General features: G+C 45.9%; 71 protein-coding genes and 1 tRNA gene (1 of these 72 cut by a window edge). 23 read left to right on the top strand and 49 right to left on the bottom strand.

All coding sequences use genetic code 11. The features are described 5' to 3' along the window. Positions 1-164: 164 nt before the first annotated feature. The 3 genes from AC1RNB_RS11230 to AC1RNB_RS11220 form a co-directional block, all read right to left on the bottom strand. Complete coding sequence (locus AC1RNB_RS11230) at positions 165-641, bottom strand: hypothetical protein (RefSeq protein WP_493082799.1); 477 nt, start codon at positions 639-641, stop codon at positions 165-167. A 97-nt stretch (positions 642-738) separates the two neighbouring features. Further along, the gene (locus tag AC1RNB_RS11225) at positions 739-3,174 is read right to left on the bottom strand and encodes a sodium-translocating pyrophosphatase (protein WP_493082797.1); all 2,436 of its coding nucleotides are present in this window, start codon (positions 3,172-3,174) and stop codon (positions 739-741) included. A gap of 121 nt (positions 3,175-3,295) precedes the next feature. Then, positions 3,296-4,516 carry a serine hydrolase domain-containing protein gene (locus AC1RNB_RS11220; protein ID WP_493082795.1) on the bottom strand — a complete coding sequence of 407 codons (1,221 nt, stop codon included), beginning with the start codon at positions 4,514-4,516 and terminating at the stop codon, positions 3,296-3,298. Between the two features lie 112 nt (positions 4,517-4,628). Here AC1RNB_RS11220 and serA point away from each other — a divergent pair, with 112 nt between their 5' ends. After that, positions 4,629-5,867 (top strand): phosphoglycerate dehydrogenase, encoded by a 1,239-nt coding sequence (gene serA, locus AC1RNB_RS11215; protein WP_493082793.1) that lies wholly within the window; start codon positions 4,629-4,631, stop codon positions 5,865-5,867. A gap of 133 nt (positions 5,868-6,000) precedes the next feature. On the opposite strand, the gene AC1RNB_RS11210 is transcribed toward serA, so the two are convergent. The 7 genes from AC1RNB_RS11210 to AC1RNB_RS11180 form a co-directional block, all read right to left on the bottom strand. Further along, complete coding sequence (locus AC1RNB_RS11210) at positions 6,001-6,516, bottom strand: HEAT-like fold family protein (protein WP_493082791.1); 516 nt, start codon at positions 6,514-6,516, stop codon at positions 6,001-6,003. 216 nt (positions 6,517-6,732) lie between these two features. Further along, entirely contained in the window at positions 6,733-7,983 is a 1,251-nt protein-coding gene (locus AC1RNB_RS11205; RefSeq protein WP_493082789.1) for a hypothetical protein, read from the bottom strand. 128 nt (positions 7,984-8,111) lie between these two features. Continuing rightward, positions 8,112-8,822, bottom strand: a complete 711-nt coding sequence (locus AC1RNB_RS11200) for a copper homeostasis protein CutC (protein ID WP_493082787.1) — start codon at positions 8,820-8,822, stop codon at positions 8,112-8,114. Between the two features lie 21 nt (positions 8,823-8,843). After that, positions 8,844-9,860, bottom strand: coding sequence for an isoaspartyl peptidase/L-asparaginase family protein (locus AC1RNB_RS11195; RefSeq protein ID WP_493082786.1), 1,017 nt, complete (start codon positions 9,858-9,860; stop codon positions 8,844-8,846). Positions 9,861-9,914: 54 nt separating this feature from the next. Continuing rightward, positions 9,915-10,220, bottom strand: coding sequence for a phosphoribosylpyrophosphate synthetase (locus tag AC1RNB_RS11190; protein ID WP_493082784.1), 306 nt, complete (start codon positions 10,218-10,220; stop codon positions 9,915-9,917). 201 nt (positions 10,221-10,421) lie between these two features. Then, positions 10,422-13,220: a M14 family metallopeptidase gene (locus AC1RNB_RS11185; RefSeq protein WP_493082782.1), complete on the bottom strand. Its 2,799-nt coding sequence runs from the start codon at positions 13,218-13,220 to the stop codon at positions 10,422-10,424. Between the two features lie 524 nt (positions 13,221-13,744). Then, positions 13,745-16,165, bottom strand: a complete 2,421-nt coding sequence (locus AC1RNB_RS11180) for a TonB-dependent receptor domain-containing protein (RefSeq protein ID WP_493082780.1) — start codon at positions 16,163-16,165, stop codon at positions 13,745-13,747. Positions 16,166-16,679: 514 nt separating this feature from the next. Here AC1RNB_RS11180 and AC1RNB_RS11175 point away from each other — a divergent pair. Further along, a complete protein-coding gene (locus AC1RNB_RS11175) occupies positions 16,680-16,811 on the top strand; it encodes a hypothetical protein (protein ID WP_493082779.1) in 132 nt (43 codons plus the stop codon). A 93-nt stretch (positions 16,812-16,904) separates the two neighbouring features. Here AC1RNB_RS11175 and AC1RNB_RS11170 read toward each other — a convergent pair whose 3' ends face one another. The 4 genes from AC1RNB_RS11170 to AC1RNB_RS11155 form a co-directional block, all read right to left on the bottom strand. Continuing rightward, positions 16,905-18,062 (bottom strand): PQQ-dependent sugar dehydrogenase, encoded by a 1,158-nt coding sequence (locus tag AC1RNB_RS11170; RefSeq protein ID WP_493082777.1) that lies wholly within the window; start codon positions 18,060-18,062, stop codon positions 16,905-16,907. A 130-nt stretch (positions 18,063-18,192) separates the two neighbouring features. After that, positions 18,193-19,560 carry a hypothetical protein gene (locus AC1RNB_RS11165; RefSeq protein WP_493082776.1) on the bottom strand — a complete coding sequence of 456 codons (1,368 nt, stop codon included), beginning with the start codon at positions 19,558-19,560 and terminating at the stop codon, positions 18,193-18,195. Between the two features lie 13 nt (positions 19,561-19,573). Further along, complete coding sequence (gene gyrA / locus AC1RNB_RS11160) at positions 19,574-22,225, bottom strand: DNA gyrase subunit A (protein WP_493082775.1); 2,652 nt, start codon at positions 22,223-22,225, stop codon at positions 19,574-19,576. A gap of 249 nt (positions 22,226-22,474) precedes the next feature. Continuing rightward, entirely contained in the window at positions 22,475-23,188 is a 714-nt protein-coding gene (locus AC1RNB_RS11155) for a head GIN domain-containing protein (RefSeq protein WP_493082773.1), read from the bottom strand. 139 nt (positions 23,189-23,327) lie between these two features. Between AC1RNB_RS11155 and AC1RNB_RS11150 the strand changes: the two genes are divergently transcribed. After that, on the top strand, positions 23,328-24,623 hold the full coding sequence (locus AC1RNB_RS11150) for a saccharopine dehydrogenase C-terminal domain-containing protein (RefSeq protein WP_493082772.1): 1,296 nt from the start codon (positions 23,328-23,330) through the stop codon (positions 24,621-24,623). A 90-nt stretch (positions 24,624-24,713) separates the two neighbouring features. Here AC1RNB_RS11150 and rnr read toward each other — a convergent pair whose 3' ends face one another. The 6 genes from rnr to AC1RNB_RS11120 form a co-directional block, all read right to left on the bottom strand. After that, on the bottom strand, positions 24,714-26,732 hold the full coding sequence (gene rnr / locus AC1RNB_RS11145; RefSeq protein ID WP_493082771.1) for a ribonuclease R: 2,019 nt from the start codon (positions 26,730-26,732) through the stop codon (positions 24,714-24,716). Then, positions 26,729-27,814, bottom strand: a complete 1,086-nt coding sequence (lpxK, locus tag AC1RNB_RS11140; protein WP_493082769.1) for a tetraacyldisaccharide 4'-kinase — start codon at positions 27,812-27,814, stop codon at positions 26,729-26,731. Before lpxK ends, rnr begins: the two co-directional genes overlap by 4 nt. Continuing rightward, positions 27,804-28,373 carry a 5-formyltetrahydrofolate cyclo-ligase gene (locus tag AC1RNB_RS11135; RefSeq protein ID WP_493082767.1) on the bottom strand — a complete coding sequence of 190 codons (570 nt, stop codon included), beginning with the start codon at positions 28,371-28,373 and terminating at the stop codon, positions 27,804-27,806. Before AC1RNB_RS11135 ends, lpxK begins: the two co-directional genes overlap by 11 nt. Before the next feature lie 2 nt (positions 28,374-28,375). Continuing rightward, positions 28,376-29,026, bottom strand: coding sequence for a dethiobiotin synthase (gene bioD / locus AC1RNB_RS11130; protein ID WP_493082766.1), 651 nt, complete (start codon positions 29,024-29,026; stop codon positions 28,376-28,378). A 146-nt stretch (positions 29,027-29,172) separates the two neighbouring features. Next, the gene (locus AC1RNB_RS11125; protein ID WP_493082765.1) at positions 29,173-29,715 is read right to left on the bottom strand and encodes an RsmD family RNA methyltransferase; all 543 of its coding nucleotides are present in this window, start codon (positions 29,713-29,715) and stop codon (positions 29,173-29,175) included. Continuing rightward, positions 29,712-30,554, bottom strand: a complete 843-nt coding sequence (locus AC1RNB_RS11120; protein ID WP_493082764.1) for a DUF3822 family protein — start codon at positions 30,552-30,554, stop codon at positions 29,712-29,714. Before AC1RNB_RS11120 ends, AC1RNB_RS11125 begins: the two co-directional genes overlap by 4 nt. Before the next feature lie 79 nt (positions 30,555-30,633). Here AC1RNB_RS11120 and AC1RNB_RS11115 point away from each other — a divergent pair, with 79 nt between their 5' ends. Both AC1RNB_RS11115 and AC1RNB_RS11110 read left to right on the top strand, forming a co-directional pair. After that, complete coding sequence (locus AC1RNB_RS11115; protein ID WP_493082762.1) at positions 30,634-32,004, top strand: MATE family efflux transporter; 1,371 nt, start codon at positions 30,634-30,636, stop codon at positions 32,002-32,004. Positions 32,005-32,112: 108 nt separating this feature from the next. Further along, complete coding sequence (locus tag AC1RNB_RS11110; protein WP_493082760.1) at positions 32,113-32,778, top strand: hypothetical protein; 666 nt, start codon at positions 32,113-32,115, stop codon at positions 32,776-32,778. 95 nt (positions 32,779-32,873) lie between these two features. Here the strand turns inward: AC1RNB_RS11110 and AC1RNB_RS11105 are convergent, their stop codons facing one another. The 6 genes from AC1RNB_RS11105 to AC1RNB_RS11080 all read right to left on the bottom strand — a co-directional run bounded on the left by AC1RNB_RS11105 (position 32,874) and on the right by AC1RNB_RS11080 (position 37,586). Next, complete coding sequence (locus AC1RNB_RS11105; RefSeq protein WP_493082758.1) at positions 32,874-33,131, bottom strand: acyl-CoA-binding protein; 258 nt, start codon at positions 33,129-33,131, stop codon at positions 32,874-32,876. Between the two features lie 159 nt (positions 33,132-33,290). Continuing rightward, the gene (locus tag AC1RNB_RS11100) at positions 33,291-34,043 is read right to left on the bottom strand and encodes a tetratricopeptide repeat protein (RefSeq protein WP_493082756.1); all 753 of its coding nucleotides are present in this window, start codon (positions 34,041-34,043) and stop codon (positions 33,291-33,293) included. Between the two features lie 11 nt (positions 34,044-34,054). After that, positions 34,055-34,417: a dihydroneopterin aldolase gene (locus AC1RNB_RS11095; RefSeq protein ID WP_493082754.1), complete on the bottom strand. Its 363-nt coding sequence runs from the start codon at positions 34,415-34,417 to the stop codon at positions 34,055-34,057. A 103-nt stretch (positions 34,418-34,520) separates the two neighbouring features. Next, positions 34,521-35,468: a thioredoxin-disulfide reductase gene (gene trxB / locus AC1RNB_RS11090; protein WP_493082752.1), complete on the bottom strand. Its 948-nt coding sequence runs from the start codon at positions 35,466-35,468 to the stop codon at positions 34,521-34,523. An 80-nt stretch (positions 35,469-35,548) separates the two neighbouring features. Beyond that, positions 35,549-36,424 carry a DUF4249 domain-containing protein gene (locus tag AC1RNB_RS11085; RefSeq protein ID WP_493082750.1) on the bottom strand — a complete coding sequence of 292 codons (876 nt, stop codon included), beginning with the start codon at positions 36,422-36,424 and terminating at the stop codon, positions 35,549-35,551. A gap of 304 nt (positions 36,425-36,728) precedes the next feature. Then, entirely contained in the window at positions 36,729-37,586 is an 858-nt protein-coding gene (locus AC1RNB_RS11080; RefSeq protein ID WP_161818490.1) for a sigma-70 family RNA polymerase sigma factor, read from the bottom strand. Positions 37,587-37,748: 162 nt separating this feature from the next. Here AC1RNB_RS11080 and AC1RNB_RS11075 point away from each other — a divergent pair, with 162 nt between their 5' ends. The 3 genes from AC1RNB_RS11075 to AC1RNB_RS11065 are packed head-to-tail and all read left to right on the top strand — an operon-like array spanning position 37,749 to position 41,035. Further along, entirely contained in the window at positions 37,749-38,858 is a 1,110-nt protein-coding gene (locus AC1RNB_RS11075) for a threonine aldolase family protein (RefSeq protein ID WP_493082748.1), read from the top strand. Between the two features lie 27 nt (positions 38,859-38,885). Further along, positions 38,886-40,544, top strand: a complete 1,659-nt coding sequence (pgi, locus tag AC1RNB_RS11070; protein WP_493082747.1) for a glucose-6-phosphate isomerase — start codon at positions 38,886-38,888, stop codon at positions 40,542-40,544. A gap of 2 nt (positions 40,545-40,546) precedes the next feature. After that, positions 40,547-41,035, top strand: coding sequence for a GNAT family N-acetyltransferase (locus AC1RNB_RS11065; RefSeq protein WP_493082745.1), 489 nt, complete (start codon positions 40,547-40,549; stop codon positions 41,033-41,035). A 48-nt stretch (positions 41,036-41,083) separates the two neighbouring features. On the opposite strand, the gene AC1RNB_RS11060 is transcribed toward AC1RNB_RS11065, so the two are convergent. The 3 genes from AC1RNB_RS11060 to hemN all read right to left on the bottom strand — a co-directional run bounded on the left by AC1RNB_RS11060 (position 41,084) and on the right by hemN (position 45,011). After that, the gene (locus AC1RNB_RS11060; RefSeq protein WP_493082744.1) at positions 41,084-41,596 is read right to left on the bottom strand and encodes a DUF3276 family protein; all 513 of its coding nucleotides are present in this window, start codon (positions 41,594-41,596) and stop codon (positions 41,084-41,086) included. Positions 41,597-41,706: 110 nt separating this feature from the next. Further along, the gene (locus AC1RNB_RS11055) at positions 41,707-43,542 is read right to left on the bottom strand and encodes an ABC transporter ATP-binding protein (RefSeq protein ID WP_493082743.1); all 1,836 of its coding nucleotides are present in this window, start codon (positions 43,540-43,542) and stop codon (positions 41,707-41,709) included. A 104-nt stretch (positions 43,543-43,646) separates the two neighbouring features. After that, entirely contained in the window at positions 43,647-45,011 is a 1,365-nt protein-coding gene (gene hemN, locus AC1RNB_RS11050) for an oxygen-independent coproporphyrinogen III oxidase (protein ID WP_493082741.1), read from the bottom strand. Between the two features lie 157 nt (positions 45,012-45,168). Between hemN and AC1RNB_RS11045 the strand changes: the two genes are divergently transcribed. After that, complete coding sequence (locus AC1RNB_RS11045; RefSeq protein ID WP_493082740.1) at positions 45,169-47,067, top strand: gamma-glutamyltransferase family protein; 1,899 nt, start codon at positions 45,169-45,171, stop codon at positions 47,065-47,067. 65 nt (positions 47,068-47,132) lie between these two features. On the opposite strand, the gene AC1RNB_RS11040 is transcribed toward AC1RNB_RS11045, so the two are convergent. The 4 genes from AC1RNB_RS11040 to fucP form a co-directional block, all read right to left on the bottom strand. Further along, complete coding sequence (locus AC1RNB_RS11040) at positions 47,133-48,176, bottom strand: NAD(P)-dependent alcohol dehydrogenase (protein WP_493082738.1); 1,044 nt, start codon at positions 48,174-48,176, stop codon at positions 47,133-47,135. Between the two features lie 240 nt (positions 48,177-48,416). Continuing rightward, the gene (locus tag AC1RNB_RS11035) at positions 48,417-49,184 is read right to left on the bottom strand and encodes an SDR family NAD(P)-dependent oxidoreductase (RefSeq protein WP_493082736.1); all 768 of its coding nucleotides are present in this window, start codon (positions 49,182-49,184) and stop codon (positions 48,417-48,419) included. Positions 49,185-49,194: 10 nt separating this feature from the next. Continuing rightward, on the bottom strand, positions 49,195-49,545 hold the full coding sequence (locus AC1RNB_RS11030; protein ID WP_493082734.1) for an L-rhamnose mutarotase: 351 nt from the start codon (positions 49,543-49,545) through the stop codon (positions 49,195-49,197). Continuing rightward, complete coding sequence (fucP, locus tag AC1RNB_RS11025) at positions 49,538-50,806, bottom strand: L-fucose:H+ symporter permease (RefSeq protein WP_493082733.1); 1,269 nt, start codon at positions 50,804-50,806, stop codon at positions 49,538-49,540. Before fucP ends, AC1RNB_RS11030 begins: the two co-directional genes overlap by 8 nt. Before the next feature lie 120 nt (positions 50,807-50,926). Here fucP and AC1RNB_RS11020 point away from each other — a divergent pair, with 120 nt between their 5' ends. Together AC1RNB_RS11020 and AC1RNB_RS11015 are read left to right on the top strand one after the other, a co-directional pair. Then, a complete protein-coding gene (locus AC1RNB_RS11020) occupies positions 50,927-51,661 on the top strand; it encodes an IclR family transcriptional regulator (RefSeq protein WP_493082731.1) in 735 nt (244 codons plus the stop codon). A gap of 70 nt (positions 51,662-51,731) precedes the next feature. Then, a complete protein-coding gene (locus AC1RNB_RS11015; RefSeq protein ID WP_493082730.1) occupies positions 51,732-52,988 on the top strand; it encodes a BamA/TamA family outer membrane protein in 1,257 nt (418 codons plus the stop codon). A gap of 183 nt (positions 52,989-53,171) precedes the next feature. Here the strand turns inward: AC1RNB_RS11015 and AC1RNB_RS11010 are convergent, their stop codons facing one another. From AC1RNB_RS11010 to AC1RNB_RS10995, 4 genes are all read right to left on the bottom strand, one after another. Further along, positions 53,172-54,326, bottom strand: coding sequence for a dipeptidase (locus tag AC1RNB_RS11010; RefSeq protein ID WP_493082728.1), 1,155 nt, complete (start codon positions 54,324-54,326; stop codon positions 53,172-53,174). A 59-nt stretch (positions 54,327-54,385) separates the two neighbouring features. Beyond that, entirely contained in the window at positions 54,386-55,426 is a 1,041-nt protein-coding gene (locus AC1RNB_RS11005) for a threonine aldolase family protein (RefSeq protein WP_493082726.1), read from the bottom strand. A gap of 2 nt (positions 55,427-55,428) precedes the next feature. Beyond that, positions 55,429-56,691 (bottom strand): S41 family peptidase, encoded by a 1,263-nt coding sequence (locus AC1RNB_RS11000; RefSeq protein ID WP_493082724.1) that lies wholly within the window; start codon positions 56,689-56,691, stop codon positions 55,429-55,431. Positions 56,692-56,776: 85 nt separating this feature from the next. After that, on the bottom strand, positions 56,777-57,553 hold the full coding sequence (locus tag AC1RNB_RS10995) for a helix-turn-helix domain-containing protein (protein ID WP_493082722.1): 777 nt from the start codon (positions 57,551-57,553) through the stop codon (positions 56,777-56,779). A gap of 665 nt (positions 57,554-58,218) precedes the next feature. Between AC1RNB_RS10995 and AC1RNB_RS10990 the strand changes: the two genes are divergently transcribed. Next, positions 58,219-58,303, top strand: a tRNA-Ser gene (locus AC1RNB_RS10990). 87 nt (positions 58,304-58,390) lie between these two features. On the opposite strand, the gene AC1RNB_RS10985 is transcribed toward AC1RNB_RS10990, so the two are convergent. Continuing rightward, the gene (locus AC1RNB_RS10985; protein WP_493082721.1) at positions 58,391-58,693 is read right to left on the bottom strand and encodes a hypothetical protein; all 303 of its coding nucleotides are present in this window, start codon (positions 58,691-58,693) and stop codon (positions 58,391-58,393) included. A 153-nt stretch (positions 58,694-58,846) separates the two neighbouring features. After that, positions 58,847-60,958, bottom strand: a complete 2,112-nt coding sequence (locus tag AC1RNB_RS10980) for an endonuclease MutS2 (protein WP_493082720.1) — start codon at positions 60,956-60,958, stop codon at positions 58,847-58,849. 217 nt (positions 60,959-61,175) lie between these two features. Here AC1RNB_RS10980 and msrA point away from each other — a divergent pair, with 217 nt between their 5' ends. After that, positions 61,176-61,829 carry a peptide-methionine (S)-S-oxide reductase MsrA gene (gene msrA / locus AC1RNB_RS10975; RefSeq protein WP_493082719.1) on the top strand — a complete coding sequence of 218 codons (654 nt, stop codon included), beginning with the start codon at positions 61,176-61,178 and terminating at the stop codon, positions 61,827-61,829. Between the two features lie 321 nt (positions 61,830-62,150). Here msrA and AC1RNB_RS10970 read toward each other — a convergent pair whose 3' ends face one another. Further along, on the bottom strand, positions 62,151-63,821 hold the full coding sequence (locus AC1RNB_RS10970; protein WP_493082718.1) for an ABC transporter substrate-binding protein: 1,671 nt from the start codon (positions 63,819-63,821) through the stop codon (positions 62,151-62,153). A gap of 27 nt (positions 63,822-63,848) precedes the next feature. On the opposite strand from AC1RNB_RS10970, the gene AC1RNB_RS10965 reads away from it, so the two are divergent. After that, positions 63,849-65,525, top strand: a complete 1,677-nt coding sequence (locus AC1RNB_RS10965) for a M1 family metallopeptidase (protein ID WP_493082717.1) — start codon at positions 63,849-63,851, stop codon at positions 65,523-65,525. A gap of 126 nt (positions 65,526-65,651) precedes the next feature. Further along, positions 65,652-67,181, top strand: coding sequence for a lipopolysaccharide biosynthesis protein (locus AC1RNB_RS10960; RefSeq protein ID WP_493082716.1), 1,530 nt, complete (start codon positions 65,652-65,654; stop codon positions 67,179-67,181). A 92-nt stretch (positions 67,182-67,273) separates the two neighbouring features. On the opposite strand, the gene AC1RNB_RS10955 is transcribed toward AC1RNB_RS10960, so the two are convergent. Further along, positions 67,274-68,005, bottom strand: coding sequence for a C40 family peptidase (locus AC1RNB_RS10955; RefSeq protein WP_493082715.1), 732 nt, complete (start codon positions 68,003-68,005; stop codon positions 67,274-67,276). A gap of 227 nt (positions 68,006-68,232) precedes the next feature. On the opposite strand from AC1RNB_RS10955, the gene dnaE reads away from it, so the two are divergent. After that, the gene (gene dnaE / locus AC1RNB_RS10950) at positions 68,233-71,904 is read left to right on the top strand and encodes a DNA polymerase III subunit alpha (RefSeq protein WP_493082714.1); all 3,672 of its coding nucleotides are present in this window, start codon (positions 68,233-68,235) and stop codon (positions 71,902-71,904) included. 41 nt (positions 71,905-71,945) lie between these two features. On the opposite strand, the gene AC1RNB_RS10945 is transcribed toward dnaE, so the two are convergent. Beyond that, positions 71,946-72,428: a hypothetical protein gene (locus tag AC1RNB_RS10945; protein ID WP_493082713.1), complete on the bottom strand. Its 483-nt coding sequence runs from the start codon at positions 72,426-72,428 to the stop codon at positions 71,946-71,948. 321 nt (positions 72,429-72,749) lie between these two features. On the opposite strand from AC1RNB_RS10945, the gene AC1RNB_RS10940 reads away from it, so the two are divergent. The 4 genes from AC1RNB_RS10940 to mqnE all read left to right on the top strand — a co-directional run bounded on the left by AC1RNB_RS10940 (position 72,750) and on the right by mqnE (position 77,441). Further along, a complete protein-coding gene (locus AC1RNB_RS10940; RefSeq protein ID WP_493082712.1) occupies positions 72,750-73,979 on the top strand; it encodes a DUF418 domain-containing protein in 1,230 nt (409 codons plus the stop codon). 144 nt (positions 73,980-74,123) lie between these two features. Next, on the top strand, positions 74,124-74,441 hold the full coding sequence (trxA, locus tag AC1RNB_RS10935; protein WP_493082711.1) for a thioredoxin: 318 nt from the start codon (positions 74,124-74,126) through the stop codon (positions 74,439-74,441). A gap of 268 nt (positions 74,442-74,709) precedes the next feature. Further along, positions 74,710-75,951 (top strand): nucleoside permease, encoded by a 1,242-nt coding sequence (locus tag AC1RNB_RS10930; protein ID WP_493082710.1) that lies wholly within the window; start codon positions 74,710-74,712, stop codon positions 75,949-75,951. 347 nt (positions 75,952-76,298) lie between these two features. Continuing rightward, positions 76,299-77,441: an aminofutalosine synthase MqnE gene (gene mqnE, locus AC1RNB_RS10925; RefSeq protein WP_493082709.1), complete on the top strand. Its 1,143-nt coding sequence runs from the start codon at positions 76,299-76,301 to the stop codon at positions 77,439-77,441. A 162-nt stretch (positions 77,442-77,603) separates the two neighbouring features. Here the strand turns inward: mqnE and AC1RNB_RS10920 are convergent, their stop codons facing one another. After that, positions 77,604-79,049 (bottom strand): L-serine ammonia-lyase, encoded by a 1,446-nt coding sequence (locus AC1RNB_RS10920; protein ID WP_493082708.1) that lies wholly within the window; start codon positions 79,047-79,049, stop codon positions 77,604-77,606. Positions 79,050-79,317: 268 nt separating this feature from the next. Here AC1RNB_RS10920 and AC1RNB_RS10915 point away from each other — a divergent pair, with 268 nt between their 5' ends. Both AC1RNB_RS10915 and AC1RNB_RS10910 read left to right on the top strand, forming a co-directional pair. Then, on the top strand, positions 79,318-80,508 hold the full coding sequence (locus tag AC1RNB_RS10915) for a pyridoxal phosphate-dependent aminotransferase (protein ID WP_493082707.1): 1,191 nt from the start codon (positions 79,318-79,320) through the stop codon (positions 80,506-80,508). A gap of 109 nt (positions 80,509-80,617) precedes the next feature. Then, complete coding sequence (locus AC1RNB_RS10910) at positions 80,618-81,613, top strand: thioredoxin-like domain-containing protein (protein WP_493082706.1); 996 nt, start codon at positions 80,618-80,620, stop codon at positions 81,611-81,613. Between the two features lie 148 nt (positions 81,614-81,761). On the opposite strand, the gene AC1RNB_RS10905 is transcribed toward AC1RNB_RS10910, so the two are convergent. Continuing rightward, the gene (locus AC1RNB_RS10905) at positions 81,762-83,501 is read right to left on the bottom strand and encodes a M14 family metallopeptidase (protein ID WP_493082705.1); all 1,740 of its coding nucleotides are present in this window, start codon (positions 83,499-83,501) and stop codon (positions 81,762-81,764) included. A gap of 18 nt (positions 83,502-83,519) precedes the next feature. Next, complete coding sequence (locus AC1RNB_RS10900) at positions 83,520-85,154, bottom strand: M14 family metallopeptidase (RefSeq protein WP_493082704.1); 1,635 nt, start codon at positions 85,152-85,154, stop codon at positions 83,520-83,522. A 145-nt stretch (positions 85,155-85,299) separates the two neighbouring features. On the opposite strand from AC1RNB_RS10900, the gene AC1RNB_RS10895 reads away from it, so the two are divergent. Further along, entirely contained in the window at positions 85,300-86,253 is a 954-nt protein-coding gene (locus AC1RNB_RS10895) for a class I SAM-dependent methyltransferase (RefSeq protein ID WP_493082703.1), read from the top strand. A gap of 108 nt (positions 86,254-86,361) precedes the next feature. Here the strand turns inward: AC1RNB_RS10895 and AC1RNB_RS10890 are convergent, their stop codons facing one another. From AC1RNB_RS10890 to yajC, 4 genes are all read right to left on the bottom strand, one after another. Continuing rightward, complete coding sequence (locus AC1RNB_RS10890; protein WP_493082702.1) at positions 86,362-86,754, bottom strand: hypothetical protein; 393 nt, start codon at positions 86,752-86,754, stop codon at positions 86,362-86,364. Between the two features lie 97 nt (positions 86,755-86,851). Then, a complete protein-coding gene (locus AC1RNB_RS10885) occupies positions 86,852-87,211 on the bottom strand; it encodes a cupin domain-containing protein (protein ID WP_493082701.1) in 360 nt (119 codons plus the stop codon). Next, positions 87,204-87,809 (bottom strand): dephospho-CoA kinase, encoded by a 606-nt coding sequence (gene coaE / locus AC1RNB_RS10880; RefSeq protein ID WP_493082700.1) that lies wholly within the window; start codon positions 87,807-87,809, stop codon positions 87,204-87,206. Before coaE ends, AC1RNB_RS10885 begins: the two co-directional genes overlap by 8 nt. 109 nt (positions 87,810-87,918) lie before the next feature. After that, a protein-coding gene (yajC, locus tag AC1RNB_RS10875; RefSeq protein ID WP_493082699.1) for a preprotein translocase subunit YajC crosses the window boundary here: on the bottom strand, positions 87,919-87,970 show its end. Its footprint extends 266 nt past the window's final position; the window shows 52 of its 318 coding nt (coding positions 267-318); its start codon lies off the right edge, out of view; the stop codon is at positions 87,919-87,921.

Genomic DNA, 87,970 nt, shown 5'->3' with positions numbered 1-87,970 from the left:
GGACGGGGCCCAGCGGCCGTGAGCGACAAGGGTTTTTGAGTTACTGGGTGTTTGATTTTTAATAGCACAACGCGTTAAAAATTAGCAATTAAAAATTAAAAATTGGGAAGCAGTTCAAAGAATGTGATCTTGTTGGTAAAACCTTGTTCTGTAATTGCTAATTGTTAATTATTGTGTTGTGTTTTATACGATCCTACATAATAACTCGCAATGGTTCTCACCCGTAACCGGTCGTTCTGAAAGCTGACCATTTTGTAGGGTTTGAATTCCTTCTTTTTATCGAGGAAACCGATGATGCAGGAAAGGGGTTCTTTTCCTTTCTGCAGTACTACGGTAGGCTGTATACCGAAATTGGGGATAGTGATGGAATCACTTACGCGCACTTCCTTGGCCTGGATGCGGAGGGTGTACTGAAAGGTTTTCCTCGTTTCATACACCGTAACGGCAAATTTCCAGTCGTTCAGTTCATCAGCTATTTTTTCGCTGTAAGTAGCTACGGGGCTTGATTGGATGCTGTTTCTGGTGGCAGGGATGGTATCATACGACACCACAACGGCGGTATCTGCACCGGTATCGCTTATGGTATCGTTATTGGCACAGCCAGCCAGCAGCAACAGGGTAAGGAGGGACAGGATTCTCATATGTTAAAAATAGCATCTATTACGATAAGAACCGGACCACTGGTAACAAAAATCCCGGCCATTAGCCGGGATCCTGTACAATTTTCTCTGTGTTGTCTTATTTCTTTTCTACTGATTCATCCAATGTGATGTTAATGGATTTCTTACCGTTCAGATAGGTTTCATATTTCTTCAATACTTCGACGGATTGTTCTTTACCATTGATGCTGAATTTACCGTCTTTGTACTCGATAGTCAGTTTACCGGCAGGTGCCAGGCCATCTTTTTTCAGTGCATCAATCAGTCCTTTAAAACCATCTTCGCTGGCGTTAACAGTAACTTCGGTAGCAGAAGAATCGTTGCCGAATACTTTTACTTCCATTTTCTGTTCGATCACTTGTTTGGGTTTGGCATCAGACTGGTGTAAATGCGCCAGGGTAGGGGCAATCACCAGTGATACGATGGACATCAGTTTGATCAGGATATTCATAGAAGGACCAGAAGTATCTTTAAAAGGATCACCCACGGTATCACCGGTTACCGATGCTTTGTGTGGTTCTGATTTTTTGTAGTACATCTGTCCGTTGATCTCTACACCTGTTTCAAATGATTTCTTGGCATTATCCCAGGCACCACCGGCATTGTTCTGGAACATACCCATCAGTACACCACTTACAGTAGCACCGGCCAGGAATCCACCCAATACTTCTGGTCCGAAGATAAAACCGATGATAATAGGCGAGAGGATGGCAATGGCACCGGGTAACATCATTTTTTTCAAAGAGGCTTCGGTAGAAATGGCCACACATTTATCATATTCAGGCTTGCCGGTACCTTCCATAATACCTGGAATGGTATGGAACTGGCGGCGAACTTCTTCTACCATAGCCATAGCCGCTTCACCTACCGCGCGGATGGCGAGTGAGGAGAAGATAAAAGGAATCATTCCACCTACAAACAGACCGGCCAGTACATCGGCATGGTAAATATCAATACCGTCGATACCCGCAATACCTACGAAAGCCGCAAACAAAGCCAGTGCCGTTAAAGCTGCAGAAGCAATGGCAAAACCTTTACCGGTAGCAGCAGTAGTATTACCCACTGCATCCAGTACATCTGTTTTTTCGCGCACTTCTTTGGGCAGTTCGCTCATTTCGGCAATACCACCGGCGTTATCGGCAATAGGGCCAAAAGCATCAATCGCCAACTGCATTGCAGTGGTTGCCATCATACCGGCTGCAGCAATGGCCACACCGTATAAACCGGCACAATAATAAGAACCATAAATACCGGCAGCCAGTACCAGTATCGGTAATAACGTACTTTCCATACCTACTGCCAGACCACCAATGATATTGGTAGCATGACCGGTAGACGACTGGCGGATGATGCTCATCACCGGGCGTTTACCCATAGCGGTATAATATTCAGTGATCATACTCATCAAAGTACCTACGGCCAGACCCACCATAATGGCGCCGAATACTTTGTTGGGTGTGAAATCAAAACCTCTTAACAGCATATGCTCCGGTAGCAGGAAGCTTACGAGGAAATAAGATGCGATTGCCGTTAAAACGATCGAACCCCAGTTACCCATATTCAATGCATTCTGTACTTTTTGTGTACTGATGCCCGCACTATCAGAAATCCTTACAAACCAGGTTCCGATGATGGAGAAAATAATACCCATACCAGCGATCAGCATAGGTAAGAGGATAGGAGATAAACCACCATATCCATCTACCAAAACCACGCCACCGGCGCCGGTTACTTCGCGACCCAGTACCATAGTGGCCAGTACAGTAGCTACATAACTACCAAACAGATCGGCACCCATACCGGCTACGTCACCTACGTTATCTCCCACATTATCTGCAATGGTGGCAGGGTTACGGGGATCATCTTCCGGAATACCGGCTTCAACTTTACCTACCAGGTCGGCACCTACGTCGGCAGCTTTGGTATAAATACCGCCACCCACACGGGCAAACAAAGCAATACTTTCGGCACCCAGCGAAAAACCAGTCAGTACTTCAATGGTTCTTTTCATTTCCTCACTATCAACCGCCGCTTCCGGGGCAAAAATCATTTTCAGAACGATGAAGAGTCCGCCTAAGCCCAGTACGGCCAGGCCGGCAACACCCATACCCATTACAGAACCACCGGTAAAAGAAACCTGTAAGGCTTTCCGCAAACTGGTTCTGGCAGCCTGTGCGGTACGCACATTGGCTTTGGTAGCGATCTTCATACCGATAAAACCGGCCAATGCACTGAAGAAAGCCCCCAGGATAAAAGCAAGGGCAATGCTCCAGTGGCTGTTGGGGTCAGAATAACCCATGAATCCCAACAATAAAGCAACAATAATCACGAAATATCCGAGAATCTTGTATTCAGCTTTCAGAAAAGCCATCGCACCTTCGGCGATATAGTTACTGATCTGCTTCATGCGGTCTGTACCCGCATCCTGCTTCGATACCCAGTTAAACTTGATCAACGTGTAAAGGAGGCCTAACACTCCCATTGCCGGAACGGCATAAAACAAGATTTTGTCCATAAAGCGAATTAATCTGCTGGTTTTTTAAAGTCTGCAAAAATAGGTGGATTTGGGTAAAATACTTACCCTGCCTGTCTTTTCTATTGCACTGTGTATAAAATAGATGATAATCAAGCCATTACTAGTCTAAAAGAGCGGTATCGGCATGGCCGGTAAATACCGAGCTCATCTTACCGGCCGACCAGATATTGCGGTTGAATTTATTGCCCAGAATAATCACGGTGGCGGTATCAGCTACCAGTCTTTTGAATACGGCATTGTTTCCGTGCCACCAACCATTATGGTACACAATGGTCGGGTCGGGTGGTTTGATGTAAAGGTGCCAGCCCAAACCATAGTTTTTCTGTCCACGGGTTTCGTTACTGTAGGGCTGGTAGGCCATGTTCAGTGTTTCGTTACTTACAAAACTGCCCAGATAAAGTGCACGATCCCACTGTAACAGATCCCTTACGGTACTGTACACATTTTTATCGCCATACACACAATCCAGTTTTTGCAGCGGGAAAGGTGCATTGTTATAGTTGTAAGAAGGCACGTAATTGGATGCATCTTTCAGACTGAACACATAACTGTTGGTCATGCCCAGCGGCTCAAACACATGGATGCGCAGATAATCGGGGTACGACATTTTGGTTACCTGCTCAATGATCAGTGCCAGCAGCACATAATTGGTATTGCAATAGCTGTAACGGCGGTCAGGATTGGATTCCGGTGCCGGGCGGTTGCTGATCATGTACTGCAGTACGTCTTTGTTGGTGGCCAGTCCGGTAAACTGCGGAGCAATCCTTACCGTACGGGCTTTTTTCACCCATTTGCCTCTTTTGTTTTTTACCCTGATTACTTCGGTTTTGGTACCATCCATGAAGTAATCGTACTTAGGCAACCCGCTTCGATGTGTTAAGAGGTTTTTGATGCTGATATTGGCATAAGGGAAGCCAGGGAAATATTTCTCCAGCCGGTCATCTAACGAGAGTTTACCTTCTTCCATCAGTTTCAGGATCACGGTAGCGGTAAAGGTTTTCGATACTGATGCAATATGAAAGGGTGTATTGGCGGTAATGGGTTCTTTGGTGCGCAGGTTCACGGAGCCGCGGTAATCTTCAAATACGATCTCCCCGTTTTTGGCCATGATAATACCGCCACTGAAGCCTCTTTTGGCCAGCAGGTTCTGGTACATGGGGGCGATGGCATTGGCATAATAGGCTTTTTCACGGGCCGAAACACCTGAAAAACCAGAAGGAGTGGCGGCCATGACAGGGACTTTTTTACCGGGAGAAGAGGGGTTGGCACCACAGCCTATGATCAGGAAAGTAACTAAGGGTATCAGCTTCGGTCGCATCATGGGCACAGATTTAGGCTAAAGTGGCAAATATAGGCTGCCCCATCAGCGCAGCCAACCTTCGTGGAAAACTATGTGTGAGGTGTTAAAACAAATAACATTTATTTTCGCATACATGAGCAAGCAAGCCGTAACCAGTTATCCCAAAGACAGGATCAACATCCTTTTTCTCGAGAATATCAGCGACAAAGCCGTTCAGCAGTTCAACCGGAACGGTTATGTAAAAGTGCGAAAACTTCACGGGGCCTTAAGTGAGGAAGAATTGATCCGCGAAATCAAAGATGTTCATTTACTGGGCATCCGTTCCAAATCCCATATTTCGGCAAAAGTACTGGCCGCCGCCACCAAATTACAGGCCATCGGCTGTTTTTGCATTGGTGTGAACCAGGTTGACCTGAAAGCCGCTACCCAGGCAGGGGTGGTGGTATTCAATGCACCCTACAGCAATACCCGCAGTGTGGCAGAACTGGTGATCGGGGCTTCTATTATGCTGATCCGCCGTATCATCGATAAAAACAATGCCGCGCACAAGGGCATCTGGATGAAAGAAGCCAAGGGCAGTTATGAACTCAGGGGCAAAACGCTCGGACTGATCGGTTACGGAAATATCGGTTCCCAGGTAAGTGTGCTGGCCGAGGGGATGGGCATGAAAGTGTTGTTTTATGATACCGAAACCAAATTACCACTCGGTAATGCTACTGCAGCCAAAAACCTGAAAGACCTGGTATCACAGGCCGATATCGTATCGTTGCATGTTCCGGAAACGGCGCAGACCAAAAACCTGATCAATAAATCATTACTCAAATCCTTCAAAAAGGGATCCATCCTGCTCAACTATGCACGTGGTGAAGTGGTAGACCTGAAAGCCCTGGCCGCAGCCATGCAGGAAGGACATATCAGCGGTGCCGCCATAGATGTGTATCCCTGGGAGCCGGAGAAAAACGGCGATTCATTTGAAACACCCCTGCAGGGATTACCGAATGTGATTCTTACACCGCATATCGGAGGCTCTACCGAAGAAGCGCAGGAAAATATCGGGGAAGATGTGAGCGTAAAATTATTCCAGTACCTCGAGCGGGGTATCACCAATGGTTCGCATACAGTACCGGCCATTGGTTTGCCACCGGTAGAGAATGCGCACCGCATCCTGCATATACACCACAATATTCCCGGTGTATTGAGTGCCATCAATACGGCACTATCCAAAAATAATATCAATATCCTCGGCCAATACCTCAAAACCAATGACGCCATCGGTTATGTAGTACTCGATGTAGACAAAAAACTCTCCAAGCAGGCAGTGGCTTTGCTGAAAGAAGTGAAATCTACGATTAAAGTAAGGATGCTCTATTAGATTCGCGGATTAACAGATGACGGATGGGCGGATTTTTATCGCCGAAGTTGGTCGCCTGACCAACTTCATTCTTGATTCGTTATTGTAGGTAGTCCGATCAACAATGGCGGAGAATCCGTCATTCGCCAATCCGCTAATGCGCCAATTTTTTTAATATCTTTTTCCCCCTGCTTTTAAACGCCGCTGTTTCGTTATCAAAATTTTCTTCGATTATTAATTTCAGCTCTTGTCTGATTTCCGGGTATTGACGGGATAAATTAAAAAGTATGGTGAGTGAATACGCTTTGATGGCAATAGGGGTGGTGGGATTTTCAACAAAACCGAAACAGACATTCATAACCTCACCATGAAATTTTTCAGGAATATTGATCTCCTCCAGAATACGCGCTGCGTTGCGGATCAGGGCGGGATGAATATCTGTTCTTTGTAAACAAGCAACCAGGTCTTTGATAAAAGGTTTGATCATCTCCGGTTGCTGCAAAGCGGCACAGCTTACACTCCAGGCGGCACGTTGGGCTATGCGGTATTCCGGACTCAGAAAACATAACATCAATTCTTTGAAATGTTTTTTTGAGCGGATAGCATATTCCGCAATACGCAAAGCCTGTTTGCGTGAATGTTCTTTGATGAGTTCGTTTCGGATGTTCACCAGCTTTGCTTTTTTGATGTTGCGTTGATCTTTATTGCCGACCAATATCATTCGTGATCCAGGGTGTTAGATGTACGGATTAGCGGATGACGGATGGGCGGATTTTTTTGAAGCAAGCTTTCCGCTTTTTTTGTCCGCCTCCTTTGCTGTTGTAACAATATTGGTAATACTTTGGCATTACAAGTTCTCTATTTCTTCATTTCCAGAAATGATGCATCACTCTCTTCTATTCATCTTCTTTTCTGCACATTCAGAAGTCACTCCTGTTATGGCAATCAAACTAATAAATGAAGAAGTAAAAAACAGATATTGATATGGCACGTCAATAAAGGTATAAACAATTACAACAGTCAATTTCAAAGTTGCCATACCAATATTATTGATTTTAATTGTTGTTTGTTTTGTATAGTAAATGATCAGCAAAATTGCTGTCAATGGTACTAAAAAAGATACTGCCATAAGTATTCTGTGCTGCACTTCTATCATTTCTGGTCCAAAAAATTTAGAGAATCCCAAACTTTGGGTAAAGTACGCAGGCGATTCTTTCCAGATTCTTGCAGCATGTTCGATATACTGTTCCGGTTGAAAAAAGGAAATTTGTAAAGGAGTGAATCCAAAAGGAAGAATAACTAAAAAAAGGATGGTTGTAGAGAATGAAATTATAAAATGTAGGGTGTCTTTTTTTTGTTTACGTATTACCAGCAAGTACAGTAAAATAACAGGTAACCATCCAACGAGTATATATCTGCTCAATGTGCAAAGTGCTGTAACAAAGCCAATCATCAAAAAGTTATCAGTTAACAGTACTAAGGCTAATAAACTGTAATAAAATACTACAATTCCTTCCTCTGAAAGGCGTATAAAATTATGTGTTGTGTCAGTATAAAGCCATACACATAAAATTACTGATACAAATAAAAGGATAAGCCCAGAATGCATTTTCCAATGAGCCCTCCAAAGGGCAATGAAAAGAAAAAATGAAAGAAATACGGCAAAGGAGGTTATCCATCTGGGATCAAAAGAAAATTTTTCTGATATTACAAATGGCATCCACATCGCAGGCAGATAAATAGGTTGAATTCCATTCCATATTTCCTGTATGGGCGAATAGACCAAGCTCCAAGTACCATCCAAAAACCGTTGAGCCATTACCTGCATAATAGGGAGCATGTCAGCGTCTTTATAGGAGAGGGGAGATTGACTGATCCAATATTGCGTGTATTTATATATAAACAACCCGCCAAGAAATAGAAAAAATATTTGATAAGAAATCCCATTTTTGAAAGGCTTACTTAACAATTTTATTTCTAACCTTTTCTCAGGTAGAAAAAGTAACAATATTGAAATGGCGATGCCGCTAAATGTGTATAGTAATGTTGTAACTGTTATGAAAGCGGGAAGTCTTAGTAAATAAGTTACTGAGAGTGTTTCAAGTATCAAAAATAGAAATATCCATTTCTTTACCATATTCATATGGAATTATTGTGCGGTTGTTGATTGCTCTACCGACAATATTAATGATCCTGCATTGTTGGTCGCCCGACCAACAACAGCGTAAATCCGCTAATCCGTCATCCGCCAATGCGCAAATGCCCTCAGAATTGTGACTTGATCTTCCTGATCTCTTCCGCATCCACAAAATCAATATCAAAGTCCTCCGGTATTTTTTCGTTGCGGTATTGAGAGGTAGAGGGGATCCGGATCCGGGCACTGGTATGCACTTCAGTTACTCCTGCGGTGTGGATGATGGATGCCACATTCGAGCTGTTTAATCCACTGCCGGGCATGATAATGATGCGGTCACTGGCCTGCTCCACCAATTGTTTTACCAGGGCCAAACCCTCCGTTACTTTGGGTTCCTGCCCACTCGTAAGAATACGGTTACAGCCACAGCTAATGATGGTTTCAAATGCTTCCAGCGGATCCTTACACCTGTCAAAAGCCCGGTGAAAAGTCACTTCCAGCGGGTAAGCGGCTTCTGTTAGGCGTGCGGTATTGTCGCGGTCAATGGTGCCGTCCTGGTTCAGTAAACCAAATACGACCCCTTCAAATCCTAATTCCCTGCAAAGCAGGATATCTTTCCGGATGATCTCGATCTCATCAGCAGAATGAAAATAATCTCCCCCCCGCGGGCGGATCATTGGGAATACCGGAATGCTGATCTGCTCCCTCACTGTTTTCAGATAACCGTAAGAAGGGGTGGTACCGCCATTGGCATAATTCTCACATAATTCAATTCTGTCGGCGCCGGCTTTTTCGGCAGCGATGGCCGTGGCCATATTAAACACACATATTTCGAGCAGCATTTGTAGTATTTCTGTTTGTTATTAGAGGATGTATTTCCCGTCCACCATAAAGTTTTTATTATCGGCATAACAAACAGCAAAGCTGAAACCTTTCTGTATGCAGAACCCGCCGTATTCGCCTTTTTTATTGATGGCGATAAAACCCACCTGGATCTCTTTGGCTTTCTGGCTGCCTTTGATTTTGATGATACGTTCAACGGCTTTTTTACAGGCATTTTCAGGTGAGAGTCCCTGGCGCATCAGTTCCACTACCAGATGCGAACCACAAATGCGGATCACATCTTCGCCCTGGCCGGTAGCCGTGGCGGCGCCTATTTCATTATCTACAAATAATCCCGCACCAATAATGGGCGAATCACCCAAACGGCCGCGCATTTTAAAACCCATACCACTGGTGGTGCAGCTACCGCTCAGGTTGCCGTTTGCATCCATGGCTACCATACCAATCGTGTCGTGGTTCCAGTCGCCATTGTCCAAACGGGCGGGCGCAAAAGCGGTCTGGTTTTTACTGTTCTCGATATTGATCACGGGTTTGTACTCACTTTTCTGTAACCATTGCTGATACGCTTTTTGTGCATCGGGCGATAAGGCCGGCGACTCTAACGGAAACCCTTCGGCCACGGCAAACTGCTGCGCACCTGAACCTACCAGCATCACATGCGGTGTTTTCTCCATTACCCTGCGTGCCACAGATACCGGATGTTTGATGCGTTCGAGAAATGCCACACTGCCGCAATTGGCGTGTTCATCCATGATACAGGAATCCAGGGTAACATAGCCATCCCGGTCGGGATTGGCGCCCAGGCCTACACAACAGTTCAAAGAAGATTCGGTTACCATCACCCCTTTTTCTACGGCATCCAGTGCACGGCCTCCTTTGCGTAATACCTCCCAGGCAGCTGCATTGGCAGCAATACCGGTATCCCAGGTGGAGATCACGATGGGTTTACGTGTTGGGCCGGCGGCTTTGAATCCGGCAAAAGAAAAAGCACTTAGTCCCAGAGAACCCAGTTGCAGAAATCGTCTTCTGTGCAGCATGTAGTCAGTTTATAAGTTGGAAAATCAGCGGTGAAAATAATTGAATCGCTTCAATTATTCGTGCATGATCAGCTTTTGAATCATCTCTTCGCTGGCAGCATCGGCATAGACGCCATAGGCACTGATCAATATGCCTTTTTTAGTACCGTCTTTGGATTGGATGGCATACAATACACTGGAATCATCCGGATCCGTATTGGCTTCAAAGCGATGGTGTTCCACGATCTCAAATTCGGCAGGGGAGAGCTGCGTGCCGGTGAGTTTACATTGGAGTGCATCAAAAGCAAGTGTGAAGTCGGTGGTAAATCCTCTTTGCTTCAGATCGTTCACGGCTTCCACCAGGTTTTCGTATACCGGCATAAAAATAAGTTTGCTTAAAGTTACAGAATTGCTTTGGACGATCAGTGCAGAACTAATTATGAATAAGAAAATAAGTAATTAATCTTTTGTTTGAAACTATATGTACTGTGGCAAATCTGCGTTGTTGTGATCCTTTGCTATAAAAAGAGCGGGGAGCAAATGCATGCATTTGCTCCCCGCCCGTATAGAATGACCGGACTGTTATTTAACCACCGGTGTAGTCACATACAATTCATTGAACAGGAATTTGAAACTGCCATGTGTTTGTGCACGGAACGTAATTTCCGGACCAAAGGCAAACAGTTTACCAGTACCCACCGTGGCTTCAAAAGCGGCCACTCCATCCTGCAGATACGATTGTCCCCAGGCCCATCCGCTGCGCAATGGTTTTTTGGAAGCGAACCAGGCAATCGGTTTTACTATGCCCTTTGCATTGGCATCGGGTGCAATTTTGAATACCGGACTGGCATCAAAATACACATCGGCTTCTGTATTCATGCCCCAGGCAGCGGGGTTGGTGGCATCTACGCTGACCCTGAGAATACTGCCGGGAATATAATATTTCTCTGCAGGTAGTCTTTGTTCCTGTCCGTTTACGAGGTCTACCAGCGCATTGCGCACCGGAACACCCACATGGTAAGCCAGGTTGGTGCTGGATCCGATGGTAACGATCTGCCCGCCTTCTTCCATGAATTTTTTCAACTGGGGGATCGATTTATCGGCCGTGATCCTTCCCAAACGGTTCCGGTACTCGGCCGGAATATCTTCCGGTCTCGGGCCTGCGCCACCAAAGCCACCCCGTTGTCCTGCAGTTGCATTGGGCAGTGCCGGAATGGCGCCATCTACAAAAATGATCACATCATATTTATTACGTAAACCACCGGTATCAATGTCTTTGGGATAGATGACTTCCACATCAAAATGGAATTGCTCCATAATATACCGCATCCAGCCCGAAGGCATGGATCCGCCATACTGATCCCATAAAGCAATGCGGGAAGGCTGTATTTTTTTCAGTGCGGAAGGAGCTGGTTTTTTAGCGAGTGAAGTTACCTGTATGCCGATGGATGCGGCAGATTTTTCCATCCAGGTTTTGGCTTTGGCAGAAGCGGGTACATAAAAAGAACCGATAGGCGCACCAGCCTGCGCTTCCTGCAAACGGTAAACTTCTGCACCTTCTTTCAGCAGATCGTTGGCGGCCAGAAAGGCATTGTTGGCCTGTGCAGATAATACATACCCTGCAGCGGCGGCTTTGGGTACAGAACCGGTAGCCGTTTGCCATTCGCCATAAGGCACGCGCTCAAAAGGACCATCAAAAGCTTCCTGTAAACGATCAAACTGTACGCCCATGGAATAGGCCAATGTCCAGCCGGCTGCATCATAAGGTGCAACGGGCGGACCACCCGGATACAGAAAATCATTGGGGTGATCCTGCGGCTCAAACATATCCAGTACATGCGGACGGAATGCCTGATCTGTTTTCACTACATAAGAACCTGCCGGGTATTGTTTGCCGGCCACGGTAAAGGCAGCTGTGGCTTTGTGTACCAGCACACCGGTTTTGATCAATGCATTCAGGAAGCGAACAGCCGAAGGAAAATCGGGTTGATCAGAAGGAATGATAAAACCCCTGGCATCACGCAATGCCGGGTTCTTGAAAACAGAATCATAGTATTTAACGGGGATGGTAGAAACGCCCCGCTGTGCAGCCGCAGCTTCGGTTTCGGAAGCGGCTGGTCGGGTACTGTTTTTCTGCTGATCTGCCTGGTATAGCTGATTAATTTCTGCTACACGCTTGGGCGATAAGGTCCAGTAATCTTTCTGCCCGCGCTCGATGGAATTTTTTCCCATCTTATACATATTGAATAACAGTGCATCGCGGTTACGACTGGCATAATCCAGTACAGAATAGTTCAGGGAAACCGAATAATCGATCGACTGGCGGAAATACCATTTCTGCGGCACTACCGGAAACGGTGTATTACCGCTGGGAATTAACCGGGATGGCACTAACGGCACTTCGGCCGGTGTAGGGTTGCCGATGATCTCGGTCAATAAGCCCACCATGTTATGGAAATAAGTAGTGGTGCGTAAACCACCATTGTACCAGGTAGAGAAATTAGAACCTGCCCGCTCGGTATACCCCGGTTTACCTTCTACATTCAAACGGTTGCTCATAGCGGCACCCAATGCATCAAGACTGGTAACGATCACCGGATCGAACACATAATTGAAGGGATCCCGGTAGGGGGCTCCGGCTACAACGGATCCGGGAGGGCCTGCCTGGTGGTGGTTATACATTACCTGCGGTAGCCACTCCAGGTATAACTGGCGGTTGATATTCTGCGTTTCGCGCAGGTTCATCATAAAGAAGTCGCGGTTATTATCGTGGCCGGCATATTTCTCGTACAAACGTGGCACCTGCATCAGGGAGCGTTTTTCCGGGGCAGGATTGCGCATATACCAGTTGCTTACCAGTTCCTGTCCGTCGGGATTGGCGTGCGTACAGAGGATAATAACATTATCGAGAATGCGTTTGGTTTCTGCATCGTTCCGGCTGAGCAGCTGGTACATGATCTCGATCAGCTGGTGGGCACCTACGGTTTCGGTGGCATGCAAACCGCCATCTATCCACACCACGGCTTTACCTTCAGCGGCCAGTGCGCGGGCCTGCTCGTCGGTTAAACCTTCGGCATAGGCCATTTTACGGGAGATCTCTTTGTAACGCTCCAGTTTCTGCTGGTTCTCGGCCGATGTAATGATCATCATAAACTGCGAACGGCCTTCTTCGGTTTTACCGATATCCACCAGTTTGGCCCTGTCAGATGCCGCGGCCAGTTTCTTTACATAGGCTTCGGTCTGGGTATAAGTGGCCAGCTGGTAATTGTCGCCAATGGCAAACCCGAAATGTTCTTTGGGGGTGGGAATAGTTTGTGCCTGCAGTACAGTGATGGTCAGCAGCAGTGCGACCAATAGACTGCTTTTTTTTCTCAGTAGCATTCAGTAGTTAGTTTGGGGTGAAGAAGTTTTCTCCTGTTAAAAATATCCCCAATCTTCCTGATAAAGAAATAAAATGATCAATGGGTGAAAACTGCCCGGAATAGGGTGATTTCTCTGCAAAAACGCCGTCTATTGGCCCTGCTATGTATCCAGATCTTTACAGTTTACCCGTAAAATACCTGGCTCCAGCGTCTGTCTTCCAAGCGCTCAAGTGCCCTTCAAGTGCCCTTCAAATGGCCTTCAAGTGCCCTTCAAGTGCCCTTCAGGCTGCATTCCGGTTCTATTCCGATCCGATACTGGTCCGTTTCTGGGTCTATTCTGATTCCATTCTGATCCCATTCTGGTTCTCTCATTTAGCGGCCACGGAGCGAAGAAATGGTAAAGCAGGAGTGAACAAAACAGGAAGGAAATTAGAAGAAGGTGATAGTGTCTTGTCCTTGTCTTTTCGCAGAGGGGAGTAATTTATCCCGGAATCCAGGAAAAGCAGGAGGGGGGCTCCTGCTCTTCCTGATGGGGGAATGTGGTTATCCGCCAATCCGGCTCTGTTCTTCTGCTGCGCTGCCGCTGCTGCGTTTGTTGGTTTTAAAAGTTTTCCCAAAACGGTAATTGAAAGAGAGATTGATGACCCGGTTATCCCAACGGTTGTTCAATACGGCATCCACCGTAGAAAATTTAGTGATGCCCGTATATTGCTGCAATGCAAACAGGTCGCGGGCATTCAGAGTAATTTTCCCTTTGTTGTTCAGAACGGCTTTAGAAACCGCGAGCGAGAACATGCCCATTCCTTTACTGAATGAAACACCTTCGATTTCGCGGGTTCTGTAAAATCCATTGATCTCGGCATCCCAGCCTTTACCCAGCTTGCTTTGCAGCGATCCGGAGAAACTGGCCGTGGTACTGGAGAAATCAACGGCCGTATTGTTAACAATGCCTTTAAAGCGGTTATCTGCCAGTAACACATTGGTATTGATAGTGAGCCAGCTGTTCACCGGTTTCGAAAAATTAACCGCGAAGCCCCACTGTTCCTGCGTGGCAATATTCTTTTTTACGAGAAAAGCTGTTTTACTGATTTCGTCTGTTTCAATCACGTCCGAAATCACATCGTTGGTGCGTGCGTAATTGAAAGTGGTAATCAGGAACTTATTGTACGCATAACTAAACTCAATATTCTGACTGAACTGCGGCTGCAGGTTAGGGTTTCCTTTCTGGTTGGTATAACGGTCAAGAATATAGGTGAAAGGATTCATATCGCGGTAGGCCGGACGTGTTACCCGGCGACCGTAATTGAGGTTGAACTGGTGTTTTTCGTTAAGTTCATAAGTGAAATACAAAGTAGGAAATAGTTTTCCATACTCTTTGGTGAACCTGGTGTTGGTAGTAACCTGATTACCATTACCGGTGGTGTATTCATACCGTAAACCGGCCTGTACACTGAGTTTTTTGCTGATGGGGGTATTCAGACTGGCATAAACCGCATAAATATTCTCCTTATAAATAAAGTAGTTACTGCGGTTTACGTCCAATACCGGGTTGCCGTTAATGATACTGTCGAAACGCACGTTGTTATCGCTCGATACCGCACTGAGTTTGACACCGGTTTCGAGTTTGGTTTTTGCCGTAAAAGGTAATACCAGGTCCAGTTTACCGGCGATCACTTCAAAGGCACTGGGCACATTTCCCTGCAGGGTATCCGGTTTTGCCGTAAGCGTTCCGCCCGCGTTATAGAAACGGTTTTGAAACTGCTGTTTGTGTTTATCATTATAGCTCACATAATCAAGATCGAAACTGAGTTCTTTTCCGGTGCTGTCTAATTTATGCTGGATATTAAAGTTGCCGTTGTATTTGCTCACGTTCGGTGTCATATAGGTGCGGCCGGTGTTCAGTGTCTGCAGATCGCCTTTATCATCCAGGATCCGGTTGCGGATATCGTTGTCGAACTGCATGGCGATATTAAAACTGTTCAGCGTTAGCGAAGCATTGGTTTTTTTGCTGAACGTAATATCTATGCCCGCTTTGGCCGAATGGGCAGATCGGGTATCGGGCATATACCCATTCTGATCCAGCGTAAAAGCCAGGGCCTGGTTCTGGTTCAACACATTCCGGATCACATTAAAATGCTGGTAGCTGCCCCGGTAACTGTAATTATAAGAGCCAAACAGGTTGATACGGTTTTTACGGTAGTTCAGGTTCAGTCCACCATTGGTTTTCGGATACACCCCCTGGCCATAACCCAGGTTCAGGCTACCATTGAAACCCACGGTTTTGTTCTTTTTGGTTTTGATATTGATCACCCCCGAATTGCCCGATGCATCAAAACGTGCCGGTGGGTTGGTCATGATCTCTATCTGGTCCAGCTGGCTGGCACTCATGCCTTTCAACAGGTTGGCCAGGTCGGCGCCGCTCAGGTAACTGGGGCGGCCATCTACCAGTACCGTAACGCCCTGTTTGCCTTTGAGGCTGATATTACCGTCCTTATCCACCGATACACCCGGCGATTTCTCCAGCACTTCCAGCGCGGTATTGCCGGCATTGGTGGGTGATGCATCTACATTCACCACCATTTTATCGGCTTTCAGTTCTACCAGAGGTTTTTTGCTGCTCACGGTTACTTCGCCGAGGGATTTGGCCTGTAGAAGCAATTCTATGCTGCCGAGCAACAAAGCGCTACCTGAAAACTGGTAAACCTGCGACAGATAAGACTGTAGCCCCAGGCTGTTCACCGATACCCGGTAACTGCCAGCCGCCAGGTTGGTAAACTGGAACTGACCGGCTTTGTCGGTTAAAGCAATTTTAACCAGGCTGGAGTCTTTGGCGCGCAATAAGGAAACCGAAATGGATTCCAGGGGTTGCTGCTGGCTGGTCAGGGTTCCAGAAATCTGTGCCTGGGCGGTGCTTACCAGTGCCAGTAAAACGGCGGCTAAGAGAAATCGATGTAAAGTTTTCATGTGATTTAGTTTCGGGTATAGGGTTAATGCTTATCAAAAATGCTAAGCGAACCGGAGCCGGCTAATCACATGAACATGTGTCTCAGGATAAACGGCTATTGAATGGGATAGACCAACAGTATAACCCTGTGTCCGATACTAGTTCTGTCAGTTTTTTACATAGATGTATCACAAACGTACAATTTAATTATCCTATAATTAATATTATGTTAAGTTAAAGAAGCGAATTAGGTTACATAGTATAAACCACATTATTAACCCCAGCCTTCAGGCTGGGGTCTACATATCACCCACAACATCCTCCGGGCTTCAGCCCCAATTCAGGGCTCAAGCCCGCCAACGATTCAGTACATTCTACCCCCATGCTAAAGCATGGGGTTCATATGAATAGTCATTTTGTTATGCGTATGCTTTCCTTTTTTATTCTTCGGAGGATCTCTTACTATTTTTGAACAATTGTTATTCGTGGAATTTACCATAAATTCATCCTGACTTTTATCCAAAAACAACCATCATGCTAAAAAACACAATCTGCATCTGCTTTTTATTACTGCTCTTAACTTCCTGTGCCACTGTTGTAAGACCAACTACTACCGCACCGGCTAAACCTGCCGCAGCTCCGGGGGCAGCTACCACCAATCAGTAATTGATTACTGTAGGTTATACAAGAGAAAATGCAAAAGCCTGACAGGTAATTGATACGAACCTGTTAGGCTTTTGCATTTTTATAAAGGCTGTGTTATTCCGGAATGAGGCGGATGATCCTGCCCGGTCCTTCTACAGACACATACACCGATCCATCCGGTGCCTGGCGTACCTGCCTTACCCGGCCGATTTTTTCCAGCATTTTGTGTTCCTTCACCACTTTGTTATCCTTGATCTCGAGGCGGGCCAGGTATTGCAGGGCCAAACCGCTTACCAGCAAATTGCCCGTCCAGCTTTTGAATTTGGGATCGGTAATGACTGCCATACCACAGGCCCCGATAGACGGGATCCATTTGTACACCGGATCGGTAATACCCTCTTTGGTGGGGCTCGCAGATACCGGTTTGTCATCGTAGTTAACGCCATAAGAAACCCAGGGCCAGCCATAGTTATTACCTGCCTGGATAATGTTTACTTCATCGCCTCCCTTGGGTCCGTGTTCGGCTTCCCAGATGGTTTTGGTAAAGGGGTTGTACACCAGTCCCTGCGGATTTCGGTGCCCATACGAATACACCGTAGTGGCAACCGTATTGCCCGGCAATACCGGGTTTCCGGCGGGTATGCCTCCTTCCTGCGTTATCCGGTGCACTTTACCCCAGGTGCTGTTTACATTCTGCGCATTCTGGTTGGGCGAACTGATGCCGCCGTAAGTGGTAGCGCCGCCCTCTCCCACGCTTACATACAGGTTACCCGCCTCATCAAAATCAATGCGGCTGCCGTAGTGGCCCTGCATGGTATTGGCTGAGTTGGATGTCAGTAATATTTTCGGTTCTGTAAGCTGGTCGTTCATTAGTTTACAACGCAGCAGGTTCCAGCTGCCACCACCTCCAGGGTAATTGCCGGCATAAGTGAGAAAGATCCAGCCATTGCTGTTGAATTGCGGCGAAACGCGGATATCAAGCAGTCCACCCTGTCCGCCGCTATTGATCACCGGCAGTCCGGTGATCTCTTTGATCGTAGTATCGGAACGGCGGTATAATTTCCCCTTCTTTTCGGTAAACAACAGATCGCCATTGGGCAGAAAATCCATGCCCCAGATAATTTCATATCCTGTAAAGAGTACTTCCGTTTTAACGGTGGGGGCGTTCTGTTCTGTGCTACTGCCTGTTACCGCATTGTTGTTTTTTTCTTTACAAGAGAAAAACAACAATGCGGTAATGGTCAGGGCCAGAAAACTGTTTGAATAGGTCATAGTGTGGTTTGTGTCTTAAAGATAAGCATCGTTCATAGCATCTGAAAGGTTTTTTACAATCGCAGTGCCCGGTACAGGACATAAAAAAACGCCGGCCGGAGCCAGCGTTTTCACTATCAATTGATAAGATTTAGTATTTGCCATGTAAAGCATCAAACTCTTTATACTTGGCTTCAAACGCATCAAAAGCTTTGAGGTCTTTACCACGTACTTTATCGCGTTTATACGCATACAGGTTAGCGAGGAAGTCAACCGCTTTGTTGATCACGCTTTTCTCTGTATTGGTACGGGTAGTTTTGTCTTTTAAGATAACATACGCTTTCTCAAGCCACTCCAATGACATATTCAGGTTGTCATTCAGAGGCTTTTCGATATCCGCATTGGCTTTGCGGATAGGATCCAGTTTGGCTTTCAGGGCCGCTTCTGCTGCCGCTTTTTTCTTTGGATCTTTTTCTACCGGTTTGTCGGCATTAATGCCCTGCATGGTACGGATATTCTGTGCAAACGCATCATCATAGCTACCAAAAAGATTATAGTAAACCACACCTACGTTAAAGGCAGCAATGGCGTTCTGGGCGTTTTTGCCATAGGCTTTTTTGTAAGCATCCACCGCTTTCAGACTATACATACGTTCGGTGGCACTGTCCATGCTTTTGTCTTTATTATGTGCATTCACAAAAATATCAGCAAACTGCAGGTACTTTACTTCGCTCAGGGTGCCTGCCGCATCATCTTTGTCGTACAGGGCTGTTTTCTCGGCCAGGTTCATGTTCTGGTCCATATAATCGATCTCAAACTCATCCCATGCATATTTAGGATACAGTTCTCTTCCCAGTGCCAGGTATTTTTTAAACAGGGTTTCGTTCTTCGAAACCGTATAATGGTTAGCGAGGAACTTGTAGATATCGATGTACATATCAGTTGATACTTTCGCATCTGCCAGGCGACTGTAATAAGTGGCCGCATCATCCATTTTAGATGCATTCTGGTAAGCATACGCCAGGTACAGGATCGATGTGGTATCAAATGCGATGCTGGCATTGCTCCATTTGTTCTTGAAAATGAAATCGCTGTATTCCACGGCATATTTGAAATTGTTGGCGGCATCTTCCCATTTCTTGTCGTTGAAGAGTTTTACACCATTGGCATAAGACGTGGCATACATATCAAAAAAGCCTTCCGCACCTTTTTCTTTTACCAGGGCAAAAGCAGGATCTGCATCGGTATATTTTTTGAAAGCCTCATCTGCGGTTGCCAGTGCTGTAGGGTATTTGGCACGCAGGTTGGCGTCTTTATACACGGCAGCATATACTTTGGCTTTCCAGTACATCGCATTCGGCTTGGTGTTCTGTTTGGGATCGGCCATTACCTTGTCAATCTCGGTTTTGGCATCTTCCATTTTATTGATCAGGTAAGCGGTCTGCACCTTATTCAGGTCTTGCGCCTGGGCCATTTGCAGGCTTCCTGCGATCATCATCAGCGTTAAAAGCTTCTTCATAAAGAGGGGTTTATTATTGATTTTCAGTACTATTCTCGTTGTTATCTGCTGTTTTAGTTTCATCTGTAACCGGGTTTTCTTCGCCTGTTTCCAGAGGTATTACGGGTTCTTCTTCCTGGTCTTCGATCTGCGAAATAGCGGCAATCTCATCTCCTTCATCCAGCCTGATCAGGGTTACGCCCTGTGTGGCCCTGCCCGCTTCGCGGATATCCTGGATGCCGGTTCGGATGGTGATGCCCGATTTGCAGGTAATGATCAGGTCTTCTTTCTCCGTTACATACAAAACGCCTACCAAACTGCCGGTTTTCTCCGTAACGTTGATAGTTTTAACACCTTTACCACCCCGATTGGTGATCCGGTATTCATCTACCACGGTTCGTTTCCCAAAACCTTTTTCGCTTACCACCAGTATGGTATGGGTAGGGTCGTCTTTGTGGATGCAGATCATACCCACCACTTCATCTTTCTCATCGTCTACCTCAATGCCTGCTACCCCAATGGCTCCCCGGCCGGTTACCCTAACTTTTTCTTCAGGGAAACGGATCGCGCGCCCGCTTTTCACGGCCATCATGATCTCCTGTTTGCCATCGGTTAAACGGGCCGATAAAAGTTCATCACCTTCATTCACTGTAATGGCGATGATACCATTGGCTCTCGGGCGACTGAAGTCTTCCAGCGAGGTTTTTTTGATGATGCCTTTCTTGGTACAAAGTACGATATAATGGTCTTGTACATAGTCTTTGTCGTCCAGTTTTTTCACGTCGATAATGGCTTTCACCTTATCATCGCCGGGCAGTTGTATCAGGTTTTGTATGGCACGTCCCTTGCTTTGTTTTTCTCCTTCGGGGATCTCGTAAACCCGTAACCAGAAACAACGTCCCTTTTCGGTAAAGAACATCATGGTTCCATGGGTAGACGCCACAAACAGGTGTTCTACATAATCTTCTTCCCTTGTTTTAGTACCCACCGCTCCCCTGCCGCCGCGGCGTTGCTGGCGGTATTCGGTAGCGGATGTACGTTTGATATAACCCAGGTGCGAAATGGTGATCACCACGTCTTCGTCTTCGATCAGGTCTTCGATCCGCATTTCGTCTGCGAGGTACTGGATCTCCGTTTTACGGGCATCGCCGAATTTCTCTTTTACTTCGATCAGTTCTTTTTTGATCAGGTCATAACGCAGGTCTTCGCTGGCCAGCAGTTCTTTCAGGTGTTTGATGGTGTTGATCAGACCGTTGAATTCTTCCACGATCTTGTCTCTTTCCATACCTGTTAAACGCTGCAAACGCAGTTCCAGTATGGCTTTGGCCTGGGCTTCGGATAATCCGTCTTCCTGTATATACAGGTCGTTGGTGATATCAGAGAACAGTTCCCTGTTCAGGCTCCATTTTTCTTCTTTGCTTTTGTTGATCAGGTTTTCTTTCGCATCATCCGGTGTACGGCTGGCGCGGATCAGGGCGATCACTTCGTCGAGATGATCCAGTGCTTTCAGGTAACCTTCCAGGATATGGGCGCGTTCTTCTGCCTTGCGCAAATCGAATTTTGCGCGGCGGATCACCACTTCCATCCGGAACTCGATGAACTCTGCAATCAGGTCTTTCAGGTTCATGATCCTTGGGCGTCCCTTGCTGATGGCCACATTATTCACCCCGTAACTGGTCTGCAGTTCGGTGAATTTGTACAATTGGTTAATGATCACCTGGGCTACCACATCCCGTTTCAGATCCAGTACAATACGCGTTCCTTCGCGCATATTACTTTCATTGTTCACGTGGGCAATGCCTTCAATGGTTTTATCATTCACCAACTGACCGATACGATCGGTAAGCTGGTCGCGGTTTACCTGATAAGGTACTTCGGTGATCACGATCTGTTCGCGGCCACTGGTTTTGGTATCTACCTGCACTTTACCGCGCAGTACTACCCTTCCGCGTCCGGTTAACAAACCTTGTCTCACCCCTTCCATACCGTAAATGATACCACCGGTAGGGAAATCGGGTGCTTTTACATGGTTGATCAGTTCTTCTACCGGGATCTCCCGGTTATCGATATAGGCCACACAACCATCCACTACTTCGCTCAGGTTATGGGGCATCATATTGGTGGCCATCCCTACGGCAATACCTGAAGAACCGTTCACCAGCAATTGCGGGATCCGGGTGGGCAGTACAGAAGGTTCCTGCAGTGAATCGTCGAAGTTCAGTTGAAAATCTACCGTTTCTTTTTCGATATCATCCAGCATGGCTTCTGATAAACGCTGTAAACGGGCTTCGGTATAACGCATGGCAGCCGGTGGGTCGCCATCCTGGTTACCAAAGTTACCCTGACCGTCTACCAGGGTGTAACGCATGGTCCAGTCCTGGGCCATCCGCACCAATGTATCATAGATCGATGAATCGCCGTGCGGGTGGTATTTACCCATCACTTCACCCACGATACGGGCAGATTTTTTATAGGGTTTGTTGCTGTTGTTGCCCAGTTCATTCATGGCGTAGAGTACGCGGCGGTGAACGGGTTTGAAACCATCCCTTACATCAGGCAGTGCGCGGCCCACGATTACCGACATCGAATAATCGATGTAAGCGGTCTTCATTTGCTCTTCGATATTTACCTGGATAATGCGGTCGTTATCGTTGGTTTTTTCCGGCGGTAACAGATTGTCTTCCATGTGTGTTTTTCCGTGAAATTTTAGTTCTATGACAGGTTGCTAAACAGCCCTGTTTTCAGGATGGCGAAGATACTTTTTTTGAAGGGGAAAGAGGGCTAAAAAAGGGTCTTTTTTAAGGGGTTTTATCCACAGTTGTGAACACCTTTTCCGGGGCGTCGGCCGATGGGTAAAATGAGAATAAAAAGCAAATGAAAAAGGGCTTCCATTTGGCAGGAAACCCTTTACTGTATTGTATTCCAGATAAACTGGTTATTCCACTTTTTTAACAGAGCCGCCACCACTTTTGCTGGTATTGGAAGAAGCCGAACCCTTGTAATACACATCGCTGCCGCCACTGGCATTGGCCCGGAGTTCTTTATTGGCCGTAATACGCACATCGCTGCCACCGCTGGATTCGATGCTGCAGGTATTGGAAATAAGCTCAAATCCGTGCACATCGCTGCCGCCGCTGGCATGGATGCTGAGTTGCTCGGCTTTGCCGGAAATATAGGCGTCTGAGCCCCCGCTGGCGGATATTTTCAGTTCGCCGGCAACCACTTTGCCCCTGAAATCGGAACCGCCGGAAAGGGTGAGGGTAAGACGGGTGGCCGAAAGTTCATTTTCGATAAATACATCTGATCCGCCGGAAGCCACAAGTTTATCGAGCGTTTTCACAGACACATACGCTTTTAGTTTCCGGTTGCCGAACCAGTTCAATTTCCAGGTGCCTTCCTGGTTAAAATCGATCTTCAGTACCCCGTTAATCACTTCTGTGCGGATCCTGTTACGGTATTCATCGGAAGAAGCGCTCACGGCAACTGCTTCTTCGTTACCCTGGGTAAGGAAGAGGTCTACCCCATCGGCTATATCAATTGCGTGAAAGTTTTGGACTTCTCTCGTTGTAGCATTGGCATCGTGTACTGTTTTCTGCGCGCTAACTACCAGTGTACCAAGCAGGAAAAAAAGCAGGTATATTTTTTTCATAAGGATGTTTTTTATGAAACGGGAACTTCGGAAAAATGTTACAATTGGGACGATAAAATTTCATTGGTTACCTTTACGATCCTGCAGATGAAGATTTTCAGCGGCAGTTGTCCGGAACAGTTTAAACAGATTCTCCCAGATGAAACAGATCCTCCTCTTTGGTGCCGGCAAATCTGCCACCGTACTGATCGATTATTTAAAACAGACAGCAACAGATAAACAATGGCAGGTTAAAGTAGCAGATGTAAACCTGGCCGCGGTACAATCCAAAGTGGGCGAACATGCCCGGGTATCAGCCGTGGGCGTTTCGATTGATAATGAACCCGAAAGGCAGGCGTTGATCAAAGCGGCAGATGTGGTGATCTCTTTACTGCCCCCTTCCCTGCATTATACCGTGGCACTGGATTGCCTGGCTTTTGGTAAACATTTATTAACGGCTTCGTATGTAGATGATAAGATCCGGGCACTGGCCGCGGAGATCAACAACAAAGGCATTCTTTTTCTCTGCGAAATGGGACTGGATCCCGGTATCGATCATATGAGTGCCATGCAGCTGATTCACCGGATCAAAGCCAAAGGGGGAAAGATCCGTTCCTTCCTCTCGCATTGCGGCGGACTGGTAGCACCCGAAAGCGATACCAATCCCTGGCATTACAAGATCAGCTGGAACCCGCGGAATGTGGTGTTGGCCGGTAAGGCCGGTGCGATATTCAGAGAGAATAATGCGGTGCAAACCAGGCAGTACGAAAAGATCTTTACAGACTGCACCGAAGTAGCTATTGATGGGTTGGGCACACTGGCATATTATCCCAACAGGGATTCGTTGAGTTATATATCCACCTATGATCTCACCGAAGCGAAAACCTTTTTGCGCACCACCCTGCGTTACCCCGATTTTTGCAGGGGCTGGCAAACAGTGATTGAACTGGGGCTGACAGATGAAACGGATACACTGCAAACAGATGGTTTGACCGTATCTGCTTTTCTGCAGAACCGTTTTGCTGTCAAAAACAGGCAGTTTGATCAACTCAGCCCTTTGCAGCAGGAACAGTTCCTTTTTCTTGGATGGAAGGATGTTACCCTGATCAATAAAAGCCAGTGTAGTTCTGCTGATGTACTGCAGTTTATCCTCGAAAAACAATGGGTATTATTACCCGGCGATAAGGATATGGTGGTGATGTTGCACGAGATCGGCTATGAGGTAGCAGGTTCCACGTTCCAGGTTACCAGTAGCCTGGTGGTGAAGGGCGAAGACCATGTGCGCACTGCCATGGCCAAAACCGTAGGGTTGCCCCTGGGTATTGCGGCTACTTTGTTACTCGAAGGAAAGATCGCAGCAACGGGCTTACATATTCCGATCATCCCTGCTATCTATGAGCCGGTGCTGGAGAAACTGGCGGACCAGGGGATTGTGTTTCATGAAAAAGAGAGCTGAAGAATATCGAATATCGAACACCGAACAAGGAACGCCGAAGTATAACTACTTCGGCGTTCGACATTCTTTATTCGCTATTCGTTATTCACATCATTTCTTCCTTGCTTTACCTTCTTTCTGTTTAACTTTTTTCTCCTCGTCGCCTCCCGCATTGATCACCCATTCATAATCGAGCTGTCTTTTCTCGAGATTGGCAGCTACTACGCGGATAAAGAGCTTGTCGCCCATGCGGAAACTGCGTCCGCTTCTGCGGCCCACGAGACTGTAATCGCTGTCTACATGACGGAAATCATCATAGTCGGAAAGGCTCACAATGCTGACCAGTCCTTCGCATTTATGCGCTACGGTTTCTACCCAGAAACCAAAACTGGATACGCCGCTTACTACTCCTTCAAACACTTCCCCAATATGCTCTTTCAGGAATTCTACCTGTTTGTATTTGTTGCCGGCGCGCTCACATTCCATGGCGGCACGTTCGCGCTCGCTGCTGTGTTTGCATTTTTCTTCCATCTTTTTGTCCGTGATCGGTTTATCCGCAAGGATGGATTCGAGAACCCGGTGCACCAACACATCCGGATAACGGCGGATGGGTGAGGTAAAATGACAATAGTGTTCAAATGCCAGTCCGTAGTGACCAATATTCTCTGTGGTATAAATTGCTTTGGCCATGGTACGGATCCCTAACTGCTCCAGCACATGTTGTTCCGGTTTGCCCTGTGCATCCTGTAACATGGTATTGAAACTATGGGCAATGGCCTGTGGCGTGGATGTATCGAAATTATGACCATGTTTTTTGGCAAAAAGAATAAAGGGTGCCAGTTTTTCTTCGTCGGGCCGGTCGTGCACCCGGTATGGAAAGGGCAATGGTTTTTTGTTGATCTTCAGTTTGGCTACATTCTCTGCTACGGTGCGGTTGGCCAGCAGCATAAATTCTTCGATCAGCTGGTGCGATTCCTTGCTTTCTTTGACTACTACGGCAATGGGTTTGCCTTTTTCATCCAGTTTGAAGCGTACTTCCTGTGAGGAGAAATTGATGGCTCCTTTGCTGAAGCGTTTTTTACGCAGTTGTTGTGCAATATCATTCAATAACAAAATTTCAGCCTCGTATTTTCCCTTTTTGGTTTCGATGATGGCCTGCACATCTTCATAGGCATACCGGTGATCGGAATGGATCACGGTTTTGCCCAGCCAGTATTGTTTGATCTCTCCTTTGTTATTCATCTGGAAGATGGCGGAGAAAGTGAATTTGTCTTCATGCGGCCGAAGGGAACAGAGCTCATTCGAGATCTTCTCCGGCAACATCGGGTTCACCCGGTCGGGCAGGTATACAGACGTGGCACGCTTATAAGCTTCCTGATCCAGTTCTGTTTCGGGATGTACATAATAACTCACATCGGCAATATGCACACCGATCTCGTACAAACCATTGGGCAGTGTACGGATGGAAATCGCATCGTCAAAATCCTTGGCATCTGCCGGGTCGATGGTGAAAGTGAGCAGATCGCGGCAGTCTCTTCTTCTTTTGATCTCTTCACTGTCCAGCACTTCGGGCAGGCGTTCGGCTTCTTCCATCACATCTTCGGGGAAGGATAAAGGGAAACCGGCCTGTGCCAGCAGTTCCTTCATCGCCGCATCATTTTCATCTTCAGGTAACATGATGCTTACCACGGTTCCCACAGGTTTTTTGTCGTCCTTGTCCCATTGCAGCAAACGGGCCACTACCCTGTCTTTATTTTTGGCACCATTGAGTTCGCTCAACGGAATAAACAGATCGGGCATGGGTTTATCAGTGTCCGGGATAAAAAAAGCGTAGTTGGTAGACAGTTGAATATGGCCAATGAATTCTGTCTGTTTGCGGGAAATCACTTCGGTGATCTTTCCTTCTTTTTTACCGGTACGCACATTCTCCTTGAATACTTTTACCCGAACGGTATCGCCGTTAAGGGCTGTATTAAAATCGCCGGGGCGAACGAGTACATCTCCTTCTGTATTTTCCACAATTACATAGCCCATTCCGGAACGGGTAACTTCCAGTTTTCCTTTCAGGAGAAGCTGTGCGGCAGGTTTGCCTTTTGACTTTGACTTGGTTTTTACTTTTTTCTTGCTCATGTTGCCGGGTTGAATTGGAAGTTCGTAATAAAATCAGTCACCAGCTCATTAAATTGTTGTCCTTCATCAAATAGGAAAAAATGCCGTATCGGTAATACATACATGGGCAGTGTGGCCAGTTCTTCGGTGAACTTTACCAGTCGCACGGCGTCTTTTTCGGTGGTCAGGATCAGTTTGTCCTTCGCGTGTATGTCTTCGAATTTTTGTTTGATCTCGTTCAGGTCGTCGATCGAAAAAATATGATGGTCTGAGTAATCCTGCTGGTAATAGGTATGTGTTTTGGCCAGCAGGTATTCTTTCAGGGGTTTGGGATTGGCGATGCCGCATACGAGTAAAACTTCGTCGCGTGGGGTGATCAGCCATTCATCGTTGCGGTTGGCAATATGGTAAGGCGTGCCGTATTCGATGGTGGTGAAAAACACTTTTTGATCGGCTTCGGGTTTCAGGCTGCGGATGATCTTCTGTTTGGCTTCGGCAGAAAGATTATAAGGACATTTGGTAACAATGATGATCTGGGCTCTTTTGGCAGATGACCACTGGTCGCGCAGATCGCCGGTAGGCAGAAAAAAATCCTGTGGGTAGAGATTGCTGAAATCGGTGAGCAGAATATTAAACCCTGCTCTTACCACCCGGTGCTGGAATGCATCATCGAGGATGATGGTCTGCAGATCCGGTACATCCTGCAGTAAATGCGGAATACCCACAATTCTTTCCTCGCAGGATGCCACGGCCACCCGGGGATATTTGTTATGAAACAGCATGGGTTCATCCCCTATCTCCAGCGCAGTGGTGGTTGAGTTGGCTAATACATAACCCTTGGTTCTTCTTTTATAGCCCCTGCTTAAAGTGCCTACTTTGAATCTGGGGGAAAGCAGTTCTACCAGGTATTCCACCATCGGAGATTTGCCTGTACCGCCCACAGAAAGATTGCCGATGCAGATCAACGGAAAATTGAATTCGGCCGATTTGAGGTATTTTTTATCGAATAACCAGTTACGTATCACGATCACCAACCCGTAGATCAGTGAAAAGGGTAATAGTAAAACACGGAAAGATTTCAGGAAAATCGTGTTAAAATTCATAGGTCTGCTGCGGCGTGATACAATAGGTTAAAGGTACATCAAAATGCCCGGTGTCGCTGATCTCTTCAATCGGATCGAAATAAGAAAAGCCGATCTTAACAATATCTTCGCGACAGGAAGCGAGGTACCGGTCGTAATACCCCTTTCCATACCCCACCCGATACCCTTTTGTATCGCAGGCCAGTAAGGGAACCAGTACCAGGTCTATCTCGGTAGGCTGTATCACCCTGCCTTCTTTGGGCTCGGTGATACCGAGTGAATTGGTTTGATAAACAGTGTCTTCATGAATAGCAAGGGCCGTCATTTCGCAGCTATCGGTATCGGTTACCGGATAAGCCAGTACCAGCTCTGAAAGCATGTGGCGCAGATAACCGGTAAAAAGGTGTGTATTGGGTTCAGCCTGACCAGATAAGGGCCAATAGGTTAATACCGTTCTGATAGCCGAATAATCGAATTGCTGAAATTGTAACAGCAGGAGATCATCCAGCCGCAAACGCTGTTGGGGGTCAAGTGCGGCCCTGCGGGCCTTGTATTCTTTTCTGAGAGTTTCTTTGGTCATAGTCAGCTCCCAAAGGTACCGGATAAAACGGGTTTCAGGCGAAGGGCCTGTTCACGGATCTGGGTAGCGTTGATGGACTCCATCCGGGCAATCCGGCCCAGCGAGGGATAACCCGACCAGCCCACAATTTCATCTTCATACTGCAGGTAATCATCGTTAAAAATCCAACCGGCAACATCAATGCCGTTATGGCGGCACCAGGCGGCGGTTAAGAGAGAGTGATTGATGCTGCCGAGATAGTTGCGGCTTACCAGGATCACCCTTGCCCGTAATGGTTTGATCAGATCGGCAACGGTATGTTGGGCAGATAAGGGAACCAGTAATCCGCCAGCCCCCTCTATCACCAACGGGCGATGCATATTAGCGAGGATCTGTTCTGCCTGCAAAACGATCCGCGAAGGTTCGATCTCCACCCCATCTATCCTGGCAGCAATATGCGGCGAAGCCGGTGTTTGTAAACGACAGGCTTCCGGATGTACCACGGAAAACGGATTACTGAGCAGGGATTGTATTTTTTCTGCATCGGTGCCATCTGTCAATCCAGCCTGTACCGGCTTCCAGTAATCTGCTTCCAGCGCTTCAGTAACGATGGCTGATACCAGGGTTTTACCTACATCGGTTCCGATACCAGTGATGAAGATGGGAGATTGCATGGGTTGGTTTATGGTCAATGGGGTTAATTGTTTACTGGTTTATTGGTCTGTTGGTTTACTGGTCTATTGGTTCGTCTGATCTATCCCCCTTGGGGGATCTGTTAATAAGGCTTACAAATAAACCAGTAAACGAATAAACCAATCAACTATTCCTCCCTCACGAAGAAAGAAAATAAGGTGCTCCCGTAATTACGTACAAAACTGAAACCGGCAAAGTTTTCATATTGGTTGCGCGGCGTATGTTCGAGCACAAAAAAACCGCCGGGATTGATCAGTTTTTTGGCTACAATGATCTTGGGTAGTTCATCAATACTGCCCAGGGCATAGGGCGGACCGGCAAAAATAAAATCGAAGGATTCCATACAGGTATTGAGATAGGCAAAGACGTCCATTTTCAGGATCTTCACATTTTCCGCTCCCAGCATATCCATATTCTTGCGGATAAATGCATGCATAGTATTGTCTTTCTCTACAATAGTCATATCCGCTGCCCCGCGCGAAGCGAGTTCATAACTGATGCAGCCGGTACCGCCAAACAGGTCAAGGGTTTTAATGCCTTCAAACACCATCCGGTTCTGGAGAATATTAAACAGGCCTTCTTTGGCGATATCGGTGGTAGGTCTTGTGTGGGGCATTTTAGCCGGTGGATGAATTCTTCTGCCACCCCACTTGCCGGAAATGATCCTCATACAATTAATTTGTGAAAAGGCGTGAAATAGTGTAAGGGATACTCTCCCGCTGTTTTAAAAATGCCATCGGGTTCGGTGGCATCAAAACTGATGAGGCCGAACAGGGGTTGTAATTGCTGGTGTAATGCTGAGCCTGTATCAAACCTGCCGCTGATCTCCAGTTGAGAATGCACAGGGCTCAGTAAGAACTGGCGGTTGAGGTTGGCGAGATGGTACAGCACATCTTCTTTGGTATCGTAAGAAAATGATTGCACCAATTGCAGTTTCCCTTCTTTTATCACTACAGCAATAAAATGCTTGCTGTAGAAGACTGCTTTGATAAAATGATCCGGCAGATCTGTAGCCGCGAGGATTTTTTCTACCAGCACGGAATACACATGGTGCGGTTTATTCAGCAGAAAATAACGGTTCACCTGTTCGTAAATGGTTTTTTTAATCCGGTACACATTTACCATCGGCGAATCGGCGGCAATCGTATCCTGCCTGATTTCGTAACGGCTGCTCTCTCCGTATACCATCGACAGAAAATCTTCGGCAGCCACAGCAGAAAATTGGGAAGCAGGTACCAGCAGTGCTTCTTCAAAATTGTAATAACAATGAATATCACGGTAGGTACGGTTCAGCAAAAGCGACTGGCTCTTCACTTCATGCAACACATCAATCCACTCAGCGGCACTCTTTTCTATATCGAATATTTCCATTGCCTCGGTTTCTCCTGAAGCGGCTCCTTTTACCAGGCAGGCCATATGCGTATGACTGAATTCGAGTACCAGCTGGTCTTCCTGAGAATGTGTGGCACCCGAAATATCGTTATAGTAACTGATGGTTCTGCTGGTCATGAAACGGAATTACATTGCAATGATATAAAAAAAGACTAAGGTCGTAAAAGCGATCCTGTAAAACTGCAAAATAGTAGCTTTGCGCCACATTATGGGAAAAGCCTTACAAGATATCAACCTGCAGGTAAATACCGGCAGCCGGCAAATACTGGGTATTGCACTTCCCATTACAGCGGCCATTATTGTACCGCAGATCAATTTTATTACGAATAATATTTTCCTGGGCGGTCTCGGACAAAAATCGCTGGCCCTTGCCGGGATCACCGGTGTGTATTACCTCATTTTTGCGGTGATGGGGCATGGCCTCAATAACGGCTTGCAGGCACTGATTTCGCGCCGTGCAGGCGAGAACCGGATTGATGCCATTGGTAACCTTTTTTCACAGGGGTTACGGGTGGCCATGGTATTTGCCGTATTGGGAATTTTGATCACCTGGTTTATTGCGCCAACGGTACTGGGTTGGTCTTTGCACGATCCGGAAAGTGTACAGATCTGTGTCAGGTTTCTCAATATCCGGATCCTGGGTCTGCCATTTTTATATCTCTACCAGATGCGCAATGCTTTGCTGGTAGGAACCAACCAGAGCAAATACCTGATCATTGGTACGGCTACAGAAGCAGTCACCAATGTATTCTTTGATTATTCGCTGATCTATGGAAAATTCGGCATGCCGGAGCTGGGCTTTGATGGTGCGGCCTATGCTTCCATCATTTCTGAGTTTGCAGGTCTGCTCATTATTTTTATCGTGATCAGGTTAAACGGCGTGGCCAAACAATTGCACCTCTTTAAAAACTGGGCATATGATGCGGCCAATATAAAATTGATCATCAACCAGTCTTACCCGCTCATTCTTCAGCATGGTATCAGTGTAATTAGCTGGGAGTTTTTCTATATCCTGATTGAGCATCATGGCGAGCGCGACCTGGCGGTATCGAATACCATGCGGAATATTTTCGGCTTCTTCGGTTGTTTTACCTGGGCTTTTGCGGCCACGGCCAATACCATGGTGAGTAATGTGATTGGCCAGAACCGCGAGCATCATGTAAAGGAACTTATTTACCGCATCATGGCATGGAGCCTGGGTTTTGCGTTACTGGTCTGTATTTTCCTGAACCTATTTCCCCACCTGTTTTTATCTATGTACGGACAGGGTGAAGACTTTATTACCGCCGCCATACCCGTTCTTCGCGTAGTATCCAGTGCGCTGGTACTGATGTCGGTAGCGGTGGTCTGGATGAATGCCGTTACCGGAACAGGTAATTCAAAAATGAATCTTTTATCAGAAGTAGCCGCCATCACCTTTTACTGCATTTACGTATACATCGTACTGGAAAAACTCAAACTGCCCATTGCCTGGGGCTGGGCCAGTGAATGGATTTACTGGACAACGATCTTTCTGCCTTCGTTCTGGTATATACAGAGTGGCAGGTGGAAGAATAAGAAGCTGTAGAACAGAGGAACGGATGAACAGACGAACAAGGAACCGATGAACGGAGGGAAGAATGGGAAATTGTTTTTGGCATAAGGATTGCGGTTGATTCATAAAATCAATTGCCTTATGAAAAAATCAGTTTTTTTACTGGCTGCTCTATGTTTCGTATTTGCGGCCAATGCGCAGTTTTCTGCCGGACAGAAAATGATCGGTGGACAGGTATCTGTAGGATATAACAATGTAGATATCAATACGCCAACCGTTCAAAAGCAGAATTATACTTCGTTTAACCTATCCCCTATTTTCTCAAAGTTTACCAGTTCGACCCGGATTACAGGTTTTGGATTGCAGTATGACTATTCACAGCAAAAAACAGGAATCGGCGGACCTTCAGAACAAAGCTCTCGTTCGCATCTGATCGGTGCTTATATTTCACAGACCCAACTACAGCCGCTGGCAAAAAGATTATATTTCACATTAACTGGATCGGTTGGCGCTAACTACCAGTTTCAAAAAAACCAGATTACGTTTTCTCCCAATACAGTCGATAACAAAGGCTTTGTTGTTTATCTCCGGGGAGGTATTGGATTGCTGTACCAGTTAACCCCACGATTTTTACTGAGTACACAGCTGAATAACCTGCTAAGCCTGGAATTGGGACATGGAAAATCAACTGTTACGAGTGGTAATGTATCCACCACGGGTAGTTCAAATAGGGTTGGTTTCTCTACTGGCTTAAATGGGTTCTCCCTGAATTCAATAGGTATCGGAGTTAGTTATCTGTTGAAATAGCGAAGTAGGTAGTTACTAACAAATAAGCAGACGAGTAAGGATCGGATAAAACTAAACTCCGTTCATCTGTTCCTTGCTCGTCTGTTCTTCTGTTCTTATCCTTTCAGCTTAGTCACCAGATCTACATACTGCTGCATCGCACTTTCTTTGGTTGTACCCGCCAGTTTGGCCCAGGCTTCATGTTTGAATTTAGCTACAAAATCAAAGGGATTGGAGGGGCCGCTTTCAGTAGTATCGCCTTCTGTGGCCTGTTTGAACAGTGAATAGAGTTTCAATAAGGTTTCGTTATCAGGCTTTTCTGATAATAATTTACTGTTGGCTACGGCCTGTTCGAATAGTTGCTGGAGTTCCATGGCAGAGAATTAAAAATTAGCAATTAAAAATTAACAATTAAAAATTAGACGGCGTCGGAACGCTGACGCGGTCTGACGCCTAAACATCTATAAGTACCTACGCCTAAACAACTACCAGTACTGATGTCTAACAACCTAAAAGTAGAAGTATTTGTTGAACTACTGCATCGATGCCAGTAACTTACCCCCTTCCGCTTTATAGGCAATATCATCCGTGGTTCTGGTGGGAAGTTTCACCAGTCTGTTCAGTACTTCAATCGCTTCAGCGGGCCGGCGGTTGTCTTTATAGGCTTTGGCGAGGTCTAAGTAGTTGCTTGCAAAATAAGGTTCCAGCGATTTGCATTTTTCCATGTATCTGATCGCATCATCCAGATTGCCCTCAGGCAACCCCCCGTAAAATAATTTCACCGCCACTTTTTTGATGCCGGATAAGTTAGCCATTTCATAATGCCATTTACCCAGGGTATAATTGGCTTTGGCATGATTGGGGTTGATGGATAAAGCCCGGTCTGCGTACAACTTCACATCTTTCACATACGCTACGATCTTTTTGTTCTCACTCTCTACATCCGTCATTTTACCCGCTACCATCGACATGGCATAGGCTGCATCGGCCTGGTTACTATCGGCCTGGAAAGCACGGTTGGCAAAAGACAAAGCTGTTTCATAATACAGTCTTTTGCTGTTTTTATCAGTTTGCCGGTTACCCAGTGCCACATTCAGTTCGGCCAGTTTTACCAGTGATTTCAGATGGGTTGGATTTTGCAGCAGTACCTGTTTGTATTTATCAAGAGCCTCGGGTTCTTTTAATTGTTTTTCCAGGTTATCGGCTTCTTTCAGTAATACATTGATCTCCTGCGCGTTGACAGAAACTATACAAAAGGCACAGAAAAATAATAACAGGTATTTCATGCAACGGACGATTAAGTGGTTGTTCTTTTGAGTGAAAAACTGACGCCAACGCTGCCTTCCATCTGCGTAATGGGCGGATATTTTTTGCGGATAGCGATAAACACTTCTTCTGCCAGAGAAAACTGTGCCAGAATTTCCGTGGCAATCTCTGTAATCACCGTTTCCAGTAAAGGCGTAGGTATGGCCATGCGTTTCTTCACCAACTCATACACTGCTACATAATCAATGCTGTCTGATAAATGTTTTACTGGTAAACCAACCGGCTCATAGTTGATGGTAATATTCAACTCAAACGCATTACCCAACAGTTTTTCCTCCTGGTAAATGCCATGATGGGCAAAAAGGGTGAGGTTGTGTAGGTGGATGGAAAGCATGGGTTGAGAGTTTGGAGTTTGGAGTTTGGAGTTAGGAGTTTGGAGTCTGGAGTTAGGTGCTGTAATATTGTACTCCTAACTCCAGACTCCCAACTCCTAACTATTACGCTATTCCTTTCGCACTCAGATAACGCTCTGCATCCAGTGCGGCCATACAGCCACTGCCGGCGGCGGTTACGGCCTGGCGATAGTTTTTATCCTGTACATCACCGGCGGCAAATACTCCTTCCAGATTGGTTTTAGTAGTACCGGGTTCTGTGAGAATATAACCGGTTTCATCCATCTTGATATATTCTTTGAAAATATCACTGTTGGGTTGGTGACCAATGGCCACAAAAAATCCGCTGATCGGAATTTCCTGTGTTTCCTGCGTTTTATTATTTCTGATGCGAACGGCTTCTGTTTTATGCTCTCCCAGAATTTCTTCTGTATCTGTATTCCAGTATACTTTGATATTGGGGGTGTTCAGTACCCTGTCCTGCATTACCTTGCTGGCGCGCATTTTATCTTTACGGATAAACATATGCACCGTAGTACAGAGCTTAGAAAGATAAATGGCTTCTTCCGCCGCCGTATCCCCTGCCCCAACAATGGCCACTTCTTTTCCACGGAAAAAGAATCCGTCGCAAACGGCACAGGCACTTACGCCAAAACCATTCAAACGCTCTTCGCTAGGAATACCGAGCCACTTGGCAGATGCACCGGTAGAGATGATCACCGCGTCGGCTTCGATCAGCTTCTCTTCATCGATCCATACTTTGTAGGGTTGCTGACTAAAATCTACTTTGGTAGCCAGTCCATAACGGATATCCGCTCCCATCCTTGCCGCCTGTTTTTCAAAATGCACCATCATTTCCGGACCCTGTATGCCATCCGGATAACCGGGATAGTTCTCCACTTCAGTGGTAATGGTCAATTGTCCTCCGGGCTGAATGCCCTGGTATAATACCGGTTTCATATTCGCTCTTGCTGCATAAATCGCAGCGGTATAACCTGCAGGGCCTGATCCGATGATCAATATATGCACCCTTTCTGTAGCCTCATTTGTCATGTATGATTCTTTATAATGTTTAGACGAGCAAAAATATCACTCCCTTACCGTTTTACCGCTTAGATTGTACACAAACCGGGTTATTTGGGGATAATCAGGCTTTTGTACTGCACGGCATACCCGCAAAAAGAGCCCAGAGCCTGGTTATCGATATTACCGGTCACTTTTCCGGGTGTGGAAAAGGGATTGCCTACCGACTGCCAGGCAAATTCCCATGTTTTCCAGAAATCAAAACTGGCTTTATCAATATTGCACATTTTCACGATTACCGTATCGCCTCTTTTAAAATAACCGTAGTCTTCGAATTTTACTTTCTCATTCTTCGTTACCCCCTGGTCTATCTGGATATCATAGGTTTTACCATCAATGATCTGGTCGTCGAATACGCTGTTCATACCCGGATAAAATTCGCCCCGGTTGGTTTTGGTAAAGTAACGGATATAATTGCCATAACCCGGTGGGTCAGTTACCCGCGACATCAGTACCACTTTATTGGTATCTGTATTAAACGGTGCTTTTTTCCACCAGAGCGAATCGATTTTTTTAGCCAGCACCGGTATCTGGGTTTGCGATTGATACACCTGTCCGCCGGTTTCAATTGTTAAACGGTAGGTTTTGCCCTGCTCGCCAAACATAGGATTGGCTGGGTCGATACTGTAATAATAAAAAGTGTACCCACCCGTAAGCGGAACCGTATATTCTTTCAGTAAAACGGTTCTGTTGCCATCGTTTACGGTGATTTTGGCCCCGTTAACGTAGGTATTGTTCAATGTAGCGGCATCAATGGTAGAAAAATAATTAAGGGAGCTGGATAATACCACATAGGGAGCTTGCCCGGTTTCGATCTGTGCTTCTACCACCAGTTTAGGCGCCTGCACTTCGGGCTGTAACTGGACCGTTTTTTCGCATGCCAGCAGCAACAGCAATGCAGATACCAAAAAGCCCCATTTTTTCATACTGTAAATTTATATGGATTACAACAAGCAGAAATCATAAAAGTTAACAATGGTATGGTATGAGATGAAAAAAGCCATTATAGGAAAGAGAGTAACCTGTAGCCAACTTCTCCTTTAGGTTTTAAGTTCTAAGTTTTAGGTTCTGGGTATGGGGTGCATGCATTGGTAATATTCCGTTCATCCGTTCCTTGCTCGTCTGTTCATCTGTTCGTCTGTTCATCTGTTCGTCTGTTCTCCTCTCCCTCCAATAAAAAGCCCCTCTGTAACCAGAAGGGCTTTTTATCTTGATTTGATTAAGTAGCATTTATCCCAGGTACGCTTTTAAAGCGTTGCTGTAGCGTGCTTTCTGCAGGCGTTTGATGGCTCTTTCCTTGATCTGGCGGATACGCTCTTTGGTAAGGTCGTATTTCATACCGATCTGCTCAATGGTAACCCCGTTTTCGCCATCCAATCCGAAGTAGGCGTTTACGATCTCGGCTTCGCGTGGACTGAGTGATTTCAGTACGCGGCGGATCTCTTCGCGCAGCGAATCTTTCATCACGTCTTCATCGGTATCGTCGCTGCCTTCCAGCAGGTCGCCCATGGCTACATCTTCTGCTTCGTGCACAGGTGCATCCAGTGAAGTATGACGGGTATTGCTCTGGAAGATATTGTTGATCTCGGTTTCGCTCATTTCCAGGATCTCGGCCAGCTCTTCGGTAGAAGGCTCGCGCTCATGTTCCTGTTCAAAAGCCATATAGGCTTTGTTGGCTTTATTGTAAGTGCCGATCTTATTCTGTGGCAAACGAACCAGACGACCCTGCTCGGCCAAGGCCTGCAGAATAGACTGACGGATCCACCATACGGCGTAAGAAATGAATTTGAAACCCTTGGTTTCATCGAAACGCTGGGCAGCTTTGATCAGACCAAGGTTACCTTCGTTGATCAGGTCACTCAGGGAAAGCCCCTGGTGCTGGTATTGTTTCGCTACGGATACCACGAAACGGAGATTGGCCTGAACCAGTTTGTCTAATGCACGTTGGTCACCCATTTTGATGCGTTGTGCCAAAGTAGTTTCCTCTTCGGGGGTGATCATCGGGATTTTGGAAATTTCCTGCAGATACTTCTCAACGGCCTGTGAATCTCTGTTGGTAATCTGTGTAGCGATCTTGAGCTGCCTCATGTTGTATAGTTACGTATTTATAGTAAACGATTCTAAGACCCCATTTGTTTTGTAAACGCTGTAAAGGAAATAGTTAAAGTAGTTAACGCATCCCATTCTGAGGCCTGCAAAGGTACGTTGGAACATCGAAATATGCCAGCTTTTGTGGAAAAACTTAAGCAAATGGGCAAAAAAGCGCAGGCTTTTGCAGGGAATCTGTATAAATTATACCGCTATCGGCTTGGGTTACAGTACTGTTTCGGAGTATCTTCGCAATCTATGATCGATTTTCGCTCAGACACAGTAACCCGCCCCACCCCGGGAATGCTGGAAGCAATGATGAAAGCTCCCGTAGGCGACGATGTTTTTGGTGAGGACCCCTCCATTAACCAGCTGGAAAGCATGTCGGCCTCCCTTTTTGGGATGGAAGCTGCTGTTTTTTGTCCGAGCGGCACCATGACCAATCAAATAGCGATAAAATGTCATACGCAGCCAGGCGATGAAGTGATCTGTGAGAAATTGTCGCATATTTACCAGTATGAAGGTGGCGGTATCGCATTTAATGCCGGGGCATCTGTAAGACTGATCGATGGCAACCGGGGCCGCATTACAGCCGACCAGGTGAAGGAAAACATCAACCCGGAAGATGTGCATAAACCCAGTACCACCCTGGTTTCGCTGGAGAATACCGGAAACCGTGGCGGGGGAAGTTGTTATCATTTTGCTGATATACAAGCCATTAAAGAGGTTTGTTTACAAAATAACCTGAAGCTGCACCTGGATGGCGCCCGTTTATTCAATGCCCTGGTGGCCAAAAACGAAACCTGTAAACAATACGGGGAAGTATTTGATTCCATCTCCATCTGCCTGAGCAAGGGATTGGGTACCCCGGTAGGCAGTGTGCTGATCGGTAGTGCGGCCATGATCAAAAAAGCCCGTCGTATCAGGAAGATCTTTGGAGGTGGTATGAGGCAGGCAGGTTACCTGGCAGCCGCCGGCATCTATGCGCTCGAGAACCATGTGGCCCGTTTGGCAGATGATCACCGCCATACCCAACAGATTGCTGCCGCCTTGCAGGGAAAGGATTTTGTGGGTGAGATCTTGCCGGTAGAAACCAATATCCTCATTTTTGAAGTGAAAGGAAGATATACGGCAGCCTCTCTGGCAGCCCGTTTAAAAGAGCAGGGTGTTTTTGTTATGGCGATTGCACCCACACAGGTAAGGATCGTGGTACACCTCGATATTCATCCGCAGGATGTTACCCGAACCATTGAACTGATTAATAGTTTATAAGCAGAAGAGAATTTTAATAGTAGAGCTATGTTACCCAGAATTAACCCAACGAATACACAGGCCTGGTTTTTATTGACGAAACACCATGAGGAAGAAATGAGTCGCCGGCATATGCGCGACCTGTTTGCGGCAGATCCGGAGCGTTTTCAGAAATTTTCCATCCGCCTGGGAGAGATCCTCTTCGATTATTCCAAAAATATCATCAGCCAGAAAACACTGCAACTGTTACTGCAACTGGCAGAAGATTGTAAGCTGAAAGAAGCGATCCATGAAATGTTTGCCGGTATCAAAATCAATGAAACCGAACAGCGTTCTGTGCTGCATACGGCCCTCCGTAATTTTTCAGATACTGCCATACTGGTAGAAGGAAAAGACATCATGCCCCGCATCCGCAAAGTGCAGGAACACATGAAAGCTTTCTGCGAAGAAGTGCATAGCGGTAAATGGAAAGGATATACCGGCAAAAAAATAAAATACATCGTCAATATCGGTATCGGTGGCAGCGACCTGGGGCCTTTTATGGTAACCGAAGCCCTCCGCCCCTACTGGAAAGAAGGCATTCAAACTTATTTTGTGAGCAATGTGGATGGTACGCATATTGCCGAAACCCTGAAGAAAGTAAACCCGGAAGAAACCCTGTTCCTGGTAGCTTCCAAAACCTTTACCACGCAGGAAACCATGACCAATGCCCACACGGCCAGGGAATGGTTTCTGAAAGAAGCCAAACTGGAAGCCCATGTGGCCAAACATTTTGTGGCGTTAAGCACCAACGAAAAAGAAGTAACGGCTTTTGGTATCGATAAAGCCAATATGTTCGAGTTCTGGGATTGGGTGGGCGGCCGTTATTCGCTCTGGAGTGCCATCGGTTTATCGATTGCCTTGACCATCGGTTACGATCATTTTGAGCAATTGCTGAAAGGAGCCCATGCCGTAGATGAGCATTTTCACAAAGAGAAATTTGATAAGAATATCCCGGTACTGATGGCATTACTCGGCATCTGGTACACCAATTTCTTTGGAGCACAAAGTGAAGCCATTCTCCCCTACGATCAATACATGCATCGTTTCCCTGCGTATTTCCAACAGGGTAATATGGAAAGCAATGGAAAAAGTATTGACCGCAGTGGCAATCCTGTGAATTATGCCACCGGCCCGGTGATCTGGGGAGAACCCGGCACCAACGGACAACATGCATTTTACCAGCTGATACACCAGGGAACCTGTATGATCCCCTGCGATTTTATCGCGCCTGCCATCAGTCATAATGCCCTGGGCGATCACCATGTAAAACTGCTCTCCAATTTCTTTGCGCAGACAGAAGCGCTGATGAACGGAAAGACCGAAAATGGCGTGAAAGTAGAACTGATGAAAGCCAATAAAAACGAGGAAGAGATCAAGAAACTGGCCCCTTTTAAAATATTTGAAGGAAACAGACCTACCAATTCCATCCTGGTAAAAGAGATCAATCCCTTTACACTGGGTAGCCTGATCGCTTTATACGAACACAAGATCTTTGTACAGGGAGTGATCTGGAATATTTTCAGTTTTGACCAGTGGGGTGTGGAACTCGGTAAACAGCTGGCCAACCAGATATTGCCGGAACTGGTAACGGAAGAACCTGTTAATGCGCACGATTCATCTACGAACGGATTGATCAATGCCTTCAAAGCTTTTATCAAACCCTGATCATGGAAGGAGTAACCATCAGACCCATAGCTCCGGGCGATAATGCAGGCATGGCCAGCATCATCCGCCGCAGTCTCGAAGAATTTGGCGCTGCCAGACAAGGCACCGTTTATTATGATGATTCAACGGATCATTTATTTGAACTGTTTCAGTCTACCCCTAAAAGTGCCTATTATGTGGCCGTGAAAGACGGTCTGTTGGCAGGTGGTGCAGGCATTTTCCCTACGGAAGGTTTGCCGGAAGATACCTGCGAGTTGGTGAAGATGTACCTCTCTCCCGCCGCCCGCGGATTGGGACTGGGCCGTTTCATGATTGACCAGTGTTTGCAAAAAGCCAAAGAGAACGGATTTCAGTCTGTATATCTCGAAACTATGCCCGAATTAAAGAAAGCAGTGAGTGTATATGAGAAATTCGGATTCACTTACCTGAAAGGCCCCATGGGTAACTCGGGGCATAACGGATGTGATATCTGGATGTTGAAGACCTTATAAATGAAAAGAGCCGCTAACAGCGGCTCTTTCAGTTTTCTATAGGTTGTATTACCATTTGTCTACTTCTTCCGAAGCCAGGTTGGAAGCTTCTGCATCGGCCACTGCACTGCTGACAGCTACTGGTGTTACAGGTGCTTCAGCTATTACTTCGGCTGGTTCAACAGCAGTTTCTTCTGCGGCAACGGCTACTTCTCCACCTTCTGCTGCGGGTGCGCCCTCTTCATCATATTCATGGTTAAAAGCATCGAAATCAAAATCCGGCATCAGGTCGGTTTTTACGTAGTCGATGGCTTCGCCAAGGGCTTTGATGAATTTGTTGAAGTCTTCCTTGTACAGAAAGATCTTGTGCCTGTCGTACCCATTGTCATCAAAGCGCTTGCGGCTTTCTGTGATGGTCAGAAAGTAATCATTTCCCCTGGTTGCCCTTACATCAAAAAAATAGGTTCTTCTTTTACCTGCCCTGATCCGTTTGCTGTAAACACTTTCCATTTTTTTGTCGTTGTTCTCGTACGCCACAGTAGTTAGTTTTTTGGTTTTCGAATCCTTTTTTAAGTATGACAAATATAGGATTGTTTATGAATTACCAAAATTTTAGCAGAAAGTCCGGAACAGGGGGTTCCGGAAGGCCCGGAACACAGTAAATATGCGGGTTTAGGCTGGTTGCCGGGTGGTCAGGATTCGGCCTTATCCGACCTGTTCTCCATCAGTTGCAGCTTGAATAATTCGGCATAATAGCCATTCTTTGCCATCAGGGTTTCGTGGGTACCCTGTTCAACCAGTTCCCCATCTTCGAGTACGATGATTTTATCGAAAGGAAAACTGGAGAAGATGCGGTGTGTGATGATGATAGCTGTTTTATCGTGCAGGTAGCGGTACAGGTTGCCAATGATTTCATTTTCCGTTTTGGCATCAACCGCACTCAGACAGTCATCAAATACAATGATCTCTGGTTCTTTGATCAATGCCCGGGCAATAGAGATCCGTTGTTTCTGTCCACCGCTTAACGTTACGCCCCGTTCACCGATCATTGTGTCGTATCCTTTACTGAACCCGAGGATCTCTTTGTGTACACTGGAGAATCCCGCTGCTTTTTCGATGGTTTCCTGCGTGGCAGGACTGGATAATCCAAAACTGATATTATCACTTACCGTATCGCTGAACAGAAAAATATCCTGTTGCACATAACTGATCTGCTCCCGCAATGTTCGCAGATCGATATTTCTGATATCTGTACCGCCGATGCTGATATTACCTTCCTGCGGGTCATAGAAACGGAGCAGCAACTGCGCCAGAGTAGACTTACCACTGCCTGTTCTGCCCAGTAACAGTATCTTCTCACCTTTCCGTATATGCAGGTTGCAATGCTGCAAAGCCTGTATACCTGTATGGGGATAGGTAAAACTGACATCCTTAAAATGAATATCGCCAGCTACCGGTGTACTTACTTTTTCTTCACTGTTGGCAATGGTAGGTTGGGTTTGCAGAAACTCGTTCAGCCTTTTCTGCGAAGCCGCCGCCCGTTGAATCATGCTGGCCGTCCAGCCGATGGCACTTACCGGGAAAGTGAGCATATTGATATAGATCACAAACTCAACAATCAATCCTACTTTACTGCTGTCTTCCAATGCCTGCATGCCTCCCACCATAATGGTCACCAGTGTACTCAGTCCGATCATCAGTGCCATACTCGGAAAATAAATCGCTTCTACTTTGGCCAGTCCTACCGCATTGGTTTTATACGATTCACTGTTCCGCTGAAAGAAACCCAGCATGGCTTTTTCCTGCACGAAAGATTTGATCACACGGATCCCGGAAAAAGATTCCTGTGCATTGGTGGTGAGATCGGATAACAAACCCTGGATCTTTTCGCTTTTTTTATTGATGACACTGTTCACGAGGTAAATCGTGATCGCCAGCACCGGTAAAGGGGCCAGTACCAGTAAAGTAAGCTGTACATCTTTACGCAACATATTCACCACGCAGAAACCAATGAGGGTGATCAGGTTGATCAGATACATGACTGCCGGACCTGTATACATTCTCACCCGGCTAACATCTTCCGTCATCCGGTTCATCAGGTCGCCGGTGCTGTGCGTTTTATAGAATTGGGTATCCAGTTGCTGGTAGTGCTGGAAGATCTCGTTTTTCTGGTCATATTCAATATGCCGGCTCATCACAATGATGGTTTGCCGCATAAAAAACATCAGTATGCCCCGTAAAATGGCCAGGCCCAGAATGGTAAGGCTGCAAATGGCCACCAGCCAGCCAAAACTGAAATTACCCGCCTGTATGGTGGTAATGAACCAGTCTACCAGCGAATCATGCACCGGTTTGGTAGCGGCCGGACGGGCGCCGGGTAAACGTTGCTGTACCTGGTTTACCACAAAACCGGTAACCTGGGGTGCCAGCACCGCAAAATAGTTGGAAGCCACCACGAAAAAGATCCCGATAAAAAAACGGTTTCGGTATTTCCAGAAATATTTATTGAGGGCTGCGAGGTGCTTCAATGATAGTACTTGTTTACACAAAGGTACAAGCAAGGGCCTATCAAAACACGGATCAATTGGATGAGTGGGGAAATACCGGGTTATGGGTACATTGCCCGAACATTTTATATGGCTTTGCTGAAGGTATTGGCACCACTATGGTTACGCCAGAGATAGGCATCAATAGCCGCACTGATGATGCGGATAAAGGACATGCCCTTTTCTGTTACCTGTATTTTGCGGCCGGACAGTTTTACCAGTTCATCTGCTTCCAGCAGCGCCAGTTTGTTAAAAGCCGTTTCTATAAAAGCAGTATCCAGTACAGGGTGATCCAGCACTGTTTCATTTTCACACATCAGTTCCAGGATCTTTCTGCGGATCACAGTATCTTCCTCCGTTAGTTTATGGCCATGCACCAAAGGCAGAATACCCTGGCTGATTTTTGCTTCATAGGCTTCCACTTCTTTTTCATTCTGTGCAAAACCATACCAGGCATCGCTGATGCTGGATACACCCAGGCCAATGATCAGCTTCGACCGTGTAGTGGTATATCCCATGAAATTCCGGTGCAGTTTGCCTTCGCGGGCAGCGGTAAAGAGTTTGTCGTTGGCCAGCGCAAAATGATCCATCCCGATGGGCTGAAAACCGGCTTCTTCCAGCAACTCCCGTCCCCTGCTGTACATGGCCCATTTATCTGCCGCGGCGGGCAGATCGGCTTCAGAATATCTCCGTTGCACTTTGCTTTTCCAGGGTACATGTGCATAAGAATAAAAGGCGATCCTGTCGGGCATCAGCGTTTTGATCAACTCAATGGTATGTTCCACACTGCTTACGGTCTGGTGTGGCAAACCATAGACGAGGTCGATGTTAATACTTGTATATTGATATTTTCTTGCCCAGTCAACCACTTCTTTGGTTTTTTCAAACGATTGGATCCGGTTGATCACAAACTGCACTTTGGGATCGAAGTCCTGCACCCCAAGACTGATCCGGTTAAACCCTACCGATGCCAGCCGTTTGATATGTTCTTCGGTGGTATAGTTCGGATGTACTTCAATACTGAATTCATGATCCTCTTTGACGATGGCATCTTTGGTAATGCCTTTGATGAGCTGCTCCAGGTTATCGGGACTGAAAAAAGTAGGGGTACCCCCTCCGAGGTGAATTTCTCTGATCACAGGTGTGGCGGGTAAGAGTGAGCGATACATGGCCCATTCTTTCAGTACGCTGCTGATATAGGGATCTTCCACGGCATGGTTAACCGTGATGCGTTTGTTACAGGCACAGAATGTGCACATGTTTTCGCAGAATGGAAGGTGGATATAAATACACAGTTCCCCGTTTTCTTCACGGAAAGTATTTACTACTGTTTCTTTCCAGCTGGCTTCGGTCAGCGTTCCAAAATTCCAGTAAGGTACCGTTGGATAACTGGTATAACGGGGTGTGGGCAGGTCGTATTTCTGTAATAAGGGTAAAATGGATGTGGTCATGGTAAGGGTTGTAGTACAGAGCAAAATTATTCCGGCACCACCCGGTAAAATATGATAAATGTTAGGCGAATCGGCGTAATGTGGCCAAAACTGTCATGCCACTGTAAAATAAACAGAGATAAGTATCTTTAATCATTCCCAATTGAAAATGCAACACATGAAAAGAACCCCCACCCTTTTAGTTTCGCTGCTGATTACTGTAAGTCTGTCGGCACAACCTACACAGAAACCACCACTGCATGGTAAAAACTGGATGGCCATTACCGGTAAACCATTGGCGGCTACGGCCGGTTCGATCGTATTTCAAAAAGGCGGTAATGCAGTAGATGCTGCCTGCGCCATGCTGGCTGCTACCTGCACCATGTGGGACGTACTCAGTTGGGGTGGCGAAACACAGGCATTGATCTTTAATCCGAAAACCAAAAAAGTAATTGCCATTAACGCGCTCGGTGTGGCACCTACCGGCGCAACGGTAGATTTTTTTAAAAGCAAAGGATATAATTTCCCTCCAGAATATGGGCCATTGGCAGCAGTAACACCAGGTACCGTTGGTGGTTTGTGTTTGATGTTGTCTGAGTTTGGCACCATGAGTCTGCAGCAGGTACTGGCCCCCGCCATGCAACTGGCAGCGGGCTATCCGATTGATGCGCAAACGGCCAATAGTATGGAAAGAGGAAAAGACCGGATCAAAGAATGGCCCTATTCTACTAAAGTTTTTTTAACACATAAAGGTGAAAAACGGGAAGCACCGGAAGCAGGTGAAATTTTTGTGCAGAAAGACCTGCTGCAAACATTGACCAAACTGGTAGAAGCAGAACAAAACGCACTGAAGAAAAAGAAAAGCCGGAAAGAAGCCATCATGGCTGCGTACGACCGTTTTTACAAAGGAGATATTGCCGATGAGTTTGTAAGAGGCAGTAAAGAACAGGGCGGACTCATCACCAAAGAAGACCTGGCCAGATGGAAACCGGTGATCGAAGAGCCGATGCAGACATCTTACAAAGGCATTGATGTTTATAAACTGCAGCAATGGACACAGGGCCCGATGATGTTACAGTCACTGAATATTCTAGAGAATTTTGACCTGAAATCGATGGGATATAATAGTCCCAAATACATTCATACCGTTTACCAGGCCATGAACCTGGCCTATGCAGATCGTGATTTTTATTATGGTGATCCGGCATTTCCGCCGGCAGAGCCTATGAAAGGTTTGTTAAGTAAAGCCTATGCCAAAGACAGGGCCAAACTGATCGGTTTTGAGAAGAACGATGCTTTTGCCCAACCTGGTGATCCTTATCCGTATGAGGGTAAGACGAATCCTTTTACAGACCTGATCAAACAAAGAAGGGCGTTAACGGACAGTGAAGCCGGTTCTGGCAACGCCATTCCCAAACACGACCAGACAGCCATGCTTACCGAGCCGGTAATCGATGAAGCTTACATGGATCGCTTATGGCGAGGCACTACTTCTGTTGAAGCGGCGGATACTTCCGGATGGGTAGTGTCTATCGTGCCCAGCGGTGGCTGGTTACCGGCCTGTATTGCAGGTAATACGGGTATTGGTATGAGTCAGCGCATGCAGAGTTTTGTACTCGATCCCCTCATTGATCCTTTTAATGTAGTAGAACCGGGTAAAAGACCCAGGGTTACCTTAACTCCTTCACTGGCATTGAAAGATGGCAAACCTTTTCTCTGCTTTGGAGTACAGGGTGGCGATACACAGGACCAGAACCTGGTACAGTTTTTCCTGAACATCGTAGAATTTGGCATGACGGTGCAGCAGGCTACCGAGGCACCTAATTTTAATACCAACCAGCTATGGCTATCACTGGGTGGCAGCAAACTGGCGGATCGTTTACCCAAACCGGGCAGCATACTTCTCTCCAATCAGACGCCGGCTGGTGTGAGCGAGGAACTGAAAAAAATGGGCTACAAAATAGCCACCGGCAGCAGAACCAGCGGCCCCATCAATGCTATCCTGTTCGATTGGAAACATGGTAGTTTGTGGGGTGGCAGCAGTAATAACGGAGAAGATTATGGTATTGGCTGGTAACAGTATTGATAGATATGAAAAAGCCATGGTTCTGATACCATGGCTTTTTTATTGCGTAAGTTTTATTACAATGTAGCAAGATCAATGACAAACCGGTATTTCACATCGGAACGGATCATTCTTTCATAAGCTTCATTGATATACTGGACCGGAATTATTTCTACATCCGATACAATATTTTTCTCTGCGCAGTAATCCAGCATTTCCTGGGTTTCCTTGATACCGCCTATCATGGAACCGATAATGCTGCGGCGTTTGGTGATTAAAGAGAAGGGTGATAGCGAAGGCTCCTTAGAAGGCAGGCCTACGATCAGCAGTTTCCCTTCTATATCCAGCAGGTTGAGAAATTCGGTGTAATCGTGGTTGGCAGAAACCGTATCGAGGATCACATCAAAATGACTGGCATGTTTTTTCATCGCTTCTTTATCGGTAGACAGCAGAAAATGATGTGCCCCCAATCTTTTGGCATCGGCTTCTTTGGAAGGTGAAGTACTGATCACGGTTACTTCTGCCCCAAAGGATACAGCGAATTTTACACCCATGTGCCCCAATCCGCCCAGTCCTACCACTGCTACTCTCTGCCCTGCCGTAACACCCGCAAAACGCAAAGGCGAGTAAGTAGTAATGCCTGCGCATAGCAAAGGCGCTGCCGCGGCTGGATCCAGTTTATGCGAAAGATGTAATACAAATCTGTCTTTCACCACGATCTGCGATGAATAACCACCTTGTGCCACGGTTGCCCCATCTCTTTCCATGGCATTATACGTGCCGGTCATGCCTTCTTCACAATATTGTTCCTGGTCTCTGTTACAGTTTTTACAGGTGCAGCAGGAATCTACCATCACACCTACCCCCACTTTATCTCCTACTTTGAATTGGGTTACATTAGAACCTGTACTCACCACTTCACCGATGATTTCATGGCCGGGCACCATGGGATACATGGAACCGCCCCACTCATCTCTGGCCTGGTGAATATCGCTGTGGCATACACCGCAGTAGTCAATCCGGATCTGTACATCGTCTGCTCGGAGGTCTCTCCTGCTGAAAGAAAAAGGTTGTAAGGGAGTTTTGGCATCTACTGCCGCATAGGCTTTTGCGGGAATCATGGCAAGTTAGTTTTTGGATGAATGGATCATTTCGTGATAATCTAATATAAAAATAAGCCGCTCCAGAAGGCTGCTTTTGATTATTTACGAAAACGTTTACTCTGTTATTTTGTTCTTGGGAGACAATTTTTTTTATGCGATAGATGGTCAGATGGGATCAGTTACTTATATGCATCTGACAAAAACTGATACTTTACAAGTTTTAAAGCTACAGTCATATTTGCAATCATTCATATCAGGTTAATTATTCAGTTTGATAAATCCACCGTCGATCGGGTAATCATTTCCCGAAATAAAAGACGCTTCCTTACTGCAGAGATAGAGGGCCAGCGAAGCCACTTCGGCAGTATTGGCCATTCGGCCGATGGGTTGCGACTGCGACAGTTTTTCAAACATCTCTTTTTCCTTGCCGGGATAGTTTTTGGTAAGAAATCCATCCACAAATGGTGTATGTACCCTTGCCGGCGAAATAGAATTACAACGGATACCCTGGTTCAGGTAATCTTTGGCCACACTCAGTGTCATGGCATATACCGCACCCTTACTCATGCTATAGGCAAACCTGTCGGGGATACCCACGAGTGCGGCAATGGAAGCGATATTCAGGATCACACCACCCCCCTGTTTAATAAATAGCGGTATGGCTTCGTGTAAACAGTTATATGTGCCTTTTACATTTACGTTGAATACTTTTTCAAAATCGGCTTCACTGGTTGTGGCGGCGGTGCCGATATGTGCAATGCCGGCGCTGTTGACCAGGATATCCAGCTGGCCGATGTTGCGGAAAATAGTTTGTACTTGAGCCTGGTTACTGACATCACAAATATGATAGGCCGCTTTACCGCCTGCATTTTCTATTCCGGCAACCGTTTGTTTTACCTGTTCTTCATTGATATCTATCAGGTGCACGAATGCGCCCTGGCTGGCAAATACCTCTGCCACTGATCTGCCGATCCCGCTTCCGCCACCGGTGATCAAGGCTGTTTGTTGATTGAGTGAAAACATCATTCGCTGCTGCTTAAGGTTGTAAATAATCTTCTTCCAGGTCAAATAGTTTATCCATCAGGATCCATTTTTCACCCGGTTGGGCAAACGGTAAGGGTTGCTGAAAATGCCACATCAGTTGTTCCCATTCCTGTACTTTTTCATTCCCGGCATCGGCTGCCGCTTTTGCGGCAAAACTAAATCCTTCCTTCACTTCCATGATCATGAATAAACGATTACCGGCACGGTAGATCTGCATCTGCTGAATGCCCGATCCGGTAATACTGCTGATGATCTCGGGCCATACTTTCCGGTGCCAGTCTTCATAAGCGGCAATGCTATCAGCATTATTCACCAGGTCCAGTGCCAGACAATATCTACGCATGTGATTGACTTTTTTGAACCCGGTGCCCCTTCCAGCCAAAATAGGCAACAATGGCAAAACAGAGCAACGGTACAATATAACCCAACTGAATATTTCCGGTCATATCACTGATCTGCGCCATAATGGGCGGCAGGATGGCACCACCCGCAATGGCCATCACAATCAGGCTGCTGCCATATTTGGCATCGGCCCCCAGATCGGTAATACCCAGTGAAAAGATAGTTGGGAACATCACCGACATAAAAAAAGCGATTCCGATCACCGCATATACGGCCGGTAATCCGTGTACAAACATAGCCACGCCACAAAGGAGGGTACTAAACAATCCATACAATGCCAGTAAACGGGCCGGTTGTATAAAGCGCATGAAAAAAGTGCCGGCAAAACGGCCAATCATAAAAGCCATGCCACAACCCCAGCCCAGATAGTCGGCGGCTTTGATTTTATCGATCTGAGCCGCTTCAACCGCATAAAGAATAAAAAAGCTGAACACACAAACCTGTGCCCCTACATAAAAAAATTGAGCCGCAACCGCCCAGCGTAAATGACTATGGCGCAGACTGTGAAAAATAGACCTGCCCGCCACTTTTTCCTCCTCATCATGTATCTCCGGTAATTTGATCAGGGCAAATAAAACCGCTACTACCAGGATCAGGCTGCCCAATACGAGATATGGCATTTTTACACTGGCGGCTTCCGATGCAAGGGCTATCTGCCTGGCCGCATCCGTCATGGCACCCAGCTCCTCATCCGAAAAACCTTTGGTAAGAATAATGCGGGCACCGATAATAGGTGCCAGGGTAGCTGCGAGTCCATTGAATGACTGCGCAAAATTAAGTCGTTGTGTGGCCGTAGCAGGATCTCCCAATAAAGAAGCATAGGGGTTGGCGGCGGTTTCGAGTATGGTTAATCCACAGGCGATAATAAAAAGTGCCAGCAGGAAAAAAAGATATTGCTGTGTATTGGCCGCGGGAATGAATAAAAAAGAACCGATGGCAAACAAGAGCAGACCGGTAATGATCCCTGCTTTGTATCCGTATTTGCGCATCAGGTATCCTGCCGGTAAGGCCATCACAAAATAAGCGATGAAAACAGCAGAGTCTACCAGTGATGACTGCAGGGTACTGAGACTGAAAGATTTTTTCAGGTGCGGTATCAGGATAGGATCCAGGTTATGTACAAACCCCCATAAAAAGAAAAGGGAAGTCACTAAAATAAAAGGATACAGCAGGTTTCGCTGTTGCGGAGACGCTGGTTTCATAAGCAGGCAGTCGTTTATTCCATCTAATGGAATTTTTGTTCTTTTATATGGATTGAAACTAAGGTTTTCTCTGAATCATTCCATATTTTCGCAACGTTTTTTACAGAAAATGATCACATTATGATACAGGTAATTCACCGGGCAATCGATATACTCGAATTTGTGGCGCGAGATCCCGAAAGGCCCAAACTGCTGGGTGAGATCTCTGCCGGCATTAATCTGAAGCCCGGAACCTGTGCCAATATTGTAAAAACCCTCACCCTGCGTGGTTACCTCGAAAAACTGGATGCGCAAAAGGGATACCTGCCGGGTAAACAGCTATATACACTGCTCGGTAATACCGGTTATAAAAAAGACCTTATAGAAGCCGCCGACCTGGAAATGGAGATCCTGACGGCAAAACTGAAAGAAAATACGCTGCTGGCGGTACTGAATGGCGAGAATCGTGTGGTGATACACCGCAAAGAAAGCGACCAGTTAGTACAGGCGCATACACCGGATGAAAAGAAAGCCTACGACTCTTCTACCGGTCGTTTACTCATTGCCATGTTGCCGGATGAGGAACTGGAAAAATTCATTGCCCGTTTTGGGCTGCCCTCCTCGCAGATCTGGCATGATGCCAATACCCAGCGTAAATTTTACCAGCAGGTAGAACAGATCCGCGATAAAGGCTATGCTGTAATCGAAGACAGTGTACAGATCATTGGTTTTGCTACCGGCGTGTACCGGAATGGCGCCATTGTGGCCTGTCTGAGTATTTATATGCCCGCTTTCCGTTGTACCGATAAGATCCGTAACCGGATGATCAAACTGGGACTGGAAGCAGCCAAAAAGATCTCCAGAAACCTGGATTAATAACTGTTAACCTGTAAGAGATCCGGATTACTGTGTAAGTACCGCGCAGTATTATTTTTTATCTTTACCTGTGTACTATTCTTTCCTTCATACTATTATCTGCAGAAGGGTTATAGGGGCTTTTATGCTGTTGCTGGCGGCATCTCTGCCTGTTTTCGCGCAACAGGGTTCTACCATTATACCGGATGCCCCTGTAGCCAAAGACACCATTAACCAGCGCGATCTGATCGACATCGTTGTAAAATGGCTGCATATCCGTGACACTGATCTGAAAGTGGATGGCAGGAAAAAAATCTATTTTTCTTTTCTTCCCTTCGGCGCATCTGTTCCCGGAGGAAGTGGTACTGCTTTGATCACGAGTACCACCGCCGGTACCTATCTCGGGCCACGTAAAACCACTTATCTCTCCACGGCCAGTTTTGCCCCTTATTGGAATTTTAAGGGTCGGTATGGCTTGCCCTTGCGTACTGCGGTATGGTTACCTAACAATACCTGGACCATACAGGGCGATACGCGTTTCCTGAATTACCCGCAGTTTACCTGGGGATTGGGCAGCACACATAACAATACCACTCCGTTGCTGGTAGATCAGATATATATCCGTTTTCACCAGCAATTCCTGAAACGTATCAAACCTTATCTGTTTGCCGGTGTGGGTTACCATCTCGATTACCATTCCAGTATTCAAACAGATGCGGCACCGGGTACACTGGGCCAATACACGGGTTACGGTTATGGAACCGGGAGCCGGTCTTTTGTGTCCGGATTGAGTCTGAATTTTTTATATGATTCACGTAATAACGCGATCAATCCCTTGCCGGGTGCTTATGTAAACCTGGTATATCGTCAGCAGACAAAACTGTTGGGTAGCGATGATAACTGGCGTTCTTTATTTGTGGATATCCGTAAATACGTTTCACTGAACCCCCGCGATCCCATCCAACAGAATACACTTGCTTTCTGGACCTATCTATGGACCTCTCTCGATAATGGTACCCCCTACCTCGATCTGCCCAGTATCGGTTACGATCCGTACAACCGATCCGGCCGCGGCATAGACCAGAACCGCTACCGGGGCAAAACCCTTTATTATGCAGAAACAGAATACCGGCGCGATATTACCCGTGATGGTTTATTTGGGTTTGTCGTTTTTGGAAACCTGACTACCGTAAGTGGTACCGGCGGACTCTTCCGCAACTGGTATCCCGCGGCTGGTGCCGGTTTGCGCGTCAAATTCAACAATGGTTCCAAAACCAATATCGGGATTGATTATGCGTTCAGTAAAGGGTATAGTTCTATCAGCATCAGCCTCGGCGAAGCCTTCTAACATCTCTGTGTATCTCTGTTTCTTTGTGCGCTCTGTGTTAAAAGATAAAACAGATGCTGTAGCATGATTTTCAAAAAACGATTCGCGGATTAGCGAATGGCGGATTTTTTATGCAGCACACCAATAGCGCACCAATTCCTTAATCCGCTAATCCGTAATTCGTCATCCGTTAATCCTGCCTGCTTATTCCGGAAGATTGCGTAAGAAGAAATCCCGGATATTGCCTCCCATGATTTTCTCGACGGCAGCTCTGTCAAACCCCAGTTTTTGTAATTCTGTAACTATTAAAGGCGCACCGGTTACATCAAAATGCATTTCAAAAGCACCGTCCCAATCAGAGCCGAGCGCTACTTTATCTACCCCGATCCTGTCGGCTACATACTTGATGGTTCGCGCGGTGGCGGCGGCATCTTTACCGCATACGGCGGTTTCCCATAATCCCACCCCTACCAGTCCATTACGTTTGCCGATCTCGTCCAGCTGGGCATCGGATAAGTTCCGCTGGTTATCGCACAAAGCGCGCACACCGGTATGCGAAACAAGTAAAGGCCCGCTATGATATTTGAACACATCGCTGATAGTGGCTTGCGAACTATGGGCCAGATCGATGGTGATATGGAGGCTGTCCATTTTTTTTATTAGCTCAATTCCTTTGGGGGTGAGCCCGGTTTTGTTCATTCCATGTGCAGATCCCGCCCATTCATTGTCGAAGAAATGCGCGAGGCCGATATAACGTACACCGGCCTGGTAAAAAACGTTCAGGTTGCCCAGGTCGTTCTCCAGCGGTTGGGCACCTTCTAATCCCAGCATACCTGCTGTCAGTGTTGGGTTCTTTGTTCTGTCGGTTAAAAATTGTTTCAGCTCTTTTTGGGTGGTAACTACCCGGAACGCTCCTTTCGAATTTTTAGCGAGTCTCTCCAGATCGCGGCACTGACGCAAAGCCCTTGTTTTGATGCTGAACCAGTTGGCCGGTGTTTGTAACTGCGCAAAATTGAGCAGACCGATCTGGTCTGAGTTGGAAGGGTTTTGTTCAATATTGATGCCCGCCGGCACTTTACTAACAATGGTAAACACCTGCAAAGCCATATTGGCCTGCTGCATGCGGGGCAGGTCTACATGACCATACTGATGTAGCCGGGTCAGATCGCGGTTCCATAATAAAGCATCGCAGTGCAGATCGGCAATAAAAGGAATGGAATCGTACCAGTCCTGTTTGGCAAAGGGCCCTTTCATGGTTACTTTATTCTTAGACCGGTCGATGTATTGAGGAACAAAAGCAAAAAATAGAACAGCGATCACGGCAATACTGATCGCGAATACGCGCAGAAATTTTCTCATAGCAAACCAGTTGATTCCATGTAAATTAGGAAAAAAAGGAATGCACAGCGGATAGCTTTTCACAGATAACTGCCATCTTCTGATAGTACCTCTTTCAACTTCTGTATGAAGAAGTCGATCTCATCCCTGGTATTGCTGAAAGAGAACACCAGCCGCACCTCCTGCTGATCTGTATTCCAATAATAAAACCTGGCAACTGGTAAGAGTTGTTGATATACAACCCAGGGCATTACCAGGAATACAATATTGGTGTCAACAGGATACGTAATCAGTGAACTGTTGATTTTTTCCAGTTCCTGTTTACAATAGTTAGCCAATCCATTGGTATGTTCGGCTATTTTATGCCAGAGTTGGTTGTGAAAAAGAGCAATAAACTGTGCTGTAATAAAGCGGTTCTTGGATGCGAGCTGCATGCTCCTTTTAAGCTGGTATTTGATGTTTTTAAATCTGTCGGGCGAAATAAATACAACAGCTTCGCCAAATAATAAACCAGCTTTGGTACCCCCTATCGTTATCACATCTGCCCCGCTGGCGTTAACCAGGCTGGCTAATGAACAGTTCAGAGCAGCCAGTGCATTAAAGATCCTGGCTCCGTCAATATGCAGTAAAAGACCCGCTTCCTGGCAGATATCACTGATAACTGCCAGTTCATCCAGGCCATATACAGTGCCATATTCGGTAGGTTGTGTAATGGTAAGTACACCGGGTACAGGGATATGTATGCCAGTTTGTTTGTTGATTTTTTTCTGTAAATCTTCCGGAACAATCTTGCCGTTTCGGGTATTGATTGGGTATAACCTGCATCCTGTAAAAGTTTCTGGTGCGGTAGATTCTGCGGTATACAGATGCGAAACATCTGAACAGAAAACAGACTGATATTTTTCTGTAATGCAACCGAGGGCGAAATTGTTGGCACCGGTACCATTAAAACAGAAATATATTTCAGCTTCTTCAGTACCCAGAAAATCTCTGCACATGCGGATGGCTTCTTTTGTATACCTGTCTTCACCGTAGGAAGGAACAAAATCTTTGTTAGCATCTACTACTGCAGCCATAATCAGTGGATGCGCCCCATCAAAATTTTCACTTGAAAAATACATCGTCATCTGTTTTTCAGATATAGAATGGCTTTTTCAACCATCAGGTCTGTACGAGGTTTTTCCGTCTCTTTCTGCCAGTTGATAAAAATAGCCGGTTTGAATGTTTCCCTGGGTGTTCCATTCATATGGTATAACCGCTCAGCAGGAAATGTGAACCGGATTTTGGTATTGGGCATTTCGAAACTATATACTGCACCAATCAAATGTGCCAGGTCGGTGCCGATAATAGTGGTGGAAGGTCTGTTCAATGCATCAAATCCTACCAGAATACCTTCTGCTATGCTGCCTGTCCAGTGATTGCCCAGTACCACCAGTGGTTTATTGTAGTATTTTCCTTTGCGGGGAGATACAATCTCTGCCCAGCTTCTTTTAATGCCTGTTGATTTTTCCTCGGCATAATACTCGTGTTTCTGATAATATCGATCACTGTCGATGAACCATCCTAAGATGGCTTTGGCAACAGCTGTATTCCCGCCACTAGGCGTTTCCCTGAAATCAAGGATAAGCGATCGGGTGTTGGCAAAACTTTGTATGATACTGTCAAAAACCGGGATCAGGGCATTATCATAGAGGCAATCATTGATCCTGATATAACCAATATTACCTATACGCCTTGATTCGATGTTAGATTGATATCGAATATGTTCTAACTGTAATCCTTTCTGATCAGGATAGAAGTTCTGCTGAATTCCCTGGTATTGCAGGGTCAGTATCCGTGGTTGTATATGGTTACCCGCCAGAGCCAATCGAAGGGCAAAACTTTTGGCTTCATTGTTCAGCGGCACAACTGTCTTAGGTAAAAAGGGCTCTATTGCCATGCTAACAGGTATATGATTGATGGCTATCACTTCCATTCCCGAACAAATACCACTTTCAGCTACCCCGAAACCTCTTCTTACTTCCGTAACCACAGGTTTTCCGTTGATATATTCTGCCCAGATATCTGTACCGGAGGGAACCAGCCGTTGTGAAAGGTTTGTATTGGTGTTAAAAACGGCATGATGATCGTAAATCTCATACATGGCTTTTTCCAGTAACTGAATAAACTGGTCACGCCGCGTAATGGTGTCTAATGCAGGGGTATACAGTTCTTTTACTTTGTTCCAGTTGGTTTGTTTTTTATCAAAGTAGCAGTATTCTTCGTTTACAGTTGACCAGAAATAGAGGAAGTCCTGCCGGTACTGTTCGGTGCTTATTTCAGATTTTTGTGCCAGTGCAAATGATTGCAGCCATAATAGTATTGATAAAAGAGGTATTGATTTCATAGATTTTTTGATCTGATGTTGAATGTTCATAGCAAAAATATCCAGCAGGCCGTAAAAATGATAGTACGATATTGCAGAAGAAGGATTAGGCTTTCCGGTAAGCCAGGGGTGTTATGCCGGTGATCTTCCTGAAGACTCTGCAAAAATGAGTGGCATCGTAAAAACCGGTTTCAATCGCTATATCCAGCAGGTTATTGTTTGTTTGCAGTAAAAGCTTGCTTTTTTCGATGCGCTTCAGGATTACATAATGATTAGGTGTTAAACCGGTCTCTTGTTTAAATAGACGGATAAATTTGTACTTATCCAGTCCGAATTTGCCAGCTGCATTTTCCAGTGAAAATTTTTCGAAAATTTCTTCTTCCAGGTATCTCCGGAAACGGGTATTGAAGCGGTTTGTATCCGGTGTAGGTGTAGCGTAGCAGGCAACCAGTTTTTGCAAGGCTTTTTGTAAGGCTTTTTCCAGACCGGAATGGAAATCGTGGCATGATGCGGATATAGAAAACAGTTGTTGAAACAATCCGGGATCCTGTATCAGGGCATTGTTAAAAAATACAGGAGTATTGTTATTCAGGTAGGTTACAATATCCGGAGAAACATAAAAGGTAAAAAATGAACTGCCCACCCGGTTATCGCAGAGGGTTGCATGTACTTCGTTCGGATGAGTGATTACAATGGCACCAACCGGCGCAGCTAACAGGCGTTCAGGTAATCTGGTAGTAAAGGTTTGCTCTAGTACCAGTGTAATATTAAATGTATCATGTATATGAAATGGGAAATTGCGGGTATGGTGCCTGGCATCCAGTACCTCGATACCATCCAAAACCGGTAAACGGTAATAATTATTTTGGTTAGTAATCTTCAAAATATTCTTTTTTTCTGATATATTACCTATTAGAGTATTCCTTACCAGGATGATTTCAATTCAAATATAAACTTCCTGGTCTATCATTCTCCATAAGGGCACTTTTCCTGATGTTCCTCCTGCGGCCCTCGAGGTTTGAGGCTAACCGCGCCGTAAATAATAGCTTCTTCTGAATACAAATGGGTGGTTTAGAGCCCTGTTTATTGTAACCAACAGGTAACAGCTTATTTAGAGGTTGTTTGAATTAATTGGTACAAACTGCTTATCTCTCTGCGAAAACTCCGCTTCTCTTCTTCTCAGCGGTTGGATGGAGCTTATACCAACCGCAGCGCCGCTGAGAACAGGGAGTTTTCGCAGAGAAAAACCATTGCGATATCTCAATTAATTAACTCAAACAGCTTCTTAGTGTTACCGCTAAACACTGTAAAGCCCTGGTAGTAATTTGACCGTTTTTGTGAGAAATTTTTCTGGCAAAAGCGCGGTAATCAAAACAGAAAACGGCTCCCATATCCGAAAAACCACCCTCTCTCGGGTGGGAGGTTATGAAAGTGATGCATCCAAAGAAATGTTCCATCACAAGCACTGAAAAGTGGATCTGCTCACATTTTTCTCCAAAAACGATTCTTTTTTTGGTAGAACCACCGCCAGACTATTATTTTGCACCCGGAGAGTTGGCAGAGTGGTCGATTGCGGCAGTCTTGAAAACTGTTGACTGTAACAGGTCCTGGGGTTCGAATCCCTAACTCTCCGCTTACACCCACCGAAGCCTCCGGCGTAGGTGGGTTTTTTATTTCTCCACATCCATCCCTTGAAACATCCTGTATAGTAGGCTGAAAACTATTTAAACAAAATCCGTTTCACCAGTAAAATAAAACAACACCCGAATATTAATTCAGGGATAAATAAGTAAAACCCATGCTGCCATTCAATATGTAGCGATTCTTTGTCTTGAAATGCTATAAAGGGAACCCATAACAAAAGAAGGCCAGAAAGCAGTAATCCATTGTGGTATATAGTTCCTGAAGTTTTTCTAACCAACAAATAAAGCATAATGAGTACACCGCTAAAACCACTGGCAGGTACCAAAAAAGTATAAACATCATATATCCCCAAACAGGAAACAGGCAATGCCATCATCATGGGCAGATCCCATTTTTCGGCCGACAGAATAGAAAAAAAGTAACTAAACAATGTAACCAGGAGCAGTAAACGATTGGATTTTACATGCATATTGGAAGGAAGATATTTGTATTAAATGTAAGAAACTGTTACTCCACAAAGAGTATCACAGATTTACCCTTTCTGTGGCTCTTCGAGTTTTTCTACCGAGATCAGATCGGCCAGATCCACGTTCATGGGCAATACACCCACCTGTACAATGGCCCGTTTGCCCCGGATCTCTTTTACCTCGCCCACCTGGTAATTCTTTTTCATTTTTACCAGCGAGCCTACGGTAATATTCTGGTTCAGTTCCTTATAGGTCTTGTCTACTTTTTTGGCCAGTTTGTTCACCACGATCTCTTCCTTGCGTTTAAAGAGCAGGTGCTGGAGGTTTTTAACCACCTGGTTTTTGTCTTCTGCTTTTTTCCAGTCAAGCACAATCTGTTTCAGCTTGCGCTCTATATCTTTCAGGTACACCAGCCGGTCTTCGGTTATGCGGTTCTGTTGTTTCAGTAATTCTACCTGCTGGCGGTGGCGTTCTTTGTCAATCACCACTTCCATTTCCTTCTTCAGTTTCTCATTTTCTTTTACCAACCGGGCCAGTTCTTTTTTCTCTTTCTGTAATTGCTGCAGGTCCTGTTCGGTACTGTTCAGTAACCTGTCCAGTTTAAAATGATCCTCATCTACCAGTTTACGTGCCCGGTTAATCAGGTGCTGCGGTAATCCAATCCTTTCGGCAATGGCGAACGTATACGAACTGCCGGGTTTGCCTACGATGAGTTTGTACATGGGTAACAGGTGTATCTCATCAAACTGCATGGCGCCGTTAATGATGCCCTGTGTATGGTTGGCCATTACTTTCAGGTTCAGGTAATGCGTGGTAACAATACCGAAAGAATGGCGGCGAGAGAGTTCTTCCATGATCACTTCCGCAAATGCACCACCGAGATTGGGATCGCTACCGCTGCCCAGCTCATCAATAAAGAAAAGGGTTTTACCATTGGCGGTTTCGATGAAATATTTCATGTGCAGCAGGTGACTGGAATAAGTACTCAGTTCAAATTCCAGGTTCTGCGTATCGCCGATATGGATAAAGAGTTGTTTAAAAATACCCATCTGCGACAAAGGACTCACCGGCACCAGTAAACCACTCTGCAGCATCATCTGGTTAAGACCAATGGTTTTCATGGTAACGGTTTTACCACCTGCATTGGGACCACTAATAACGAGAATGCGGTTTTTATCGTCGAGCGTTAGCGTAACGGGGATCGTTTTTTTGCCGGAGTGTTTGTTGTAGAGATAGAGCAAGGGATGATAGGCATCGATCAGGTGCACATGCGCTTTATCGGCCAGTTCCGGAAACTGTCCGTTCATATCCATGGCCAGTTTGGCTTTGGCGTTGATGAAATCGTATTCGCCGCTGATATCGAGGTATTGTTGCAGCAGACTGGCATATACCGATAAACGGGCCGTCAGATCGCGCAGGATGCGTTGTATTTCGCGGCCTTCTTCGTGTTCCAGTGCAAATACATCGTTATTGAGTTCGATGGTTTCTTCGGGTTCGATAAAAGCGGTTTTGCGGCTATCGCTCTCGCCATGCAGGATGCCTTTTACCTGGCGTTTGTGTTCAGAGAATACGGCCACTACCCTTCTGCCGTTACTGAAGCTTTCGTCAATATCGGCACTATAACCGGCTTTGGCCAGTTTGGCAATCACTTTTTCAAATACACGTCTCAGCTCATTCCGCTTGCGGAACAGGCTCATGCGGATCTTCTGCAGGTCTTCCGAGGCATTGTCTTTCACATTACCATTCTCATCCAGGATCTCATCAATCAGTTCAATGATCACTTTCTCATAATACGTGCCCGCAATTACCTTGCTCAGAGCCGGAAAAGCCTGCCTGCGCTCAGTATCAAACCAGCGGAAAATATTGCTGATATTCTCGGCCAGTTTGCGGATGGGTATCCATTGCTCGCCGGTTAACAGGGCACCGGGAATGGAGAGCAGTTTGAGGTCGCGACTGATATTATGGGTAAAATCGTTAGGAAAGTATTGTGCCTGCTGCAGGATCAGTTTGTACTCGTGGCTCTGTTTGAGTTCGGTTTCAATATAGTCTTTGCGTGTGTGGATGCGGAGGTTTTCGGCCTTGGTTTTGGCATATTCCGTACGGGCATGTTCTTTCAGCAAGGCTTTTACCTTGTCAAATTCCAGTTGATGCAGGGCCGATTCCGGGTATAAACGCATAGAGATCCTTGCTTTTTAAGTGCTGCAAAGGTAATGTTGTAGCCATTATCTCTGCCAAAACCTCGTATTTGACTATTAGGCATGCTGACAGAAACAAATGATGAACCACCGGTGGTCTGGCAGCAGAAAATGTTAAAATGCAGGTGAATGGTAAGTTCTGAACCATTGGTTCGTCAAACTGTTTACTATTCTTAGTCGTACATTTAAAAAAACGAAGATGATGCGCACCTGGTTATCCTTATTCCTGCTGGTATCGGGCTTTATGGCCTGTGCACAGCCTAAAACAGATCAGAAATTAACAGCTATGCAAACAAAACCCATCCCCAACGGGATTAAAACAGACACGGCCACACTGGGCGAAGGTTGTTTCTGGTGTACCGAAGCTTTTTTCCAGCGCCTCGAAGGTGTATATGAAGTAGTAAGTGGTTATGGCGGTGGATTTATTGAAAATCCGACCTATGAGCAGGTATGTGACAAGAATACCGGCCATGTAGAACTGGCCCGCATTGTGTACGACCCTGCAAAAATCAGTTTTGATGAACTGCTGGAAGTATTCTGGAAAACCCACGACCCCACCACCCGCGACCAGCAAGGCAATGATGTGGGACCGCAATACCGCAGTGTGATCTATTATCACAACGAAGAGCAAAGAAAAAAAGCCACAGAATACAAGGCCCAACTGGATAAGAGCGGTGCCTGGGACAAACCCATTGTAACCGATATTGAACCCTTCAAGAATTTTTACCCGGCCGAGAACTATCACCAGAATTATTACAACAGCAACCAGAACCAGGGGTATTGCCGTTTTGTAATTGCACCGAAGCTGGAGAAGTTTGAGAAAGTGTTCAAAGACAAGCTCAAGAAAAGTTAGTGCTGCGCACGATTGGCGGATGACGGATTTGCGGATTAACGGATTTTTGTTGTATTGCGCCGTTGTTGGTCGTCTGGCCAACAACTTTTCGATGAATTACTCAGTACTAAAGTCCCCCAGAAAAGATTTGTCAGATGATGTTTTACCCGCTCTAAAGAATGGGGCGAAAAGAAAAATTGCCACGCTCTTCAGAGCGTGGGTACCAAGAATAGAACTATTCCTTTTGGGGCTTCAGCCCCGAGTAGCAAATTGGATAATGTTCCGAATAGCTTGTTGGTAAGGCGACCAACAAGGGCAAAGAATCCGCCAATCCGTCATCCGCTAATTCGTAAATCTCGTCCTCCGAAGTTCAAGCAAATTCAGTGCATTCGGATAAAATCCCTGCACATTCGGTTGTACCAGGTGTATCGCCATATCGTACCAGATGGGAATCACTGGCGCATCGTTGATCACCAGCTGATCCATTTGCCGGTAAAGCTGGTAACGGAGGGAATCGTTGTTTTCGAGTAGCGCTTTTTCGTAAAGCAGATCAAAGGCCGGGTTCTTGTAGCGGGTATAATTGGGTGGTGCGGGATTTTTGCTGTAGAACATGGCCATATAATTCTCTGCATCGGGATAATCGGCAATCCAGCTGCCCCGGAAAAACTGCGCCTGCGATTTGGCGGTCTGCTCCAGCAATAAACTTTTCTGTATCACTTCTACCTGTACCGGAATACCCACTTCTTCCAGCTGACGCGCCACAAAACTGGCGATATCTGCATAAATATTGATCGTTAACAGTTTCACCGTGGGCAATCCTTTCCCATCCGGGAAACCGGCCTGTTTGAGTAACTGTTTGGCTTTGGCCGGATCGTACGGATAGCCCTTTACCATTTCTGAATTACGCGAGGGTAAACCACCCGGTACAAAACCTGCTTCGGCGGGGATACCGATGGAATTACGCATATACATCATCAATTGCTGCCGGTTAATGGCATGGTTCATGGCACGGCGAACAAGCAGGTTGCCATTGGCACTGTTTTTTACGAGTGGATTATTTGCATCTACCAGTATCCCGAAATATTCGGTGTTGAGATAAGGATGTTTTTTCAACTGTAGTTTTCCCTCCCATTGCCGGCGCAGCTCTCCTTTTTTAGTCAGTAACTCATCTTTGAAAGAAGGATCGATATCATTCACAAAACTCAAACCGCCCTGGCGGAACTGCAGAAATTCAGTGGCTTTGTTATCGAAGAAACTGATTTTTACGGCATCGAGATAGGGTAAACGGTTGCCCGTGCTGTCTTTCTCCCAATACCGCTCATTTTTATGCAGGATCAGGGCTTCCCCCTCATCCCAGGAATGAAACTGGAAAGGCCCGGTACCACAGGGATGCCGGCGGAAATCCTTGCCATATTTTTCAACCACTTCTCTCGGAACAATACTGCAATACTGCATACTCAGAATACCGAGAATGGGATGAAAGGGCCGCAATAACTGCAATTGAAAAGTAGAATCATTCACAGCCGTAAATCCCTGCGTGGTATCTATCCGGTTATTGAAGATCCATGCACCACTGCTGGCGGTATTTTTATCGATGATACGTTGCAGGCTGTATGCCACATCAGTGGCAGTGAGTTGTCTTCCCTTCCCTCCAGGAAAAGCTTCATTATCGTGAAAATAAATGCCCTGCCGGAGATGAAAAGTGTACCGGAGCCGGTCTGCACTAACCTCCCAGCTCTTGGCCAATGAGGGAACGAGGTTTAGTCCGCTGTCTATCTCCACCAATGTATTATACAATTGATGCACGGGCCACATGATAGACTGGTTCTTGGCAAAAGCCGGATCCAGTGTGGCAATGCCGGTTGATTCGTTGTAATAAAACACCTGGCGTTTGTCTGGCCGTTTTTGCTTACAGGCCGTAAAAACAAAAGCCAGTACCATCCAACAGAAATACCGCGAAGGAATGATATGTTTGTAAACGGGAGACTGAATTATCTTTTTATTGGCATTCATGCTGCCCGAATATCATAATTTTAAACAATGATGACAAAATTCAGCTTACTGCTCTTGCTCAGTATAGGAAGTTTGGGCATAACCAAAGCCCAGTTGGGTGAAAATAAAGAAGAATTTACCCGTGCCGATACCCTGCGGGGCAGTTTGAACGAAAACCGAACCTGGTGGGATGTGTTGCATTACAGTATTGCAGTAACACCTGATTTTGATAGAAAAACGATCAAGGGTAAAGTAGATATGCAGTTTAAAGTATTGCGTCCCGGTAAACGGATGCAGATAGATCTGCAGGAGCCCATGTTACTGACCAAAGCCTATCTGGGCGATACCAGACTGAATTATACCCGCGATGGCAATCTGTATTATCTTGATATACCCGTAAACCTGGCCAAAGGAAGTACGCAGAAACTGGCCCTTGCTTATGAGGGTAACCCCAAAGTGGCTAAACGTGCCCCCTGGGATGGTGGCTGGATCTTTCAGAAAGATGCCAAAGGCAGACCCTGGATGACGGTTGCCTGCCAGGGACTGGGTGCCAGTGTCTGGTATCCCTGCAAAGATCACCAGAGCGATGAACCGGATAATGGGGCCACCATGCTGATCACTGTTCCTGATACACTGGTAGCAGTGGCCAATGGCCGGCTGATCAATTCTAAAAGCTTCAGCAGTGGCACCCTTACCTGGCGTTGGGAGGTAAAGAACCCGATCAATAATTATAACCTTGTTCCCTATATCGGCAAGTATGTCAACTTTACCGATACCCTGCTGGGCGAAAAAGGCAAGCTGGACCTGAGCTACTGGGTACTCGATTATAATATCGACAAAGCAAAAGAACAGTTCAAACAGGCCAAAACCATGTTACGGGCTTTTGAATACTGGATGGGGCCCTATCCTTTTTATGAAGACGGATACAAGCTTGTAGAATCCTCGCATCTCGGTATGGAACACCAGAGTGCCGTGGCCTATGGCAACAAATACCAGAACGGTTATCTCGGTCGCGATCTGAGTGGCAGTGGCTGGGGACTGAAATGGGACTTTATTATTGTACACGAAAGCGGTCACGAATGGTTTGCCAACAGCATCACCAGTAAAGACCTGGCCGATATGTGGATCCATGAAGGCTTCACCAATTATTCCGAAACCCTGTTTACGGATTATGTATACGGCAAACAGGCCGGTAACGAATACAATTACGGAAGCCGCCGTGGTATCCAGAACGACAAACCCATTATTGGCCCGTATGGAGTGAACAAAGAAGGCAGTGGCGATATGTATCCCAAATCGGGTAATATGCTGCACAGCATCCGTCATGCTATGAATGATGATGAAAAATTCCGGGAGATGCTCCGGTTTATGGGTAAGAAATTCTACCACCAAACGGTTACCACCGAAGATATTCAACAGGTGGTGAGCCAGTTCTTCGGCGGCAATGTGAACAAAATATTTGACCAGTACCTCCGCACCACACAGGTGCCGGTTTTTGAATATGCCATCTCTGCCGATAAAACCAAACTGTCGTACCGGTATACCAATTGCGTGGATGGGTTTAACCTGCCGATATTCCTGCATACATCCAAAGGCGGATTATTACTCGGCCCTGAATCCAATAAATGGAATACCAAAGAACTGAAACCGGGCGATTGGGCAGCGTTTCCGATAAAAGAAATCGAGAAGAATTATTATGTGCAGGTGAAACAAGGGAGTTTGTAATTAGGAATTAATAATTAGTAGTTAGTAATTATCATTTACCAGCAAATACATCCCTATTTCTATATCAATCCTTTGAAGCAAACACAAAAATTATTAATTGCTAATTATTAATCATTAATTACCAAAATGGGTAGTATACGGAAACAGACGATCATCTCAAGTATACTCGTGTATATTGGATTTTTCATTGGCTTCATCAATAACTATTTCTATACCACTTCCACCCCTTTCTTTTTTTACGAGTCGGGCAATGTGTTTGCGCCCAGTCAATACGCTTTAACCAGGATCTTTTTCGATTTTGGACAGATCATGTTTGCTTTTGGTTCGTTGGGCGTGATTCCGGTGATCTATAAATTTTATCCTTATTACAAAGACAATCTGCCGGAGAAAAGGATCGATCTGTTATCCTGGGCCTTACTGGCATCTTTCTTTGGATTTTTATTGGTACTCTGGGGAGGCTGGTACTTTGAACCCCTGTTCATCCGTAAGTTCTCAGAGAACTCGCAACTGGTGGTGGATTATTATTTCTGGCTGTTTCCCTTTGCCATGGGCATGCTGTTTTTTTCGGTGATCGAAAGTTTCTGCTGGGCGGTACATAAATCGGTGATCTCTAATTTTCTGAAAGAAACCGGGCTCCGTATTTTAACCAGTGTACTGATTCTCTTGTTCTATTTTAAGCTGATCTCTTTCGAGTATTTCGTTTACCTGTTTGCCTTTCAGTACCTGGTCGTATTCCTGGTATTACTGGTCTATCTCTACCGTTCAGGACATTTATACCTCACTTTTTCCATCAGCCGTGTAACCCGTAAATTCTGGAAGAAGATCGTAGGTATGCAGGCACTGATCTTTGGCGGCACTTTTATTGCAGCTGTAGCAGCTACCATCGACAGCCTCATCATTGCCAGTTTAAAAGGACTCACGGCTACAGGTATCTTCGTGTTTGCGCAATATGCAGCCAACCTGATACAGGTACCCCAACGCAGTATCCAGTCCATTTCTGCAGGTATTCTCTCCCGTGCCTGGAAAGACAAAGACTATAAAGAGATTTACCGTATTTACCAGCGCTCATGTATCAACTTGTTGCTCATGTCGTTATTCATCTTCGGCAATATCTGGCTGAATGTAGTGGATGGAATGCAGGTACTCAATATCCAGAAAGATTATTCCGATGGATTGGGTGTATTGTTCATTCTCGGCATGGTGCGCATCATTGATGCCGGAACCGGGCTCAATGCCATGGTCATTAATACTTCTACTTTCTGGCGCTTCGACTTTTATAGTGGCGTTATCTTACTGGCTTTCCGTTTACCCCTTACCTATTTTCTGATCAAACAATATGGTATTATCGGTTCTGCCTTTGCTGAATTAACGGCTTACACCGTGTATAATTTTATCCGTTTCGAGTTCCTGCGCAGAAAGTTCAAAATGCAGCCCTTTACCATCAAAACCCTGTATTCCTTCCTGTTAGCGGCAGCTGCCTATGGTTTCTGTTATTTCCTGATGAAAGATATTCACGGCTGGGCAGGACTTATCCTGCGCGGCATCAGTTTCTCCGGCATCATGATCGGCGGCATCTTCTACTTCCAACTAACCCCCGATGCAGGACAGTTATTTGCGGTATTTCTTAAGCGAGTAGACCGTTACCGGAATAAATAATGGGATATTTTTTCATCACAGAGATACAGAAAACACGGAGGTTCACTGAGAAGAATCCCGTCAATTTTTAATTGCTAATTTTTAATTACTAATTACTTCGTTACTCTTCCTGCGCCACGAAACCTCGGCTGCCAGTACTTTTCATTCAGATCACTGATCATCACCCCACCACTCGTGGCTGCGTGTACGAATTTGTTGTTGAGCAGGTAAACACCCACATGCGAAATATCTCTTCCGCTGGTGTTAAAGAAAACGAGGTCGCCCTCGCGTAGGTCTTCGAGTTCTATTTTTTCGGCAATATTGTATTGTTCCTGCGAGGTTCTGGGTAAAGATAACTGGTACACATCGCGCATAATAACCTGGGTAAACGCCGAACAGTCAATACAGTTATCGGTACTGCCACCCATACAGTATTTGGTGCCCCACCATTTATCGATCACTTCGAGCAAAGGAATATTGGTGAGTTTTTCTACAGACGCATCGGTGGCAATGGCGTATTTCAGTTGCAGCATATTGGCATTCTCGATGCCGAACGACATCAGCCGGTTATCGGCTTTGCCATAGGTAACAGTCTGGTCTTTACCCATCTCTCCTTTTTTGGCATTGCCCGTTCCCGTTTTCTGCGAGGAAGTAACCAGGTACCCCGGCGTTACTTCTATCCCATTAATAAACTCTCTTTTGGCGGTTGATTTAATCTTTTTGGGAGCAGTGGCACCGGATGCACTGTCTTTGGTACTGATCTTACGCACCGAACTACAGCCCGACAGGATCAGGATGGCCAGTAAAGGCAAGCATATATGCTGTATTTTTTTCAGATGACTCACATCCGCAAGTTAAAGGCCATAGCCATAAAATGCTTAAGGGGGAATAACTTTTGTGTTTTCTTAACCGCTTTCAGCAGATGTGGATAAATAAGACCGACGACCACATCGATCCAGACCGTTCATTTGTGGAAAAATTGCCCTTCTTTCCGGCTGCCGGATAACCGATATTTGTCGCTTGTTGGAAACTTAAAACTCCAAACTCCAAACTCCAAACTCCCGACTTCCCCATGCCCCAGTTCTCTCACCTGCACGTTCATACCCAATACTCGTTACTCGATGGTGCCGCACCGATCGATAACCTGTATAAAAAAGCCATGAAAGATGGGATGCCCGCTTTGGCCATCACCGATCATGGTAATATGTTCGGGGCCTTCAATTTTGTGAGCCAGGCATGGAAGAACACCAAAGTGGTAGGGAAAGATGCCAATGGAAAAGATATCCTTGAACCCACGGTAAAACCCATTGTGGGCTGCGAGTTTTACGTGGTAAAAGACCGTCATATCAAAACCTTTACCAAAGAACTCAAAGACGAACGTTACCACCAGGTATTGCTCGCTAAAAACAAGATCGGTTACCAGAATCTCGTTAAACTGACATCGCTGGGTTTTATTGAAGGGATGTACAGTAAATACCCGAGGATCGATAAGGAACTGATAGAAAAATACCACGAAGGATTGATTGCCACCACCTGTTGTATTGGTGCCTACGTGCCCCAAACCATTTTACACGATGGTGAAGCGGCTGCTGAAAAAGAATTCAAGTGGTGGCTGGATATGTTTGGCGAGGATTATTATATTGAACTGCAGCGTCATAATATCAAAGAGCAGGAACTGATCAACGATACCCTGGTCCGTTTCTCGAAGAAATACAAAGTACCGGTGATCGCTACCAACGATAGTCACTATGTAGACCGCGACGATTCCAATGCACACGATATCCTGCTTTGTATCAATACCGGCGAAAAACAGAGTACACCGGGTTTCGACGATTTTGTGAATGATGAGGTACAGATAAAGAACCGCCGTTTCAAATTCCCGAACGACCAGTTCTATTTCAAGACCACGGAGGAAATGTCGAAACTGTTCAGTGATATTCCAGCATCGCTCGAGAATACACAGGCGGTAGTGGATAAGGTTGAGATCCTGAACCTGAAAAAAGACATCCTCCTCCCCGCTTTCCCCATTCCCAAAGAGTTCCAGGTGCATGCAGATGCCAACCTGAACCAGTGGGAGTTTCTGCAACACCTCACCCGTGAGGGGGCCAAAATGCGATACAATGACCTTACACCGGCCATTCAGGAGCGTATTGATTTTGAACTGTTCACCATCAAAACCATGGGTTTTGCGGGGTACTTTCTGATTGTGAGCGATTTTATCAAAGCCGGAAGAGATATGGGTGTGTTTGTAGGGCCGGGACGTGGATCGGCTGCGGGCAGTGTGGTGGCGTATTGTATCGGTATCACCAATATCGACCCCATTAAATACAACCTGCTGTTTGAGCGTTTCCTGAACCCGGATCGTAAGAGCATGCCCGATATTGATACGGACTTCGATGATGAGGGCCGCCAGAAAGTGATCGATTATGTAGTAGATAAATACGGCAAAAACCAGGTGGCGCAGATCATTACCTACGGTACCATGGCAGCCAAAATGAGTATCAAAGATGTGGCACGTGTGCTGGATCTGCCATTGGCCGAAAGTAATATGCTGGCCAAACTGGTGCCCGATAAACCGGGAACGGAACTGCGCAGGGTATTGCATGCCCCATTAACCATTAAAGAAGGCGAAAAATCTCTCGAAGAAAAAGAAGCCTACCAGCAGGAAGATATTGATAATGTAAAAAAGATCCGCGAGATCTATAACGGGAACGATATCCGCGCACAGGTATTACACGAGGCCGAACGACTGGAAGGCTCGGTACGTAACACAGGTATTCACGCCGCTGGTATCATCATCGCTCCGAAAGACCTGACGGATCTTTTGCCCGTAGCCGTTTCGAAAGACTCTGATCTCTGGGTAACACAGATCGAGGGAAGTGTGATCGAAGATGCCGGTGTTATCAAGATGGACTTCCTGGGGCTGAAAACCCTCTCCATTTTAAAAACTGCCCTGGAACTGATCAAACAGAACCACGGTGTGGAAATAGACCTGGATACGATTGCACTGGATGATGAAAAAACTTTCCAGTTATACCAGAAGGGCGAAACCAATGCCACGTTCCAGTTTGAAAGTGTGGGTATGCAGAAATACCTGCGTGAGTTAAAACCGGATAAGTTTGATGACCTGATTGCGATGAACGCACTGTATCGTCCCGGCCCTATTGCCTATATCCCCAAATTCATCGACCGTAAACATGGCCGCGAAGCCATCAGTTACGACCTGGAGGATATGAAAGAATACCTCGAAGACACTTACGGTATTACCGTATACCAGGAACAGGTGATGCTGCTGAGCCAGAGCATCGGCGGTTTTACCAAGGGCGATGCAGATGTATTGCGGAAAGCCATGGGTAAAAAGCAGAAATCGGTACTCGATAAAATGAAGGCCCAGTTTATCAGCGGTGCCACAGCCAAAGGACATGCGCCCGATAAACTGGAAAAGATCTGGACCGACTGGGAAGCCTTTGCACAATACGCATTCAACAAATCGCACTCCACCTGTTATGCCTTTGTGGCTTACCAGACGGCTTACCTGAAAGCCCATTATCCGGGCGAGTATATGTCGGCAGTACTGAACCATGCCGGTGCCATTGAAAAGATCACTTTCTTTATGGAAGAGTGTAAACGAATGGGCATTAAAGTACTGGGGCCGGATATCAATGAATCGCTCAAAGGTTTTGCAGTAAACCAGCGGGGCGAGATCCGTTTTGGTTTGGGTGGACTGAAAGGTGTGGGCGATGCGGCCGTGGATACCATTATTGCCGAGCGTGAAAAAAGCGGTGAATACAAAGATATTTTCGATTTTATCAAACGGGTATTGCAGAAAAACGTAAACAAGAAATCGCTGGAGAGCCTGGCTTATTCCGGTGCTTTTGATTGTTTTACAGCCTATCACCGTGCACAGTATTTTTATACGCCCGAGAACGAAAGGCAAAGCGGACTGGAACGCATTATTGCTTATGGACAGGCGCAGCAAAGTGTTACCGGTACCGCCAATACCCTCTTCGGCGATCTGTCGGATGCCATGAAAGTGCAGGTACCCAAAATTCCCCAGTGCGAACCCTGGACCCTGACCGAACTGCTGGATCACGAAAAAGATGTGACGGGTATGTTCATGAGCGGGCACCCGCTGGACCATTTTAAATTTGAACTGAAATATTACGGCATTACCAAGATCAACGATTTTAATGAGATCAGGGATTCGCTGAGTGCACAGTCGGGACTGGGCAAGAGTTTGCGGGTGGCCGGCCTGGTGATAGATGTACAGCACCGGGTTACCAAAACGGGCAAAAACTTTGGCTCTTTTGTGATCGAGGATTTTACGGGTAAAACAGAGTTTGTGTTGTGGAGCGAGGATTATATCAAGTTCCAGAACTACCTCGAAAAAGGGCAGAATATCCTGCTCACCGGTTTTTTCCGCAACCGCTACAACCAGCCCAATAATTTCGAATTCAAGATCAATGTGATGTCTTTGCTCGAAACCGTGAAGCAGAACCTGACACGCAGTATCGAGATCAATATGCATCCGGCATCGGTAACGGCTGATTTTGTGAGTTTTGTAGATAAAAACGTACGCAATAATCCCGGTAAATCGTCCTTAAAATTCAATCTCTTTGAACCCAAAGACAACCTGAAAGTAACCCTCAGTTCTTTTGACCGCGGTTTTCAGATGAACGAAGAAATGGCGGATTTTCTGATGGCCAATCCGGATGTGGATATACAGGTGGGATTGGTGGGGTAATGAATCAGCTACTTTTCGATGAGCTGCCTGTATTGATCCGGTTACTTGCCTTCTTTATACATAATCACCTGGTCTATCCGGAATATATCCGGCACCTGATTCAAATCAGCATTCTTGAAAAAACTATTAAAATAGGCATTGGTAGTGCGAGGTGCAATATTTAATACAATATCCGGCAAATCAGAGATTTCGGCATTGGTAGTGCCAATAAGCAGACCGGAAGTTTTCTTTCTGATATCAATACGCAGCCATCCATTTACGGGTTTCGTTAAGTTGCAATTGAAGTAAATACGAATATCACATGGATTTAACGGTTGCCCGTATTTGTAGGTATAACAGGTAATCGCGGGAGAAATTTCAATGGTTAACTCAGTGCTATCCAACTCTTTCACCAGAATATAACCTGTCCCAATTTCGGTCTGGGTGCTGGTGATAACATTTGCCAAAGGATCCGTAACCTCTTTAGTACATCCTGTTAAATACATAACTGCAGTCAAAAAAGATAGTTGAATCAGCTTTTTCATTTTCTGTTATTAAAACTGTTGTACATTTTCTAATACAAAGTTACACAAGCAGTAAAGCTTTAAAAATGACATTTGTCATTACCTTCCCATAAAACCCTAAGGGGAAACCATTGCAATGTTCTTTCTGATACCTGTACCCTATTCGCTATACCAGCAGGTATTCCGGCATGTTGCCATTTATTCCGATTAACAGAGGCCTGGATATCACATATTTATGTGAGTTCTTGTTACTCACCCCCCTATACAGTTGTTCATCCTTTTTTACCGCAGAGCTGTAACTTTTTTTACACTACTTACGTACTGTACAAAACCAAAACCTGCATGCAAACACCTGTAGCTACCCCACGCATCATCACGGTTGATGTGCTTCGTGGCTTTGCCTTATTCGGCATTCTGCTGGCGCATATGATTTTCTGGTATAGCGCCGGTCCCTTACCCGGCGAGCTCTTCAACAAATACAAAGACATTGGCTCGCAGGTAATGCCTGTAATTAATGACATTTTCATTTCCGGTAAGTTCTTTGCTTTTTTCTCTTTTCTCTTCGGACTGAGTTTTTACCTGCAGATGCAGAGCATGGAGAAACGAAACGACAATTTTGTATTACGCTATGCCTGGCGTATTACCCTGCTGGGATTGATCGGTGTGGTGCATCACGCTTTCTGGCGTGGCGATATTCTCTCCATTTATGCGCCACTGGGTTTTCTTTTATTACCCATGCGTAAATGGAATAACCGGATTATCCTGGTACTGGGTATTCTGTTTGCCCTGAATGTTCCCGGCAAACTGATTGAAGTGGTGAAACTTCTGTCAACGGTACCAACATCTCCTCCCCCTCCTGGCAATGGGCCCCCACCCGATTTTGAAGCGGTTGGCAAAGCCTATTTTACCATGATGCAACAGCCTTACTGGTGGCCCTTGTTCAAAGCCAACCTGCTCAACTTCCCCGATAAATTCAAATTTCAGCTCGATAGCGGCCGCATATTTGTCACATTCGGCTTTTTCCTGCTGGGTATGTACACAGGGCGTAAAAACTGGTTTGAAACCCCGGATAGCTCCCGACCGGTATTTAAAAAGATACTCCGCACCAGCAGCTGGCTGGGTTTGGGTTGTTTGCTGGCAGGACTGAGCCTGATTGCCGCCAATACCTTCCTGAAACTTGGTTGGGAGCAGAACCCGGTTATGGGCTTCATTTTCAGCATCTTTTATGACACCCTGAGTGCTTCGCTGGTTTGTTTTTATGTTGCGGGGATCAGTTTACTGTTATACAGGCCCAAATGGCAGAAAAGGCTCTATCCGCTGGCTTCGGTGGGTAAAATGGCACTGAGCTGTTATCTCACCCAAACCCTGCTGGGCCTGGGGTTGTATTATGGTGTGGGGCTGGGCCTTGTTGGCCAAACCGCTCCCTGGCTCAACTGGCTGATTGCCCTGGTTTTCTTTGTGGTGCAGGTAATCCTATGCAAATGGTGGCTGAAAAGCTTCCGCTACGGCCCGTTTGAATGGCTCTGGCGTTCGGCCACTTTCTTGCAATGGTATCCCCTGAAACGGAAATAGCTGCCCCCTTGTCAGGTTTTTACTGTTGCAACGTCATTAGTCACAGTGGTGGAAAAGTCAAAACAGCATAAACCAGGGTTTGGATTTATATTTGACATCCTTCTATCACAAGAGACAATCATAAACAATTTAAATCTTAGACAAATGGCTTTAGAATTAACAGACGCAAATTTCCAGGCAAACGTACTGGACAGCGATAAACTGACATTGGTAGATTTCTGGGCAGAGTGGTGTGGCCCTTGCCGTGCTATCGGACCCGTTATTGAAGAACTGGCCAAAGAATACGACGGTAAAGTAAACGTGGGCAAAGTAAATGTTGACCATAACCCGAACCTGAGTGTGAATTATGGTATTACTTCCATTCCTGCCATCCTCTTCATCAAAGGTGGACAGATCGTAGACAAACAGATCGGCGCTGTACCGAAATCGGTATTGGATAAAAAGATCCAGGCGCATATTTAAGTTGTGCACAGATATTTTCAAAAGAGCCCGGGTTTCGGGCTCTTTTTTTTGAACAGATGAACAGACGAACAGATGAACAAGGAACGGACGAAGGCTTAGGCAGTATGTCGAATTCGCTTGTTATCATCTGAAAATTGCCGTACTCTATCCTCCGATCATCTGTTCTTCTGTTCCTTGCTCGTCTGTTCGTCTGTTCCTTGTTCATCTGTTCTTCTGTTCGATTTTTCCTATCTTCCCACCTGATTTCTACCACTAAAACAACTTGTCTATGAATATCAAGGCCCGCCTGATGCTGATGAATTTTTTGGAGTTCTTTGTGTGGGGTTCCTGGCTGATCTCGTTGGGGGGATATATGATCGTAACCCTGGGATTTACGGGCGGTGAAGTGGGTGCCGTTTATGCTACCATGGGTATTGCTTCTCTTTTTATGCCCGCCCTGATGGGTATTGTGGCCGACAGGTGGATAAATGCCGAAAAAGTGCTGGGGTCATTGCATATCATAGGTGCTTTATTGTTGCTCTGGGCTTCTACTGTTACCGATTACCGTACTTTTTACCTGATCATGCTGCTGAATTCGATGGCATTCATGCCTACCATCGCACTGAATAATACGGTTTCTTATATCGTGCTGGAAAAGAAAGGATTTGATATCGTGAAAGACTTCCCTCCCATCCGGGTATGGGGCACTATTGGTTTTATTGTGGCCATGTGGATGGTGGATCTTTTCGGCTGGACAAAGAGCCCTTTGCAGTTGTATGTTAGTGCCGGTTCAGGTTTGTTACTGGGTATCTATGCCTTTACCATGCCAGCCTGCACCCGGGTACCGGTGGAAGCCAAGCGTAGCCTGGTATCTGCTCTGGGACTGGATGCTTTTGTGCTGTTCCGCCGTAAAAAAATGATCATCTTCTTTATGTTCGCCATGTTGCTGGGGGCGGCGCTGCAGATCACCAATGCATTCGGATCGCCTTTCCTGGATGATTTCAAAGGCAAGTTCCCCGACTCATTCGGCGTACAGCATCCCAATTTATTGATCTCCATCTCGCAGATCTCTGAAACCCTGTTCATCCTCACCATTCCTTTCTTTCTTAAAAGATTCGGGATCAAAAATGTAATGCTGATGAGCATTTTTGCCTGGGTATTCCGTTTCGGTCTCTTCGCCATCGGCGATCCCGGCCCGGGTCTGTATCTGCTGTTGATGTCGATGATCATTTATGGTATGGCATTTGATTTTTTCAATATCTCCGGCTCGCTTTTCGTGGAAAAAGAAGCCGATATCAAGATCCGCGCCAGCGCGCAGGGTTTGTTCATGCTCATGACCAACGGTATCGGCGCCTATCTCGGTGGAACCATCAGTGGCTGGGTAGTAGATTATTTCACGATCGACGGCGTAAAAAACTGGCAGAACATCTGGTTCAGTTTTGCCGGATATGCGCTGATTCTGGGAATTGTTTTCCCCTTGGTTTTCAGGTATAAACATGACAGGACAGCGTTGGAGGGAGTGAAACACTGATAATTAAAAATTAGCAATTAAAAATTGGACTGGGGAGGCTTTGTAATGGTAAGTTGGTTAAACAAACTACTGTTTCAAAGCCTTCTCTGTGTAGCTACCTATCTCTGTCCTTCTGTGTTGAAAAAGACCTCAACATAGGATAGCACCGGCCAATTTTTAACACAGAATACACAGAGCAACAGAGGTTTTCTGACTTTGATCTCGCGGATGACTGCACTATCAATAGATAGGAGAATACGAGCTTGTCAAAGTTTCTATCAAAAACAGCGTTTTTTTGCCGCACAGTTGTGAATTACTAACTACTAATTACCAATTACTAATTAATTTTGCACTCTAAACAGGTGAATATGAGCTCCGCAGTCTCTGTAATCGTTTCCAGTGTCAAAGATTCCCAACTCCAGCAGATCGGCCAGAAAATACTGAACAAAGAAAGAATCTCTTTTGATGACGGTGTGGCTTTGTTCGAAAAAGGCTCCCTCGCCTACCTGGGTGCGCTGGCCAACTGGGTACGCGAAGAGAAACATGGCAACAAGACCTATTTCAACCGGAACTTTCATATTGAACCCACCAATCTCTGTGTATTCTCCTGTAAATTCTGCTCCTACTCCCGCTTATACGCCCACAAGGAAGAAGGCTGGGAACTGAGCATTGACCAGATGCTGGATATTGTAAAAAGCTACGATGGTCAGCCCGTTACAGAAGTGCATATTGTAGGCGGTGTACACCCCAAAATGACCATGGAGTTTTTCCTGGAACTGTTGCGTAAAATCAAAGCACATCGTCCGGATCTGCATATCAAAGCGTTTACACCCGTAGAGCTGGATTATATGTTCAAAAAAGCCAAGGTCAGCACAGAGGAAGGTATGCGTCTGGCACATGAGGCCGGACTGGATTCCTTACCCGGCGGTGGTGCAGAAATCTTTCATCCGGAGATCCGTACACAGATCTGCGAGGATAAAGTAGATGCCGATGGCTGGTTACATATTCACAAAACGGCTCACCAACTGGGTATGCATAGCAATGCCACGCTCTTATACGGACATATCGAAAAATACTGGCACCGTATCGATCATATGGAACGGTTACGCAGCCTGCAGGATGAAACCGGTGGATTCAATACGTTCATTCCGCTGAAATTCCGTAACAAGGATAATGATATGAGTCATGTGGCCGAATCCTCGATCATTGAAGACATGCGCATGTATGCCGTATCCCGTTTGTACATGGATAACTTCCCGCATATCAAAGCCTACTGGCCCATGCTGGGCAGGCAGAACGCCCAGTTATCGCTCTCTTTTGGGGTGAATGATATTGATGGTACCATCGATGACTCCACCAAGATCTACGCCATGGCCGGCAGCGAAGAGCAAACACCTACCATGAGCACGGCAGACCTGGTTACATTGATCAAACAGGTGAAGAGACAACCGGTGGAGAGGGGGACTTTGTATAATGAGATAAAGGTGTATGAAGAAGCAATGAGTGAATGAGTGAATGAGTGGATGAGTGAATGTTTTGGGTAGGGAGCAATGATAGAATGATAGTATGATAGATTGATAGAATGTTTTGAGCAATGTTCGCATTGTGAAATGTGCGAAGTAGCAAACTAACCAATAACTACCTACTCACTACTGACTACTCACTACTCACACTTAACATTCCGGCAAACTGATCGGTATATGTATCGCCAATCCGCCATCAGCGGTTTCTTTGTATTTGCTGCTCATATCCAGCGCGGTATCCCACATGGTTTTGATCACTTTATCTAGGCTGACGATGGCATAATCGGGTGAGCTTTGTAATGCCAGCTGAGAAGCAGTGATGGCTTTGATGGCGCCCATGGTATTTCTTTCGATGCAGGGGATCTGAACCAATCCGCCAATCGGATCGCAAGTAAGCCCCAGATGATGTTCCATCGCGATTTCGGCGGCCATTAATGCCTGGCGCTGTGTACCACCCATACATTCTGTTAACGCAGCCGCGGCCATGGCGGAAGAAACGCCGATCTCGGCCTGGCAACCACCCATCGCAGCAGAGATGGTGGCCCCTTTTTTAAAGATGCTGCCTATTTCGGATGCTACCAGCAGAAAGCGAATGATTTTATCCTCCGTATTTCCATCGCAGAAAGCAATATAGTACTGCAAAACGGCGGGAATAACGCCTGCGGCTCCATTGGTAGGTGCGGTTACAACCCGGCCGAAGGAAGCGTTCTCTTCGTTGACGGCGAGGGCAAAGCAGCTTACCCAATCCAGAGTGTAACTGAAATCATGACCGCCCTGTTTGATGCAGGCCATCCAGCTATCATAATCGGTATAGGTCTGCCCTTTCATCAGGCGTTTGTTCAGGTCAAAAGCCCTGCGGCGTACCTGCAGTCCGCCGGGTAATTCACCCTTGGCATGGCAGCCGCGGAAAGTGCATTCTTTCATCGCATTCCAGATCTGCAGTACGCCTTTGCGGGTATCGGCTTCGCTGCGCCAGCTTGATTCGTTTTCCATCACCACTTCATGAATGGCCATGCCATTCATGCACCAGTGCAGCAGGTCGCTGGCCGTATCGATCGGGAAAGGCAGTTGTACCGTTTTTTTGCCGCCATTACTTTCACCTTCCTTCACCACAAAACCGCCACCGATCGAGAAAAAAGTCTCACTCCAGCTGTCGCCGTTTTTCATCGTTACCAGAAAGGAAAGTCCGTTGGGATGATAAGGCAATGTTTCGTTGAAGAGAAACTGCACTTTTTCTGACACCGGAAAATGAATAGGCATGCTGCCCCCAAGTGGAAGTTCTTTGTCTGCGATAATCCGGTTGATCTTGGGAGTGATGGCATTCACATCAATCGTAACCGGATCTTCTCCGCATAAACCGAGCATTACGGCAATATCGGTACCATGCCCCCTGCCGGTTTTGGCCAGGGAACCATACAGTAAAACCGTGACGGAAACCACTTCTTCTAAACCACCTTTCTCCCGTATGGTATCCAGGCAACGCAAAGCCGCCCTCCAGGGGCCCAAAGTGTGCGAGCTGGAAGGCCCGACACCGATTTTAAACATATCAAAAACGGAAATCGATTCGTAAGGCATGGCGTCTGTATTACGGTTCAAATGTAGATGGTTTATTTGTTTATTGGTTTACTGGTTTATTCGTTTCCTGGGATCTATATCATTGTAGGTATGTGCTCACTATCATTTTCCTTATGCTGCTTCAGTGGCTGGTATAATATATTCTGTCGCAAGTATCCCACCAGCCTACCAATAAACTAATAAACCAGTAAACCAATGCCCCCTCAAAACTTACAAGCGTTTGGAATGTTTTTCCGAACTTTCCAGCGCAAAATTAATAGATAGCTAATTTCCTTAATGTAAATTCTGTATGCAACTTTCTTCTCTTCTCGACAGGTTTAATGAGCCCGAAACACTCAAAATGGCCAAACTGGGCCGCGAACTGGCAGCCAAAGGATTTAATGTCATCAATCTGAGTCTGGGTGAACCCGATTTCGATACCCCACAGCATATCAAAGATGCCGCTATCAAAGCCATCAATGACAACTGGAGCCACTATTCTCCGGTAGCCGGATACATGGACCTGCGCGAAGCGGTTTGTACCAAATTGAAACGCGATAATAACCTTGATTATAAGCCTGAAAACATTGTAACATCCACCGGTGCCAAACAGAGCCTGGCCAATGCCATTCTGGCCCTGGTAGATGAAGGTGATGAAGTAGTGATCCCTACCCCTTATTGGGTTACTTACTCTGAACTGGTAAAAATTGCCCGTGGTAAAGTAGTTGAGATCAGAACCACGGTAGAGAACGGTTTTAAAAGTACCGCAGCACAACTGGAAGCGGCCATTACCGATAAAACCAAAGTGTTCATGTTCTCCTCACCCTGCAACCCTTCTGGTGCCGTATACAGCAAAGCAGAACTGGAAGCACTGGCAGTCGTGTTCCGGAAATATCCGAACATCACCATCCTGGCAGATGAGATCTATGAGTACATCAATTTTGTAGGCAAACACGAAAGTATTGCACAGTTCGACGACCTGAAAGACCGTGTGGTACTGATCAACGGATTGAGTAAAGGTTTTGCCATGACCGGATGGCGCCTGGGTTATATAGCAGCCAATGTTACCATAGCCAAAGCCTGTGAAAAATTACAGGGACAGTTTACCAGCGGTGCTACTTCTGTTACGCAGAAAGCAGCGGTGGCAGCTTTAACCGGTGATCTGCGACCTTCACAGGAAATGACGGCCGAGTTTACCCGCAGACGTGCCCGCACGCTGGAACTGATCAAAGAAATACCCGGTTTCAAATGTTTTGAACCTGAAGGCGCTTTTTATGTGTTCCCTGATGTAAGTGCTTATTACGGAAAATCAGATGGCAACGAAACCATCACTAATTCAGCTGATCTGAGTATGTATATCCTGAACAACGCCCATGTTTCCTGTGTAATGGGTGAAGCGTTCGGAGAACCCAACTGCGTTCGTTTCTCTTTTGCCGCCAGTATGGAGAATATTGAAACGGCCTGGAAAAGAATTAAAGAAGCATTGGCGAAATTGAAATAGTACTTGTTTTGTTGTTGGTCAGCGACCAACAACGGCAATAGATGAAAAAATGAGACTTTTTATTTTCATATGCTTTTTGTGTGTGGCGAATCTGTCGAACTCCCAATACATGCTCCGTTCCCATATCAGCGGAGTCATTGATAACATGCCAAATGGTAGAATAAAAATATATTATTATGATGCAAAGGAACCAAAATCTGATTTTGTTCAAATTATCAATCATAACTTTGATATTAATTTGACTATCACTGAACCAATTTTAGCTTCCTTCTCTATTCTACCAATATCCTCCGCAGCGTACGTTTATTTAGATTCTGGACAAATTACCCTTCGTTTTAAAGTTGATAGTCAATATATCAACAATAAATATTATGTCTTTCTTAATGTGATAGATGTGATCGGATCACAAAGCCAAAACTTAAGAGAAAGAGTTTTGAATTTCTGGAAAGAAATAAGAAACATATCTATTCCCGATAGTGTGCAAAACAAATTTCTCTATGACAGTATTTATCAATTTGCTAAGGAATATCCTAACCATAATTTATCATCTGAGACTTTGGTGCAAAGTGAGTTTTTGTCATATAAACAAGCTGAAAGTATCTTTAATTTATTATCAAATGAGCAGCGCGCCAAGTTCAATTTAAATGGGGTAGAAAAGTTTCTTATGCGGCTTAAAGCAACTGATATTGGCACAATAGCTTATCTCCCACCTCAACTTGATAGCATCGGATCAAGGATCGATTTAGTTACATTAACCCACAAATACACTTTAATAGATTTTTGGGCAAGTTGGTGTGGTCCTTGCAGAAAGGCCTTTCCAGAATTAAAAAAAATCTATTCTGAATTTAATAAAATGGGGTTGCAAATTATAAGTATCTCACTTGACGATACTCATGAAAATTGGATAAGGGCTCTAAGACAAGAGCGACTTCCATGGTTGCAGGTTTCCGAATTGAAAGGATTTTATGCTGAAATCGCGAAGTATTATCATCTGGAGTATATCCCATTCAACCTACTTCTTGATGAATCAGGTAAAATTGTCGGAAAGGCACTTTCAGACAGTGGTCTGAGACAGAAGTTAAGTACATTATTAAATAAAATGTAACTATTCAGTGCAGGTGAAACATTGATGTTACAAATCTTTCGAAAATTTGTAGTCGCGAGCAACAATAGAAATAGATGAGCAGTTATTATTATAACAAGACCCGGAACTTCAATCCCGGGTCTTGGTTTTTTATAGGCGACAATTTCTTTTACTTAGTTCCGCTCACCACTCCCCCTTTCCTGCTATCAACAGTTACTGTATATTTTCCGCCACCTTGTACCATCCATTTCACCGTTACCGCGCCCAGGCCCGGAATATTGGGAACCTCAATGGTTTGCGGATTATTCTTCTGTTCGGTTGTCAGGTTCAGGTCTTTGTTCTCCACCGTCATACCGGCTACAATTTTACCGGTAGTGCTGAGGCTGATCAGGTCGGGCCGCTCAATTTTGTTCTTGGTATCCTGGCTACTATGCGTAGGCATCATGCGCTGGTTAGCCACTACGGCGGTCACTTCCTTCAAACCATCGCCCAGATCCTTTTCTGAGATGCTCTGCACTTCCAGTTTTGGGGTTGAAAAACAATGGTAGATACTGAAGGCCATATTACGATGGGCATCCGACTCCAATAAAAAACCGGGATGCGCCCTTGTAAAATTCTTCTTGAACCCACCGATCTCCACTTTACCGTATTGCGGATGGTCATATTCTTTCCAGGGAACAAAGGCATCCTGGAATAACAGGTAACGATCAAAGCTATAAGTGGGATTATCAAACGGATCGCGGGATCCTTCTTTCATATACATCAGGTAAGGCGTCCATAATTCGTTGGAATAGGTATAGATGCCTCTTCCCGCATAAAACCAATCCAACTCACCACCATAGGCAGAATACAGATCTTTATACACCACGAGATATTTGTAGCCTGGCAATAACTCTTCGCCTTTTTTACCAATGGCATCATATACCTGTAAGTCCTGTGCGTTGTAAGTGTTCACGTCTTCCTGTCCGCCCGGCCCACGAAGGATCATGCCTCCTGCATTGTGAAAAGACTGTGCGGCGGCGATATTCGGATGTTTCATCACAAATTCCATCACGGCCCTGTTCTCGGGCAAAGAGAACGGATATTTATACGCGCCGTTCTGAATATAGTTCGGCTGCCAACCCCATCCCCAATCGCGGTTGGGATCGTACTGGAAAGTGTACCCATCTTCACTTACACGTCCATCTCCGTCTTTGTCGATGCCTTCAATACCCAGCAGTTCCCACTCACCTCTTTCATCTACTCCGGCCTGGATCATGTTGCGCGGATCACGGGGATCAGTTTTAAAACGGCCGTTCGGACTTCTCCTCCGCATCAGCGTGATATTACCATCGCCGTTCAGGTCTTCATAACTGTCTTCATCAATTAACCCATCCGCATCATTATCTACAGGTAACAAACCCGATCTGGGAGAGCTGGCATTATTGGGTTTGTGGATATAACTATCCCTTCCGTCTGGATTAATGGTGGGAATAATATAGAATACTTTGTCTTCGAGTAATTCCTGAATGAATTTCGTATCGCCGAAAGATTCGGTCAGGTACCAGGCCGTATACAGGGCAAATTCAGCCCCTTGTATTTCGTTGGAGTGAATATTCCCATCGATATACATGCCGGGTTTACGCGCAGGATCGCCTTTTTTGAAATCGGTAATAGTAAGGCACCAGAGATCCCTTCCCTGGTAAGACTTCCCGATAGATTCGAATTTGGCGAGGTTGGGATAAGCAGCAGCGATCTTTTTACAGATCTCACCAATACCTGCATGGTCGTAGTATTTGTTCCAGGTAACAGTTACTTTGGGATTCACCGGCGACCCTGCTGCTTTGAACATCTGTTCGGGTGCCTGTGCCAGTAACTGCCCAACAGCTAGGGTGAATAGTGACAAACAGAATAATAATATGCGTTTCATAATGCGTTGTTTTGAGGTTTACAGGGTTACTTCCACTTGTTTGGTACCGGCCGTTGGGCAACCCACATCAATGGTGAGTTTACCGCTGCCTTTGATCAGCCAGCTGAAGGATTGTGATCCCGCAGCTTCCAGTGAATTCAACAGGGTGATCTTTTTGCCGCCTACGATCTGCTGGTTGCCGGTATTGTTCACAGCCACTTTCAGCTTTTTGAGGAAGTAACTGCGTTCTGCCAGTTTGGGATGCGTGGCCAGACCGCCTTTGTTGATCAGGTCGAGACTGATCCTCGTCAATCCATTACCCAGTTTTTCCGTTTTCAGATTCACCACATCAATCTCTGCCTGCTGACCGGCCAGTTTTACCAGAAAGTCTGTATGTTTTTTTACTATATCGCCCACCAGTTTGTAAGGCGGGTTCACCAAAACAAAAGGATCCAGTCCACCCACTTCTACCTGCTGATCAGGATAATCCGGATGCTGGATCGTTTTCCATTCGGTAAACGTATTGGTAATTCCCTGTTGTTGTGCCCAGCGCAAATAATTGGCAGCGGGATCTTCTACTGTAAAAGATTTTTCCTTTTTGGCGGTATCCGGTTTGGCTTTAGGTACCCACCAACCCGGTGTACTAAAGCTATAGCGGGTATAATGAAAATATCCCCATGATAACAGATCACCACCGCCGGGACTGGTTCTGGGGGCATCCTTTAATCCGGTAACCTTGTTATATAACTCACTAACCATCCCATTCACCCTGGCATCGGGCTCAAGATAACCGGCCAGTATCCTTTCTCTTGCCAGCAAAGGATTGTAGGCAATGGGGGTGGATAAGTTATTGTTACTGCCAAAACTCACCACAGCATATACATTAAACGCATCGAACAGAAAATCCAGCATGGTGCGGGTTTCTTTTTCGCTGGCAGGATAATCGCCGGCACCGGCGGCAAACGTATTGTGTTTATAGGTGAAGTTCTTGTTGAGGGCAATGCCGCCTTCCCCATCTTCGTTCAGGTAACCGTCTTTGTCATTGTCGAAACCCTCGGTCAGCAAACGGTATTTTCCTTTCTCTCCTTTACTGGCATCGGCTTTTACCAAAACCCGTGCATCTTCCGGATGGGTTTTGTAATCGCCTACAGGAGAAATGATCCGCATCAGGGTAATCTTTCCGTTTCCGTCCAGATCATCTACCCCATCTTCATTCAATTTACCATCTCTGTCATCGTCGGTATCTGTGGCATTACTGCTACGTTCGTATTTCAGTTTGGCAAAGTATTGCTCCGTAGCATCTGGACTCATATTCGGGAACACGTAATAAGTGGTTTTGGCCAGCAGGTTTTTGATACTGTCTGTACCACTGCCTTTCAGCAGATTTTCGGCAAAGCCAATGGCCATTTCAACGCCCAGTAAGTGGTTGCCTTCGGTGCCTCCGATTACGGCAATGGCGGGTTTAGTTTCTGTTTTACCTGTTGTGCCAATGGTCAACAGCCAGCAATCTTTGCCGCCATTGGTTTTAGTAAGGGATTGCAGTTTTACCAGCGAGGGCCAGGCTTTGGAGAGTGCCTGCAAACGGCTTAGCTGGTCTGCATAACTGCTGTATTCCTGTGCCTGTACACCAGACACCAGCCCTAACAGCAGGGATGCCAATAAGATTTGTCTCATGGAGCTAGTTTTAGATTTTAAATATAGCAGTTTATTGGTTGATTGATTTACTGGTTTATTTGTATGGTTGTCTGGTATGCCGGTAAACCGATAAACTATTAAACCAGTAAACCAATAAACCCCCGCATCTCCGTATTTTGCACCCATGATGGAAACGGCAAAAACAGAGATGTTCCGCAACCGTTTGGTGAAAGTGTTCAAACACAAAAGCAAACTGGCCAAAAGACAGGAGGTTTCCTGTTACCGGGTATACGATCACGATCTACCCGAGTTCCCGCTCTGTGTAGAGATCTATGAGGATAAGATCTACCTGGCCGAATACCTGCGCAGGCATGGTATGACAGATGAGGAACATGAAACCTGGCTGGACAGTTGTTTGCAGGTGATCGCAGACGTTACAGGGATTCCGGCCGATCGTATGTATGTACGGCAACGGAAGCGGATGTCGCACCGGGGCGAAGACCAGTACGAGAAAATGGACACCAAACAGGAGTTTTTTACCGTGCTGGAAAACGGACTGAAATTTCAGGTTAACCTGACCGATTACCTCGATACAGGCCTGTTTCTCGACCACCGCGTTACAAGGCAGATGGTCAGAGCGCTGTGTAAGGATAAACGCGTGCTGAATCTTTTCTGTTATACCGGTTCTTTTTCGGTGTATGCGGCGGCAGGTGGCGCTACCGCTGTTACTTCAGTGGACCTGTCTAAAACCTACCTGGCCTGGGCAGAAGATAATTTTGTGATCAATCATTTCAAGGATCCCGAAAAATACCTGTTTATCCATGCCGATGTGATGCAATACCTAAAAACCCTGCCACCCAACAGTTTCGACCTCGTGATCATGGACCCACCCACATTCAGCAACAGCAAGCGGATGAAGGATTTCCTCGATATACAAAGGGATCATGTGGAATTGCTCAACGATGCATTGGCAACGCTCTCAGCGGATGGTGTCATTTTTTTCAGTACCAATTTTACCCGCTTTGTGATGGAGGGAGAATTAATCAAAGCCACAGACATCAAAGACATCACCAAAGCCACCACACCATTTGATTTTGAAGGGAAGTTGAAGAGATGGTGTTATAGGGTTAGAAAATGAGAGAATGATAGCATGATAGAATGAGTGAATGTTTTGATTTGTTTCATTTGCAGGAACCTTCCCTAAATTTTATTCTATCATTCTATCATACTATCATTCTATCATTGTTTATCTGATATCATTGCTATCCAACACATACTCCTTCGCAAACAAAAAATTACTATACCGGTACCGGATAGCGTACGCAACGGCAATGGAGTCTGCAGAATAATATACGCGCAGTTGGTGTATTTTCCCCTTTCTGCCGCCTGTCCATTCATCTACCCTTTCCTGACTTTTCGCGGGGTTACCAAAATAGTCGAGCAGCACTTCCCTGTTCTGGCGAAGCGGCATCATACGCCATTTGGGTGGGGTGGTGAGGTTGGCTGTTTTGGGGATGACCAGGTCAAAGATGAGTAATTTAAATCCGACCATCAGCAGCATAATCAGTATCAATATGCCAGTCCCTTTCTTAGCGGCACTTTTGCGAAAAAAAGGGTGTAGCTGAGGAACGATAGTCATTTATTAGAAATTAGCTTATTCAGAAAAGACAGTAACTTAATAATTGGTTGATTTATGGATACATTTTCCCTTTTCAGATACTGCCGTCACAACAATATCAGATTCTGTTCAACTCCTTTTTGGTGAATGCATTTTCAGTATTACCGGTATTCAGGGTAGCGGCGGGTTCGAATAACATGACCCAGACCTCTTCTTCCGCATTGGGCCGGTGTTCCACACCCCGGGGTACGACCAGAAAATCGCCTTCTTTCAATTCGATGTTCTTATCGCGCAACTCCATCACAAACGAGCCCTTCACCACATAAAACAATTCATCTTCCTGTTCATGGTGGTGCCAGGTAAACGGGCCTTTGAATTTAACCAGTTTTACCTGCTGGCCGTTCAGTTCCCCGGCAATATGGGGGTTCCAGTAATCGGTGATCTGTGCAAATTTGTCTATTAAGTTAACTTTATGCATGGCTGGTATTTCCTGCTTCGTTCAGAAATTGTTCGTGTAATTTGAGTACCTGTGGTATCAGCAATTGTTGCTCATCGTTGATCAGTACAAAATCGCATAAGCGCATTTTGATCTCTTCCTGGATCTGCCGTTTCATCCTGGACAATACTTCTTCCCTGCTTACCTGATCTCTGTCCATGGCTCTTTTGATACGCAGGTGCTGCGGAGCATACACACCGATCATATAATCAAAACCAATGACAGAGCCGGCTTCAAAAAACAAAGCGGCTTCCTTAATAGTATAAGGCGTTTGTTGTTTACCTGCCCATTCTTCGGCGGCGGCAATGGTGAAGGGATGTACGAGGGCATTTAACATCTCCAGCTGAAAAGGGTCATTGAATACAATAGAAGCGAGGTATTTGCGGTCGAGTACACCATTGGGGTAAACGGCTTCCCCGAATTGGGCGATAATGGCTTTTTGCAGATCCGGGTTGGTTTGCATGACGTCTTTGGCTGCCGAATCTGCATCAAACACAGGGATCCCCAGCGTATGGAAAATACCGGCCACCGTGGATTTGCCACTGCCGATACCACCTGTAAGCCCGATTCTGAGTGCCATATTGCTGATTTCAATGGAAAGATATTATTTCTGCAGGATTGCCCGCTAACCGTACACAAAAAAGCCGGATGATTTTTCATCCGGCTTTTTTGTGTACAGTATCGTATTTTTATTTGTTGATGGCGGCAGACCATTCCATGCTGATCGATGATTTTTCGATC

The sequence above is a fragment of the Sediminibacterium sp. GW821-FHT12F12 genome (assembly GCF_058806635.1).
The sequence above is the reverse complement of the archived record's forward strand: the minus strand, read 5'-3'. Positions and strand labels throughout refer to the sequence as shown.

What these genes read in the sequence shown, in the direction of transcription:
- AC1RNB_RS11230 (WP_493082799.1), bottom strand. Translation starts at nt 641, where the DNA reads ATGAGAATCCTGTCCCTCCTTACCCTGTTGCTGCTGGCTGGCTGTGCC.
- AC1RNB_RS11225 (WP_493082797.1), bottom strand. Translation starts at nt 3,174, where the DNA reads ATGGACAAAATCTTGTTTTATGCCGTTCCGGCAATGGGAGTGTTAGGC.
- AC1RNB_RS11220 (WP_493082795.1), bottom strand. Translation starts at nt 4,516, where the DNA reads ATGATGCGACCGAAGCTGATACCCTTAGTTACTTTCCTGATCATAGGC.
- serA (WP_493082793.1), top strand. Translation starts at nt 4,629, where the DNA reads ATGAGCAAGCAAGCCGTAACCAGTTATCCCAAAGACAGGATCAACATC.
- AC1RNB_RS11205 (WP_493082789.1), bottom strand. Translation starts at nt 7,983, where the DNA reads ATGGTAAAGAAATGGATATTTCTATTTTTGATACTTGAAACACTCTCA.
- AC1RNB_RS11200 (WP_493082787.1), bottom strand. Translation starts at nt 8,822, where the DNA reads ATGCTGCTCGAAATATGTGTGTTTAATATGGCCACGGCCATCGCTGCC.
- AC1RNB_RS11195 (WP_493082786.1), bottom strand. Translation starts at nt 9,860, where the DNA reads ATGCTGCACAGAAGACGATTTCTGCAACTGGGTTCTCTGGGACTAAGT.
- AC1RNB_RS11190 (WP_493082784.1), bottom strand. Translation starts at nt 10,220, where the DNA reads ATGCCGGTATACGAAAACCTGGTGGAAGCCGTGAACGATCTGAAGCAA.
- AC1RNB_RS11185 (WP_493082782.1), bottom strand. Translation starts at nt 13,220, where the DNA reads ATGCTACTGAGAAAAAAAAGCAGTCTATTGGTCGCACTGCTGCTGACC.
- AC1RNB_RS11180 (WP_493082780.1), bottom strand. Translation starts at nt 16,165, where the DNA reads ATGAAAACTTTACATCGATTTCTCTTAGCCGCCGTTTTACTGGCACTG.
- AC1RNB_RS11175 (WP_493082779.1), top strand. Translation starts at nt 16,680, where the DNA reads ATGCTAAAAAACACAATCTGCATCTGCTTTTTATTACTGCTCTTAACT.
- AC1RNB_RS11170 (WP_493082777.1), bottom strand. Translation starts at nt 18,062, where the DNA reads ATGACCTATTCAAACAGTTTTCTGGCCCTGACCATTACCGCATTGTTG.
- AC1RNB_RS11165 (WP_493082776.1), bottom strand. Translation starts at nt 19,560, where the DNA reads ATGAAGAAGCTTTTAACGCTGATGATGATCGCAGGAAGCCTGCAAATG.
- gyrA (WP_493082775.1), bottom strand. Translation starts at nt 22,225, where the DNA reads ATGGAAGACAATCTGTTACCGCCGGAAAAAACCAACGATAACGACCGC.
- AC1RNB_RS11155 (WP_493082773.1), bottom strand. Translation starts at nt 23,188, where the DNA reads ATGAAAAAAATATACCTGCTTTTTTTCCTGCTTGGTACACTGGTAGTT.
- AC1RNB_RS11150 (WP_493082772.1), top strand. Translation starts at nt 23,328, where the DNA reads ATGAAACAGATCCTCCTCTTTGGTGCCGGCAAATCTGCCACCGTACTG.
- rnr (WP_493082771.1), bottom strand. Translation starts at nt 26,732, where the DNA reads ATGAGCAAGAAAAAAGTAAAAACCAAGTCAAAGTCAAAAGGCAAACCT.
- lpxK (WP_493082769.1), bottom strand. Translation starts at nt 27,814, where the DNA reads ATGAATTTTAACACGATTTTCCTGAAATCTTTCCGTGTTTTACTATTA.
- AC1RNB_RS11135 (WP_493082767.1), bottom strand. Translation starts at nt 28,373, where the DNA reads ATGACCAAAGAAACTCTCAGAAAAGAATACAAGGCCCGCAGGGCCGCA.
- bioD (WP_493082766.1), bottom strand. Translation starts at nt 29,026, where the DNA reads ATGCAATCTCCCATCTTCATCACTGGTATCGGAACCGATGTAGGTAAA.
- AC1RNB_RS11125 (WP_493082765.1), bottom strand. Translation starts at nt 29,715, where the DNA reads ATGAGGATCATTTCCGGCAAGTGGGGTGGCAGAAGAATTCATCCACCG.
- AC1RNB_RS11120 (WP_493082764.1), bottom strand. Translation starts at nt 30,554, where the DNA reads ATGACCAGCAGAACCATCAGTTACTATAACGATATTTCGGGTGCCACA.
- AC1RNB_RS11110 (WP_493082760.1), top strand. Translation starts at nt 32,113, where the DNA reads ATGAAAAAATCAGTTTTTTTACTGGCTGCTCTATGTTTCGTATTTGCG.
- AC1RNB_RS11105 (WP_493082758.1), bottom strand. Translation starts at nt 33,131, where the DNA reads ATGGAACTCCAGCAACTATTCGAACAGGCCGTAGCCAACAGTAAATTA.
- AC1RNB_RS11100 (WP_493082756.1), bottom strand. Translation starts at nt 34,043, where the DNA reads ATGAAATACCTGTTATTATTTTTCTGTGCCTTTTGTATAGTTTCTGTC.
- AC1RNB_RS11095 (WP_493082754.1), bottom strand. Translation starts at nt 34,417, where the DNA reads ATGCTTTCCATCCACCTACACAACCTCACCCTTTTTGCCCATCATGGC.
- trxB (WP_493082752.1), bottom strand. Translation starts at nt 35,468, where the DNA reads ATGACAAATGAGGCTACAGAAAGGGTGCATATATTGATCATCGGATCA.
- AC1RNB_RS11085 (WP_493082750.1), bottom strand. Translation starts at nt 36,424, where the DNA reads ATGAAAAAATGGGGCTTTTTGGTATCTGCATTGCTGTTGCTGCTGGCA.
- AC1RNB_RS11080 (WP_161818490.1), bottom strand. Translation starts at nt 37,586, where the DNA reads ATGAGGCAGCTCAAGATCGCTACACAGATTACCAACAGAGATTCACAG.
- AC1RNB_RS11075 (WP_493082748.1), top strand. Translation starts at nt 37,749, where the DNA reads ATGGGCAAAAAAGCGCAGGCTTTTGCAGGGAATCTGTATAAATTATAC.
- pgi (WP_493082747.1), top strand. Translation starts at nt 38,886, where the DNA reads ATGTTACCCAGAATTAACCCAACGAATACACAGGCCTGGTTTTTATTG.
- AC1RNB_RS11065 (WP_493082745.1), top strand. Translation starts at nt 40,547, where the DNA reads ATGGAAGGAGTAACCATCAGACCCATAGCTCCGGGCGATAATGCAGGC.
- hemN (WP_493082741.1), bottom strand. Translation starts at nt 45,011, where the DNA reads ATGACCACATCCATTTTACCCTTATTACAGAAATACGACCTGCCCACA.
- AC1RNB_RS11045 (WP_493082740.1), top strand. Translation starts at nt 45,169, where the DNA reads ATGAAAAGAACCCCCACCCTTTTAGTTTCGCTGCTGATTACTGTAAGT.
- AC1RNB_RS11040 (WP_493082738.1), bottom strand. Translation starts at nt 48,176, where the DNA reads ATGATTCCCGCAAAAGCCTATGCGGCAGTAGATGCCAAAACTCCCTTA.
- AC1RNB_RS11035 (WP_493082736.1), bottom strand. Translation starts at nt 49,184, where the DNA reads ATGATGTTTTCACTCAATCAACAAACAGCCTTGATCACCGGTGGCGGA.
- AC1RNB_RS11030 (WP_493082734.1), bottom strand. Translation starts at nt 49,545, where the DNA reads ATGCGTAGATATTGTCTGGCACTGGACCTGGTGAATAATGCTGATAGC.
- fucP (WP_493082733.1), bottom strand. Translation starts at nt 50,806, where the DNA reads ATGAAACCAGCGTCTCCGCAACAGCGAAACCTGCTGTATCCTTTTATT.
- AC1RNB_RS11020 (WP_493082731.1), top strand. Translation starts at nt 50,927, where the DNA reads ATGATACAGGTAATTCACCGGGCAATCGATATACTCGAATTTGTGGCG.
- AC1RNB_RS11010 (WP_493082728.1), bottom strand. Translation starts at nt 54,326, where the DNA reads ATGAGAAAATTTCTGCGCGTATTCGCGATCAGTATTGCCGTGATCGCT.
- AC1RNB_RS11005 (WP_493082726.1), bottom strand. Translation starts at nt 55,426, where the DNA reads ATGTATTTTTCAAGTGAAAATTTTGATGGGGCGCATCCACTGATTATG.
- AC1RNB_RS11000 (WP_493082724.1), bottom strand. Translation starts at nt 56,691, where the DNA reads ATGAAATCAATACCTCTTTTATCAATACTATTATGGCTGCAATCATTT.
- AC1RNB_RS10985 (WP_493082721.1), bottom strand. Translation starts at nt 58,693, where the DNA reads ATGATGATGGCATTGCCTGTTTCCTGTTTGGGGATATATGATGTTTAT.
- AC1RNB_RS10980 (WP_493082720.1), bottom strand. Translation starts at nt 60,958, where the DNA reads ATGCGTTTATACCCGGAATCGGCCCTGCATCAACTGGAATTTGACAAG.
- msrA (WP_493082719.1), top strand. Translation starts at nt 61,176, where the DNA reads ATGATGCGCACCTGGTTATCCTTATTCCTGCTGGTATCGGGCTTTATG.
- AC1RNB_RS10970 (WP_493082718.1), bottom strand. Translation starts at nt 63,821, where the DNA reads ATGAATGCCAATAAAAAGATAATTCAGTCTCCCGTTTACAAACATATC.
- AC1RNB_RS10965 (WP_493082717.1), top strand. Translation starts at nt 63,849, where the DNA reads ATGATGACAAAATTCAGCTTACTGCTCTTGCTCAGTATAGGAAGTTTG.
- AC1RNB_RS10960 (WP_493082716.1), top strand. Translation starts at nt 65,652, where the DNA reads ATGGGTAGTATACGGAAACAGACGATCATCTCAAGTATACTCGTGTAT.
- dnaE (WP_493082714.1), top strand. Translation starts at nt 68,233, where the DNA reads ATGCCCCAGTTCTCTCACCTGCACGTTCATACCCAATACTCGTTACTC.
- AC1RNB_RS10945 (WP_493082713.1), bottom strand. Translation starts at nt 72,428, where the DNA reads ATGAAAAAGCTGATTCAACTATCTTTTTTGACTGCAGTTATGTATTTA.
- AC1RNB_RS10940 (WP_493082712.1), top strand. Translation starts at nt 72,750, where the DNA reads ATGCAAACACCTGTAGCTACCCCACGCATCATCACGGTTGATGTGCTT.
- trxA (WP_493082711.1), top strand. Translation starts at nt 74,124, where the DNA reads ATGGCTTTAGAATTAACAGACGCAAATTTCCAGGCAAACGTACTGGAC.
- AC1RNB_RS10930 (WP_493082710.1), top strand. Translation starts at nt 74,710, where the DNA reads ATGAATATCAAGGCCCGCCTGATGCTGATGAATTTTTTGGAGTTCTTT.
- mqnE (WP_493082709.1), top strand. Translation starts at nt 76,299, where the DNA reads ATGAGCTCCGCAGTCTCTGTAATCGTTTCCAGTGTCAAAGATTCCCAA.
- AC1RNB_RS10915 (WP_493082707.1), top strand. Translation starts at nt 79,318, where the DNA reads ATGCAACTTTCTTCTCTTCTCGACAGGTTTAATGAGCCCGAAACACTC.
- AC1RNB_RS10910 (WP_493082706.1), top strand. Translation starts at nt 80,618, where the DNA reads ATGCTCCGTTCCCATATCAGCGGAGTCATTGATAACATGCCAAATGGT.
- AC1RNB_RS10905 (WP_493082705.1), bottom strand. Translation starts at nt 83,501, where the DNA reads ATGAAACGCATATTATTATTCTGTTTGTCACTATTCACCCTAGCTGTT.
- AC1RNB_RS10900 (WP_493082704.1), bottom strand. Translation starts at nt 85,154, where the DNA reads ATGAGACAAATCTTATTGGCATCCCTGCTGTTAGGGCTGGTGTCTGGT.
- AC1RNB_RS10895 (WP_493082703.1), top strand. Translation starts at nt 85,300, where the DNA reads ATGATGGAAACGGCAAAAACAGAGATGTTCCGCAACCGTTTGGTGAAA.
- AC1RNB_RS10890 (WP_493082702.1), bottom strand. Translation starts at nt 86,754, where the DNA reads ATGACTATCGTTCCTCAGCTACACCCTTTTTTTCGCAAAAGTGCCGCT.
- AC1RNB_RS10885 (WP_493082701.1), bottom strand. Translation starts at nt 87,211, where the DNA reads ATGCATAAAGTTAACTTAATAGACAAATTTGCACAGATCACCGATTAC.
- coaE (WP_493082700.1), bottom strand. Translation starts at nt 87,809, where the DNA reads ATGGCACTCAGAATCGGGCTTACAGGTGGTATCGGCAGTGGCAAATCC.